Genomic DNA, 114,737 nt, shown 5'->3' with positions numbered 1-114,737 from the left:
GCCAGATCGCCGAGTTGAAGCGGATGGAGTCCGGGTTCAATGTGCTGCTCGCGCACATGGACGCGCGGCTGATCTGCCTGTACGACACCAGGGTCGTGCCTGGCCATGTGGTGGACGCGGCCTGGGCCACGCATCCGAGGCATGTGGTGGGTGACCTGGTGCTGCCGTGCGGCACGTACACGGACCCGGAGTCCTATGCGGCGGCCGGCGAGTCCCCGCTGCCACCCCCGCCGTCGGGCGCGGTGCTCCTGGAACCCCCGGCGTCGCCGGCGGCGGTACGGCGCTTCGCGCGGCTGCGGGCCGAGGCGGCGGGCCTGGCGGACGAGCGGGTCGCACAGGCCGAGACGCTGACCAACGAGGCGCTGACCTGGCTGCTGGCGCAGGGAGCGGCGGATGTGGAGGTGCGGAGCTGGGAGGAGCCGGGGGCTCTTGTGTGGGACGTGCTGGGCCGGGGGCTCCAGACGGTCCTGCCGGGACGCTTCGCGGGCTTCGCACCGCCGGGGCGGCTGGCGGACCCGCATGACGGGCTGTGGCTGCTGCGGAGCCTGTGCGAATCGGTGGAGATCCGTGCGGAGGGCGAGGGCGAGGGCGGTTTGCGGTTACGGCTTCGGTGCCCGGGGGCGCGGGTGCGCGACTTGCCCTGAGCACGGTGGGACGCCTGCGGCGGGCATGCTCCCCACCCCGCCCTCCCCCCAGACTCTGTCCGGGGGGACCCCCGGACGGGCTGAAATTCAGCCCCTCCGGCGATTGAGGAGCGGGGGGTCTGGGGGCGGAGCCCCCGGTTCGGTCAGCCGGAGCGGCGCAGCGCCTCGCTCAGGCGGGCCGCCGCGTCGATGACCGCCTGGGCGTGCATACGCCCCGGGTGGCGGGTCAGGCGCTCGATCGGGCCGGAGACCGAGACCGCCGCCACCACGCGGTTGGACGGGCCCCGCACCGGCGCGGAGACGGACGCGACGCCCGGCTCGCGCTCGCCGATCGACTGGGCCCAGCCCCGGCGCCGTACGCCGGACAGGGCCGTCGCCGTGAAGCGCGCCCCCTGCAGGCCGCGGTGCAGCCGCTCCGGCTCCTCCCAGGCCATCAGGATCTGGGCCGATGAACCCGCCTTCATGGTGAGCGTGGAGCCGACCGGCACGGTGTCCCGCAGTCCGGACAGCCGTTCCGCCGCGGCCACGCAGATGCGCATGTCTCCCTGGCGGCGGTAGAGCTGCGCGCTCTCGCCCGTCACGTCGCGCAGGTGGGTGAGCACCGGCCCCGCCGTGGCCAGGAGCCGGTCCTCGCCCGCCGCCGCGGCGAGCTCGGACAGCCGCGGGCCCAGGATGAACCGGCCCTGCATGTCCCTCGCCACCATCCGGTGGTGTTCCAGTGCCACGGCAAGGCGATGTGCCGTGGGTCGTGCAAGCCCTGTCGCCGCGACCAGCCCGGCGAGGGTGGCCGGACCGGACTCCAGAGCGCTCAGTACCAGAGCTGCCTTGTCGAGAACGCCGACGCCGCTAGAGTTGTCCATGCAACGATATTCACGTCTCACACTGTGAAACGCAAGTTCAAATTTCCCGGGAACTTGCGACGCTGTAGTGGCGGCCCGCGGACCAACGGGTTCCGCACAAGATCTCTAGTTGCGTCGGCAGGACAGCCGGCCGGAGGGAAAGCGATGGGTAGGACACTCGCGGAGAAGGTCTGGGACGACCATGTCGTCCGGCGCGCAGAGGGCGAGCCCGACCTCCTCTTCATCGATCTGCACCTGCTGCACGAGGTGACCAGCCCCCAGGCCTTCGACGGGCTCCGTCAGAACGGCCGCCAGGTGCGCAGGCTCGACCTCACCATCGCGACCGAGGATCACAACACCCCGACCGTCGACATCGACAAGCCGATTGCGGACCCGGTTTCCCGTGCCCAGTTGGAGACGCTGCGCAAGAACTGTGCCGACTTCGGCGTACGGCTGCACCCGCTGGGCGATGTCGAGCAGGGCGTCGTCCATGTCGTGGGCCCCCAGCTGGGTCTGACCCAGCCCGGCACCACGGTGGTCTGCGGCGACTCGCACACCTCCACCCACGGCGCTTTCGGCGCGCTGGCGTTCGGCATCGGCACCTCCCAGGTGGAGCATGTGCTGGCGACCCAGACGCTGCCGCTGGCCCGGCCCAAGACCATGGCCATCACGGTCGAGGGCGAACTGCCCGACGGCGTCACCGCCAAGGACCTGATCCTGGCCATCATTGCCCGGATCGGCACCGGCGGCGGCCAGGGCTACATCCTGGAGTACCGCGGCTCGGCCATCGAGAAGCTCTCGATGGAGGCCCGGATGACCATCTGCAACATGTCGATCGAGGCCGGCGCCCGGGCGGGCATGATCGCCCCCGACCAGACCACCTTCGAGTATCTGCGGGGCCGCGACCACGCCCCCGAGGGCGCGGACTGGGACGCCGCCGTCGAGTACTGGCAGACGCTGCGTACCGACGACGACGCGGTCTTCGACGCCGAGGTGTTCATCGACGCCTCCGAACTGTCGCCGTTCGTCACCTGGGGCACCAACCCCGGCCAGGGTGCGCCCCTGTCGGCCGACGTCCCCGACCCGGCTTCGTACGAGGACGCTTCGGAGCGTCACGCCGCCGAAAAGGCCCTGGAATACATGGGGTTGAGCGCCGGACAGCGGCTGCGCGACATCAAGGTCGACACCGTCTTCGTAGGCTCCTGCACCAACGGTCGTATCGAGGACCTGCGCTCGGCCGCGGCCATCCTGGAGGGCCGCAAAGTCGCCGACGGCGTACGGATGCTGGTGGTCCCCGGCTCCGTACGGGTCGCGCTGCAGGCCGTCGAGGAGGGCCTGAACACGGTCTTCACCGACGCCGGCGCCGAATGGCGGCACGCGGGCTGCTCGATGTGCCTGGGTATGAACCCCGACCAACTGGCGCCCGGCGAGCGCTCCGCGTCCACCTCCAACCGCAACTTCGAGGGCAGGCAGGGCAAGGGCGGCCGCACCCATCTGGTCTCGCCGCAGGTTGCCGCCGCGACCGCGGTGCTGGGCCATCTGGCCTCGCCCGCCGACCTGTCCGACGCCCGCACCCCCGTGGAGGCCTGAGAACCATGGAAGCTTTCACCACGCACACCGGCCGGGCCGTCCCGCTGCGCCGCAGCAACGTCGACACCGACCAGATCATCCCGGCCCACTGGCTGAAGAAGGTCACCCGCGACGGCTTCGAGGACGGGCTCTTCGAGGCCTGGCGCAAGGACGCCTCCTTCGTTCTCAACCAGCCGGAGCGCCACGGCGCCACCGTGCTGGTCGCGGGCCCCGACTTCGGCACCGGCTCCTCCCGCGAGCACGCGGTGTGGGCCCTGCAGAACTACGGATTCAAGGCCGTCGTCTCGTCCCGGTTCGCGGACATCTTCCGGGGCAACTCGCTCAAGAACGGCCTGCTGACAGTGGTTCTGGAGCAGAAGGTCGTCGACGCGCTCTGGGAGCTGACCGAGGCCGACCCGAGCGCCGAAATCACCGTGGACTTGGAGAAGCGTCAAGTTCTGGCCGAAGGAATCACGGCCGACTTCGAGCTTGACGAGAACGCCCGCTGGCGGCTGCTGAACGGTCTGGACGACATCAGCCTCACCCTTCAGAACGAAGCGGACATCGCGGCTTACGAGGCCACTCGTCCGAGCTTCAAGCCCCGCACAATTGAGGCCTGAGCAGCACTTTTCCCGTACTGCGCCCCCCACCCTGCGGTGGGGGGCGCAGTCGCTTGTTGAGACCCTGTCGGGCGACAACTCGCCCCAGATGGCACAATCGGTGCATGGAACGCGACAGCCAACTCGAGCTCTACGAGGCAGTCGCGGCCCGATTGAAGGAAGCGCACGCAAGGGTGCGCGCACTGCAAGTCCCGGAGGGCGTAAGGATGGCGCTGTCCCGGAAGCTGCTGGTCGTCACGGCAGCGGCGAAGCACGATCTCCCGGATGCGGCAAGGCGTCTGGACCGCTTGATGAAGGACCTCGACGAGGGCCGATTCCCTGAAGGCGACTGACCACCCGGACTTCCGCGAACGCCGACTTTGGTCGACTTCGTTGCGGCACTAGGGTGATTAGCCCGTTTCGTGTTTGATTTGCGGTATATATCTGCCTAACGTGCGAAAAAGCCTGGACGCATTCGTTCCGGCAATGTCTCCGAAGGGGAAGACGTGAACAAGGCGCAGCTCGTAGAAGCGATTGCCGACAAGGTCGGCGGCCGTCAGCAGGCCGCGGACGCTGTCGACGCGGTACTTGACGCGATCGTCCGCGCAGTTGTCGGCGGAGACCGGGTTTCGGTCACCGGCTTCGGCTCGTTCGAGAAGGTAGACCGTCCTGCTCGTTACGCACGCAACCCGCAGACGGGTGAGCGCGTGCGGGTCAAGAAGACCTCGGTTCCGCGGTTCCGTGCGGGTCAGGGCTTCAAGGACCTGGTGAGCGGCTCGAAGAAGCTCCCCCGCGGTGGTGAGGTCGCCGTCAAGAAGGCTCCGAAGGGCAGCCTCTCCGGCGGCGTTTCCCGCACCACCGTCAAGAAGGCCGCGGCGAAGAAGACCACCGCCAAGAGGGCGGTGGCCAAGAAGACCGTGGCGAAGAAGACGGTGGCGAAGAAGGCCGCTGCCAAGAAGACGGTGGCCAAGAAGACCGCCGCCAAGAAGGCGACTGCGAAGAAGGCCACTCCGGCCAAGAAGGCCACCGCCAAGAAGGCGGCGGCCAAGAAGACCGCGCCGGCCAAGAAGGCCACCGCCAAGAAGGCGCCGGCCAAGAAGGCCACGGCGCGCAAGACCGCCGCGAAGAAGGCCGCCGCCAGGAGGAAGTAAGCGGCACAAGGCACACAGCCACTCACGCGCCGGGCCGGGCTCCCCCTGGGGAGCCCGGCCCGCGGCGCGTTTCAGAGGGTCTGCAGCGTCACCAGGGTGATACGGCGGGCGTCGCCCTCGCCCTCGGTCTCGATACGGACCCGCTGGCCCGGCCTGAGCAGCCGCAGGCCGCCGGCGTCGAAGGCCGCGGCGTCGAACGCCACCGGGGTGCCGTCGTCGAGCAGCACGCTCCCGCTGCGGGTCTCGGAGTCGTAGGTGTACGAGGTCGCCTGCATGCCTGCCACCTTAAGGCGTCTCCAGAGTGCGGGCGCCGGCCTGGCCGTCCGGCGCTTGGGCGCCGGCCGCCCAGCGCTCCGCGGTCCGCGGGCCCACGCCCAGGGCGAGCGCGGCCGCCAGATCGTCCCCGGTGTCCACGTCCTGGCGTACCGAATCCACTCCGCCGAGCAGGATTTCCGCGGCCCCCGACGCCAAATGCCGGCGCCGGGAGCGGCCGCCGAAAGCGGGGCGCAATTCCACCCCGGGTGCCGCCGAGAGCAATGTGGTACCGATTCCTGCCGCATCCGTCAGAAATGCCCGGGGAAATACCGAAGCCCGCGCAAGCACCCGCGCCAATTCCGCGGGACGCAATGCGGGCAGATCGGCGTTGAGCGCCGCGACCGCCGCGTCGGGCCGCCGCTCCCGCACCGCCTCAGCCCCGTGTGACAGCGCCGCGTTGAGTCCCGCGGCCGGGGAGTCCGGCACGATCCGCGCCCCCAGCGCCGCGAGCTCGGCCGCGGCCGCCGGGTCGTCCGTGACGACTGCCACATCCCGTACGGCCGGGCAGGCCAGCGCCGCGACCACCGTGTCCTGCGCGAAAGCGAGCGCGAGATGCGGCCGCAGAGTGTCGTCCGCGGCCCTGGCGAGCCTGCTCTTCGCCAGTACGAGGGGCTTCAGCGGCACGACCAGGGACCAGTGGTCCATCGCGTCGGTGTTCGTGGCGAGCTCTCCGTCCATGCACATCGGGCCCCATTGTGTCCCGGGCCCGCGAAGATCCGGCGGTCTTGGCCGGGAGCCGGGGCGTACGGTGTTCTCGACAGACCAGGGGCCTGGGGCGACACTTGACCCCCAGCAGCCGGGCGGCAGCCCGGCAATAGAGGAAGGTGTCCGAGTGTCCCGCCGTAGAATCGGCTTCTGGTACCGCTTGGCAGCGGTCATCGCCAAACCGCCGTTGTTGGTTCTGTTCAAGCGGGACTGGCGGGGAATGGAACACATTCCGGCGGACGGCGGATTCATCACCGCTATCAACCACAACTCGTATCTCGACATGTTCTCCTACGGCCACTTCCAGTACAACACCGGACGTGTGCCCCGATTCCTCGCCAAGGCCGCGCTCTTCAAGGCGCCCGTCGTGGGGGTCCTGCTGCGAGGTACGCGCCAGATTCCCGTCTACCGCGAGTCCTCCAACGCCGTCGGCGCCTTCCGTGCCGCTGTCGACGCCGTCAACCGCGGCGAATGCGTCGCCTTCTACCCCGAGGGCACGCTCACCCGCGATCCGGGCATGTGGCCGATGACCGCGAAGACCGGAGTCGCGCGTGCGGCCCTGCTGACCAAGGCGCCGGTCATTCCGGTCGCCCAGTGGGGCGCCAACTTGGCGATGCCGCCGTATGCCAAGGAGAAGAAGGTCCGCCTCTTCCCGCGCAAGACGCTCAAGGTGCAGGCGGGTCCGCCGGTCGACCTCGACCGCTTCTACGGCAAGGACCCCACGCCCGAGGTGCTGAAGGAGGCGACCGAGGCGATCATGGCCGCGATCACCGGCCAGCTGGAGGAGCTGCGCGGCGAGAAGGCGCCCGAGAAGCCGTTCGATCTGCGCGAAGTTCTCGCGCACCAGCGCCGCAAGGCCGCCGAGGAGGGCACCAAGTGACCCGCGCCGCCACCAAGGCAGCAGTTTTCGGAACCGGCTCCTGGGGCACGGCGTTCGCCATGGTCCTCGCCGACGCGGGCTGCGAGGTGACCCTCTGGGGCCGTCGCGCCGAACCTGTCGACGCCATCAACACCACCCGCACCAATCCCGACTATCTGCCGGGAATTGAGCTTCCCGAGGCGGTACGGGCCACCACCGACCCCGCCGAGGCCGCGGCCGGCGCCGACTTCACCGTCCTCGCCATCCCCTCCCAGACCCTGCGCGGCAACCTCGCCTCCTGGGCGCCGGTGCTGGCGCCCGACACCGTCCTCGTCTCCCTGATGAAGGGAATCGAACTCGGCACCGCCAAGCGGATGAGCGAGGTCATCGAAGAGGTCGCCAAGGTCCCCGCCGAGCGCGTCGCCGTGGTCACGGGCCCCAACCTCGCCAAGGAGATCGCCCAGCGCCGGCCGGCCGCCGCCGTGGTCGCGTGCCGTGACGAAACGGTCGCCCAGCGGCTCCAGTCCGCCTGCCACACCCCGTACTTCCGCCCGTACACCAACACCGACGTGGTCGGCTGCGAACTCGGCGGCGCCGTCAAGAACGTCATCGGCCTCGCCGTCGGCATCGCCGACGGGATGGGTCTCGGCGACAACGCCAAGGGCTCGCTGATCACCCGGGGCCTGGCCGAGACCACCCGGCTCGGCCTCGCGATGGGCGCGGACCCGCTCACCTTCTCCGGGCTCGCCGGTCTCGGCGATCTGGTGGCCACCTGCTCGTCGCCGCTCTCCCGCAACCACACCTTCGGCACCAACCTCGGCAAGGGCATGACCCTGCAGGAGACGATCGCGGTCACCAAGCAGACCGCCGAGGGCGTCAAGTCCTGTGAATCGGTGCTCGATCTGGCGCGCAGGCACGGTGTCGACATGCCGATCACTGAAACGGTCGTCGGCATCGTCCACGAGGGCAAGCCGCCGGTGGTCGCCCTCAAGGAACTGATGAGCCGCAGCGCCAAGGCCGAGCGCCGCTGACGTGATTCCGGCCAGCGGGTAGTCTCATCGCGATATGAGCACCGAGAACCTGCCCCAGAGCCCTGAGCAGCCGCTCCGCAAACCACGCGTAGCCGTCGTCTTCGGGGGCCGCAGCTCCGAACACGGGATCTCCGTGGTCACCGCCGGCGCCGTGCTGCGTGCCATCGACCGTACGAAGTACGACGTACTGCCGATCGGCATCACTCAGGACGGCCGCTGGGCGCTCACGGCCGACGAGCCCGACCGGATGGCCATCGCCGACCGCAAGACGCCCAATGTCGAGCAGCTCGCCGAGTCGAGCGAGGGCGGCGTGATCCTCCCCGTCGACCCGGCCAACCGCGAAGTCGTCTACAGCGAACCCGGCGCCGTGCCCAAGGCGCTCGGCGAGGTCGACGTCGTCTTCCCCATGCTGCACGGCCCGTACGGCGAGGACGGCACCCTCCAGGGGCTCCTGGAGCTTTCCGGGGTGCCCTACGTCGGCTCCGGCGTACTGGCCTCGGCCGTCGGCCAGGACAAGGAGTACATGAAGCGCGTCTTCATCTCCTTCGGCCTGCCCGTCGGCCCGTACGAGGTGATCCGCCCCCGCGAGTGGCAGCTCGACCCGGCCGCCGCCCGTAAGAAGATCGTCGACTTCGCGGGCGAGCACGGCTGGCCGCTCTTCATCAAGCCCGCCCGGGCGGGCTCCTCGATCGGTATCACCAAGGTCGACGATCTCTCCGGCCTCGACGAGGCGATCGAGGAGGCACAGCGCCACGACCCCAAGATCCTCGTCGAGGCGCTGCTGCGCGGCCGCGAGATCGAGTGCGGGGTTCTGGAGTTCGAGGACGGCCCGCGGGCCAGCGTCCCGGCCGAGATCCCGCCGGTCTCGGCCCATGAGTTCTACGACTTCGAGGCCAAGTACATCGACTCGGCCGCCGGTCTGGTGCCCGCGCCGCTGACCGAGGAGCAGACCGCCGAGGTGCGCCGGCTCGCGGTCGCCGCCTTCGACGCCGCGTCCTGCGAGGGCCTGGTCCGGGCGGACTTCTTCCTCACCGAGGACGGCGAGTTCGTCATCAACGAGATCAACACGATGCCCGGCTTCACGCCGATCTCGATGTACCCGCGGATGTGGCAGGAGACCGGCGTCGGCTACTCCGAGCTGGTCGACCGGCTGATCCAGGCGGCGCTGCGCCGCCCGACCGGCCTTCGTTAAGGAACCTCGAGCCTGGCCGGCACCGTCTTCTTGACGGCGTCGGCCAGCTCGGCGAGCGGCGTGACGTCGTGTGCGTACCGTTTCTCCAACGTGACCTCGACATACGTCCTGCGGTACGTGGTAGTGAAGCGGGGCCCTTCGGCGTCCTGCTCCAGCATCCAGTTCACGCCGTCCGCCTCCACGGCCTTGGCCTGTGGATCGCTCATCCGCTCCGGCCGGGGGACGCCACAGCGCAGTACGATCGCGGCGTCGCCCCAGCCGGCGGTCAGTTCGGAAGCCGGTTCAGGGTCGTTGCGGTCCTGTCCGGCAACGGATTCCGGGAGCTCCTTGTGCAGCGCCCGGCACAGCGGGGCCTGATCCGGCGGCGGACTGGGAACCGTGATCGACGCCGCTGCGTCCGTGGAGGAGCAGCCTGCGACGGTCAGCAGCACCAGGGCGGCGACGGACAGACAGAAGGGCCGGCGACGGGAAGATGTCACCGGCCAAGCGTAGACGGGGGCTAGAGGTGCACGACCGGGCAGGTCAGGGTGCGGGTGATGCCGTCCACTTGCTGGACCTTGGCGACCACCATGCGACCGAGATCGTCGACTGTCTCGGCCTGGGCGCGCACAATCACGTCATAGGGACCTGTCACGTCCTCGGCTTGGATCACCCCAGGAATCTTTCCGATGGTCTCGGCGACGGTCGACGCCTTGCCCACCTCGGTCTGAATGAGGATGTACGCCTGTACCACGGAACCTCCAGGGCGGCCACGAGGATCATGTGGGGGGAAGGGACGCCACGGTATCGCGTCGCCGCGGGCCGAGGGGAGACCCGCGCGCCGGGTGACGCCCGCAGCGTGGCGTACGGACAGCAGAAGTTGACGTGTCTCTTGACGGTACCCACGGCGCAGACGGCTCGCGACCGGGGGCAAGCAGCACTGCCGGGCCATCCGGCAGGACGACGGAGAGGTGGGACTCGGTGAAGGGCACTGTGGGCGAGTTGGGGGAGTTCGGGCTCATCAGGGAGCTCACCTCCCGGCTCACCTCCACCCCCGCGGTCCGGCTGGGGCCCGGCGACGACGCCGCGGTCGTGGCCGCACCCGACCGCAGGGTCGTGGCGAGCACGGACGTCCTGCTCGAGGGACGCCACTTCCGCCGCGACTGGTCGACCGCCTACGACGTCGGCCGCAAGGCCGCCGCACAGAACTTGGCCGACATCGCCGCGATGGGCGCGGTGCCGACCGCGCTGCTGCTCGGCCTGGTCGTACCGGCCGAACTCCCGGTCACCTGGGCCACCGAGCTGATGGACGGAATCCGCGACGAGTGCCAGGTCGCCGGCGCAGCGGTGGTCGGTGGCGATGTCGTACGCGGAGACCTCATCACCCTTGCGATCACCGCGCTCGGCGATCTGCGCAACCACGAACCGGTCACCCGGGCCGGCGCCCAGCCCGGCGATGTCGTCGCGTACACCGGCTGGTTGGGCTGGTCGGCCGCCGGGCACGCGGTGCTCTCACGCGGCTTCCGCTCGCCACGCGCCTTCGTCGAGGCACACCGGCGGCCCGAGCCGCCCTACCACGCGGGCCCCGCGGCGGCCGGACTCGGCGCCACCGCCATGACCGACGTCAGCGACGGACTCGTCGCCGACCTCGGGCACATCGCGGAGGCCAGCAAGGTCCGTATCGATCTGCGTTCGGGCTCCATCGACATCCCCTCGCAGATGAACGACATCGGCCAGGCCGTCGGCGTCGACCCGCTGCAATGGGTGCTGACCGGGGGAGAGGACCACGCGATCGTCGCGACCTTCCCGCCGGACGCGAAGCTTCCGGCCCGCTGGAAGGTGATCGGCGAGGTGCTCAACCCCTCGGCGCTGCCGCAGGTGACCGTCGACGGCGCGCCCTGGCACAGCAAGGGCGGCTGGGACCACTTCGGGGAGGACGCGTGACCGCGCCGCCCCGCGCGTTGACCGTCGCCGGGTCCGACTCGGGCGGCGGGGCCGGAATCCAGGCCGACTTGAAGACGATGCTGGCGCTCGGGGTGCACGGCATGAGCGTGCTCACCGCCGTCACCGCGCAGAACTCACTGGGCGTGCAGGGCGCGTGGGAACTGCCGGTCGACGCGGTACGGGCCCAGTACCGCAGCGTCGTCGACGACATCGGCGTACAGGCCGTGAAGACCGGCATGCTGGCGTCCGCGCCGCTTCTCGAGACGGTCGCCGAGCTGCTGGCCGGGACAGCGGCTCCGGTGGTCGTGGACCCGGTGGGGGTCTCCAAGCACGGGGACCCGCTGCTGGCTCAGTCCGCGCTGGATTCGATGCGTACGAAGCTGCTCCCGCTGGCGACCGTGGCGACGCCCAACCTGGACGAGGTGGCGCAGCTGACGGGCGTACGGGTGGCGGCCGAGGCGGATCTGCGGCGGGCGGCGGACGCGCTGCTGGAGTACGGGCCGCGCTGGGCGCTGATCAAGGGCGGGCATCTCTCGGGCGCCGCCGTGGACCTGCTGACGGACGGCGCCGAGGAGCACTGGCTGCGTGCTCCCCGGCACGACAACCGGCACACGCACGGGACGGGCTGCACACTCGCCTCGGCGGTCGCGGCGGGTCTTGCGAAGGGTCTTGAGGTCCCCGTGGCCGTACGGGCGGCGAAGGAGTACGTCACGGGCGCGATCGCGGCGGGGTTCGCGCTGGGCGCGGGGATCGGCCCGGTGGATCACGGCTGGCGCTTTCGCTGAGCCCTGTGCGGGTACGGCACACGGGCCGGCTGCGGCCCCCAGCACAGCGAAAAGCCGGTCCACCGAGGTGGACCGGCTTTCAAGGCAACCGCAGGGGCTGCGCTACGACGAACCGTCGCGGTTAGCGCGAGACCTTGCCGGCCTTGATGCACGAGGTGCAGACGTTGAGCCGCTTCGGCGTCCGACCGACCACTGCACGCACACGCTGGATGTTCGGGTTCCAGCGACGGGACGTACGGCGGTGCGAGTGCGAAATGTTGTTGCCGAAGCCCGGCCCCTTGCCGCAGACGTCGCAGTTGGCAGCCACGGGTCACTCCAAAGACTTCAGATGCACTTACAGTGAAATCCGGCGTGCCGGAAATCAGTTGTCTGATCAGTGGCTTTGCCGGGGGAATGGCCCGACTTTCATCGGGCAACCGGAGCAGCATACAACGACTGCGTCCGAGATACGAAACTACCACGGCTTGCCCCGCCCCCGACCGGGCCAGTGCCCCCGGCAGGGGTCTACCCTGCGGTGCAACCCGCTGCCCACGGCCCGTGCCGGCCGACCGAGGAGGATCACCAGGTGCCAGAGAAGGAGGGGCGGCCCGCAGGGCCTCCCTTGACGGCGGCAGTGGGAGACGGGCGGGCCCTGGACGCCGCAGAGGTTCGCGCCTGGTGCTCACTGGCGCTGGAGGCACTGGGACGGGAGCGCGAGGAGATCGACGCGATCAACGTCTATCCGGTCGCGGACGGTGACACCGGCACGAATCTGTATCTGACCGTCGAATCCGCGGCCCAGGCCGTCGAGGCGGTCTTCGCCGCGCACGAGACCGGGTCGTCCGTGCCCGCGGCGGCCGATGTGGTGCGGGCGATGGCCCACGGGGCGCTGCTCGGCGCACGCGGGAACTCCGGGACGATCCTGGCGCAGCTGCTGCGGGGCATGGCGGAGCGGAGCGGTGAAGACGATCATCTGGCCGGTGCGCTGCGCCGGGCCTCGGCGCTGGCGCGCGAGGCGGTCGCCCATCCCGTCGAGGGCACGATCCTGAGCGTGGCGAGGGCGGCTGCGGAGGCGGCTGCGGAGGCCGCTCCGGGCTCGCTGGGCGATACGGCCCGTGCGGCGTACGAAGGGGCACGTGCCGCGCTGGACGCGACTCCCGGGCAGCTGGCTGTGCTCGGCCGGGCCGGGGTGGTCGACGCGGGCGGTCGCGGGCTGCTCGCGGTGCTGGGGGCGCTGGTCGAGGCGCTTTCGGGGGAGGCCCCGACGGCTCCGGCGCTCGCCCATGTGCGCCCTGCGGCTGCGGCGGCACTCGCGCAGCCATGTGCGGACGGAGGCCCGGCCTTCGAGGTGATCTACCTCCTGGAGGCGGACGACGCGGCGGTGGCCCGGCTGCGGACCCGGCTCGACGGGCTCGGCGACTCGCTCGTCGTCGTGGGCGGCGACGGCCTGTGGAACGTCCATGTGCACGTCGACGACGCGGGCGCGGCCGTGGAGGCGGGCGTCGAGGCGGGGCGGCCGTACCGGATCCGTATCACGCACTTCGAGACCGCCGCGGCTGAATCGCGGGAACAGGTGCAGCGGGCGGTCGTCGTGGTCGTCCCCGGGGACGGTGTGGCGGGCCTGTGCGCGGAGGCGGGCGCGACCACGGTGCTCGCGCGGCCGGGGGAGCCGCCGGCCAGCGGTGAGCTGATCGACGCGATCCGGCGCGCGCACGCCCGGGAGGTCGTCCTGCTGCCGAACTCGGCCGAGCTGCGGCACACCGCCGCGGCGGCCGCGGAACAGGCTCGCACGGAGGGGGTACGGGTCGCCCTCATCCCCACCCGCGCGGCGGTCCAGGGCATCGCGGCGCTCGCCGTCCACGAGCCTGACCGCCGCTTCGACGAGGACGTGGTCGCGATGACGGCGGCGGCGGGGGCGACCCGTTATGCGGAACTGGCCGTCGCGGAACGGCAGTCGTGGACGTCGGCGGGCGTGTGCCAGGCCGGTGACGTCCTCGGCCTGATCGACGGCGACGTGGCGGTGATCGGCGCGGACCTGCCGGGCACGGCGGAGGCGGTGCTGTCCAGGATGCTGTCGGCGGGCGGCGAGTTGGTGACCCTGATCCTGGGGGATGACGTCCCGGACGGCGACGCGGTGACGGCGCGGCTGGAGAGGTATGTGCGGGAGGGCTACCTGGCGGTGGACACGGTGGTGTACCGGGGCGGTCGGGGGGCGTCGCCGCTGCTGATCGGGGTGGAGTAGGGGGAGCGGCCGGCTGCGGTGCGGGGGCGTCCGGGGGCCTTCCCTCACCCCGAATTCGGGGCTTCGCCCCGCCCCCCGGGGGTGTGCGGGGCGCGAGCCCCGCACCTGCAAGCGCCTGCTTCGCGGCGCCACGCCTGCTTCGCGCGGCGGGAGGCTGCTACTGCCGGAGTGCGGGATGTCTCAGCGCCTATGTACGCCTGCTCCCGCCGGGTCGCGTGGCGTAGCACCGCGTCCCGAAGCCGGAGCTTCGGGGGTGTGGGGGCGTCAGCCCCCACAGAGCCTTTCCCCCGAGGCCCGGGGCGGAGCCCCGGTTTCGGGGACTGGCGGGGCAGGGCAACAAACCCCCTACGCGCGGCCCAGATACTCCAGCACCGCCTCCGCCTCCTTCCTGCGGTCCGGCGCCGCACCCTCCTCCACCGACTCGTAGCGCGCCAGCACTCCCCGCGCCCGGCCCTCCGCCGTGGCCGTGCGGCCCAGGTCCGCCTCCAGCCAGGCCGCCATCAGTTCCGACTTCGTGCGCAGGTCTGTGTAGTCCTCTCCCGCCTCCGCGAAGGCCGAGACGGCCTTGTCGGCGTACGACACCGCCTCCTCGTACGCCGCACGGGCCGTGCCGTCCGGGTCCTCGTCGCCCGGTTCGCCCTCGCAGGAGTCCGCGATCAGCTCTGCCGTCTGCCGGTACGTGTCGGCCAGCTCCGCGCGCAGGCGGTCGCGACCCTGAGGGTCCGACGGGATGGCCTGCTCGCACTCGTGCGCCGCCGCTGCCATCAGTTCGCGCGCAACCTCCGGCCCCGCCTGCCCCTCACGCACCGCGATCCACGCCCGCACCCGCAAGGTGCGCACCAGCGCGTGGACGTCGCCGAGCCCGCGCCAGAGCTCGCCGGCGCGCTGATAGGCGAGCTCCGCCTCGGAGTTGAGCTCGGCCCGGTACAGCGCCTGGCCCGCCAGATTCGCGAGCATCGCGTGGTCGCGCTGCTCCGGCCATCCTTGCGCGATGTCCGCGGCCTTCAGCCAGTGCCCGGCCGCCTCCCGCGGCTCGCCCAGCGAGGTCAGGCAGTCGCCCAGCCACCACAGGGTCTGCACGATCATGCCGTCGCCGTGGTCGTCCGCGGTCAGGTCGGGCAGTACGGCCTCCAGCACCGCCGCGCTCTCGTCCACCCGTTGGAGCTCCAGCAGGAACCCGCCGAGCTTGTGCCGTGCGTACGCCCCGATGCCGGTGCCCTCGCCCGCCTCGTCGGCCCAGTGCGCCGCCTCCAGGGCGTGCTCCGCAGCCTCCTCGGGCTTGCCCGCGTCGGCGAGGGTTTCGACGAGCTGGAGGTGGAGCCTGGCGCGGCCGCCGGGTTCAGGGAAGTGCGCCGCGTGCTCCAGCGCGGCCCGGGACGCGCGCTCCGCGGTCTCCAGGTCGCCCAGATGGCGGCTCACCCCGGCGAGCTGGGACTCGGGCTCGACCGCGTACCAGGGCCGGCCCGCCGCCACGTACTCCTCGGCGGAGCGGGCGTACAGATCCGCCGCTCCCTCCGCGCTGCCCCGGAACGCCGTGATGTTGCCGAGGAAGGACAGCGCCTCGGCGACGGCCGTCCTGACGCCGGGCTCCGTGCGGTGCGGCTCGGTGAAGGCGAGGAGCTCGCGCACGGCCTCCTCCAGCGCGGTGACCGCGGCTCCGGTGTCCTCGGCGTGCCGGATACTGTCGCTGAGGATGCGGACCCGGCACAGCAGGGCGTGGGCCGCCTGGCGCGCGGTGGCGGAGCCCTCGGCGTGCAGGGCGAGCGCCCGGGCGACCGGTCCGGCCACGGCCGCCGGCGCCTCGTCGAAGCGTTCGTCCAGGCAGATGGCGTACGCGGCCCTCGCCCCGGCGGCCGCGGCCTTCCCGGGTTCGCCCGCCGCCTCGTACCGATCGGCGGCTGAACGGAACAGCTGAGCGGCCTCCGCCGCCGGCACCCGCGGGTCCATCGCCCGGTGCTCGTCGATCTCGGCGCGGTCGCGCTCGCCGAGATCGCTGCTCTCGCGGTCGGCGACCCGCGCGACAGCCGCCCACGCGGGCAGCGCGTCCGGGTGCTGGGCCTCCGAGAGCCGGCGGGCCTCGGCCAGCAGGGAGGCGAGATCGGACGCCGCGGGGGCCTGAGCCACGGCCGCGGGGGGCTTCACCGTCGCAGGCCGGGCGGACCGTACACCCAGGGGCAGCCGGTCGAGCAGCGGTGCGCGGTCGATGCGTTCGCGGACGGTCGCCGTCGTATGCGTGTTGCCGTTGCGCTCGTCGAAGCGCGTGGCGAGCGCGAGAGCCTCCTCGCGCGCGTGCACGGCGAGTTCGCGTGCGCTCCAGGTGCGGCCGCCCGGACCCGGCAGGCTCTGCTCGCCATGGCCGAGCGCGGTCAGCCGGTCCGTGAGCAGCGCCGTGACGGCCAGGAAGTCCAGCAGACTGCTCGGCTCCCCGGTGTCCGTGAAGTACGCGGGACGCTCAGCGAGGATCTCGAGACCACGTGCCTCATTGCCGGTCAGCGCGCAGAACTCGACGTGCTGGGCGACGGCGCTGCGCATGCTCTCCTTGGGCCGTACGAGGCGGTAGCCACGCAGATGGTGCGCGCGGGCCTCCTCGGCGCGGCCCAGCCGCAGCAGCGGCAGCAGCGAGGACGAGAGCACCGCATGCGGCTCGTGGGCGCAGCTGAACTCGCCCTCCAGCACCGGCCGCCAGGTCTCCAGTGCGTCCGCCTCGGCACCACGGTCCGCCTGCCAGGAGCCCTGGTTGCGCAACTCGCAGGCCCGGCAGTCGCTCTTGTCGTCGCGGTCGGCGGCCTGCCAGGCGCCGTAGGCCCGCTCGGCCCGTTCCATGTCGCCGAGGTGGCGGGCGATACGGAGCTCGCCCTGGCGCACGGCACGTTCGGAGTGGCCGGCCACCCGATAACGGTGCTCCATCTCGGCCTGCCACTTCTCGATGGAGGCGAGCGGAATGTGCGGCTGGTCGATCATGCCGCTGGAGACCCACTTGAACTTCCAGAACAGACTGTGGATCTGCTGGCTGTCGAAGTCCTCGGGCTGCTGCTCCCACATGCGCAGCAGCCGCGCGAACGGGACGAACATCTTGTCCGGCTCGGAGCTGTAGTTGTAGACCTGCATCAGATGGTTCAGGCCGTCGATGAGCAGTTGGGTGTCGCCGTGCTGCTCGATCTCGGCGAAGAGACGCTCCGCGCGGGCGTTGCGCGCTGGCCCCTCCGGCTCCTGGTAGTTGTCCCACAGGGCCTGGCGCAGCGTCGTCGCGTCAAGGCTCATCGGCCGTTCTCCTGATCGTGGGTGGCCCATTCGAGCAGGCCGATGAAGGCCCGGTTGAGGAGCGCCGAGTCGGCGGGGCGCAGCGGGCGCTGGGCCATCAGCAGGGCCTGCCCGTAGAGCGCCTCCGTCGCCGTCCCGGCGAGTTCCTTGTCGTCGAGTGAACTGATCCTTCGGATCAGCGGGTTGAGGTGGTTCAGCACGAGGCGGGCTCGCGGCGCGCTGCCCCGCAGCGACCCGAGGATGCCCGCCCACAGGTCGTCCGCCTGTTCCTCGGCCTCCGCACGCGCCTGCTCGTGCCGAGCGGCGCGGTCGTCGAGATGCAGCGCGGGCACCGTCAGCGGGTGGAAGGCGCGCAGCGCCACATCGCAGCCGAGCGAGTCGAGCTTGGCGCGGGCAGCGGCCAGAAAGCCCGCAAGTGCGAGCTCCTCGGCCGGATCGACGGCGTCCAGATGCGCGGTGACGGTGTCGGCGTCGAGCTCGGCGACCACCGTGCCGGGACGGACCGAGGGCAGCAGCTCGACCAGCTCGGTGTCGTACGTGTAGCCGCCGTTGATCACCCCGATGCCCTGGGCCGACGCAATCGGGGCGACCTGCCGGTACTCCTCGACGGTGCGCGTGAAGTGCACGACGGGGTGCCGCAGCGCGAACTCCTCCAGCGAGAGCCGGCCGTCCGTCGTCTCGAACGGCAGCCATGGCAGCATCGTGCGCAGCATGTCGGTGTCGTGCCTGGCCAGCGACTTCACACCCAGGTGATGGACCGACAGGAACTGCGCGAGCCGCTCGGGATCGCCCGCGGCGAGACCCGTCAGCCACTCCCTGATCCGACCGCCGAGCGCCTCCCGGACGGCCGCGAGCGTCTCGTCCGCGTACAGCGACTCGCGCGACGCGGTGGGCCGCAGCGAGTCGGTGTCGATGACGCAGCGGACGAAGAAGGCCCAGTCGGGCAGGAGTTCATCGGCACGGTCGGTGAGCAGCATGCCCTTCAGATGCACGCGATGACCGGAGCGCTGAGCCGGGCTGACGGCGGACGGCAGGACATACGCCACCCCGCGCACCCCGGCGACCGGCAGACTGAGGTCGACCGAGTCGAGCGGGCTGAAGCCGAAGAGGTCGTGGCAGTGGCGCGCGAGCGCCACCCGGCGGGCCGACGGACCGGGATAGGGACGGTCCCAGGGCGCCGGCAGCTCGGTGACGGCCGCCTCGCCGACCCGTACGTCGTAGGGCAGCAGGGAACCGAAATCGCGGGCGAGCGCCAGCACCCGCTCCTCGGTCAGCCAGTCGCCGCTGCCGGGCCGGGCGGTCAGATGCACGGTCGTCCCCGGCTCGGGGCGCGCGCTGTCCGGCAGGGTCCGCACGGTGTACGAACCGTCGTCGCGCGCCGCCCACTCCACGGGTGGTGCGTCCGGCGTCCGGGCCGATCTGCTGACCACGCGGATCTCCGCGGCGACGACGAAACAGGCGAGCAGCCCGATGCCGAACTGCCCGAGGAACTCGGCCCGCGCCGACTCCAGACCGTCGCGCTTGGAGCTGCGGCCGATGGTGGCGAGCAGGCTGTGCACGTCCTTCTCGGTCAGGCCGATGCCGGAGTCCTCGACGCGCAGCCGGCCGTCGTCGGCGTACAGCCGTACCTGCGCGGGCGCGTCCGGCTGTTCGGCGCGCCGGGCCGTGATCGCGTCCACGGCGTTCTGCAGCAGCTCGCGCAGATAGACCTTGGGGCTCGAATAGAGGTGATGGGAGAGCAGATCCACCAGGCCGCGCAGGTCGACCTGGAAGGTGTGCGGTGTCTGATCAGCAGTCATCGTCACAGCGCCGGTGGGGGGACGGACGACGGCGCGGGGTCGGGCGATCCCGTGGGCGGTGATCGCGGGGAGACGTCGGAAGTCGCGTCATCCTAGGGGCCGCGGCACGGTGGTGACCAGCGGTTATCCACAGGTGCGCGACGTCTGTCAGTGGTGTGGTGTGCAATGGATCGCGTGCCCGCGCTCGACGAACCCCTCAAGAAGACGCTCGGCCCCGCCACCGCGAAGGTGATGGCCGAGCATCTCGACCTGCACACCCTCGGCGATCTGCTGCACCACTATCCGCGCAGGTATGCGGAGCGGGGCGAGCTCACGCTCCTGTCCGAGCTGCCGCTGGACGAACACGTCACTGTGGTGGCACAGGTCGCGAGCGCGCGCGTGCTGACCTTCAGCGGAGCCAAGGGCAGGGGCCAGCGTCTTGAGGTCGTCATCACGGACGGCAGCGGTCAGCTCCAACTGGTCTTCTTCGGCAAGGGCGTCCACAAACCGCACAAGGATCTGCTGCCGGGCACCCGCGCGATGTTCGCCGGGAAGGTGTCCGTCTTCAACCGCAAGCTTCAGCTCGCCCACCCTGCGTACGAACTGCTCCACGGAGACAGCGACGAGGCCGTCGACTCCTGGGCCGGAGCCCTCATCCCGATCTACCCGGCCACCACCAAGCTGGAGTCCTGGAAGATCGCCAAGGCGGTCGACGCCGTGCTGCCCAGCGCCCGGGAGGCAGCCGACCCGCTGCCTGCGGCGCTGCGCGCGGGCCGCAGCCTCCTTCCACTCCCCGAGGCCCTGCTGAAGATCCACCGCCCGCACACCAAGGCGGACATCGCCGGCGCGCGCGACCGCCTGAAGTGGGACGAGGCCTTCGTCCTCCAGGTGGCGCTCGCCCGCCGGCGGTACGCCGACACTCAACTGCCCGCCGTGGCGCGCAGGCCCAGGCCGGACGGCCTGCTCGACGCCTTCGACGCCAAGCTGCCCTTCACCCTCACCGAGGGCCAGCAGAAGGTCACCAAGGAGATCTTCGACGACCTGGCGACCGAGCATCCGATGCACCGCCTCCTCCAGGGCGAGGTCGGCTCCGGCAAGACGATGGTGGCGCTGCGCGCGATGCTCACCGTCGTCGACGCCGGCGGTCAGGCGGCCATGCTCGCGCCCACCGAAGTCCTCGCCCAGCAGCACCACCGCTCGATCACCGAGATGATGGGCGAGCTCGCCGAGGGAGGGATGCTCGGCGGGGCCGAGCACGCCACCAAGGTGGTGCTGCTGACCGGCTCGATGGGCGCCGCCGCGCGCCGGCAGGCGCTGCTCGATCTGGTGACCGGTGAGGCCGGGATCGTGATCGGCACGCATGCGCTGATCGAGGACAAGGTGCAGTTCCACGATCTGGGGCTGGTCGTCGTGGACGAGCAGCACCGCTTCGGCGTGGAGCAGCGTGACGCGCTGCGCTCCAAGGGCAAGCAGCCGCCGCATCTGCTGGTCATGACGGCCACCCCCATTCCTCGTACGGTCGCCATGACGGTCTTCGGCGATCTGGAGACCTCGGTGCTGGACCAGTTGCCGGCCGGGCGTTCGCCGATCGCCAGCCATGTGGTCCCGGCGCAGGACAAGCCGCACTTCCTGGCGCGCGCCTGGGAGCGGGTGCGCGAAGAGGTGGAGAACGGCCATCAGGCGTATGTCGTTTGCCCCCGCATCGGCGACGGCGAGGACGAGCCGAAGAAGAAGTCCGCCGAGGACGAGGCCGAGAAGCGCCCGCCGCTGGCCGTGCTGGAGATCGCCGAGCAGCTTGCGGCGGGCCCCCTGAAGGAGCTGCGTGTCGAGGTGCTGCACGGCCGGATGCAGCCCGACGACAAGGACGACGTCATGCGCCGCTTCGCCACGGGCGATGTGGACGTCCTGGTCGCCACCACCGTCATCGAGGTCGGTGTGAACGTCCCCAACGCCACCGCCATGGTGATCATGGACGCGGACCGGTTCGGGGTCTCGCAGCTGCACCAGCTCCGCGGCCGGGTCGGCCGTGGCACCGCCCCCGGGCTCTGTCTGCTCGTCACCGAGATGCCCGAGGCCGCCCCGGCCCGGGCCCGGCTCGGCGCGGTCGCCGCCACGCTGGACGGCTTCGAGCTCTCCCGTATCGACCTGGAACAGCGCCGTGAGGGCGATGTGCTGGGCCAGGCCCAGTCCGGCGTGCGCTCCTCGCTGCGGATGCTCACCGTCATCGACGACGAGGAGGTCATCGCGGCCGCCCGGGAGGAGGCCGTCGCGATCGTCACCGCGGACCCGGATCTTGAGCAGCTGCCCGAGCTGCGTACGGCGCTGGACGCGCTGCTCGACACGGAGCGCGAGCAGTACCTGGACAAGGGCTGAACTGGCGTGAGAGCGATACGAGCGCACTGAACCTGAGCGACGGCCTATCGTTTAAGCACATCCGCTCGTTCAAGCACATCCGCCCTCCGGCTCGAAGGACTCAGACTCAGATGACCCGCGTGATCGCCGGTGCGGCCGGCGGACGCCGTATCGCCGTCCCGCCCGGCACCGGCACCCGCCCCACCTCCGACCGCGCTCGCGAGGGGCTCTTCTCCAGCTGGGAGTCGCTGCTCGGCACCTTCAGCGGCATCCGCATCGCCGATCTGTACGCCGGCTCCGGCGCCGTCGGCCTGGAGGCGCTCTCCCGCGGCGCGTCCCACGCACTCCTCGTCGAGGCCGACAGCCGCGCCGCCCGCATCGTCCGGGAGAACGTCCGTGCGCTCGGACTGCCCGGCGCCGAAGTCCGTGCCGGCAAAGCGGAACAGATCGTGACGGGTCCGGCCCCCGAGGCGCCGTACGACGTGGTCTTCCTGGACCCTCCCTATGCCGTCACCGACGACGATCTTCGCGAGATTCTGCTCACACTCCGCACTCAGGGCTGGCTCGCGGACGATGCACTCGCCACCGTGGAGCGCAGCACCAGAGGCGGCGAGTTCACGTGGCCACAGGGTTTTGAGCCACTGCGGGCCCGCCGTTACGGCGAGGGCACGCTTTGGTACGGTCGCGCCGCCTCTACGTGCGAAGACGCACGATGAACGGACCGGAGAGCGAGGGACTTCAGTTGCGCCGCGCAGTCTGTCCGGGGTCATTCGACCCCATCACCAATGGACACCTCGACATCATTGCCCGAGCCTCCAAGCTGTACGACGTCGTACATGTCGCGGTGATGATCAACCAGTCCAAGCAGGGACTCTTCACGGTGGAAGAGCGGATGGACCTGATCCGCCAGGTCACCGGCGAGTACGGAAACGTCGTGGTGGAGTCCCACCACGGCCTCCTCGTCGACTTCTGCAAGCAGCGCGACATCCCGGCCATCGTCAAGGGTCTGCGGGCCGTCAGCGACTTCGACTACGAGCTGCAGATGGCCCAGATGAACAACGGCCTCTCGGGCGTCGAGACGCTGTTCGTCCCCACCAACCCCACCTACAGCTTCCTCTCCTCCAGCCTGGTGAAGGAGGTCGCCGCCTGGGGCGGTGACGTCTCCCACCTGCTGCCTCCGGTGGTGCACGAGGCCCTGGTCCGGCGCCTCGCCGAGAAGTGATGAGCTGACAGCCCGTCACCCGGTGTCGGACGGGCGCCGACTGCCCGTACAGTCGTCCCGTCCGGCTCACATCAGGCAGAGAGTGGCGAACCACGGTGGACGTCCAGAAGAAGCTCGACGAGATCGTCGAGGCGCTCGGCAGCGCGCGGTCCATGCCGATGTCGGCTTCCTGCGTTGTGAACCGCGCCGAGCTGCTCGCCATGCTCGAAGAGGTCCGGCAGGCCCTCCCGGGCTCGCTGGCCCAGGCCCAGGAGCTGATCGGCGGCCGTGAGCAGCTGGTGGAGCAGGCCCGCCAGGAGGCCGAGCGGATCATCGAGACCGCCCACGCCGAGCGCGGCTCGCTGATCTCGGACACCCAGGTCGCCCGCCAGTCCCAGGAGGAGGCGGACCGTATCCTCGCCGAGGCCCGCCGGGACGCGGAGGAGATCCGCGCCGAGGCCGACGACTACGTCGACTCCAAGCTCGCCAACTTCGAGGTCGTCCTGACCAAGACCATCGGCTCCGTCGACCGCGGCCGCGAGAAGCTGCTCGGCCGCGGCCCCGGGCTGGACGAGCAGGGGTACGCCGACGAGGACGCCCCGGAGTACAGCGCGGACCCGCAGACGCTCATCCAGCGCGCCGACGAGTACGTCGACGCCAAGCTCGGCGCCTTCGAGGCCGTGCTCTCCAAGACCCTCGACGCGGTCGGCCGCGGCCGCCAGAAGCTGCACGGCCGCACGACCAGTGACGCTCTTGGCGAGCACATGGCCGCCCAGGACGCCGCGGGCGCGCAGCACCACGCGAGCGACGCCGACTATCTGGCCGGTCTCGCGGAGCTTGCCGAGCCCCAGGCGCAGGCGCAGGTCCCGGCCCAGCAGCACCAGTACCAGCCTCAGGCCGCCCCGCAGCCCCAGATCCCGGCCCAGCAGGATCCGTACGCTGGGGCCACCTCCCATGCCGGAGGCTATGGGGGACAGCCGCAGGATCCGTACGCCGGCTATCAGCAGGATCCGTACGCCGCGTACCAGCAGCTGGGCTACGACCAGCAGCTGTACGCCCAGCAGGACCCGTACGCCTACCAGCAGCCGGTGCCCGACCAGTCGCAGCAGCAGGTCCAGCAGCAGGGCGCCGCCCTCGACGAGACCAGCCTGTTCGACACCAGCATGATCGACCTGGAACAGCTCCGCCGTTACGAACAGGGGCGCTGAGCCCCGGCACCTCGCAGGCGCCGGGAAACACCGGATTGGGTCTCAGGCGGCCCGTCCAGTATCCTGGCTCTTCGGTCGCGCGTACTCCGGCGATCTTGGCTGCCCGTTTCGACTCCGAACCGGGACGGCCCCTCCCCACGATTCGAAAGCAGGAAGAGCCCTGAACGCCCGCCTCGACCACCGCAACCCCCTCGTGTTCGACACGCACGAGCTGGGCCGGCGTCCCGGCGCGCTCCAGCGGCTGACCCGCTCGGCGGATGCCCCCAAGGACTTCGGTATCGAAGGGGTCATCGGCGTGCCGGAAGGCGCGCCCGTGGAACTCGACCTCCGCCTGGAGTCGGTCATGGAAGGTGTGCTTGTCACAGGCACCGCCCGTGCGACGGCCGAGGGGGAGTGCGTAAGGTGTCTGGAGCCGCTGCGCCAAGAGGTCGCGGCGGACTTCCAGGAGATGTTTTCGTACCCCGACGCCGATGACCGGAGCCGCAGTCGCACTGCGGAGCCGGTCGACGACGCCGAGGACGAAGACAGGCTCTTTCTCGAGGACGGCCTGTTCGACCTCGAACCCGTGCTGCGTGATGCGGTGGTGCTCGCACTGCCGATGCAGCCGGTGTGCCGGGAGACCTGTGCCGGCCTGTGCCCCGACTGCGGGATCAGGCTGGACGAGAACCCCGGCCACCACCACGACGCCGTCGACATCCGTTGGGCGGCACTGCAGGGACTCGCCGAGACCATTCAGGACGGCGAGAAGGACAACATGGGCGGCGCCGAAGCGGGCGTCGACGAGAAGCAGGAGAAGTAGCCGTGGCTGTTCCGAAGCGGAAGATGTCGCGCAGCAACACGCGCCACCGCCGGTCGCAGTGGAAGGCTGCGGTCCCCACCCTGGTTTCGTGTGAGCGTTGCCAGGAGCCGAAGCAGCAGCACATCGCGTGCCCGAGCTGCGGCACCTACAACAAGCGCCAGGTCCTCGAGGTCTGAGCGGCTGGTGAGAGGCACGATGTCTGAGCTGTCCAATGCCAAGAAGCAGGCAGACGCAGTAAACACAGCCAACGCAGCCTCGTCCCACACGCTTCTGGAAGGGCGGCTCGGGTATCACCTCGAGTCCGCCCTTCTGGTGCGTGCGCTGACCCACCGTTCGTACGCGTACGAGAACGGCGGTCTGCCCACCAACGAGCGGCTCGAGTTCCTCGGGGATTCGGTGCTCGGCCTGGTGGTCACCGACACGCTGTACCGAACCCACCCCGACCTGCCCGAGGGCCAGCTGGCCAAGTTGCGGGCCGCGGTGGTCAATTCGCGTGCGCTGGCGGAGGTCGGCCGCGGCCTCGAGCTCGGCCTCTTCATCCGGCTCGGCCGGGGCGAAGAGGGCACGGGCGGCCGGGACAAGGCGTCCATCCTCGCCGACACCCTGGAAGCGGTGATCGGCGCGGTCTATCTCGATCAGGGCCTCGAAGCGGCGTCCGAGCTGGTGCACCGGCTCTTCGACCCGCTGATCGAGAAGTCCTCGAACCTTGGCGCCGGCCTGGACTGGAAGACCAGCCTCCAGGAGCTCACGGCCGCCGAGGGGCTCGGAGTACCGGAGTATCTCGTCACCGAGACCGGCCCGGACCACGAGAAGACCTTCACTGCTGCCGCCCGCGTCGGTGGTGTCTCGTACGGCACCGGCACCGGCCGCAGCAAGAAGGAAGCGGAGCAGCAGGCGGCGGAGTCCGCATGGCGGGAGATCCGTGCCGCCGCGGACGAGCGCGTGGCTGCCGCGAAGGCCGAAGCCGAGGCCTCGGCCAAAGCGGCCGAGGCCGAAGCTGCCGAAGCCGAGGCTGAGGCCCGGGTGGCGGCCGACGCGACCGCAGCTGATGGCGAAGGGGCCGCCGACACCCCTTCGGCCACTGGATCCGCGGACCGGGCCACTGCCTGAGTCCACGTTTCCGCTTTCGCCGGTGAGGCCCCTCGCTCCCCAGGAGCGCAGGGGCCTCACCGGTCTTGAGTGTCAGTGGCGAGAGGTACGCTGCGGGCGTCAAGGCGAGAGTGTGAAGGAGCCCCGTGCCCGAGCTGCCCGAGGTCGAAGTCGTACGTCGCGGACTCCAGCGCTGGGTCAGCGGACGGACGATCGCCGAGGTACAGATCCTGCACCCGCGTGCGGTCCGGCGTCATACGGCCGGCGGCGAGGACTTCGCGGCCCGCCTCAGGGGCCACAGCGTCGGCATCGCCCGCCGCCGCGGCAAATACCTCTGGCTGCCGCTCGCGGACACGGACGCGTCGGTCCTCGGCCACCTCGGCATGAGCGGACAGCTGCTCGTACAGCCCGAGGACGCCGCCGACGAGAAGCATCTGCGCATCCGGATCCGTTTCGACGACGGTCTCGGCACCGAGCTGCGCTTTGTCGACCAGCGCACCTTCGGCGGACTTTCGCTGCACGACAACACCCCCGAAGGGCTGCCCGACGTCATCGCGCACATCGCCCGCGATCCGCTCGACCCGGCCTTCGACGACGCGGCCTTCCACACCGCGCTGCGGCTGCGCCGTACGACGATCAAGCGCGCGCTCCTCGACCAGTCGCTGATCAGTGGCGTGGGGAACATCTACGCGGACGAGGCGCTCTGGCGGGCGAAACTGCACTACGAGCGCCCCACGGCCGCTCTCGCCCGCCCCCGCTCGGTCGAACTGCTCGGTCATGTACGGGACGTGATGAATGCGGCCCTGGCTGTCGGCGGCACCAGCTTCGACAGCCTGTATGTGAACGTGAACGGCGAATCAGGCTATTTCGACCGGTCGTTGGACGCGTACGGCCGCGAGGACGAGCCCTGCCGCCGCTGCGGCACCCCGATGCGCCGGCGCGCCTGGATGAACCGTTCCAGCTACTTCTGCCCGCGCTGTCAGCGGCTGCCGAGGCCCTCGCGCATCTCGTCGTAACGCTCCCGCGCCGCAAGCACCTCGGGCATCCGGCCCTCCACGAAGTGGATGAGACCCAGTAGCCGCTCGGCGACCTCATGCCCCAGTGGCGTGAGCTCATAGTCGACCCGCGGCGGGTTCGTCGGCTGCGCCTCCCGTCGTACGAGACCGTCGCGCTCCAGGGCATGCAGGGTCTGGGACAGCATCTTCTCGCTCACGCCGTCGACCCGGCGGCGCAGCTCGTTGAAGCGGAACGTGCTTTCGTGCAGTGCTCCGATCGTGAGGCTGCCCCAACGGCCGGTGACGTCCTCCAGCGTGCCGCGCGACGGGCAGTTGCGGGAGAACACGTCAAAGGCCAGGTCACCGTCCGGACAGACTCCGCTGCTCGCTTCCTTGGCGCTGGTCTCGCTGGTCTCCATACAGCAACCATACTCGCGTGCAGCGCTAACCGATGGGTTGCGCTTTCTAAAGGTTAGTGCTTCTCTGGGGTCACCAACGACGAGCACATCGCCTTCGAGGAGCCCCTACCGTGACCACGCCTGTTGTCTCGATCGCCTATCACTCCGGCTACGGCCACACCGCCGTCATCGCCGAGGCCGTCCGTGACGGTGCGGCCGCCGCCGGCGCCACCGTCCACCTCATCAAGGTCGACGAGATCGACGAGGCCCAGTGGGAGCTGCTCGACGGCTCCGATGCCATCGTCTTCGGGTCACCCACCTACATGGGGACCGCCTCCGGCGCGTTCCACCAGTTCGCCGAGGACTCCTCCAAGCGCTGGTTCACCGATGCCTGGAAGGACAAGCTGGCGGCCGGCTTCTCCAACTCCGGCTCCAAGAGCGGCGACAAGCTGAACACGCTGCAGTACTTCGCGACGCTCGCCGCCCAGCACGGCATGCACTGGGTGAACCTCGGGCTCAAGCCCGGATGGAACTCCACGGAGGGCTCCGAGCACGACCTCAACCGCCTCGGCTTCTTCTTCGGCGCCGGTGCCCAGACGAACTCCGACGAGGGTCCGGAGGGCGTTCACAAGGCCGACATCGCGACCGCGCAGCACCTCGGCGGCCGGGTGGCCCAGACCGCTCGTACGTTCATCGCAGGCCGGACGGCCGTCGCCGCCTGACCCCGTACGCGGCCGTACACAGCGGAAGGGCCCGGCACCTCGGTGCCGGGCCCTTCCGCTGTGTGCTGCGTTTATGTGCTGCGTTCTACGTGCTCAGAAGCCGAAGAAGTGACGCGGTGTCTCGCTGACCTGGAGCTCTTTCGGTGATCAACTCTGTGACCTGCGGCTTAGCCGTCGTCGGTTGTCAACGTTGGTCGCCCTCGGCTGCCTTCGGACGGCCCGGTGACGGCCCCACGTCCTCCGGTACGGGTGACCCACCCCGAGCCTACGGTCGGGTGCGGAGGCTAGAACCAACGTCCGCTCGCGAGCTTCCTGGTCTTTCGATCATGCAACCACCGGCTTCGCCGACTAGCGGACAAACGGCTCACGGGAGAATGCGGCACGGACACGCGGGACTTGAGCAGTCGCCCCGTACTCAGGTCGCGCATCCAGACAGCACCGGCAGAGTCAGTGAAGCTGACAGCCCAGGGAATGAACGAAACGAGGCAGTCTTCGTCTTGGTACCGGCGAGTCTTGGTGACGGTCTCTTCCCCGGGCCGGACAGTGCCCGCGACTCGGTCGGTGGCGAAGCTCGTCCTCCTTTGCCGGGGGGTAGTTCTGATCCACGCGTGCATACCTACGCCATGGATGGTGCGATCTGACACATTGAGCACATGGGTGACGAAGTGATCGTCCTCTAACTCCACCCAACAAATGAGCTTGAGGGCGTCTTCTTGCTCAGCCTTCTTACGGTCACGCAACAGGATGTGAAAACCAAGGAGGAGAGATCCGCCAGTCAGTAGGGCGCTGATCCAGTGGGGCACTGACCCCAAGTCGAGTGACGGCACGGACCGTAGTATGCCCCGTCTGCGTGAGGCTCGATTGCGGAAGTCGGCGGAACGGCTTTGGGCGGGAGCTGCCATGGGGCGAGAGATCATGGCCCCTTACGCTGGCCGCGAATCGGGCTGGCTCCTCGCCTGCCCGCAATTGCCCGATCGGGGCCATGATCTTGGAGGCTCGCCCCATGGTGGCTGCCTAAAGCCGTGGAGCCGACCGGCCCAGCCACCGCGGGCTACCGTCTCGCATTTGGTGCTCGCTCTAGCCGCGCGGCCGGCGGAGCCGGGGGCCGAGCGGGGCGAAGACAGGAGCGCAGCCCCCGGCGGTGAGCCGGGGCCGCGCGCGGCGAGCGGAGCGAGCCGCCTTTAATGAGGTAGAGAAACCTGTAACAGGCCCCGCGGGCATCAGGTCAGGTCGTACTCGGCCGTAAGCTGTCGGCCCGCCCCCATGAAGTCGGTGGCGTACTCCGTCACAGAACCATGCTGGTCCCAGTAGTAGTTGCTCATGGTTAGGGCGAGTGTGCCCGCCTCGACATCGAGCAGGATGGCCGCGTCATCGGGGACAGGTTGCAAGCACACAACGTCCCGCCGCCGCACGGCGCGTCGCCCGGTGCGATCTTCGATCAGGCCGAACGTCATCTTCGGCAGCTTCTCGGGAACGATCAGCTCGGGTGCGCTCTCGGCCAGTTCCCCTGGCAGCCATGATGTGGACAGAGTGATCACGCCCTCGTCGTCGAGATAACGGCGCTGGCGGCGGACTACTGCCTCTCCCTCCTCCACCCCAAGAGCCTCGGCGACTTCGAGGGGTGCAGACACGAGTCCGGCACTCACGATCTCCACGCGCTCGCCGGGGCGAAAGCCGCTACCGGTGGCCCGTTGAAGTTGCAGGCGGTCGGAACCGCTCGTCAGCTTGCGTCCGAGATCAACGAACGTGCCCTGCGTCGAGGAGCGTACGTACCCCTCCGCCTGAAGCTGCTTGATCCCCTTCGCGGCCGTGGCAGTAGCGACGCCCCACTCTTCGGCAACCTCGGCGATGGACGGCAGCTTGGTGTCCTGGGTGAGGACGCCGTCGACGATCTGCTGACGGAAGTGGTCCGCGATCTGCATGAACGGCGGCGCGGCCCGCTGGACTCGCGGTGTCATTTCTCCTCCTTCGAGCTCGCCTACTAGCTCGCAGAGAAGCCTACCCCTGAATGGGCATTGCCATCGCGTACTAGCACGCGTATACATGAACGTGAGCTAGTGCACGTTCGCCGGGGGCGGCGGCCTACCGCCAAGCAGAATCGCCGTCCCCGGCTCCCTCGAAGGGAGCTTCCATCATGCCCGCCACGCTCACTGCTTCACACACTGCTCTGACCCCGGCCACGGTGGCTGAACTGCCGCAGGTCTCGTTGATCCTCGCGCTGTACGCCTCGGACTACGACCGGGACCGTCACGCAGCCCCCGACAAGATCGCCGCGTTCATCATCGAGGGCGCGAACCGTTGGGGCCTGGAAGAGCTGATCGTTCGGACGTGCCGCCTGGTGACCTTCTGGCAGTACTGCGCCGACCGGGCAGCCACACCCGAAACGTGGTCCGCTCACCGGTCCTTGTTCGACGGCGACCGGATCATTCGTTGCTCCGGCGTCCTGGAGACTCGTCCCCGAGCTATCCGGCGGGCCCTGGTCGCCATGGCTGCTGAGGCGGTGTCCGCATGACTGCCTCGGTGATCGTCCCCCTCTCCGCTGCCGGGCAGGCTCCGGTGCAGCCTCCTGCGTTGCGGGCTCCGGATACGCCGCTGGGTCGGGCCCGGCTGGCGCGAGGCTGGTCGCAGATCAAGGTCGTGCGGGCGCTGATCCTCCTGGCCGATCACTGGGGCTGGGACATCGCGGCGGAGAAGTCGCTCAAGGTCTTCATGTCCCGCTGGGAGAACGACACCCACCGTCCCGGGCCGACGTATCAGGTCCTGCTCTGCACGATCTTCCGCGCGACCCCGGCTGAACTGGGCTTCACCCGTCCTGCGGCTGCGACCACGCTCACCGAGCGTGTGATGGCTCTGGAATCGGTGATTGACGATCTCACCGTGCGACTCGGGGCGGTGGCTGCGTGACCATGCCTGCTCTGTCTTCGGCGGCCGTGGCTGACACTGCGGCCGCCGTCGGCATTGATCCCATGACCCTCATCGACATGCTGCGGGTGGCCAACTCGCCTGGTTTCGAGCGCTGGCAGGAACAGGTGAGGCGGACCGGCGGCTGTGCCAACCCCATCCACTTGAGCGGTCACTCGCGGACTGTAGACACGCGGACGGGGGAGTTCTTCGAGTACTCCACCAGCAGTGAGCCGGGCGGAAGGCTGCGCATCGCGTGCGGCAACCGGCGTGCCTCGCGCTGCCCGTCGTGCGCCTGGACCTACGCGGGGGATACCTATCACCTGATCATGGCTGGCCTGGTCGGTGGCAAGGGCGTGCCCGCCACGGTGGCCGAGCGTCCCCGCGTCTTCGCCACCCTGACGGCTCCCTCGTTCGGCCCGGTCCACAACCGGCCCGACTCCGGCCGCTGCCACTGCGGCACCGCCCACCAGGAGGACGATCCCGCGCTGGGCACGGCCCTCGATCCGGCGACCTATGACTACACGGGTGCGGTGCTGTGGAACAACCACGCGGGAGCTCTGTGGCAGCGCTTCACCATCTACCTGCGCCGTGAGGTCGCCGCTCGTGCGGGTCTGACTCAGGCCGCGTTCAAGGAAGAGGCCCGGGTCTCGTTCGGGAAGGTCGCCGAGTTCCAAAAGCGCGGCGCGATCCACTTCCACGCCATCATCCGTATCGACGGACCGGACGGGCCCGAAACCCCGGCCCCGGCCTGGGCGACGATCGCGCTCCTGGATGATGCGATCCGGGCTGCCGCATTACGCGCTACGGTTCCGGTGGCGGCCGCCGGCCACTTCCCCGCCCAGACGCTGCGCTGGGGAACACAGCTCGATGTGCAGCCCATCGGCGCACTCGACGACAAGGCCGACGTGACCGAACAGGCCGTGGGCGCCTACGTCGCCAAGTACGCCACCAAGGCAGCCGAGACGACCGGCACCTTGGACCGCCGCATCGGAGAACTGCGGGAGCTGGATGGTCAACCCGAGCTGCCCGACCACACCCGGCGCTTGATCGAGGCCTGCTGGGACCTGGACGCGGACTATCCGGAACGGCTGCTCGCCCACTGGTCTCACATGCTCGGCTTCCGGGGCCACTTCTCGACCAAGACGCCCCGCTACTCGACCACCCTCGGAGCTCTGCGCGGCGCACGGGCCGACTGGCGCGCCCAGCAAGAACGCCGCGAACGGGGCCTGCCCGACCTCGACCAGGACGACGACACCGCCGAGGACACAACCCTGGTGCTCGCGCACTGGGAGTACGCAGGGCAGGGCCATACACCTGGCGAATCCTGGCTCGCAGCCTCCATCGCCCATGATCTCAAGCTCAACCGAGACACCGCCCGCGAAGCACTCGCAGAACTCCAAGACGACGTCGGGGAGTGGTGAACATGGCGCGCCAACTCCCTGACCGCTACCTGACCCCGATCGATCTCGCGGACCTCCTCGGCGTCCCGATCGAGACGGTCTATCAATGGCGGCGCAAGCGCACCGGGCCCCGCGGTTTCCGCGTCGGCCGACACCTCCGCTTCGACCCTGAGGACGTACGCCGCTGGGTCGAATCCCTGATGGAAGAGGCTGCCTGATGGCCGGACATGTGCAAGACCGCTGGTACAAGACCACCGCGGGCCCGGACGGGAAGGCGGTCAAGGTCAAGACCGACCGCTTCGGCGTGGGCCTCCGCTATCGAGCGCGATACGTCAGTCCGGACGGCTCGGAGAAGAGTCAGTCCTTCCCCGACAAGCAGAAGCGCAAGGCCGAGACATGGCTGGCGAACATCGAGGCGGACATGTCGCGGGGCGACTACATCGATCCCGACTCAGGCAGAGTGACGTTCGAGCAGTACGCCACGAGGTGGATGACCACTCAAGTGACGGACCCTGCGACTCGAGAGTCAGTGGAGATGCGGCTCCGCCTCCACGCGATACCGCACCTGGGTACTCGCCCTTTGGGCTCGTTCAACCCGACTCACCTGCGGCTGTGGATGAGAACCCTTGAAGACGCTGGGCTGTCGCCTGCCTACCGGCGAGGGATCTTCGCCCATGTCTCGACCGTATTCACCGCAGCCGTGGAAGACCGGATCATCCGTAGCAACCCCTGTAGCGCCCGCTCGGTGAAGGCTCCTCGCCTCGATCCTCGGAAGGTTAAGCCGTGGTCAGCAGGTCGCGTGATGGCAGTCCGGTCGGCTCTTCACGATCGCTACCAAGCCCTGGTTGAGCCTGCTGCCGGATGCGGCATGCGACAGGGAGAGATCTTCGGCTTAGCAGTGGAAGACGTCGATTTCCTCGGCGGTCTCGTCCACGTGGTGCGGCAAGTGAAGCTGTTGCGCAACCGCCCGGTGTTCGCTCCGCCCAAGGGCGGCAAAGAGCGTCAGGTACCGCTGCCTGAGACGGTCGGCTTCGCGCTCGCTGGTCACCTCACGCGGTACCCGGCGAAGGAGATCACTTTGCCGTGGAAGTCGCTGGACGGTCCGCCCGTGACTGCGAGTCTGATCTTCTACAGTCCTGAGGGGCAGTCGCTGAATCGCAACCGCTTCAATCACAGGGAGTGGAGGCCAGCGCTTCGAGCTGCTGGCGTGCCCGCTGGTCGCGAAAACGGAATGCATGCGCTGCGGCACTTCTATGCGTCCGTGCTCCTGGACGCGGGGGAGAGCATCAAGGCTCTGAGCGAGTACCTCGGTCACCATGACCCTGGCTTCACGCTGCGTACGTACACGCACCTGATGCCCGCGAGCGAGACCCGGACCCGGGCCGCCGTAGATCAGGTCTTCAGGAACCAAGACCTTGCGGAAGACGGCCCGGAGACGGCCCAGAAGAGCTCTTAGGCCTCTGACCTGCGGCTATCTCAAAAGCCGAAGTCCTGGGTCCACCAGGGGCCGCCGTCGCCCATGACCACACCGACGCCCATCGTCTTGTAGTCGCAGTTGAGGATGTTCGCGCGGTGACCGTCGCTGTTCATCCAGGAGTTCATCACCGCGGCCGCATCGGCCTGACCACGGGCGATGTTCTCGCCTCCGAGACCCTGGATGCCCACCTGCGCGGCGCGGTCCCAGGGCGAGTCCCCGTCGGGGTCGGTGTGGTCGAAGAAGGCCCGCGTGGCCATGTCCGCGCTGAAGTTCCCGGCGAGATCGGCCAGTGAGTCATCGGGGCGCACCGGGCTGCAGCCCACCTTCGCGCGCTCCTTGTTCACCAGGGTCAGGACCTCGGCCTCGGCGGCCGTCGCGGTGGAGGTGGCGGGCTTCCGCGCGGCGGCGCGGTCGGGGGCGCGCGTCTCGGTGCGCGTCGGGCTCGCGCTCTTCGTCTTCTGCTCCGCTACCGGTGCCTTCGTCTGCTTCGACGGCGTGGCCGACGGCTTGGTCTGCGGCTTGGTCGGCGTGGGGGAAGGGGTCTTCGACGGTGCCTGCGGGCGCGGCGCGGTCCGGCTCGGGGATGCCGAGACGCTGTTCGTCGGCTCGGCGCTGGCGTCGCCCTGGGTCTGCAGCTTCGCGGAGCCCTCGGTGCGTATCTGCCCGCTCGGCTCGCTGTCGCCGCTGACATTGAATGTGTCGCCACCCGGCAGCAGGCCGGACGCGACGGCGACAGCGCCTACCGCCATGGCCGCAGACGCACCGAGCAGCCCGGTGCGTACGGGTATGCCCGCCCGCTTCTTGCGGCGTGCACCACCCCGGTGACTGCGTTCCGTACCGTCCGCGTAATCGTGCGCGGCGGGTGCAGCGGTGGAGCGACGATGGCGTCCCATCTGCTGTGCCTTCCTCATGCTCGACGAAGCTCGACGGTCAGACGTCAAACTCACTCACCCATTCGAGTGAGGCTCATTCCGACGGGACTGTACGCCATGACGCGTGGGGGTGAAGTGCTTCGAGAGCATTTGGGCCGTTACCTTGCAGCCATGAATGATGTTGCACGGCTCACCGCCTGGGTACGCGGCCGCGTACAGGGAGTGGGCTTCCGCTGGTTCACCAGGGCGAATGCACTCGAGATCGGAGGTCTTACGGGATTTGCCGTCAATCTGGACGACGGCCGAGTGCAGGTTGTTGCCGAAGGGCCACGTGAGAATTGCCACCGTCTGCTGGAGTGGTTGCGTTCCGACGACACACCCGGGCGGGTAGACGGTGTCACGGAGATCTGGGACACCCCGCGCGGCGGCTACGACGGCTTCGCGATCCGCTGAGGTAACCACGCAATTTCACGCCGTGAGCGGGGCTGCTCAGATGCCGTCGGCACCTGCCGGCGGCGGAAATTGCCTGGTGGTTGCCAAGAAGGGGTTGTCGTGCCAGGCTGCGGCATTAAGAATGATCTCTACGCCCCCAGGGCCCCGCAGATGAGGCTGTGCCGCATGTTCAGCGGCCATATGCCCCCGGGTTTGCCCGTTGATGTCGGGCGTGATCGTGTTGACCGTCAAACTTTTTGGTGAGACTCTGGAAGCCCCGCGCACCTTAGCTGTTTGGCAGTAAGAACCGCAGTGATATCAGCAGTAACAAGCACTGCCGAGCACCGCGGGTGCGAATCCCTCACGACCCACACCGCATTCGGTCGGTCACTCAGTGTGGAGGACCATCCATCATGGCAAAGGCGCTTCTCGGTTACGTCGGCGGTTCCGACCCGCGACTCCTCGCCGAGATGCGACGGCTTCAGCAGCGCGTCCAGGACCTTGAATCCGAGCTTGTACGGATCCAGTCCGAGAACGACGCGCTCAACGCTGCCGTCGCCAAGCACCCTGGAGAGTCGTTGCTCGACGGCATCGACATCGACGTACCTCAGGCTGAGCCTGCGCTCACCTGAGCCGGCGATAGCTGGAGAATCATCGCTCAAGATGTGCAAGGGACGCTTCGGCGTCCCTTCTTTCTTTGCCGCCCCACCCCGACGGCTCTTTCTTAACGTCTGATGTGCCCTGCACGTTCATGGGTGAAACCGCGAGGGAAAGGTAGAGTCCGGCTGCGTGCACCTCAAGGCCATGACCCTGCGCGGGTTCAAATCCTTCGCCTCCGCGACGACGCTGCGGTTCGAGCCGGGCATCACCTGTGTCGTGGGCCCCAACGGCTCCGGCAAGTCGAACGTGGTGGACGCCCTCTCCTGGGTCATGGGCGAGCAGGGGGCCAAGTCACTGCGCGGCGGCAAGATGGAGGACGTCATCTTCGCCGGGACGACCGGTCGGCCCCCGCTCGGGCGCGCCGAGGTCTCCCTCACCATCGACAACTCCGACGGCGCGCTGCCCATCGAATACGCCGAGGTCACCATCACGCGGATCATGTTCCGCAACGGCGGCAGCGAGTACCAGATCAACGGCGACACCTGCCGGCTGCTCGACATCCAGGAACTGCTGTCGGACTCCGGTATCGGCCGCGAGATGCACGTCATCGTCGGGCAGGGCCAGCTCGACTCCGTACTGCACGCCGATCCGATGGGGCGCAGGGCCTTCATCGAGGAGGCCGCGGGCGTCCTCAAGCACCGCAAGCGCAAGGAGAAGGCGCTGCGGAAGCTGGATGCGATGCAGGCCAACCTCGCCCGCGTACAGGATCTGACCGACGAACTGCGGCGTCAGCTCAAGCCGCTGGGGCGGCAGGCCGCGGTCGCCCGGCGGGCCGCCGTCATCCAGGCCGATCTGCGCGATGCCCGGCTGCGGCTGCTGGCCGACGATCTCGTACGGCTGCGCGAGGCGCTGCGCAGCGAGATCGCCGACGAGGCGGCGCTCAAGGAGCGCAAGGACGCGGCCGAGGCGGAGCTCAAGGCCGCGCTGAGCCGCGAGGCGGAGCTGGAGGACGAGGTACGTCGCCTCGCGCCGCGGCTGCAGCGGGCACAGCAGAGCTGGTACGAGCTCTCGCAGCTGGCCGAGCGGGTGCGCGGCACGATCTCGCTCGCCGACGCGCGGGTCAAGAGCGCCACCGCGGCACCCTCCGACGAGCGGCGCGGCCGCGACCCCGAGGACATGGAGCGCGAGGCCGCCAGGATCCGTGAGCAGGAGGCGGAGCTGGAGGCCGCGCTGGAGGCGGCCGAGCGTGCGCTGGAGGACACCGTCGCGCACCGCGCCGAGCTGGAGCGCGATCTGCTGGTCGAGGAACGGCGGCTCAAGGATGTGGCGCGGGCGATCGCGGATCGGCGCGAGGGCCTCGCCCGGCTCGGCGGCCAGGTCAATGCCGCCCGTTCGCGGGCCGGTTCCGCGCAGGCCGAGATCGACCGGCTGGCCGCCGCCCGCGACGAGGCACAGGAGCGGGCGGTCGCCGCTCAGGAGGAGTACGAGCAGCTCAAGGCCGAGGTCGACGGCCTTGACGCCGACGACTCCGCGCTCGGCGAGCAGCACGACGCGGCCAAGCGCGAACTGGCCGAGGCCGAAGCCGCCCTGAGTGCGGCCCGTGAGGCGCTCACCGCTGCCGAACGGGGGCGTGCCGCCATGGCCGCCCGCCGCGAGGCGCTTGCCCTGGGGCTGCGCCGCAAGGACGGCACCGGCGCGCTGCTCGCCGCGAAGGACCGGCTGCACGGGCTGCTGGGCCCGGCCTCCGAACTCCTCACGGTGGCCCCCGGTCATGAGGTGCCGGTCGCGGCGGCACTGGGCGCGGCCGCCGACGCCGTGGCCGTGTCGAACCCGGCCACTGCGGCCGAGGCGCTGCGGCTGCTGCGCAAGACCGACTCGGGGCGCGCCGCGATACTGCTGGGCGGTGCCCCCGAATCCGTACCGCCGACGGCACATGCGGACGGTGCTGTGTACGCCGCCGATCTGGTGCGCGGGCCCGATGAGCTGATGCCCGCCGTACGCAGGCTGCTGCAGGACATGGTGGTCGTCGGGACGCTGGAGGACGCCGAGGATCTGGTCTACGCACGGCCGGAGCTCACCGCGGTGACCGCCGAGGGCGATGTCCTCGGCGCGCACTTCGCACAGGGCGGCTCCGCCGGGGCGCCGAGCCTGCTCGAGGTGCAGGCATCCGTCGACGAGGCCGCCGCCGAGCTGGAGGAGCTGGCCCTGCGGTGCGAGCAACTGGCCGCCGCGCAGCAGCAGGCCGCCGCCCGGCGCACTGAATGTGCCGCGCTCGTGGAGGAGTTGGGCGAGCGCCGGCGGGCTGCAGACCGCGAGAAGTCCGCGGTGTCCGGGCAGCTGGGGCGGCTCGCCGGGCAGGCGCGCGGCGCCGCGGGGGAGGCCGAGCGGACGACCGCAGCGGTCGCCAGGGCCCAGGAGGCTCTGGAACGGGCGCGGGAGGAGGCCGAGGAGCTGGCCGAGCGGCTGCTCGTCGCCGAGGAGACCCCGGTGGAGGAGGAGCCCGACACGCACGTACGGGACCGGCTCGCCGCCGACGGCGCCAACGCACGCCAGACCGAGATGGAGGCCCGCCTCCAGGTCCGTACGCACGAAGAGCGCGTCAAGGGGCTCGCGGGGCGTGCCGACGCGCTCGACCGGGGAGCGCGCGCCGAGCGCGAGGCACGGGCACGAGCCGAACAGCGGCGTGCGCGACTGCGCCACGAGGCCGAGGTCGCGTCCGCGGTGGCGAGCGGCGCCCGCCAGCTGCTGGCCCATGTCGAGGTCTCGCTGGTGCGCGCCGAGGCGGAGCGGGCCGCGGCCGAAGCGGCCAAGGCCGAGCGCGAACAGGAGCTGAGCGCCGCCCGCAGCCGGGGCCGCGACCTCAAGGGCGAGCTCGACAAACTCACGGATTCAGTTCACCGCGGCGAGGTACTCGGGGCGGAGAAGAGGCTGCGGATCGAGCAGATGGAGACGAAGGCCCTGGAGGAGCTCGGCGTGGAACCGGCCGGGCTGATCGCGGAGTACGGGCCCGACCAGCTGGTGCCGCCGTCACCGCCCGCCGAGGGAGAGGAACTGCCCGATGACCCGGACCATCCGCGCAACCAGCCGAAACCTTTCGCACGCGGCGAGCAGGAGAAGCGGCTCAAGTCCGCCGAACGGGCATATCAGCAGCTCGGGAAGGTGAATCCGCTCGCCCTGGAGGAGTTCTCCGCGTTGGAGGAGCGCCACAAGTTCCTCTCCGAGCAGCTTGAAGACCTCAAAAAGACGCGAGCCGACCTTCTCCAGGTGATCAAGGAGGTCGACGAGCGCGTCGAGCAGGTCTTCACCGATGCGTACCGGGATACGGCGCGCGAGTTCGAGGGCGTTTTCTCGCGGCTCTTCCCCGGCGGCGAGGGGCGGCTGATTCTGACCGATCCCGACAACATGCTCACCACGGGCGTGGACGTCGAGGCCCGGCCGCCGGGCAAGAAGGTCAAGCGTCTTTCGCTGCTGTCGGGTGGCGAGCGGTCGCTGACCGCCGTCGCGATGCTGGTGTCGATCTTCAAGGCCCGGCCGAGCCCGTTCTATGTGATGGACGAGGTCGAGGCGGCGCTCGACGACACCAACCTCCAGCGGCTGATCCGGATCATGCAGGAGCTCCAGGAGTCCTCGCAGCTGATCGTGATCACGCACCAGAAGCGGACGATGGAGGTCGCGGACGCGCTGTACGGCGTCTCGATGCAGGGTGACGGCGTCTCCAAGGTCATCAGCCAGCGCCTGCGCTGACACAACCTTCACAAACTCTTCAACACTTGAACCTGGAGCGGTACATCTGCGCGAAAAAACGATTCAGGATCCGGGGTTGACTTCGAAACTTGAACGAATAGTCTCTGCAGCATCGCTTTTACCTTCAAGTGGTGGCTGACGGGTAGTTATGTGCCACGTGAAGGGCTTGCCCTGCCCCCCACGCCCGGCAACGCAGCCGGACGGCCCCAGGAGTAGTTGTGACCAGCATTGAGAAGCCCCCGGCATCGGGAGCCCGAGAGGCTCATCCCGAGCATCTCGGCCATGTCGTCTTCATTACGGCCGCCGCCGCGATGGGCGGCTTCCTCTTCGGTTACGACAGCTCAGTCATCAACGGCGCCGTCGAGGCCGTCCGGGACCGCTACGACATCGGCTCCGGAACGCTCGCCCAGGTGATCGCCATCGCCCTGATCGGCTGCGCCATCGGCGCCGCCACCGCCGGCCGGATCGCCGACCGCATCGGCCGCATCCGTTGTATGCAGATCGCCGCCGCGCTCTTCACCATCAGCGCGGTCGGCTCCGCCCTCCCCTTCGCCCTCTGGGACCTCGCCTTCTGGCGCATCATCGGCGGCTTCGCGATCGGCATGGCCTCGGTCATCGGCCCGGCCTATATCGCCGAGGTCTCTCCCGCCGCCTACCGCGGCCGGCTCGCCTCCTTCCAGCAGGCCGCCATCGTCATCGGCATCGCCATCTCCCAGCTGGTGAACTACGCCATCCTGCAGCTCGCCGACGGCGAGCAGCGCGGCGTCATCGGCGGGCTCGAGGCATGGCAGTGGATGCTCGGCGTCATGGTCGTACCGGCGGTGCTCTACGGGCTGCTGTCCTTCGTGATCCCCGAGTCCCCCCGCTTCCTGATCTCCGTCGGCAGGGTCGAGAAGGCCAAAGAGGTGCTGAACGAAGTCGAGGGCAAGAACCTCGACCTGGACGCCCGGGTCGCCGAGATCGACCTCGCGATGCGCCGCGAGCACAAGTCGACCTTCAAGGACCTGCTGGGCGGCTTCGGCTTCCTGCCCATCGTCTGGGTCGGCATCGGACTCTCCGTCTTCCAGCAGCTCGTCGGCATCAACGTTGCGTTCTACTACTCGTCGACGCTGTGGCAGTCCGTCGGCATCGACCCGACCGACTCGTTCCTCTACTCGTTCACCACGTCGATCATCAACATCATCGGCACCGTGATCGCGATGGTTCTCGTCGACCGGGTGGGCCGCCGTCCGCTCGCGCTCGTCGGCTCGGCCGGAATGGCGATCGCTCTCGCCTTCGAGGCCTGGGCCTTCTCCGCCGACCTCGTCGACGGCAAGCTGCCGACCACCCAAGGCGTCGTCGCCCTGGTCGCCGCGCATGTCTTCGTGCTCTTCTTCGCCCTGTCGTGGGGCGTGGTGGTCTGGGTCTTCCTGGGCGAGATGTTCCCCAACCGCATCCGCGCCGCGGCGCTCGGCGTCGCCGCGTCCGCGCAGTGGATCGCCAACTGGGCCATCACCGCGAGCTTCCCGAGCCTGGCGGACTGGAACCTCTCGGGCACGTACATCATCTACACGGTCTTCGCCGTGCTCTCGATCCCCTTCGTGCTCAGGTACGTCAAGGAGACGAAGGGCAAGGCGTTGGAGGAGATGGGCTAATCCCCGCTGCCCCTCTCCTCACCACGGAACTGCCCCGGCTCAGCCCTTGAGCCGGGGCAGTACCGATGTGCCTGCACCGGGCCGGCGCGAGGTCGCGGCTCCCGAGCGGTGACTGCCGACGGCTCAGCCGCCCAGCCGGGGGAGCACGCTCTCCGCGAAGAGCTGGATGCTGCGCCAGCCCTCGTCCACCGGCATGCCGCCGCACAGCGGATGCAGCACCAGACTCTCCGCGCCGAGCGCCACGCACTCGTCCGGCGTCACGATCCGGTACACACCCTCCGTGCGCAGCTCCTCGACCGTCGTCGCCTTGGAGCGCACGGCGGAGCGGATGTCCTTCGACTGCCAGGAGGCGTACGTGCGCGCCTCGTGCAGGAAGTGCTTCCCGTACTCGGCCCAGGTGCGGTCCGGGTCATCGCTGACATGCAGGAGGGGCGTCTTCTCGGCGGGCATCATGGTCCAGCCCTCGGTGCCGTATTCGGCGAGCTTGTCCTGGTAGTACGTCTGCAGTTCCGGCAGATGCGCGCTGGGGAAGAAGGGCAGCCCGAGCCGGGCGGCGCGGCGGGCGGCGGCCTGCGAGGAGCCGCCGACGAGCAGCGGCGGATGCGGCTGGGTGTAGGGGCGCGGAGTCACCCGGACCGTGCGACCCCGATAGCTGAAGGGCTCACCGGTCCAGGCCTTGAGCAGCGTCTCCAGCAGCCGGTCCTGGAGCTTGCCGCGGCTGCCCCAGTCGACGCCGTGGGCCTCGTACTCCTCGGGCCGGTAGCCGATGCCCGCGACCGTGACGAGCCGTCCCTTGCCGATCAGATCGAGTACGGCGATGTCCTCGGCGAGCCGCAGCGGATCGTAGAGCGGACCGATGATCGCGGAGACCGTCACCGCGATACGGCGCGTGGAGCCGAGGACGGAGCCCGCGAAGACGAAGGGGGAGGGCAGCCAGTTGTTGTCGGCGCCGTGGTGTTCCTCGGTCTGGATCGTGTCGATGCCGCGGTCGTCGGCGTACGCGGCCATCTCCAGGGCGGCGCGGTAGCGGGCCGCAAGGGTCTCGGGCGCCGCGTCGGGATCGACGAGATTGAAGCGGGCCACTGTGAATGCCATGGGAACGTCCCCCTCCGCCGGGTGGCTGTGTCGTCTCGGGGTCAACCCCCGGCCCCCCGGCCGAAGGCAGGCCGGCGGGGCTGAACGGGCAGCGGAGGCGAACGGTAGCTGACGTAGCGTCAGATGGAAATGGACGCGGGCTCGCCTTCTGCGGTGACGGGCTCGGTGGACTGAGCGGGCCGGGTGCGCGGCAGCGCCGCATACAGCAGAGCCGCGACCGCGGCAGTGACCGCCCAGCCCAGGCCGTTGTGCCCGATCCAGGACGCGCCCAGCGGACCGGCGAACCAGTCGACCTCGGTGAAGAGCAGACCGACCAGCAGCGCGACACCCCACGAGACCGTCGCCTGCCAGGCGAAGCCGCCCCGGTACCAGTAGGCGCTGGTGCGCGTGGTGTCCATCAGCGCCTCGCCGTCGTAGGTGCGCCGGCGCAGCAGGTCCACGCCGAAGACGCCGATCCACGCCGAGAACGCCACCGCGAGCAGCGTCAGGAAGGAGATGAACGAGCCGATGAAGCTGGTCGCCACCATCATCAGCAGGAAGCCGAGGACCAGGCTGATCACGGCGTTCACACTGACCGCCCAGGCGCGCGGGACCCTGATCCCCAGCGTCTGCGCGGTGAAGCCGGCCGAATACATCGACATCGAGTTGATGAGCACCATGCCGACCAGCGCAATGAGCAGATACGGAACGGAGATCCAGGCCGGCAGCAGCTCGCCGATGAAGGAGACCGGGTCACCGGCGCTCGCCAGGTCCGGGCTCGAGACCGCCATCACCGCGCCCATCAGCACCATCGGCAGCACGACGATCATTGCGCCGCCGACCGTCCAGCCGACCATGGCCCTCGAGGAGGCGGTGCGTGGCAGATAACGGGTGAAGTCCGGGCCCGAGGGCACCCAGCTGATGCCGCCCGCCGCGAGGGTGCCGATGCCCGCGACCATCACGGCTGTCGATCCGGCCGGCCTGTCGAAGACCGCGGACCAGTCGGTGTTCGCAACGAGATGGATCAGCACCAGGACGCTGAACGCGCCGAAGAGATAGGTCGACCATCTGCTGCACACACGCAGGGCGTTGATGCCGAGCCCGGAGACCAGGAAAGTGCAGGCGACGAAGAACACCAGGGTGAGGACGATCAGTGCGGTACCGGGCTTGATGCCGAGGAGCAGGTTCAGGACGGTCAGCAGGGCGTACGAGCCGGTGACCGCGTTGATGGTCTCCCAGCCCCAGCGCGCGACCCAGATCAGCGTGCCGGGGAAGAGGTTGCCTCGCTGGCCGAAGACCGCGCGGGACAGCGCCATGCCGGGGGAGCCGCCGCGCTTGCCGGCAACGGAGATCAGGCCCACGATGCCGTACGAGACGACGGGCGCCGTGATCCCGACGATCAGCACCTGCCAGAAGTTCAGACCGTTGAAGACGCTCAGTCCCGCACCGACGGTGAGCAACAGCACACTGATGTTGGCGGCGACCCAGGTGGGGAAGAGTTCGCGGACGTGGCCGGTGCGCTCACCGTCGGGGACGGGTTCGAGGCCACGGGTTTCCATCGCACCTTCGGGCTCGGAGGCGTGTGGCATGGAAGGGGCTCCGTACGAGGTGGGGGGCTCCCGGAGAGGACCGGTCGGCAGCAGGCCAGAACCATCAGCATCGTATGGATCCCCCAAAAGGTGCAAATGGTGCCGAAGGCCCTTGTGGGATCCTCCGAGGCCGCTGCGGCCGAGCGGGCGTGGCCGATACTGGGTGGGTTATGGACATCGTCATCCTTGCTGTAGTCATCGCCCTGGTCGCGGTCGGCGCGATCAGCGGGCTCGTGGTCAGCAGCCGCAAGAAGAAGCAGCTGCCGCCCTCGGCGCCGTCGAGCACGCCGACCATCACTGCCCCGCCCGCCGAACCTCAGGTCGGTGAGGACGCTGCGCCGACGGTCGAGGAGCCGCGCCGCACGATCGAGGAGGTCGACCTTCCGTCGGCCGGAGAGGCCGTCGAGACCCCGCCCGCCGTCGAGGATCCGGTCGTCGCGGCACCGCCGGTCCCCGCGATCGAGATTCCCGAGCCGACCGCCGGCCGTCTGGTCCGGCTGCGCGCCCGCCTCGCCCGCTCCCAGAACTCCCTCGGCAAGGGGCTGCTCACGCTCCTGTCGCGCGACAACCTCGACGAGGAGACCTGGGAGGAGATCGAGGACACCCTGCTCACCGCCGACGTCGGCGTCGCACCGACCCAGGAGCTGGTCGAGCGGCTGCGCGAGCGGGTGCGGGTCCTCGGCACGCGTACGCCCGACGAGCTGCGCGGTCTGCTGCGCGAAGAGCTGCTTCAGCTGCTCGGTACGGACTTCGACCGCGCTGTGAACACCGAGAGCGGTCTGGACACCCCGGGCGTCGTGATGGTCGTCGGTGTCAACGGCACCGGCAAGACCACGACGACGGGCAAGCTGGCGCGGGTGCTCGTCGCGGACGGTCGCTCGGTGGTGCTCGGCGCGGCGGACACGTTCCGCGCGGCCGCCGCGGACCAGCTCCAGACCTGGGGCGAACGGGTCGGCGCACGCACGGTGCGCGGTCCCGAGGGCGGCGACCCGGCGTCGATCGCGTTCGACGCGGTCAAGGAGGGCATCGCCGAGGGAGCGGATGTCGTACTCATCGACACGGCGGGCCGGCTGCACACCAAGACGGGCCTGATGGACGAGCTCGGCAAGGTCAAGCGAGTCGTCGAGAAGCACGGTCCGCTGGACGAGATCCTGCTGGTCCTGGACGCGACGACCGGCCAGAACGGTCTGGTGCAGGCGCGGGTGTTCGCGGAGGTCGTGGACATCACCGGCATCGTGCTGACCAAGCTGGACGGTACGGCGAAGGGCGGCATCGTGATCGCGGTCCAGCGCGAACTGGGCGTACCGGTGAAGCTGGTGGGCCTGGGGGAGGGACCGGACGACCTGGCGCCGTTCGAGCCGGAGGCGTTCGTCGACGCACTGATCGGCGACTAGCCGCTCTGTAACCGGGGCTCCGCCCCGGCCCCGAGTCTCAATCTCCGGCGGAAATCAAGCCCGTCCGGGGGTCCCCCCGGACGAAGTCTGGGGGAGATTGAGGACAACGCCCGAAGGGCGTCCGGGTCCGGGGCGGAGCCCCGGTTGATGGGGGCTCTGGGGGAGGGCGGGTGGGGGGCAAAGCCCGGCGCGGGCGAGACTCGCGCTCAGGGAAACGTGCGGTGGCAGACGTACGCCAGCGTCCCCAACAGCAATCGCGCCTGGGGCGGCGCCGCCGCCCTGTCCAGAGACGGCGGCCGCACCCAGTCCACCGGCCCCAGGCCCGCATGGTCCGACGGCGGGGCCGTGATGTGGCTGCCCGGGCCCAGGCACTGCAGATCCAGGTCGGCGTCGTCCCAGCCCATCCGGTAGAGCAGCTGCGGGAGTTCGTCCGCGGCGCCGGGAGCCACGAAGAACTGGCACCGGCCGTCCGGCGTGGCCGTCACCGGGCCCAGCGGCAGGCCCATCCGCTCCAGCCGCACCAGCGCCCGGCGGCCCGCCGGGGCCGCGACGTCGAGGATGTCGAAGGTGCGGCCGACCGGCAGCAGAACCGCCGCACCCGGCAACTGGGCCCACGCCTTGGTGACCTCGTCCAGCGTCGCGCCCGCGGGGACCTCGGGGGCGAAGCCGAGCGGATGGGCCCCGGGGGATGCGCAGTCCGCCGCGCCGCAGGAGCACTCCCCGGATGCCGCCCGCGCCCCCGGCACCACGTCCCAGCCCCACAGCCCTGTGTACTCGGCCACCACGGTGCACTCCGCGGTGCGGCCGCGGCGCCGTGAGCCGGGCCTGATCTCCCTGATCCCCCGGCTGCCGCCGATCGTGAAGCCCATGCCCCCTCCAACGGGTCGAAATCGCCGGTGGTTACGACCTGAAGTCTTCTCGTTACACAGCGTCGCAATCAGTAAGTACTGGCGGCGCTCAGTGGCGAGAGGGGTGGTGCGGACCGAAGCGCGCGCCTCCGTGTGCACCGCTCCGCTGCCTCCTGATCGTCGTGTGTCAAGTGAATCGCGCCCAGCGGCAAGGGAGTTCATTCGAAGGGGTGGCGAATGGTGGCGTTTCTTGAATCGCCCTCGCTAGAGGGGTGATCGTGGGATTACGTTGAGTACACGAGCCCTTGAGTTCTGCGCACCCGCGGGTATGCCGGAGGCAACTCGGTTTCCCGTTCGAGGGGTGCAACCGCCATACGGACAGCCGTAATTCGCGGCATTCTGGTAGGGATTTCGTGCGACAAGGCCTCAGCGGATGGGAGCGTTCCAGTGGGCGGCAACGGCGCAGGCGGTACGCAGGCCGGCAAGCGCCCGAACGAGCAGTTGAGCTCGTGGTTCGTGCGCAGTGGTTGGTCGAAGGGCGAACTGGCACGTCAAGTGAACCGCCGGGCGCGCCAGATGGGCGCACACCACATCAGCACCGACACCTCACGCGTACGCCGCTGGCTCGACGGCGAGCAGCCGCGCGAGCCCATTCCGCGCATCCTCTCCGAGCTGTTCTCCGAGCGTTTCGGCAGCGTCGTCGCCATCGAGGACCTCGGTCTGCGCTCGGCGCACCAGTCACCCTCGGTGTCCGGGGTCGATCTCCCCTGGGCGGGTCCGCAGACCGTCGCCCTGCTCGGCGAGTTCTCGCGCAGCGACCTGATGCTGGCCCGGCGCGGCTTCCTCGGGACCTCGCTCGCCCTCGCCGCGGGGCCCGCCCTCGTCGAGCCCATGCAGCGCTGGCTGGTGCCGTCCCCGGGCCCGGAGCCGGGAGCGAAGGCACCGGCCGTCCTGCGCAGGTCGGCCCGGCTCTCCAAGCCCGAGCTCGATCTGCTGGAGTCCACCACCGCGATGTTCCGCCAGTGGGACGCGCAGTGCGGCGGCGGACTGCGGCGCAAGGCCGTCGTGGGCCAACTCCACGAGGTCACCGACCTGTTACAGGAGGCGCAGCCCGAGGCCACGTCCCAGCGGCTGTTCAAGTGCGCGGCCGAGCTCGCCGAGCTGGCCGGCTGGATGAGCTACGACGTCGGACTGCAGCCCACCGCGCAGAAGTACTTCGTGCTCGCACTGCACGCCGCCAAGGAGGCGGGCGACAAGCCCCTCGGCTCGTACATCCTGTCCTCCATGAGCCGCCAGATGATCCACCTCGGGCGGCCGGACGACGCCCTGGAACTCGTCCATCTCGCCCAGTACGGCAGCCGCGACTGCGCGACTCCGCGCACCCAGGCGATGCTGTATGCGATGGAGGCCCGCGCGTACGCCAACATGGGCCAGCCGAGCAAGTGCAAACGAGCCGTCCGGATGGCCGAGGACACCTTCGCCGACGCCGTTCTCGACGGCGAGCCCGAGCCCGACTGGATCCGCTTCTTCTCCGAGGCCGAGCTCAACGGCGAGAACGCCCACTCGTACCGAGACCTGGCCTATGTGGCGGGCCGCAGCCCCACCTACGCCTCGCTCGCCGAGCCCGTCATGCAGCGCGCGGTCGAGCTCTTCGGCAAGGACGACGAGCACCAGCGGTCGTACGCACTCAATCTGGTCGGCATGGCCACCGTCCATCTGCTCAAGAAGGAGCCCGAGCAGTCGACGGTCCTGGCCGGACAGGCTCTCAAGGTCGCCAAGCGGGTCCGCTCCGAGCGGGTCAACACCCGGCTGCGCAAGACCGTCGACACGGCGGCCCGGGACTTCGGTGACGTCGCCGAGGTCGCCCACCTCACCGACCTGCTCACATCCCAGCTGCCCGAGACCGCCGAAGCGGTCTGAGGCGGCGCCCACCAGGCCCCGGCCGCGACGCTCACCCCGAACAGCCCGACTCGGCTCCCCTTACGCCAGGTCAGCGGGTGGCGTCGCGGTCGGTTCGTGATGGCGGTCGGCGATGTCGGATTGTGATGTCGGCAGAGGATACTCTCGGCGCCGATCATGAGCGGGCAGTTCATCGCGGCGTAACACGCGCGACCTCTTCGTCACTGGCCAGAAACATCGTGCGGCATCGACCGAAACCGCGCTGCGCCAATCTCAGGGCCCATAACCGGCCCGCCCGAACCGCTCCAGGCTCCGCCCGCACGCGGCCGCACCGACGACGAGGAGACGCCGATGCCTCAAGGCATCTCGACGCTTGCCGCAGACACACCCACGCTGTCTGCAGCCAACACCGGCTTCATGCTCATCTGCTCCGCCCTGGTGATGCTGATGACGCCCGCCCTGGCCTTCTTCTACGGAGGCATGGTCCGCGTCAAGTCCACCCTGAACATGCTCATGATGAGTTTCATCAGCCTCGGGATCGTCACCATCCTGTGGGTGCTGTACGGATTCAGCCTCGCGTTCGGCACCGACTCGGGCTCCATCATCGGCTGGAGCTCCGACTACGTGGGCCTGAGCGGCATCGGCCTCACCGAGCTGTGGGACGGCTACACCATCCCGGTGTACGTCTTCGCCGTCTTCCAGCTGATGTTCGCGATCATCACGCCCGCGCTGATAAGTGGTGCACTCGCGGACCGCGTGAAGTTCACCGCCTGGGCGCTGTTCATCGCCCTCTGGGTCACCGTTGTCTACTTCCCGGTCGCCCACTGGGTCTGGGGCACCGGCGGCTGGGCCTTCGAACTCGGCGTGATCGACTTCGCCGGTGGTACCGCGGTGCACATCAACGCCGGTGCGGCCGCGCTCGGCGTGATCCTGGTGATCGGCAAGCGCGTCGGGTTCAAGAAGGACCCGATGCGGCCGCACAGCCTGCCGCTGGTGATGCTCGGCGCCGGTCTGCTGTGGTTCGGCTGGTTCGGCTTCAACGCCGGCTCGTGGCTCGGCAACGACGACGGCGTGGGCGCGCTGATGTTCATCAACACGCAGATCGCCACCGCCGCGGCCATGCTCGCCTGGCTGGTGTACGAGAAGATCCGCCACGGCGCGTTCACCACGCTTGGCGCCGCCTCCGGTGCCGTCGCCGGTCTCGTCGCGATCACCCCGTCCGGTGGCTCCTGCTCCCCGCTCGGCGCGATCGCCATCGGCGCCATCGCAGGTCTGCTGTGCGCCATGGCCGTGGGCCTGAAGTACAAGTTCGGCTACGACGACTCGCTCGACGTCGTCGGAGTCCACCTCGTCGGCGGTGTCGTCGGCTCGATCCTCATCGGCTTCTTCGCCACCGGCGGCGGCCAGTCCACGGCGGCCGGCCTCTTCTACGGTGACCACAAGCTGGACCAGCTGTGGAAGCAGCTCGCCGGTGTCGGCGCGGTCCTCGCCTACTCTCTGGTTGCCTCTGCGATCCTCGCCTTCCTCATCGACAAGACGATCGGGATGCGTGTCAGCGAGGACGTCGAGGTCTCCGGCATCGACCAGGACGAGCACGCCGAGACGGCGTACGACTTCAGCGGTGCGGGCGGCGGTGCAGGCTCCCGCAAGGAAGTGCCCGCGCCGGGCGAGACCGTGGCAGCCGCAGCTCAGAACAAGAAGGTGGACGCATGAAGCTCATCACCGCAGTCGTGAAGCCACACCGGCTGGACGAGATCAAGGAGGCCCTGCAGGCCTTCGGAGTCCAGGGGCTCACGGTCACGGAGGCCAGCGGATACGGCCGGCAGCGCGGTCACACCGAGGTCTACCGGGGTGCCGAGTACACCGTCGACCTGGTGCCGAAGATCCGTATCGAGGTGCTGGTCGAGGACGACGACGCCGAGCAGCTGATCGACGTGGTCGTCAAGGCGGCCCGCACCGGCAAGATCGGCGACGGCAAGGTGTGGAGCGTCCCGGTCGACACGGCAGTACGGGTGCGGACGGGCGAACGCGGCCCGGACGCGCTGTAACTCAGAAAGGGAGCTGCTGAGGTGACGAGCCTCGAAGAGACGACCGAAGCGGAAGACTCGCGACCCAGCGGCTATGCGGCGGCCCGGCTGCGCCTTCTCAACGAGAAGGCGCAGTCCGGGCCGCCGCGCCGTGCGGCCCTGGCCAGACTGACCGACGACTGGCTCGCCGCGCTGTTCAGCACCGCATGCCTGGAGGCCGGGGTCCGCGGCGCGGCGCTCGTCGCCGTCGGCGGCTACGGACGCGGGGAGCTCTCCCCGCGCAGCGACCTCGATCTGCTCCTGCTGCACGACGGGTCCGCGGACTCGGCCACGCTCGCCGGCCTCGCCGACCGGATCTGGTACCCGGTCTGGGACCTGGGACTCGCCCTCGACCACTCCGTACGCACCCCGGGCGAGGCCCGCAAGACCGCGGGCGAGGACCTCAAGGTCCAGCTCGGGCTGCTTGACGCCCGCCATGTCGCGGGCGACCTGGGCCTTGTCGCCGGGCTGCGCACCGCCGTACTGGCCGACTGGCGCAATCAGGCCCCCAAGCGGCTGCCCGAGCTGGACGAGCTCTGCCGGGAACGGGCCGAGCGCCAGGGCGAGTTGCAGTTCCTGCTCGAACCGGACCTGAAGGAGGCGCGTGGCGGGCTGCGGGACGCCACCGCACTGCGCGCCGTCGCCGCCTCCTGGCTCGCCGACGCGCCGCGCGAAGGGCTCGCCGAGGCACGCCGGGCGCTGCTGGACGCCCGCGACGCGCTGCATCTGACGACCGGCCGGGCCACCGACCGGCTCGCCCTGCAGGAACAGGACCAGGTTGCCGCCGAACTAGGCCTGTTGGACGCCGACGCACTGCTGCGGCAGGTCTACGAGGCCGCGCGCACCGTCTCCTACGCCACCGACGTCACCTGGCGCGAGGTGAACCGGGTGCTCAAGGCGCGCTCCGTACGGCCCAGGCTGCGCGCCATGCTGTCCGGAGGCCGCCGCCCCGAGCCCGAGCGCAGCCCGCTCGCCGAAGGCGTCGTCGAACAGGACGGCGAGGTGGTGCTCGCCCGCGCGGCCAAACCCGAGCGCGATCCCGTACTTCCGCTGCGGGCAGCTGCTGCCGCCGCCCAGTCCGGGCTGCCGCTCTCGCTGCACACTGCACGGCGGCTCGCGGCCACCAGCCGCCCGCTGCCCGTGCCTTGGCCCGCCGACGCCCGCGAGGAGCTCGTCACGCTGCTCGGCGCGGGGGAGTCGACGGTCGGGGTGTGGGAGGCGCTGGAGGCCGAGGGCCTGATCACCCGGCTGCTCCCGGACTGGGAGCGTGTCCGCTGCCGGCCGCAGCGCAACGCCGTGCACACCTGGACCGTCGACCGGCATCTCGTCGAGGCGGCGGTCAAGGCCTCCTCGCTGACCCGTCGCGTCGGCCGCCCCGATCTGCTGCTGGTCGCCGCCCTGCTGCACGACATCGGCAAAGGCTGGCCCGGCGACCACTCGGTCGCCGGCGAGACCATCGCGCGCGATGTCGCCACCAGGATCGGATTCGACCGCGCCGACGTGGCCGTCATCGCCACACTCGTACGCCACCATCTGCTGCTCGTGGAGACGGCCACCCGGCGCGATCTGGACGACCCGGCGACGGTCGCGTCCGTCGCGGAGGTCGTCGGCTCGGTCGGCACCCTGGAGCTGCTGCACGCCCTCACCGAGGCCGACGCGCTCGCCACCGGGCCCGCGGCCTGGTCGTCCTGGCGCGGCTCGCTGGTCGCCGACCTGGTGAAACGGGTCGCAGCCGTCCTCGCCGGCGACGCCGTGGCGGAACCGGAGCCCGCGGCCCCCAGCGCCGAGCAGGAGCGGCTCGCCGTCGAGGCGCTGCGCACCGGCGAACCGGTGCTCTCGCTGCACGCCCAGACCGAACCGGCCGCGGGCGAGGAACCCGAACCCGTCGGCGTCGAGCTGCTGATCGCACTGCCCGACCAGCCGGGAGTACTGCCCGCCGCGGCCGGTGTGCTCGCCCTGCACCGGCTCACCGTCCGCGCCGCCGACCTGCGCTCCATCGAGCTGCCCGGCGAACTGGGCGGGCCGACCGGCGTACTGCTGCTGAGCTGGCGCGTTGCGGCGGAGTACGGCTCACTGCCGCAGGCAGCCCGGCTCCGCTCCGATCTCGTACGGGCCCTGGACGGCTCGCTCGACATCCCCTCCAGGCTCGCCGAGCGCGAGGCCGCCTATCCGCGCCGCCGCGGGGTCAAGGCCCCGCCGCCGCAGGTGACGGTGGCCGCCGCGGGTTCGAATCTGGCCACCGTCATCGAGGTGCGTGCCCAGGACGCCCCGGGCCTGCTGCACCGGATCGGCCGGGCGCTGGAGGGCGCGGCGCTGCGGGTGCGCAGCGCCCATGTCTCCACACTGGGTGCGAACGCCGTGGACGCCTTCTATGTGACGGGCCCCGAAGGGACACCGCTGCCCGCCGAGGAGGCCGTCGAGACGGCCCGTGCGCTGGAGGCGGTACTGCGCGCCTGACGTGAGCCCCCCCCACGGTGCAGACCCCACGGCGTGCGTCCGGATACCCTGGGGGGCACTGTCCGCCTGCCCGCCTAGCCCGAGGATCCGCGACCACCGTGTTCGACACCCTCTCCGACCGCCTTGCCGCGACATTCAAGAACCTCCGGGGCAAGGGCCGCCTGTCCGAGGCGGACATCGACGCCACGGCGCGCGAGATCCGTATCGCGCTGCTCGAAGCGGACGTGGCGCTGCCCGTCGTCCGCGCCTTCATCAAGCAGGTCAAGGAGCGAGCGGCCGGTGCCGAGGTCTCCCAGGCGCTGAACCCGGCCCAGCAGGTCATCAAGATCGTCAACGAGGAGCTCATCGGCATCCTCGGCGGCGAGACCCGTCGGCTCCGCTTCGCCAAGCAGCCGCCGACCGTGATCATGCTCGCGGGTCTGCAGGGTGCCGGTAAGACGACGCTGGCCGGAAAGCTCGGTCTCTGGCTCAAGGGCCAGGGCCACTCGCCGCTGCTCGTCGCCTGTGACCTGCAGCGTCCGAACGCCGTGAACCAGCTGAGCGTCGTCGCCGAGCGCGCGGGCGTCGCGGTCTACGCGCCGGAGCCCGGCAACGGCGTCGGGGACCCGGTCAAGGTCGCCAAGGACTCCATCGAGCACGCCAGGGCGAAGCAGTACGACGTCGTCATCGTCGACACCGCGGGCCGCCTCGGCATCGACACCGAGATGATGCAGCAGGCCGCGGACATCCGGGACGTGATCAGCCCGGACGAGGTCCTGTTCGTCGTCGACGCGATGATCGGTCAGGACGCGGTCAACACCGCGGAGGCCTTCCGCGACGGCGTCGGCTTCGACGGCGTGGTGCTCTCCAAGCTCGACGGTGACGCCCGCGGTGGTGCGGCGCTCTCCATCGCGCATGTCACCGGCCGCCAGATCATGTTCGCCTCCAACGGCGAGAAGCTGGACGACTTCGACGCGTTCCACCCGGACCGTATGGCGTCGCGCATCCTCGGCATGGGCGACATGCTCAGCCTGATCGAGAAGGCCGAGCAGACCTTCAGCCAGGAAGAGGCCGCCAAGATGGCCTCCAAGCTGGCGAGCAGTAAGGGCAAGGACTTCACGCTCGACGACTTCCTGGCCCAGATGGAGCAGGTCAGGAAGATGGGCTCCATCTCCAAGCTGCTCGGGATGCTGCCCGGCATGGGGCAGATCAAGGACCAGATCAACAACATCGATGAGCGCGACGTGGACCGCACCGCCGCGATCATCAAGTCGATGACTCCCGGCGAGCGTGCGGATGCGACGATCATCAACGGCTCGCGCCGGGCCCGTATCGCCAAGGGCTCCGGTGTCGAGGTCAGCGCGGTGAAGGGCCTGGTGGAGCGGTTCTTCGAGGCCCGCAAGATGATGTCGAGGATGGCGCAGGGCGGCGGGATGCCGGGAATGCCCGGGATGCCGGGGATGGGTGGCGGTCCCGGCCGGCAGAAGAAGCAGATCAAGCAGGCCAAGGGCAAGCGCAAGAGCGGCAACCCGATGAAGCGGAAGGCCGAGGAGCAGGCGGCCGCGGCGCGCCGTGAGCAGGCGGCGCAGGGCGGAGCCTTCGGTGTGCCGGCCGGTGAGCCGGGCAAGGACTTCGAGCTGCCGGACGAGTTCAAGAAGTTCATGGGCTGACACTTCGTACGACTCGTACTGCTTTCGTCCGGCTCGTACTGGTCTCGTACTTCGACGTGGGCACCTGCCGAGCGGGTGCCCACGTTGCTTTTCTGGCTTAACGTCCGGATATGAGCAACCCCGTGCCGCCGCGTGAGACCCCGGACAAGCCGTGGCGCTCCGAGGGTGCGCCACCGTCCCCTCCGCCCTTGAAGAAGATGCCCGGCGGCTGGGTCGGACTGGCACTTGCCGTGCTCGTCGTCTATCTGATCGCCAATCTGCTGCTGTCCGCCTTCAACGGCGGTGGTCAGCCGACCGTCCCGTACACGGAGTTCAGCAAGCAGGTCACGGCCGGGAACGTCTCGAAGATCTACGCCAAGGGCGACACGATCCAGGGCCGGCTCAAAAAGGAAGCACCGCTCCCCGGCGGCAAGGGCGACTACATCACGTTCACGACCCAGCGGCCGGCCTTCGCCGACGACAAGCTCTGGGCCGAGCTGAGCAAGCACAACGTCACCGTGACGGCCGAGCCGGTCGTCGTACAGCGCAGCTTCCTGTCCAATCTCCTGCTCTCGCTCGCGCCGACGGCGCTGCTGATCGTGCTGTGGGTGTACATCGCCCGGCGGATGGGCGCGTTGGCGGGCCCCGGCGCGTTCGGGCGCAGGGGTCCGCCGAAGCCGGTCGAGGTCGAGCCGGGCAAGCGCACCACCTTCGACGACGTCGCCGGGATCGACGAGGTCAAGGGCGAGCTCAATGATGTCGTCGACTTCCTCAAGAACCCGCAGGCGTACCGGAGGATGGGCGCGAGGATGCCGGGCGGGGTACTGCTGGCAGGGCCGCCCGGGACCGGGAAGACGCTGCTGGCGCGGGCGGTGGCGGGTGAGGCCGGGGTGCCGTTCTTCTCGGCGTCGGCCTCCGAGTTCATCGAGATGATCGTCGGCGTCGGGGCGAGCCGGGTGCGCGAACTCTTCGCCGAGGCGCGCAAGGTGGCCCCCGCGATCATCTTCATCGACGAGATCGACACGATCGGGCGCGCACGCGGCGCAGGTCTGGGCGGGCACGACGAGCGCGAGCAGACGCTCAACCAGATCCTCACCGAGATGGACGGCTTCAACGGCTCCGAGGGCGTGGTCGTGCTGGCCGCGACCAACCGGGCCGACATCCTCGACCCCGCCCTGACCCGGCCCGGCCGCTTCGACCGCGTCGTCCAGGTCTCGCCGCCGGACAGGGACGGCCGGGAGGCCATCCTCAAGATCCACACCCGGGCCATGCCGCTCGCCGAGGACGTCGACCTGGGCGAGATCGCGGGTGCCACACCGGGGATGACGGGCGCGGATCTGGCCAACCTGGCGAACGAGGCGGCACTGCGCGCGGTCAGGCGCAAGCAGCCGGAGGTCACCCAATCCGACTTCTGGGCCGCCCTGGAGAAGGTCCAGCTCGGTGCGGAGCGCCCGCTGGTCATGCCGGAGGAGGACCGTCGGCGCACCGCCTACCACGAGAGCGGCCATGCGCTCCTCGGCATGCTCCAGCCGGGGGCGGACCCGGTACGCAAGGTCACGATCGTGCCGCGCGGCCGGGCACTGGGCGTCACGCTCTCCACTCCGGACGCCGACAGGTACGCGTACACCGAGGAGTATCTGCGCGGCCGTATCACCGGCGCGCTCGGTGGCATGGCGGCCGAACACGTCGTCTTCAACGTCGTCACGACGGGCTCGGAGAGCGACCTGGAGCAGGTCACCCACCTGGCCCGCGGCATGGTCGCCCGCTGGGGCATGAGCCAACGGGTCGGCCGCCTGACGGCGATCCCGAACGAGGCCCAGCAGCCCTACGGTCTCTCGGCCGCGCCCGCGACGCTGGACGCCGTGGAGCACGAGATGCGGCGCATCGTCGACGAGTGCTACGAGAGCGCCTGCCGTCAACTCCGCGACAACCGCGACCGCCTGGACGCGCTGGCGAGGGCACTGCTCGCCAACGAGACCCTGGACGAGCAGGCGGCGTACACCGCGGCGGGTATCCCCCGTCCGGAGTAGGACGCACGGCTAAGGCCTGCGGCGGGGGGGGAGCGGGCTCAGCGTGTCCGGGCGATCAGATAGCGGAACACGTTCGGCATCCACACCGTCCCGTCCCGCCGCACATACGCCTGCAGCGCCTCGGTGATCTCCTTCTCCACCTGCCCCTGATCCGTCGCCCGTACCGCCGCCGCGTACAGCCCCGTCGACAGCAGTCCGCGCACCGCGCTCTCCAGGTCCGCGTAGCCGAAGGGGCACGCCACCCGGCCCGAGCCGTCGGGCTTCAGGTCCGCCTTGGCCGCGACGTCCTCCAGGTCGTCGCGCAGTGCCGCGCGCCAGCCGCCGCTCGTGCGCAGGCGGTCCGTCAGGCGGCTCGCCACCCGCAGCGCCCCGGACGTGGCACACCGTTCCGGCGGGCCCCAGCCCGTCAGGACCACCGCGCTGCCGTGCTCCGCCAGCTCGACGGCCGCCGACAGTGCCGGTCCGAGCCCCTCGGAGTCGCCGGCCGCGCAGCCGATCGGCTGGAAGGCCGTGATCAGGTTGTACGGCGGCCGCGCCGGATCCGCCGCCCTGGCATCCCCTTCCAGCAGCTCGACATCACTCCCGCCGCTCTCCTGCGGAGCCATCCGTTCCCGAGCCAGCGCCAGCCGCTCGCGGTCCGTGTCGCAGCCGGTCACGCGCGCACCGCGCGCCGCCGCGATCAGCAGCGCGAGACCGGACCCGCAGCCAAGTCCCATCAGCCGCGTCCCCGCGCCGACCTCCAGGCGCTCGTAGACCGCCTCGTAGAGCGGTACCAGCATCCGCTCCTGGATCTCGGCCCAGTCACGAGCGCGTGCACCCGCCTGAGCCGGTGACGCAGTCGCTGCGTGGGGTCGGTGCTGGACGAGCGTTGGTGTCATCGAAAGCGCCCCAATCCGCCAAGAGGTCAGCCGAGCTCTGAAGGACAGCCCCCCCGTGTGCGTACGCCTGCGCGCTCCCCCGTATGCCAGAGAACTGCGCATGCGCCCCCGCGTCCAGGGGTTGAATGGCAATGCTTGCGTGCCTCTGGTGTACGCCCTCGAGACGCAGAGCGATTCACGTTCCGTACCGGTGTCGCCGTACGATGCGCGCCATGGCTAAGGCACCCGTTCTCACGCCCCAGGCGGAAGACTTCCCGCGCTGGTACCAGGACCTGATCAACAAGGCCGAGCTGGCGGACAACGGCCCGGTGCGCGGCACCATGGTCATCCGACCGTACGGATACGGCCTGTGGGAGCGGATGCAGCAGGAGATGGACGCCCGAATCAAGGACGCGGGTGCCCAGAACGCCTACTTCCCGCTCTTCATCCCACAGTCTTACCTGACACGGGAAGCTGAGCACGTCGAGGGCTTCGCACCCGAGCTCGCGGTCGTCACACACGGTGGCGGCAAGGAGCTCGAGGAGCCCGTCGTCGTACGCCCCACCTCCGAGACGATCATCAACGAGTACTTCTCCAAGTGGGTGCAGAGCTACCGGGATCTGCCCCTGCTGATCAACCAGTGGGCCAACGTGGTCCGTTGGGAGATGCGCCCCCGCGTCTTCCTCCGTACGACGGAATTTCTCTGGCAGGAGGGCCACACCGCCCACGCCACCTATGAGGACGCCCGCGACTACGCCGCCCACATCCACAAGGACGTCTACGCGGACTTCATGACCAATGTCCTCGGCATCGACGTGGTGCTCGGCCGCAAGACCCCCAGGGAGCGCTTCGCCGGTGCCATCAACACCCTCACGCTCGAAGGCATGATGGGCGACGGCAAGGCCCTGCAGATGGGCACGAGCCATGAGCTCGGCACCAACTTCTCCAAGGCCTTCAACACCACGTACCTGTCCAAGGACGGCAAGCAGGAGCTGGCCTGGCAGACCTCCTGGGGCACCTCCACCCGGATGGTCGGCGGCCTGATCATGTCGCACGGCGACGACAACGGACTGCGTGTCCCGCCGCGTCTCGCGGCCGTCCAGGTGGTCGTCATGGCCATCAAGGGCGACGAGGCCGTCGCCAAGGTCCGCGAGATCGGCGACCGGCTGAAGGCCGCGGGACTGCGCGTGCAGATCGACGACCGCATCGACACCCCCTTCGGCCGCCGCGCGGTCGACTGGGAGCTCAAGGGCGTACCGGTACGCATCGAGGTCGGCCCGCGCGACCTGGAGGCGGGCACCGCGATGCTGGCCCGCCGCATCCCGGGCGGCAAGGAGTCGGTGCGGATCGACTCGCTGGCGGAGCTGCTGCCCACCGTCCTCGAAGAGGACCAGGCGCAACTGCTCAAGGAGTCCCGCGAACGCCGTGAGTCGCGTACCAGCGATGTGACGACGATCGAGGACGCCGCCGAGGCCGCTGTCGCCGGCGGCTGGGCGCGTATCTCCTGGTCGACGCTGGGCCAGGAGGGTGAGGCCAAGCTCGCCGAGCAGGCCGTGTCCGTACGGTGCCTGGTCGCCGAGGACGAGTCGGTTCCCGACGCCGACGACGCCCCCGGTACTGTCGCGATCGTGGCCCGCGCCTACTGACGCCTCGCCCGCGCCGACCAAGGCGTGGCCGCCCCGGATTCGGGTAGCCGCCCCGGCGTGCGGACCTTGTCTACGCGCTGGGGCGTACGCGCCACTACGTACCACCTTGGTGTGAGCTGTGAAGCTTCTCCACAGATCAGCGCACCCGCCCTCGTCAGGACGCATCAATGGCAACTGACTGGTACGTGCAAATTATTTGGGATGCCCCGGAATGGAACCCGCGAGCGCTTCGGCTCGTTATCACGACGTGAGCACGACACCACCTGTTCTCGCCGCAGAGCTGGCACAGGCGTGGGCCGATATTCAGCGGCACCACCCCGAGCTGCCGGATCTTGCCGCGCCCGAGTCCCTGATCGGAGAGTCCTCGTCCGCCTGCGGCGCCGAGCTCTCCTTCGAGCGACTGCTCCACGAGGCAGTCCACGGCATCGCCGCCGCCCGAGGTGTCCGCGACACCTCCCGCGCCGGCCGCTATCACAACCGCCGATTCCTGGCGATCGCCGAGGAGATGGGCCTGGACCATTCCGACGAGCCGCACCCCAGCAGCGGCTTCTCGCTGGTCACGCTCAATCCCGAGGCCAAGAGGCGGTACCGACCCACCATCGAGAGACTCCAGCGCGCCCTCAAGGCGCACACGGCGGCGACGGCCTCCGACACCAAGCGCAGCTTCCGCGGCCCGGCCGCCCGGCACGGCTCGTCCGGCGGCGGAGTGCGGGTCAAGGCCGTGTGCGACTGCGGGCGCAATGTCCGGGTCGTACCGTCCGTCCTCGCGCAGGCCCCCATCGTCTGCGGCGGCTGCGGCAAGCCCTTCCGTATCCCGGAAGCGGTCGCCGCGGCGAGCTGATGGCTCCCGCCCACGGGGTGGGGCCGCCGGCGGGGCGAAAGCAGGTCAGGGCCGACCCGGCCGCGTTCGCGAGGTGTTTCTCGGTGAACCGGTCGGGTGCGAGCCCGCTGCCACCGTGTGGCACAATGGCTAGCTGTACTCGACAGCCGCACAGGAACCCTCTCGCCTCCGGCTGACGCGTCCATCGGGCACCCGAGTACCGCAACCCCACGTGGCATCTCGTTGTGCCCAACCACGTCAAGACCAGGAGACACCACTTCCGTGGCAGTCAAGATCAAGCTGAAGCGTCTGGGCAAGATCCGTTCGCCTCACTACCGCATCGTCGTCGCCGACTCCCGTACCCGCCGTGACGGCCGGGCCATCGAGGAGATCGGCCTGTACCACCCGGTGCAGAACCCCTCGCGCATCGAGGTCAACTCCGAGCGTGCGCAGTACTGGCTGTCCGTCGGCGCCCAGCCGACCGAGCCCGTCCTCGCGATCCTGAAGCTCACCGGTGACTGGCAGAAGCACAAGGGCCTGCCGGCCCCGGCGCCGCTGCTCGTTGCGGAGCCGAAGGACAAGCGCGCCGCCTTCGAGGCCTTCACCAAGGCCATCGAGGGTGACGAGCCGAAGGGTGAGGCGATCACCCCGAAGGCGAAGAAGTCCGACAAGAAGGCGGACGAGGCTGCTGAGACTGAGCCCTCGGCGTCCGCCGCTGAGTCGACCGAGGCCTGAGCATGCTCGAGGAGGCTCTCGAGCACCTCGTGAAGGGCATCGTCGACAACCCGGACGATGTGCAGGTCGCCTCGCGCAACCTGCGCCGCGGGCGTGTGCTCGAGGTCCGGGTCCATCCCGATGACCTCGGTAAGGTGATCGGCCGCAACGGCCGCACCGCGCGCGCCCTGCGCACCGTCGTGGGCGCTATCGGCGGCCGTGGCATCCGCGTCGACCTCGTCGATGTGGACCAGGTTCGCTGACACGTTGTTGAACACCGGCTCGGGCCGGGGGGCCTACGGGCTCCCCGGCCCGAGCTGTTTCAAGCCACCGCAACAGCAACCATCAATTGAGCAATCGCGACGGCGATGTGCCACATCCGCGAGAGCGGCGGCAGTTCAGCCGGAAAGAGCGGCAGTTCAGCCGGTAAGAGGGGAGAAGCAAGCGTGCAGCTGGTAGTCGCGCGGATCGGCCGCGCCCACGGGATCAAGGGCGAGGTCACCGTCGAGGTGCGTACGGACGAGCCGGAGCTGCGGCTCGGGCCCGGCGCCGTACTCGCCACCGAGCCGGCGTCGGCGGGACCGCTGACGATCGAGACCGGCCGGGTGCACAGCGGCCGGCTGCTGCTGCGCTTCGAGGGCGTACGGGACCGGAACGCCGCCGAGGCCCTGCGCAACACCCTCCTCATCGCCGAGGTCGACCCGCAGGCGCTGCCGGAGGAGCCCGACGAGTACTACGACCACCAGCTGATGGACCTCGATGTCGTCCTCGCCGACGGCACCGAGATCGGCCGGATCACCGAGATCTCGCATCTGCCGTCGCAGGACCTCTTCATCGTCGAGCGGCCCGACGGCAGCGAGGTGATGATCCCCTTCGTCGAGAAGATCGTGACCGAGATCGACCTTGAGCAGCAGCGTGCGGTCATCGACCCGCCGCCCGGTCTGATCGACGACAGTGAGGCGGAGATCGCTTCGCCGAGGGACGAGAACTGATGCGGCTCGACGTCGTCACGATCTTCCCCGAGTACCTCGAACCGCTGAATGTCTCGCTCGTCGGCAAGGCACGCGCGCGTGGGCAGCTGGATGTCCATGTGCACGACCTGCGCCGTTGGACCTACGACCGGCACAACACCGTCGACGACACTCCCTACGGCGGCGGCCCCGGCATGGTCATGAAGACCGAGCCCTGGGGCGACGCGCTCGACGACGTGCTGGCGAGTGGTTACGAGGCGGGAGCGCACGGACCTGTCCTGGTCGTCCCCACCCCCAGCGGGCGCCCCTTCACCCAGGAGCTCGCCGTGGAACTCTCCGAGCGGCCCTGGCTGATCTTCACGCCCGCCCGCTACGAGGGCATCGATCGCCGGGTCATGGACGAGTACGCGAGCCGGATGCCGGTCCACGAGGTGTCCATCGGCGACTACGTCCTGGCCGGCGGCGAGGCTGCCGTACTGGTGATCACGGAGGCCGTGGCCCGGCTGCTGCCCGGCGTCCTCGGCAATGCCGAATCCCACCGGGACGACTCCTTCGCGCCCGGCGCGATGGCCAATCTGCTCGAGGGCCCCGTCTACACCAAGCCGCCCGAGTGGCGTGGGCGCGCCATTCCGGAGGTGCTGATCAGCGGGCACCACGGGAAGATCGCGCGCTGGCGGCGGGACGAGGCACTGCGCCGGACCGCCCTCAACCGGCCGGACCTGATTGAGCGTTGTGACCCCGGCACCTTCGACAAGAAGGACCGGGAGATGCTCTCCATCCTGGGCTGGGCGCCGGAGCCGGGCGGCCGATTTTGGCGCAGGCCCCAGCCCGTGGAAGAATAGGCCGCTGCTGTGCGTCCGGCCGGCGCCCCTGCCACAGGGGGAACGACGCCCGCTCGACGCGGACAGCACCCCGAACCTCATCTCGATCATTCCGCTGATGACCTGTGGCATCGGCGAGGAAGCAGACCACCATGTCTCACCTGCTCGACAACGTCAACGCGGCTTCGCTGCGCGGCGACCTCCCCGCGTTCCGTCCCGGCGACACCGTGAACGTCCACGTGCGCGTCATCGAGGGCAACCGCTCGCGTATCCAGCAGTTCAAGGGCGTTGTCATCCGCCGCCAGGGCTCGGGCATCAGCGAGACCTTCACGGTCCGCAAGGTCTCCTTCTCCGTCGGCGTCGAGCGCACCTTCCCGGTGCACAGCCCGATCTTCGAGAAGATCGAGCTCGTCACCCGCGGTGACGTCCGTCGCGCGAAGCTGTACTACCTGCGTGACCTGCGCGGCAAGGCTGCCAAGATCAAGGAGAAGCGCGACAACTGAGCTCCGGCTCACACTCGCGCACAGCTTCGTCTTAACCGCAGTCATAGGGCGGCCGGATAGGCTCTGCCCTCGATGGACACCGAAGCGAAGCACACCGAGCGCGACCGCTCTTCCGCCCCTGAAGCCGGGGTTCAGGGAGAGGGGTCGCGCTCTGTGCGTTCTTCGCGCCGCTCAGGGCGCCTCGGTCGAATGGGTACGCGTCTGTCCGGGATGTCGCTGCGCAGGGCCGGGCTGCTCGGCGTGGCCTGCACCCTGCTCGTGCTGCTCTTCAGCCACTTCGTGATACAGCCCTTCCAGATCCCCAGCAGTTCCATGGAGCCCACCCTTGAGGTCGGGGACCGAGTGCTGGTGAACAAGCTGGCGTACCGTTTCGGTTCGGAGCCCGAGCGCGGGGACGTCGTCGTGTTCGACGGCACGGGATCCTTCGTACAAGAGGGACTTGAGGAGAATCCGGTCAGCTCCCTGACGCGCGGTGTGTTCGCGACGCTGGGGCTGGCCGAGCCCGCCGAGACCGACTTCGTCAAGCGCGTGGTCGGCGTCGGCGGTGACCGCGTGGTCTGCTGCGACAAAGGGGGCAGGGTCGAGGTGAACGGCGTGCCCGTCGACGAGAGATATCTCCATCCCGCCGACGTCCCTTCAGAGGTCCCCTTCGACATCGTCGTCCCTCAGGGCACCTTGTGGGTCATGGGAGACCACCGGAGCAACTCCCGTGACTCCCGTGACCATCTCGGCGAGCCCGGCGGCGGCATGGTGCCCGTGGAGAAGGTGATCGGCCGCGCGGACTGGATCGGCTGGCCGATCGGCCGCTGGACCTCCCTGGAGCGCACGGACGCCTTCTCCCGCGTACCGGAGGCGGAACGAATGCCGGGCGGCGCCCATGGGTAACCGAGGGCGTCGTGCGAGCCACCGGGCGGACACCCGGCTGCCGACCGGGACCCGGCCGACGGACGGCGGCCGGACGCTGCCCGGACGCGCCGAGCGGCGCAGACTCGCACAGAAGGTCAAGCGCAAGCGCCGCCGGTCGGCCGTGAAGGAGATACCTCTCCTGATCACCGTGGCGCTGATGATCGCGCTGGTTCTGAAGACCTTCCTGGTGCAGGCCTTTGTGATCCCGTCCGGCTCGATGGAGCAGACGATACGAATCCAGGACCGCGTTCTGGTGGACAAGCTCACCCCGTGGTTCGGCTCGAAGCCGCAGCGCGGGGACGTCGTCGTGTTCAGCGACCCCGGCGGCTGGCTGCCGCCGAGTGAGCAGCAGAAGGAAGACCCGGTCGGCGTCAAGCAGGTCAAACAGGGTCTGACCTTCATCGGGCTGCTGCCCTCGGACGATGAGCAGGACCTGATCAAGCGCGTGGTCGCGGTCGGCGGGGACACCGTGAAGTGCTGCGACAAGGACGGCCGGGTCACCGTCAACGGCGTACCTCTCATCGAGCCGTATCTGAACCCGGGAAACGTTCCTTCGACGCTGAAGTTCGAGGTCAAGGTGCCCGCCGGGCGGATCTTCGTGATGGGGGACCACCGGGCCAACTCCGCGGACTCGCGTTTCCATCTCGATGAGAAGGACCGCGGCACCGTCTCGGAGGAGCAGGTCGTCGGGCGCGCGGTCGTCATCGCCTGGCCGATCGGCCACTGGCGCAAATTGGAAGAGCCGGAGACATACGCCTCCGTCCCCAACGCGCGTGCCGGGTCGACCGCAGCACTCTCCGTGTCGAATAGGGTGTCCCTTCAGGATCTGAACGGAATGGTCCTGCTCCCGAGCCCTGCGGAACTCCCGCTCGTTATGGGAGTGGTGGGCCTGCGCCGTCTTCGGGGCAGGCGGTTCGCACGGAGTGAGGAGTGGATGTGGGGGATGTGGCCGTCGGCGCACGATCCGGACACGACGATCCGGAGGAAAGGCCGGGGAAGCTCGCCGAGTCACCCGCAGCCGTGACGGACGATTCGGCGACGCGGACGCCGGGGACGGCGGGAACCATGGACGCCGAGCACACTCAGGACGATTCTTCCGAGGGTGGTTCGTCCGAGAGCAGTGGTACGGGACAGAAGAAGCAGCGATCCTTCTGGAAGGAACTGCCGCTCCTGATCGGTATCGCGCTGCTTCTCGCGCTCCTCATCAAGACCTTCCTGGTGCAGGCGTTCTCGATCCCCTCGGACTCGATGCAGAACACTCTGCAGCGGGGTGACCGGGTGCTGGTCGACAAGCTCACCCCATGGTTCGGCTCGGAGCCAGAGCGCGGCGAGGTCGTCGTCTTCCACGACCCGGGCGGCTGGCTGGAGGGCGAGCCCACCCCGAACACGAACGCCGTGCAGGACTTCCTCAGCTTCATCGGCCTGATGCCCTCGGCCGAGGAGAAGGACCTGATCAAGCGGACGATCGCGGTCGCCGGCGACACGGTGGAGTGCAAGAAGGGCGGTCCGGTCAAGGTCAACGGCAAGGCGCTCGACGAGCCGTACATCTTCCCCGGCAGCACCCCCTGTGACGACCAGCCCTTCGGACCCTTCAAGGTGCCGAAGGACCGGATCTGGGTGATGGGCGACAACCGTCAGAACTCCCGCGACTCCCGCTACCACATGGAGGACGTGAACGGCGGATTCGTACCGGTCGACAAGGTCGTCGGACGCGCTTTCGTGGTGGCCTGGCCGCTCAACCGCTGGGCAACGCTGCCGATTCCCGACACCTTCGACCAGCCCGGCATCAATGCCGCTGCTGCCGCCGCCTCGGCCGCTCCGATGGCGATGGGCGTCGCGGGCGCGCTGCCGATCGTGCTCTGGCGCAGGAGGAGGCTGACCTCCGGGCGTACCGCCGGGTAGGGTGCCGTCCCAGATCGCCGATCCGCGGGGCTGGATTCCCGGGGACCGAATCTCCGAAGTGGGGAGCGCTGGGATGAGCGGAAATGGACGTACGGAAGACGGCCGCGGCCGGCTCGGCAATGCATTGTCGGGTCTGGCCGTGGCCGTCGGCTGTGTGCTCTTCCTCGGCGGGTTCATCTGGGGAGCCGTCGTCTACCAGCCGTACACCGTGCCGACCGACTCGATGACCCCGACCGTGATGGCGGGGGACCGGGTGCTGGCGGAGCGGATCGACGGCGACCAGGTGCGGCGCGGGGACATCGTGGTCTTCCGCGACAAGCAGTGGGGCGACATGCCGATGGTGAAGCGTGTGGTCGGCGTGGGCGGCGACAGGATCGCCTGCTGCGGCGACGGCGGCAGGCTCACCATCAACGACAAGGCGATCGAGGAACCGTATCTGCTCAACAAGGGGCCCGCCTCGAACAGCTTCACGGCGACGGTGCCCGAGGGCCAGCTGTTCCTGCTCGGTGACGAGCGCATGGGCTCGATGGACTCCCGCGTACACCTTCAGGACCCCGGGCACGGGTCGGTGCCGCGCTCGGCCGTGGAGGCGCGGCTGGACGCCGTGGCATGGCCCCTGAACGGCGGCCTGGTGGAGCGGCCCGAGGGATTCGCGGCGCTGCCGGGCGGGGTGTCACAGCCGGGTCCGGTGAAGCTGATGGTCGGGTCGGTGGTGGTCGGGGCCGTACTGATCGTCGGGGGAGCGGCGTACGGGCCGCTCGCGCGGCGGCTGTCACGGAAGGCGCGCAGAGCGTCGGACGGCGGTGGACGCGGGAGCGCCGGGCGCGGGACGGCGGCAGCCGGTGTCGGCTGAGGACCGTGAGCGTGAGGCCGGCGAGGCTGCGGGCCGCGACCTTGGGGACGGCGAGGCCGCGGGACGTGAAAGCGTGCTGCGGAGGGTCGCCCGGGTCGTACTGCTCGATCCGCAGGACCGCATTTTGCTGATGCACGGGTACGAGCCCGAGGACCCGGCCGACCGCTGGTGGTTCACGCCGGGCGGGGGCCTGGAGGGCGACGAGACCCGGGAGGAGGCCGCGCTGCGCGAGCTGGCCGAGGAGACCGGGATCACCGAGGTGGAACTGGGCCCGGTGCTGTGGCGGCGGATCTGCTCGTTTCCGTTCGACGGACGGCGCTGGGACCAGGACGAGTGGTACTTCCTGGCACGTACCGCGCAGACGGCAACCGCCCCGAACGGGCTGACTGAGCTGGAGCAGCGCAGTGTCTCGGGGCTGAGGTGGTGGACCTCCGCCGAACTGTCGGCGGCCCGTGAGACGGTGTATCCGACCAGGCTCGCCGAGCTGCTGCGCACGCTGCTCGACGAGGGTCCTCCGCGTACGCCGGTGGTCCTGGCCCCAGAAGTCGTCTAGGGGACATGAGGCTGGCGCACAATAGGGGGACGCACGGCTGAAGGGGAACATGCCATGAGCGCCGAGGACCTCGAGAAGTACGAGACCGAGATGGAGCTGAAGCTCTACCGGGAGTACCGAGATGTCGTCGGGCTGTTCAAATATGTGATTGAGACCGAGCGTCGCTTCTACCTCACCAATGACTACGAGATGCAGGTGCACTCGGTGCAGGGCGAGGTCTTTTTCGAGGTCTCGATGGCGGACGCATGGGTCTGGGACATGTATCGACCGGCCAGGTTCGTCAAGCAGGTGCGGGTGCTGACATTCAAGGACGTAAACATCGAGGAGCTCAACAAGAGCGACCTCGAACTTCCGAGCAGCTGAGCCTCGGGTGACTGAGTTATCCACAATGCATGGGTTGTCCACCAAGATCCACTAGCGGAGAGCTGAAGCGTCACAGTCGGTGCCGGAGGTGGTGCCGATATGAACGCGACGGGGGCACTGGGGCGGTACGGCGAGGATCTGGCGGTGCGGCTGCTGACCGAGGCAGGCATGACGGTGCTGGCGCGGAACTGGCGCTGCGGGCGGGCCGGTGAGATCGACATCGTCGCCCGGGACGGCGACATGGTGGTCGTCTGCGAGGTCAAGACCCGAAGGGCGGGTCCCTTCGAGCATCCGATGGCCGCGGTCACGCCGACGAAGGCGGAGCGGCTGAGACGGCTCGCCGAGTGCTGGCTGGAGAAGTCCGGGGGACCGCCGCCGGGCGGGGTGCGCATTGATCTGGTGGGGATTGTGCTGCCGAGACGTGGCGCGCCGCGGCTCGAGCATGCGCGGGGGGTGGCCTGATGGGGTTCGCGCGTACGTGCTCTGTGGCGCTGGTGGGCGTCGAGGGCGTGGTGGTCGAGGTCCAGGCAGACCTGGAGCCGGGCATTGCCGCGTTCACTCTGGTGGGGCTGCCGGACAAGAGCCTGGTGGAGAGCCGGGACCGGGTCAGGGCGGCGGTCGTCAATTCCGGCGGCGAGTGGCCGCAGAAGAAGCTGACCGTGGGGCTCAGCCCGGCGTCCGTGCCCAAAGGGGGAAGTGGATTCGATCTCGCCGTGGCCACGGCGGTGCTCGGCGCGGCGGAGCGCATCGACCCGAAGGACATCGCCGATCTGGTGCTCATCGGGGAGCTCGGGCTCGACGGCCGGGTGCGGCCGGTGCGCGGGGTGCTGCCGGCCGTTCTCGCGGCGGCCGAGGCGGGGTACCGGCAGGTGGTCGTCCCCGAGCAGACCGCGGGGGAGGCCGCGCTGGTCCCGGGGATCTCGGTCCTTGGCGTACGGAGCCTGCGGCAGCTCATCGCCGTGCTGACCAACGAACCCGTGCCGACGGAGGCACCGGTCCCCGAGGGCAGCCCGGACCCCATGCTGGCCGGGCTGCTGGTGCCCGGTGCCGGGGTGGGCACGGGGTTGGCGGGGGAGAGTGCGGACGGACCCGACCTGGCCGATGTCGCCGGACAGGCCGCGGCACGCACGGCGCTGGAGGTCTCCGCGGCGGGCGGCCACCACCTTCTTCTGCACGGGCCGCCGGGCGCGGGCAAGACGATGCTGGCGGAGCGGCTGCCCGGGGTGCTGCCACCGCTGACCAGACGGGAGTCCCTGGAGGTCACCGCCGTGCACTCGGTGGCGGGGATCCTGCCCCCGGGCCAGCCGCTGGTGCGCACGCCGCCGTACTGCGCCCCGCACCACTCCGCGACGATGCAGTCGCTCGTCGGCGGAGGGAACGGGCTGCCCAGGCCGGGAGCCGTGTCCCTGGCCCACCGGGGTGTGCTCTTTCTCGATGAGACTCCCGAGTTCTCGGGCAAGGCACTGGACGCCTTGCGGCAGCCGCTGGAGTCGGGGCATGTGGTGGTGGCGCGGAGCGCGGGAGTGGTGCGGCTGCCCGCCCGCTTTCTCATGGTCCTGGCGGCCAACCCCTGCCCCTGCGGGCGGCACACCCTGCACGGGGCCGGGTGCGAGTGCCCGCCGTCGCTGATCCGGCGCTATCAGGCCCGGCTGTCCGGGCCACTGCTGGACCGGGTCGATCTGCGGGTCGAGGTCGAGCCCGTCACCCGCAGCGACCTGCTGGGCCAGGGCGGCCGGGGCGAGCCGACAGCGGTCGTCGCGGCGCGGGTGCGGGAGGCCAGAGAGCGTGCCGCGGCACGGCTGCAGGACACCCCATGGACCGTCAACAGTGAGGTGCCGGGTCATGAGCTGCGTACCCGCTGGCTGGTCGCCCCAGGGGCGCTGGCCGCGGCCGAACGGGACATGGAGCGCGGACTGCTCACGGCCCGTGGCATCGACCGGGTGCTGCGGGTGGCGTGGACGATCGCGGACCTCGCCGGGCGGGACCGGCCGCAGGCGCACGACGTCGACCTGGCCCTTGAGCTGCGTACCGGCATCTCGCGCGGCGCGCCCATGCCGGTCGGCGCGGGAGGGCCCTGATGGAGGGGGAGCGGGCGGGCGCGGGGGAGCCGGAGCGTATCGCGCGGGCCGCGCTGACGAGGGTGATCGAGCCGGGTGACGAGCGCGGCGGGCGGTGGCTGAGCCAGTTCGGGGCGAGGGAGCTGATGGCCCGATTCACCTTGCCGGAGTACTCGAACCACGAGAACGCGGGGCTCGCGGGGATCACCCCGCGGCGGCTCGCGGGCTACCGGATACGGGCGGCGGCGGTCGAACCGCACCGAGACCTGGCCGCGGTCGCAGCCGTCGGCGGCCGCTTCATCTGCCCCGGCGACCAGGAGTGGCCCACCCAGCTCGACGACCTGGGTGACGCCAGACCCATCGGGCTGTGGTTGCGGGGACGGGCCGACCTGCGCAAATGGGCGCTGCGCTCGGTCGCCGTCGTCGGGGCCAGAGCCTGCACCCCGTACGGGGCACATATGGCGGCCGGCCTCGCTTCCGGGCTCGCGGAACGCGGCTGGGTGGTGGTGTCCGGGGCGGCGTTCGGAGTCGACGGCTCGGCGCACCGCGGCGCGCTGGCCGCCGGCGGGGCCACAGTCGCCGTGCTCGCCTGCGGGGTCGACGTCGTCTATCCGCGCGGCCATGCCGAGTTGATCGGGCGCATCGCGGAACAGGGTCTGGTCATCGGGGAGTTGGCGCCGGGCGACCACCCCACGCCGAGCAGATTCATCCTGCGGAACCGGGTGATCGCCGCGCTGACCAGGGGCACCGTCGTCGTCGAGGCCGAGTACCGCAGCGGTTCGCTGGTCACGGCGCGCAGCGCACAGCAGCTGGGACGCTTCACGATGGGCGTCCCGGGGCCGGTTACCAGCGGGCTCTCGGCCGGGGTGCACGAACTCCTGCGCGGGGAGGGTGTGCTGGTCACCGACGCCGCCGAAGTGGCCGAACTGGTCGGCAACATCGGCGACCTCGCGCCGGACCGGCGGGGCCCGGTGCTCCCCAGGGATCTGCTGGATCCCGTCAGCGCACGGGTTCTTGAGGCGCTCCCGGCCCGTGGCGCCGCCGGCGGCGACCAGGTCGCCCGCGGCGCGGGGACGACGACCGACGAGGCGCTCGGCAGGCTGTACGAACTGCACTCGCTGGGGTTCGTCGAACGGCGCGGGGACGGCTGGCAGTTGACGCACAGCCCGAGCCGCGGTTCGAACGCGCGGCGAGGCGGTCCTTGACCTGGAGCATTCGGGTGAAAAGGTGATGCCGATGACCTTTGCAGGCCTCTCGGCGACGCCTCGGGGGCCGGCGCGCGCGGCGCCGGCCCCGGTTCGAAGGTGTGGGCGAGGGCGGATACCCGCAGAGGTGCGTTCCCTCGTCCTTCGCCCACCGCAACACCACAGTCACGCTACGCTCACCAGGTTCCCGGCCCAGACGCTCGTCCCTCTCCCCCCTCACAGCAGAACGGCTCAAGGCAACGCATGCCCCAGCACACCTCCGGGTCTGACCGCGCGGCAGTGCCCCCCGCTGCCCGTGGCACCGTGCGGCCCCCCGCTCCCTCGTCGCTGGACGAGTTGTGGCGGTCGTACAAGGCCACGGGTGACGAGCGGCTGCGAGAGCAGTTGATCCTTCACTATTCGCCGCTGGTGAAGTACGTCGCGGGCCGGGTGAGCGTGGGTCTTCCGTCCAATGTTGAACAAGCGGACTTCGTCTCCTCCGGGGTCTTCGGACTCATTGACGCCATCGAGAAGTTCGACATCGACCGGTCGATCAAGTTCGAGACGTACGCGATCACCCGGATCCGCGGCGCGATGATCGACGAACTCCGTGCGCTGGACTGGATCCCACGCTCCGTGCGGCAGAAGGCCAGGGCCGTGGAGCGGGCCTATGCCACGCTGGAGGCGCAGTTGCGGCGTACGCCCTCGGAGTGCGAGGTCGCCCAGGAGATGGGGATCGCGGTCGACGAACTGCACGCGGTTTTCAGCCAGTTGTCGCTGGCGAACGTTGTGGCCCTGGAAGAGCTGCTGCATGTCGGCGGCGAGGGCGGCGACCGGCTCAGCCTGATGGACACGCTCGAGGACACCGCCGCCGACAACCCCGTCGAGGTGGCCGAGGACCGGGAGCTGCGCCGGCTGCTCGCCCGCGCCATCAACACCCTGCCGGAGCGCGAGAAGACCGTCGTCACCCTCTACTACTACGAGGGCCTGACCCTCGCCGAGATCGGCAACGTCCTCGGCGTCACGGAGAGCAGGGTCAGCCAGATCCACACAAAGTCGGTGCTCCAGTTGCGGGCGAAGCTGGCAGACGTCGGGCGCTGACGCCGAATCGTGCCTGCCTCAACCACGTCATCCGTACAGTGGAGGCGTGCCAAGGATTCGAGCGGCCTCCGTGGCCGAGCACCGGACGATGCAGCGCGGCGCCCTGCTGGACGCCGCGCGCTCCCTGCTGTCCGAGGGCGGCACGGAGGCGCTGACCTTCCCCGCCCTCGCCGAGCGTACGGGCCTGGCCAGGTCCTCCGTCTACGAGTACTTCCGCTCGCGCGCCGCGGTCGTCGAAGAGCTCTGCGCGGTCGACTTCCCCGTCTGGGCGGCGGAGGTCGAGGTGGCGATGCAGATGGCGGACACGGCCGAGGGCAAGGTCGAGGCGTACGTACGCAAGCAGCTGGAGCTCGTCCGGGACCGGCGCCACCGGGCTGTCGTCGCGATCTCCGCCAGTGAGCTGGACGCCGGGGCACGGGAGAAGATCCGTGCCGCGCACGGCGGGCTGATCGCGATGATCGTGGAGGCGCTGGGCGAGCTGGGCCAGGACCAGCCCCGGCTGGCGGCGATGCTGCTCCAGGGCGTGGTGGACGCGGCGGTGCGACGCATCGAACTCGGCGCGGCCGAGGACCCGTCGGCGATCGCGGACACGGCCGTGGCCATGGCGCTCCGAGGCGTCCGCGCCTGACCCCGCGGCCCGCCGCGCCCCGTCGGTGCCGCGCACCGCACCCCTGCCGTTCCCCTCGATCCGGCGTACGCCGGGGCGGATGCGTGCCTTGCGGCGCCGGGGCCGCCGCGTCCCGTGCGCGGCGGAGTCCACGGTGAGCCACAGCGGTCGGGAGCAGGAGCAGTGCCGCGAACAGCACTCCTCCCGCGCTCGCGAGTGCCGGAGCGCGGGCCGGGGCGAGTACCGGAGCGCGGGCCGGCTCCAGCGGCGGGACGCCGAAGACCGGCAGCAGACGGGACGGCGCGCGGTGCAGCAGCCAGGGCGGTAGCAAGGAGAGCGGGTCCAGATAATCCGCCCCGCGCAGCAGACCCCAGTGCAGGCACCCCGAGGCACAGTGCGAAGGACCGGGCTCGACGGTTGCCACCACCTGGCCCGCGCTCACATCCGCGCCCACGGGGAGCAGCGGGCGGACGGGTTCGTACGTCGTGCGCAGCGGTGGGTCACCCGTACCGGTGAGGGTCAGCGTGAGCACCCCGCGGCCGGCGACCGGGCCCGCGAAGGAGACCCGGCCCGGCGCGGGCGCCCGCACCGCCGTGCCTGGCGGTGCGGCAAGATCCACTCCGCGGTGGCCGGGACCGTACGCCGAATCGGGCGGCTCCCAGCCTCGTACGACGACCGGGCGGGGCGGCCCCACGGGCCAGCTGCGGTCGGCTGAGTCGTCGGCCCGGGCGGGGGCCGTACTCGCCCAGAGCAGGGACAGCAGCAGAGCCGGCAGCAGGGACAGGAGCAGCGGCAGATTCAGGGACAGAACCAGGGACAGCGACAGAGAGCGAAGTCGGCGGTACATGCACAGACCGTCCCGCACGACCCCGCACCCGAGTGGATCATGGTCCCGATCTGTGGAGTACCGACCAGTTGTGGACAGCGCCGTCACCCGACACCGCGCCGGTCCCGTACACTTCTTCTGGCGATCCGGGTCACCGGGTCGACTTCGCACGCCCCGCCACCACATCCTCTTCAGGTCGGTGGCCGCGCTCCTCGGTCCCTTGTGGCACGGCGCGTCGGGGCGTCAGGACATAACCGAGAATCCAAGGAGATACGGCCATGGCCGTCGTCACGATGCGGGAGCTGCTGGAAAGCGGCGTCCACTTCGGTCACCAGACCCGTCGTTGGAACCCGAAGATGAAGCGCTTCATCTTCACGGAGCGCAACGGCATCTACATCATCGACCTGCTCCAGTCGCTGTCGTACATCGACCGCGCCTACGAGTTCGTCAAGGAGACCGTCGCCCACGGCGGCTCCATCATGTTCGTCGGCACCAAGAAGCAGGCCCAGGAGGCCATCGCCGAGCAGGCGACGCGCGTTGGTATGCCGTACGTCAACCAGCGTTGGCTGGGCGGCATGCTCACCAACTTCTCCACCGTCTACAAGCGCCTTCAGCGTCTGAAGGAGCTCGAGCAGATCGACTTCGAGGATGTGGCCGCGTCCGGCCTCACCAAGAAGGAGCTCCTGGTCCTCTCCCGCGAGAAGGCCAAGCTGGAGAAGACCCTCGGTGGTATCCGCGAGATGCAGAAGGTGCCGAGCGCCGTCTGGATCGTCGACACCAAGAAGGAGCACATCGCCGTCGGTGAGGCGCGCAAGCTCCACATCCCGGTCGTCGCGATCCTGGACACCAACTGCGACCCCGACGAGGTCGACTACAAGATCCCGGGCAACGACGACGCGATCCGCTCCGTCACCCTGCTCACCCGCGTGATCGCCGACGCCGTCGCCGAGGGCCTCATCGCCCGTTCCGGCGTCGCCACCGGTGACTCCAAGCCGGGCGAGAAGGCCGCCGGCGAGCCGCTCGCCGAGTGGGAGCGCGACCTCCTCGAGGGCGAGAAGAAGGCCGACGACGCCGAGGCTCCGGCCGCCGCCGAGGCCGAGAAGCCGGCCGAAGCCGCTGCTGAGGCTCCGGCTGCTGAGGCTCCGGCCGCTGAGGCCCCGGCTGCCGAGGCGCCGGCCGCGGACGCCGAGCAGGCCTGACCTCACAGGTTCGGTAGTTGACGGCGGGGGACGGTGCCACAAGCACCGGCCCCCGTCGCTCACCCGTAGATCTTCGACTTTCGACTTTCGAGAGAGATTCAAAGGACATGGCGAACTACACCGCCGCTGACGTCAAGAAGCTCCGCGAGCTCACCGGCGCCGGCATGATGGACTGCAAGAAGGCGCTCGACGAGGCCGAGGGCAACGTCGACAAGGCCGTCGAGGCTCTGCGCATCAAGGGCCAGAAGGGCGTCGCCAAGCGCGAGGGCCGCTCCGCCGAGAACGGCGCCGTCGTCTCCCTGATCGCCGACGACAACACCTCCGGTGTCATCCTCGAGCTGAAGTGCGAGACGGACTTCGTCGCCAAGGGTGAGAAGTTCCAGGCCGTCGCCGGTGCGCTCGCCGCGCACGTCGCCGCGACCTCTCCGGCCGACCTCGACGCGCTGCTCGCCTCCGAGATCGAGGCCGGCAAGACCGTCCAGGCTTACGTCGACGAGGCCAACGCCAACCTCGGCGAGAAGATCGTCCTGGACCGCTTCGCGCAGTTCTCCGGTGCCTATGTCACGGCGTACATGCACCGCACCATGCCTGACCTCCCGCCGCAGATCGGTGTCCTTGTCGAGCTCGACAAGGAGAACGCCGAGGTCGCCAAGGGTGTCGCGCAGCACATCGCCGCCTTCGCGCCGAAGTACCTCTCCCGCGAGGACGTCCCGGCCGAGGTCGTCGAGACCGAGCGCCGCGTCGCCGAGGAGACCACGCGCGCCGAGGGCAAGCCCGAGGCCGCCCTCCCGAAGATCGTCGAGGGGCGTGTCAACGGCTTCTTCAAGGAGGCCACGCTCCTTGGCCAGCCGTACGCGCTCGACAACAAGAAGTCCGTCCAGCAGATCCTGGACGAGGCCGGTGTCAGCCTGAAGCGCTTCGCGCGCATCAAGGTCGGCATCTGAGCCGGTACGCGATCGACGCCGGAGCCCGCTAGGGTTCCTTACGCAGTCGCCGGTCGCGCTCGCACCGGACGACCGCAGATCTGACGAGGAGGCCATTGCCGACAGGGACAACAAACACCCCACGGCAATGGCCTTCTTCGTATGTGCACGAGGAGATCCCCATGAACAAGGGCGCGGACGCCAATCAGGCTGCCGACGACAAGAGCGACCACGACGCCAAGAACGCCGGGCGCTTCATGCTGAAGCTGTCCGGTGAGGCCTTCGCCGGCGGCGGCGGCCTCGGCGTCGACCCCGACGTCGTACACGCCATCGCGCGCGAGATCGCCGCGGTGGTCCGCGACGGCGCTCAGATCGCGGTCGTCATCGGCGGCGGCAACTTCTTCCGCGGGGCCGAGCTCCAGCAGCGCGGGATGGACCGGGCCCGCTCGGACTACATGGGCATGCTCGGTACGGTGATGAACTGCCTCGCCCTCCAGGACTTCCTGGAGAAGGAAGGCATCGACTCCCGCGTCCAGACCGCCATCACGATGGGGCAGGTCGCGGAGCCGTACATCCCGCTGCGTGCGGTACGGCACCTGGAGAAGGGCCGGGTCGTCATCTTCGGCGCCGGTATGGGGATGCCGTACTTCTCCACCGACACCACCGCGGCGCAGCGCGCCCTGGAGATCGACGCCGAGGCCCTGCTGATGGGCAAGAACGGCGTCGACGGGGTCTACGACTCCGACCCCAAGACCAACCCGGACGCGGTGAAGTTCGACGCGCTGGAGTACGGCGAGGTGCTCTCCCGCAACCTCAAGGTCGCCGACGCCACCGCCATCACGCTCTGCCGCGACAACGCTCTTCCGATCCTCGTCTTCGAACTGCTCACCGAGGGCAATATCGCTCGGGCCGTCAAGGGTGAGAAGATCGGCACGCTCGTGAGCGACCAGGGCACCAGGGCCTGACCCGGGGGTCGTCCCTCGAGGGATGGACAAAGTCCTGCCGGTCGGACACCGTGCAGGGAAGACGCGACGCAGGTTCCGCCGGCCCAGTCGAACGCCGGGCCTACTCAAGACACGCAGGAGCAAGTGGTGATCGAAGAGACCCTCCTCGAGGCCGAGGAGAAGATGGAGAAGGCCGTCCTGGTCGCCAAGGATGACTTCGCCGCGATCCGCACCGGACGTGCGCACCCGGCGATGTTCAACAAGATCGTGGCGGACTACTACGGTGCGCTGACCCCGATCAACCAGCTGGCCTCGTTCTCGGTACCCGAGGCGCGGATGGCCGTGGTGACACCGTTCGACAAGAGCGCGCTGCGCAATATCGAGCAGGCGATCCGTGACTCCGACCTCGGCGTCAACCCGAGCAACGACGGCAATATCATCCGGGTGGTCTTCCCGGAGCTGACGCAGGACCGCCGCAAGGAGTTCATCAAGGTCGCCAAGACCAAGGCCGAGGACTCCAAGATCTCGATCCGCTCCGTGCGCCGCAAGGCCAAGGAGACGATCGACAAGTTCATCAAGGACGGCGAGGTCGGCGAGGACGAGGGCCGCCGCGCCGAGAAGGAGCTCGACGACACCACCGCGAAGTACGTCTCGCAGGTGGACGAGCTGCTCAAGCACAAGGAAGCCGAGCTGCTCGAGGTCTGATGAACGACTCTTCCTGGGGGGCCCCGCCGAGAGCCGGTTACTGGGGGCCGCCCGACCAGGGGCCTGCCCCGGCGGGTCCCGCATACGATGAGCATGACGCACAGCAGACTCGGCCCATGCCCATCGTGCCGGACTTTCCCGACGCAGGTAGAGACGCCGAAGACCGTAACGACCGCGACCAGAGCAGCGATCGCGACCGGGGGGCCGCTCGGCTGAGTGGCCCCCTGTTCCGCGACGAGATTCCGCAGGAGCCCATGCCCACCCCGCCGCCGGCGTCCGAGCCGCCGCAGAAGAAGCGGGCGGGCCGTGATCTGCGCGCGGCCATAGGGGTCGGCGTCGGGCTCGGCGTGGTGATCGTGGCGTCCCTCTTCGTCGTCAAGGCCGTGTTCGTCGGCGTGATAGCGGTCGCCGTCGTGGTCGGCCTGTGGGAACTCACCTCGCGGCTCGAGGAGCGCAAACAGATCAAGGCCCCGCTGGTGCCGCTCGCGGTCGGCGGCGCGGCGATGGTGGTGGCCGGGTATGTGCGCGGTGCGGACGGCGCCTGGGTCGCAATGGCGCTCACGGCGCTCGCGGTGCTGGTCTGGCGGATGACGGAGCCCCCCGAGGGCTATCTCAAGGACGTCACGGCGGGCGTCTTCGCCGCGTTCTACGTTCCCTTCCTGGCGACGTTCGTCGCGATGATGCTCACCGCGGACGACGGGCCGCAGCGGGTGCTCACCTTCCTGGTGCTGACGGTGGTCAGTGACACGGGTGCGTACGCCGTCGGCTGGCGCTTCGGGAAGCACAAGCTGGCTCCGCGCATCAGTCCGGGGAAGACCAGGGAGGGTCTGCTCGGCGCCGTGGCGTTCGCGATGGTGGCGGGCGCGCTGTGCATGCAGTTCGTCATCGACGACGGCACCTGGTGGCAGGGCCTGCTGCTCGGCCTCGCGGTCGCGGTCAGCGCCACACTGGGCGACTTGGGCGAGTCGATGATCAAGCGGGACCTGGGCATCAAGGACATGGGCACGCTGCTGCCGGGGCATGGCGGCATCATGGACCGGCTGGACTCGCTGCTGCCCACGGCTCCGGTCGTATGGCTGCTGATGGTGATCTTCGTAGGCGGCGGCTGACCTGCGCGTTTATGCGTCAGGGGCTGGTTGTCCACAGGGCGGCCGGCCCCTCTTCGTATCTCTGCGACACTGGTAGGACCATGCCCAAGCCCGGAGAACTCACTTTCGTCGCGCCCCGCGGAGCCAAAAAGCCGCCGCGGCACCTCGCCGACCTCACACCCGCCGAGCGCAAGGACGCCGTCGCCGCGATCGGCGAGAAGCCGTTCCGCGCCAAGCAGCTCTCGCAGCACTACTTCGCGCGGTACGCCCACGACCCCGCCCAGTGGACCGACATCCCCGCCACCGCGCGCGAGAAGCTCGCCACTGAGCTGCTGCCCGATCTGATGTCCGTCGTACGGCACATCTCGTGCGACGACGACACCACCCGCAAGACCCTGTGGCGCCTGCACGACGGCACCCTCGTCGAGTCCGTGCTGATGCGTTACCCGGACCGGGTGACCATGTGCATCTCGTCGCAGGCCGGCTGCGGGATGAACTGTCCCTTCTGTGCCACCGGGCAGGCCGGGCTCGACCGCAATCTTTCGACCGCCGAGATTGTGCACCAGATCGTCGACGGCATGCGCGCCCTGCGCGACGGCGAGGTTCCGGGAGGCCCCGCGCGGCTGTCCAACATCGTCTTCATGGGCATGGGCGAGCCGCTCGCCAACTACAAGCGGGTCGTCGGCGCGGTCCGCCGGCTCACCGACCCCGAGCCCGACGGCCTCGGGCTCTCGCAGCGCGGGATCACCGTCTCCACCGTCGGCCTCGTGCCCGCGATGCTGCGCTTCGCCGACGAGGGCTTCAAATGCCGTCTCGCCGTCTCGCTGCACGCGCCGGACGACGAGCTGCGCGACACCCTGGTCCCGGTCAACACGCGCTGGAAGGTGCGGGAGGTGCTGGACGCCGCCTGGGAGTACGCGGAGAAGTCGGGCCGCCGTGTCTCCATCGAGTACGCGCTGATCAGGGATATCAACGATCAGGCATGGCGGGGCGATCTGCTGGGACGCATGCTCAAGGGCAGGCGGGTCCATGTGAACCTGATCCCGCTCAACCCGACGCCCGGTTCGAAGTGGACGGCATCCCGTCCCGAGGACGAGAAGGCGTTCGTGGAGGCCATCGCGGCCCACGGTGTGCCCGTGACCGTACGGGACACCCGTGGCCAGGAGATCGACGGAGCGTGCGGACAGCTGGCCGCCTCCGAGCGCTGACCTTGTAACCTGGCCTCGAAACATCTGCATATTCCGACAGGGGAGCGCCACAGCGCTGAGAGTGCGGTGCCAGTCACACCGCAGACCCTCTGAACCTTGCCCAGGTCATTCTGGGTAGGAAGTTCGGTCGTTACTCAAGCTGTTGCGCCCTGCCCGGATCCTGCCTCAGGACCGGGCAGGGCCGCGTCTCTTCCTGGTCATCTCCAGGAGGAATCTCAGTGAGCACCACCAAGAAGATCACGGTCACGGCGCTCGCCGCGGCCCTGGGCGTCAGTACGCTCGCGGCCTGCGGCAGCGAGCAGCCCAAGGGCTCCGCGTCCGACCGCCCGAAGCAGAAGACCGTGACGCTGGTCAGTCATGACTCGTTCGTCGCCTCCGCGTCCGTGCTGAAGCAGTTCACCAAGGAGACCGGCTACACGGTCAAGGTCCTCAAGAGCGGTGACGCGGGCGCCGCCCTGAACAAGGAGATCCTCACCAAGGGCTCTCCGCAGGGCGATGTCTTCTTCGGCGTCGACAACACCCTGCTCTCGCGCGCCCTCGACAACGGCTTGTTCACGCCCTACGAGGCCAAGGGCCTGGCCCAGGTGCCCGACGAGGTGCAGCTCGACAAGGACAAGCACCGCGTTACGCCTGTCGACACCGGCGACATCTGCGTCAACTACGACAAGAAGTACTTCGCGGACAAGAAGCTGGCCCCGCCGCAGTCCTTCGACGACCTGATCAAGCCCGAGTACAAGAACCTGCTGGTCACGGAGAATGTCGCGACCTCCTCGCCCGGTCTCGGCTTCCTGCTCGGCTCGGTCGGCAAGTACGGCGAGGACGGCTGGCAGGACTACTGGAAGAAGCTGAAGGCCAACGGCGTCAAGGTCGTCGACGGCTGGGAGCAGGCGTACAACGAGGAGTTCTCCGGCTCGGCGGGCGGCAAGAAGGCCAAGGCGGACCGGCCGCTGGTCGTCTCGTACGCATCCAGCCCGCCCGCCGAGGTGCTCTTCGCCAAGCCGCAGCCGGCCCAGGCGCCCACCGGCGTCTCGACCGGAACCTGCTTCCGCCAGACAGAGTTCGCCGGTCTCCTCAAGGGCGCCAAGAACGAGGAGGGCGGCAAGGCACTCCTGGACTTCCTGATCTCCAAGCAGTTCCAGGAGGACATGCCGCTCAACATGTTCGTCAACCCGGTGGTGAAGGGGGCGAAGGTGCCCGAGCTGTTCACCAAGTTCGGCGCGGTCGTCGACAAGCCGGAGACCGTCGCTCCCGACAAGATCGCCAAGAACCGTGAGCAGTGGGTCCAGTCATGGTCCTCGCTCGTAGTGAAGTAACGAAGTCCGTCCGCGGGAGCGCGCCGGGCGCGCTCCGCGGGAACGCGGCGCGGCTCGGGCTGATGGTCGTGCCCGTCGCGTTCTTCGCGGTCTTCTTCGCCTATCCCGTCAGCGCGATCGTCGGCCGCGGCCTCCAGATCGACGGAGTGTGGCAGTTCGGGCGGATCGGCGAGGTGATAGGCCGCGCCGACATCCAGCACGTGCTGTGGTTCACCACCTGGCAGGCGCTCGCCTCGACGGCGATCACCATGGTGATCGCGCTGCCCGGCGCGTATGTCTTCGCCCGCCTCGACTTTCCCTTCAAGCGGCTGCTGCGCGCGGTGGTCACCGTTCCGTTCGTGCTGCCGACCGTCGTCGTCGGCACGGCGTTCCTGGCGCTCCTCGGACGCGGCGGGCTGCTCGACGAGCTGTGGGGCATCAGGCTCGACACCACGGTGTGGGCGATTCTGCTCGCGCACGTCTTCTTCAACTACGCAGTGGTCGTACGGACCGTGGGCGGTCTGTGGTCGCAGCTCGACCCGCGGCAGGAGGAGGCCGCCCGGGTGCTCGGAGCCGGGCGCTTCGCCGCCTGGCGAAGGGTGACGCTGCCGGCGCTCGGGCCCGCCGTCGCCGCTGCCGCGCTGATGGTCTTCCTCTTCACCTTCACCTCCTTCGGCGTCGTACAGATCCTCGGCGGGCCGACCTTCGCCACGCTCGAGGTGGAGATCTACCGTCAGACCGCCCAACTGCTGGATCTGTCCACGGCGGCCGTGCTCTCCCTGCTGCAGTTCGCCGCGGTCGGAGCCATCCTCGCCGTGCACGCGTGGACGGTGCGGCGGCGGGAGAGCGCGCTGAAGCTGGTGGACCCGGCGGGGACCGCGCGGCGGCCGCGGGGCGCGGGCCAGTGGGCGCTGCTCGGCGGGGTACTCGCCACGATCCTGCTGCTGGTGCTCGTACCGCTCGGCGTCCTGGTCGAGCGCTCGCTCGACGGGCCCGGCGGCTACGGCTTCGGCTACTTCCGGGCGCTCACTTCCAGTGATGCGAGCGGCGGCACGTTCCTCGTACCGCCCATCGAGGCCGTGGCGAACTCGCTGGAGTACGCACTGGTCGCGACCGGCATCGCGCTGGCCGTCGGCGGACTCGCCGCGGCCGCGCTCACGCGGAAGGCCGGGCGGCTGGTGCGCGGCTTCGACGCACTGCTGATGCTGCCGCTCGGGGTGTCCGCCGTGACCGTCGGCTTCGGCTTTCTGATCACTCTCGACAAGCCGCCGCTCGATCTGCGGGCCTCGTGGATCCTGGTGCCGCTCGCCCAGGCGCTGGTCGGCGTCCCCTTCGTCGTACGCACGATGCTGCCCGTCCTGCGGGCGGTCGACGAACGGCTGCGCGAGGCCGCGGCGGTCCTCGGCGCGTCTCCGCTACGGGTGTGGCGGGAGGTCGACCTGCCGATGGTGCGACGGGCGCTGCTGGTCGCAGCGGGCTTCGCCTTCGCCGTGTCGCTGGGCGAGTTCGGCGCGACCGTCTTCATCGCCAGGCCCGACAATCCGACGCTGCCGGTCGCCGTGGCCCGTCTGCTCGGCCGTCCCGGTGAGCTCAACTACGGTCAGGCGATGGCCCTTTCGACCATCCTGATGGTCGTCTGCGCGGCCGCGCTGCTGCTGCTCGAACGTATCCGGCCCGACCGTTCAGGGGAGTTCTAAATGCTGATGCTGCAGGACGCGACCGTACGGTTCGGGGCAAGGGCGGCGCTCGACGCGGTGGATCTGGAGGTCGCCGACCACGAGATCGTGTGCGTGCTGGGACCCAGCGGCAGCGGCAAGTCCACGCTGCTGCGCGCCGTCGCCGGACTGCAGCGCCTGGACGGCGGCCGGGTGCTGCTCGGCGGCGCCGACCAGGCGGGAGTGAGCGTGCACCGGCGCGGAGTGGGCCTGATGTTCCAGGACCACCAGCTCTTCCCGCAGCGCGACGTGGGCGGAAATGTGGCCTTCGGACTCCGTATGCGCGGCATGGGCCGACGCGAACAGGCCGACCGCGTGGCCGAGTTGCTGGAGCTCGTCGGGCTGCCCGGCGCGCAGCGCCGGGCCGTGGCCTCGCTCTCCGGCGGCGAGCAGCAGCGGGTTGCGCTGGCCAGGGCGCTGGCGCCCGAGCCCCGGCTGCTGATGCTGGACGAGCCGCTCGGCCAGCTGGACCGAGGGCTGCGCGAACGCCTCGTCGTCGAACTGCGCGAGCTCTTCGGACGGTTGGGCACCACCGTCCTCGCCGTCACCCACGACCAGGGCGAGGCCTTCGCGCTCGCCGACCGGGTGGTCGTCATGCGCGACGGCCGGATCGCCCAGGCGGGCACACCGCTCGATGTCTGGCAACGGCCCGCCTCGGCATTCGTGGCGCGCTTCCTCGGCTTCGACAATGTGGTGGCGGCGACGGTGAGCGGCGCCGCGGCGGACACGGTGTGGGGCAAGATCCCGGTGCCGGACGATGCGCGGCAGGGCGAGTGCAAGGTGCTGGTCAGGCCCGCGGGCGTACGGGTCGGCGACGCCGCGGAGGGGCTGCCCTGCACGGTCGAAGGGCTTACGTTCCGGGGCAACCACGTCGCCGTACGGCTGCGGCCTGCCGACGGACCGCCGCTGGAGGCGGAGTGCTCCCTGCGTGACGCGCCGCTGGAAGGTGCGCTGGTCGGGGTGACCTTCGCCGCCGACGACGTGGTGGTGCTCGACTGACCCGCTTCAGGCAAGAGTCGGGGAGCAGTCAACAGTAAAGGGAACAGTCAACAGTCAGGGAACAGTGACGATGAGCAGCTGGCCGTGCGCGGTCAGGGGCTGGGCGTCGACCAGACTGCGCACCCAGCTGACGACGGCGTACCGCCCCGAGCGCATCGGCATCCGCAACGTCACCTCCCGTCCCGGCGAGAGCGGCGGAGTGCCGAGCGCACCCGCGAAGTCGAACGGCGGGATGCTCGTCCCACCCCTGAAGAACGCCACGATGTCCGCCTCGGTGACCGAGTCGTCGACGATGGGATAGAAGCGAGCCTCGTCGACGTGCTCGCGCATGGCATTCACATAGCGGAGGGGCTGCTCGGAAAGGACCCGGCCGCGCAGCGCGAAGCGCGGGGCACCGCCGTCGGATTCGAGGGCCGTCAGAGTGCCGCAGGGGCGCGGCGGCCCGCTGTCGGACTCGGGCGCCCGGACCGTGAGAAGACGTACGTACTCCGCTCCCGGCTCGGGGTTTCGGCCGAGCGCACCCGCGAAGTCCAGATACTCGAGTACGAGATAGCTTCCCGGCCTCAGTCGCAGCGTGAAGTCGGAGTCCGCGCCGGGGTGGGGAGCCGCCCCGCCCAACTGGTCGACGGTGGCCATCAGTTCCCGGGACGCCTGGATGACGGCCGCCGGTTCCTCGGCGGCGAACACCTGCCGCATCCGGGCACGGAACTCGGCCTCGGTCGCCCCGTCGCGCAGCTTGGCGACGCCGACGGTGCCGGTGCGGGGGCTGGTGGTCCGCACGCGGAAGGTCACGGCTCCCGCCCGGGCGGTCGCCGGGGACACGAACCCGTCCTCGCCGGTGATGATCTGCAGCGGACCGCGGTGCCGTTCGGGTTCGGATCCCTCCGGCAGCGTGGCCCCGGTGAGCGCCGCCACGCTCGCTGCCGCCCCGGCGGCTAATACTCCCCGTCTGTTCCACATCTGGATCCCCACCCCTTGGTTGGCGTACACACGCCGGTGTACACAGGCATCCAGTGAAGCCCCCTTCGGCCGGGGAAGGAAGGCCGCCACGGGGCGGGTCGGCGGGCCGGCTAGCGCGCGGTGGTGAGCTCCGGCTCGGCCTCCGGCTGAACCTCATCGCCGTGCGCCTCCGGCGCGCCGAACCAGGCCACCGCGACCGCGCCCGCCACCGCAAGTACGAAGCCGAGGATCGCGGCCCAGGCGAATCCGGGGCGCGAGGAGTCGCCCAGCCAGAGCACGCCGATCATGCCCGGCAGCACGGTCTCGCCGACCACGAGCGCGGCCGTCGCGCCGTTGACCGAGCCGATCTGCAGAGCGACCGTGTGCAGATACATGCCGCCGATACCGGCCACCAGGATCGCGTACAGCGCCGGGTCGCTCAGCAGAGCGCCCAGGTCGAAGGGGTCGATGCCGTTCAGCACGCGCACGCCGACCCCCAGCGCGCCGAAGCCGAGCCCCGACAGCAGACCGGCCAGAATCGCGGCCCTCGAACCCATGAGGCGTACGACGACGGTGCCGCCGGCCATCAGCAGCACGGCGATCGCGAGCAGCCACCAGTGCGTCGAGATCGGGGTGTCGCCGCTGCCCTCCGGGCCCGCCGCCGTGGCCAGCAGCACGAGCGAGGAGCAGACGACGGCGATGGACGCCCATTCGGGGCGGGTGAGGCGGATGCCGAGCATCCTGACGCTCAGTACGGCGGTGATCACCAGGTTGGCGCTGATGACGGTCTGGGACAGGAAGAGGGGGAGCAGCCGCGCGGCCAGCGCGCCCAGGCCGAAGCCGACGAAGTCCAAGATGGTGCCGACGATGAACTCCCAGGTCATCGCGGCCTTCGCGGTGGACGACAGGCTTGGGCCGCCGTGCTGGGTGACACCGGCGGCGGCTGCCTGCTGCCGGGCGGACCGGCGGGATCCGACGGCTTGCAGCACCGATCCTGTGCCGTAACAGATCGAGGCCGCGACAGCGGTCAGTAGGCCGATCAGCACCAAGGGCTCCGTTCACGTGGGGGCAGTGACTCTGCCGAACTGCCAGACGTGTGTGGAGGGCCGGAAGTTGCTTCAGCCGGCCGGTCAGTCGAGGCCCGCGAGGCGGCGCAGTGCGGCGGGGGCCTCGTCGACCGACTCGACGAGCGCGATACGGGACTCCATCGGGCGGCCGGCCGCGAGGGACTGCAGCAGCGGCCAGGTGGGGAGCGAGTCCGTCCAGTGGGCGCGGTTGACGAGGACCATGGGGGTCGGTTCGCCGCGGGACTCGTAGTAGTTCGGGGTCGCGTTGTCGAAGATCTCCTGGACCGTGCCGGCGGCGCCGGGCAGGAAAATCACGCCCGCATTGGAGCGGGCGAGGAGGCCGTCCTCGCGGGTGGCGTTCGCGAAGTACTTGGCTATGTGGCCGGCGAAGGCGTTCGGCGGCTCGTGCCCGTAGAACCAGGTGGGGATGCCGACGGAGTCGCCGCCGCCGGGCCAGCGGCCTCGTATCTCGAAGGCGGCATTGGCCCAGTCGGAGATGGAGGGGGCGAACGAGGGGGCCTTGGCGAGGAGTTCGAGCGCCTCGTCCAGCATCTCGTCGGGGTGCGGGGCGGCGTAGGCGCCGAGGTTGGCGGCCTCCATGGCGCCGGGGCCGCCGCCGGTCGCGACGGTGAACCCGTCCCGGGCGAGCACCCGGCCGAGGCGGGCGGCACCGGCGTAGGCGTCCGTGCCGCGGGCCATGGCGTGCCCGCCCATCACGCCCACGACGCGGGCGCCGACGAGGAGTTCGTCGAGGGCGTCGGACACGGCGTCGTCGTGGATCGAGCGCAGCATCGAGGCGAAGATGTCGCCGTCGGCCTTGGTCTGCTGGAACCAGTCGTAGGCGAGGGCGTCGGGGGTGGCGTCGTAGCCGCCGGTGGAGAGGCCTTCGAAGAGCTCGTCGGGCGAGTAGAGGAGCCCGCGGTACGGGTCGAAGGGCAGATCGGGGATGGGCGGAAAGACGAGCGCACCGTCGGCCCTGACCTTGGCGGCGGCGTCGGGCTGCATACGGCAGCCGAGGAAGACGGCTCCGGTGGTGTCGGTGGCGAGGAGCGCGAAGGTGCGCTCGGTGAGGTCGACGGACTGGACGCGGTGTCCGGCGAGGGATTGGGTGGAGACGACGTGATCGAACTCGTCGAGGGTTTCGATCTCGCGGTCGGGGGTGGGGTGCGGCATGCGGTCACGATAGGGGGTGCGGGTGGTGCAGATGGTGCGGGGGGTGCGGGGACCGTTCCGCCCCCGCCCGTCCCCGAAACCGGGGCAGGGCCCGGCGTATCGCTAACGGGAGAGCGGGATCGCGGCCACCGCGGCCACCGCCCATGTCAGGGGGGCGAACGCCGCCAGCAAGGTGGCCGCTCGCAGGGCCGCCGCGCTGCGGAGGGTGACTGCGGGGGTGCCAAGGTGGCGGAGGGCGGCCGTCGTTGGGGCGCGGGACTGTCGCGATTCGAGGGCCGAGACCAGCAGCGTCGCCGTTGTGCAGGCCATGACCAGTGCCGCGCCGAGCGTCGTCAGGGGGCCCAGGGGGTCGGGGGGCGTCCCGTCGTACACGGAGGTTGCCGCGATCGCGCCCGAGGCCACCGCGCACACCACGCCCAGCGGACGGCCGATGCGGGTGGATTCCTCCATCAGGATCCGGCCCGCCAGAAGTCGGGTCGGGCCCGGCCGGAGGGACTGGAGGAGGCGGCCGCAGAGGCGGGTGATGCCCGGGCCTGCCAGGGCCAGGCCCAGGGCGGTCAGGGTCCAGCCCGTCAGCACGCCCGCCGGGTTGCCGTCGAACTCGCCGGGAAGAGGGAGCGGCGAGCCCGGGCCACCGCGGCTCGCGTACGTCTCGGCCGCCAGGCCCGCGGCCATCAGGGCGACCCCCCACGGCAGCCCGGTCGGCGCAGGTGCCGGCGCGTCCGGGGGCGCAGTGGTGCGGCGCGGGCGCAGGGCCAGCGCCGCGGCCACCGAGGCCAGCAGCGGCACCGGAGTGAGCAGGGTCAGCGCGGCCGCCAGCGGCAGCGGCTCGCCCGCGGCCAGCAGTTCGGCCGCTCCGTCGAACGGCAGCCCCGTCAGATCACCCCGCAGATACAGGAAGACCAGCAGCGCGACCATGCTGCCGAGCGTGCCGGAGACGGCCGTCGAGACGGCGGACAGCGCGGCGAGCCGGGCCGGCCCCAGGCCGACCGCCGAGAGCCCGGACCGTGGCCGGGTGCTCGGATCCGAACGCGCCACCGCCACCGCGAACTGCACCGTCGCGGCGAGCGGGATCAGACACCAGAGCAGCCGGAGTCCGGACGTGCCGGACTCGTCGGGATGGGACAGCGCGTACGTCAGCGTGCACAGCAGCAGGAAGCCGACACCCGCCGACGCCGCCGCCACCATCAGCCGGCGCAGCAGAACCAGCGGGTGTGAGCCCAGGGCTAGACGGAGAGCGAGCACTCGGCCCGCCCTTCCGTGCCCGCGTTCGCGAGCGAGTTGACGCGCCTGCCGTCCACGAGCGTGATCGAACGGTCCGCCAGCGCCGCCACCTCCCGGTCGTACGTGGCGAGCACAACGGTGATCCGGTGGGATCGGGCCGCGGCCGTCAGCGTGCGCAGCACCTGCACCCGGTCCGCGCGGTGCAGGGTCGCCGTCGGCTCGTCGGCGAACAGCACCGACGGCGTGGCGACGAGCGCCCGCGCCGTGGCGACCCGCTGCCGCTGCGCCTGGAGCAGCGCATGGGGCCGCATACGGGCGCACGCGCCGATGTCGAGCCGCTCCAGCCACTCCATCGCCGCGCTCTTCGCCGTGCGGCGCGAGGTCCCGCCCAGCAGCAGCGGCAGGGCCGCGTTCTCCCATGCCGTCAGCTCGGGTACCAGCGTCGGCTCGGGGTCGATCCAGCCGAAGCGGTCCCGTCGCAGCCGCTCGCGCGCGAGCGGCTTGAGCGTGTGCACGGGGGAGCTGTTGAACCAGACCTCGCCCTGCTGCGCGACGAGTTGACCGGAAAGGCACCGCAGCAGCGTGGTCTTGCCGCTGCCGCGTGCGCCTTGCACGGCAAGGATCTCGCCCTCCCGCACACCGAGCGACACACCGACGAGCGCGGGCGAGCCGCTGTAGGAGTGATGCAGGGAACGTGCCCAGAGCACATCGTTGTCCGGCGGGGCCACCATGGCGTACACCTCGGTTCTGATCAGATTTCCACTCCCCCCTTCGGGGGAACGAAGTCAGTGCCGATCGGTCACTCGGCACGCTAGGTATTCAGAACCGGGGTCGGAGGAAGCACACGGCCCGGGTCCGTCCCATCTCACTCGAATGGGCGTACCCGGGCCGTTAACGGCTGCAGGGACTGGGGGCTCTGCCGGCCTAGAGCTTTGTCCAGGCCTCCGTCAGCACTGTCCGCAGGATGTGCTCGATCTCGTCGAACGTCGACTGGTCGGCGATCAACGGCGGCGCCAGCTGCACGACCGGGTCACCGCGGTCGTCAGCCCGGCAGTACAGGCCGTTCTCGTACAGCGCCTTGGAGAGGAAGCCGTAGAGCACGCGCTCGGTCTCCTCGTCCGTGAAGGACTCCTTGGTGGCCTTGTCCTTGACCAGCTCGATGCCGTAGAAGAAGCCGTTTCCGCGGACGTCGCCGACGATCGGCAGGTCGTGCAGCTTCTGCAGCGTGGAGAGGAAGTTGCCCTCGTTGTCCAGGACGTGCTGGTTGAGGCCCTCCTTCTCGAAGATGTCGAGGTTGGCCAGGCCGACCGCCGCGGAGACCGGGTGGCCGCCGAAGGTGTAGCCGTGCAGGAAGGTGTTGTCGCCCTTGTAGAACGGCTCGGCGAGGCGGTCGGAGACGATGCACGCGCCGATCGGGGAGTAGCCCGAAGTCATGCCCTTGGCGCAGGTGATCATGTCAGGTACGTAGCCGAACTTGTCGCAGGCGAACGTCGTGCCGAGCCGGCCGAAGGCGCAGATGACCTCGTCCGAGACGAGCAGCACGTCGTACTGGTCGCAGATCTCCCGGACCCGCTGGAAGTACCCGGGCGGCGGCGGGAAGCAGCCGCCGGCGTTCTGCACCGGCTCGAGGAAGACCGCGGCGACGGTCTCGGGGCCCTCGAAGAGGATCTGCTGCTCGATCTGGTCGGCGGCCCAGCGGCCGAAGGCCTCCGGGTCGTCGCCGTGGATCGGCGCACGGTAGATGTTGGTGTTCGGCACCTTGTGCGCGCCGGGGACCAGCGGCTCGAACGGCGCCTTGAGGGCGGGCAGACCGGTGATCGACAGGGCGCCCTGCGGGGTGCCGTGGTAGGCGACCGCGCGGGAGATCACCTTGTACTTGGTGTGCTTGCCCTGCAGCTTGAAGTACTGCTTCGCCAGCTTCCAGGCGGTCTCGACCGCCTCGCCGCCGCCGGTGGTGAAGAAGACCTTGTTGAGGTCGCCCGGGGCGAGGTGGGCGAGCCGCTCGGCAAGCTCCACGGCCTTCGGGTGCGCGTAGGACCACACGGGGAAGAAGGCGAGCTCCTGCGCCTGCTTGAACGCGGCCTCGGCGAGCTCGACGCGGCCGTGGCCGGCGTTGACCACGAAGAGGCCGGCGAGACCGTCGAGGTACCGCTTGCCCTTGTCGTCGTAGATGTAGGTGCCCTCACCGCGGACGATGGTGGGGACGGGGGCGTTCTCGTACGACGACATGCGGGTGAAGTGCATCCACAGGTGGTCGTAGGCGGTCTGGGAGAGGTCCTTGCTCACGGCTATCGGGTTCCCCACATATAGGTCTGCTTCTTGAGCTTGAGGTAGACGAAGCTCTCGGTGGACCGGACGCCGGGGAGCGCACGGATCCGCTTGTTGATCACTTCGAGAAGGTGGTCGTCGTCCTCGCAGACGATCTCCACCATCAGGTCGAAGGAGCCCGCGGTCATCACCACGTACTCGCACTCGGCCATGGCGGTGAGCGCATCGGCGACCGGGTCGACGTCACCCTCGACCCTGATGCCGACCATTGCCTGGCGCCTGAGACCCACGGTGAGCGGGTCCGTGACGGCGACGATCTGCATCACGCCCTGATCCAGCAGCTTCTGGACGCGCTGTCGTACGGCTGCCTCGGAAAGGCCGACGGCCTTTCCTATGGCGGCGTACGGACGGCGCCCGTCCTCCTGGAGCTGTTCGATGATCGCTAGGGAGACGGCGTCGATCGTCGGGGACGATCCGTTCGCGTTCCTGGAGTCTGCGCTACGACTGGCCACGTGCTCACTTTGCACGGGACTCCTCTGTCTGGCAACCCCTGATCAATGAAATTCGTTGTTCTGAGCTGCGAATCTCACTGAATCCGAAGTTGGCGAGGGTCGGGGCTGTCGAAAGCGTCACCATAGAGATTAGGCTGGTATCTCACCCATCGGACATCTGACAGGAGGGGTGGCAACAGTGACCACCGAGCTGCGTCGTCTGCGCAACTACATCAACGGGGAGTTCCGAGACGCCGCCGACGGCCAGACCCTCGACGTCGTCAACCCGGCCACGGGTGACGTCTACGCCACATCGCCGCTCTCCGGCCAGGCCGACGTCGACGCCGCCATGGACGCTGCCGCGGCCGCCTTCCCCGGCTGGCGCGACACCACCCCGGCCGAGCGCCAGAAGGTGCTGCTGAAGATCGCGGACGCCCTGGAGGAGCGGGCCGAGGACCTGATCGCGGCCGAGTCGGAGAACACCGGCAAGCCGCTGGAGCTGACCCGCACCGAAGAGATCCCGCCGATGGTGGACCAGATCCGCTTCTTCGCCGGTGCGGCGCGGATGCTCGAGGGCCGTTCGGCCGGCGAGTACATGGAGGGCATGACGTCGATCGTCCGTCGCGAGCCGGTCGGCGTCTGTGCGCAGGTCGCGCCGTGGAACTACCCGATGATGATGGCGGTGTGGAAGTTCGCGCCTGCGCTGGCGGCGGGCAACACCGTTGTACTGAAGCCGTCCGACACGACCCCCGCGTCGACCGTCCTGATGGCCGAGATCATCGGCGCGATCGTGCCCAAGGGCGTATTCAACGTCATCTGCGGCGACCGTGAGACCGGCCGCGCGATGGTCGAGCACCCGACGCCGGCGATGGCGTCCATCACCGGTTCCGTACGGGCGGGCATCCAGGTCGCCGCGTCCGCGGCCAAGGACGTCAAGCGCGTCCACCTGGAGCTGGGCGGCAAGGCCCCGGTCGTCGTCTTCGAGGACACGGACATCGAGAAGGCCGTCGAAGACATCGCGGTCGCGGGCTACTTCAACGCCGGCCAGGACTGTACGGCCGCGACCCGCGTCCTTGTCCACGAGTCGATCCACGACGAGTTCGTGGCGGCGCTGGCGAAGGCCGCCACGGACACCAAGACGGGTGCGCCGGACGACGCCGATGTGCTGTACGGCCCGCTGAACAACGCCAATCAGCTGGCGCAGGTGACCGGGTTCATCGAGCGGCTCCCGGCGCACGCCAAGGTCGAGGCGGGCGGCCACCGGGTCGGCGCGAAGGGGTACTTCTACGCTCCGACCGTCGTCTCCGGCCTCAAGCAGGACGACGAGATCATCCAGAACGAGGTCTTCGGCCCGGTCATCACGGTCCAGTCGTTCACGAACGAGGCGCAGGCGCTCGAGTGGGCGAACGGAGTGGAGTACGCGCTGGCGTCGTCGGTGTGGACCAAGGACCACGGGCGTGCGATGCGGATGTCCAAGTCGCTGGACTTCGGCTGTGTGTGGATCAACACGCACATCCCGCTGGTGGCCGAGATGCCGCACGGCGGGTTCAAGAAGTCGGGTTACGGGAAGGACCTGTCGGCGTACGGGTTCGACGACTACACGCGGATCAAGCACGTGATGACGTCGCTGGACGCGTAATCCTTTGCGGGGTGGGGGAGTTTCCCCCACCCCGCCCCTTCCCGAAACCGGGGCTGCGCCCGCGGACCCCCGGGGCGCAGAAACTGGGGGCGTACGCCCCCGCGGCCCGGGGGGCGCCAGCTTCGCGGCACTTGCGCACGCCTGGTGTTGGTTCGCGTGCTCCCGCGCCTGGGGTTGTCGGTTTCGCCGCCGCAAGGCGCGCCTTGCGGCGCCCGCTTCGCGCGCGCTTCTCCACCCCGCGCGCTGGCGCGCGGGGTGGGTGTTGGTTACGCGCTCCCGCGCCTGGGGCTGTCGCTTCGCGGCCCGCGCTCGCCCATTGGGTGACGGCTCCGAGGCGCCCCTGGCAGCGCTTGCGCAGGCCCGCGCCGGGCTCATCGCAGTGGTGTCCGGTGCAACGCCAGCAGCAGGCGCCAGATCTGGGACGCCATCAGTTCCGCAGGCGCGTCGATCTTTCCGTGCAGCCAGTCCGCCAGGACGCCCGCGAAGGTCGCTGCCACCGCCGAGGCGATCAGAGGCGCGGCGGGCGCACCCGCCAACTCGCGTTCCTTGCGGCTGCGGTCACGCAGTTCGCGGTGGAGCAGTTCGCCCAGCGGGCCGCTGCCGCCCTCGCGCAGCAGGGTCCGGTAGAGCGCGGCATGCGGGGCGAGTTCGGTGAAGAAGGCCGTCAGAGCGGGCGGCGGAGCGGCCGGGTCCGGGGTGCCGCGCCAGGCGTGCAGGGCGTCCACCGCGTTCCGTACGACCTCCGCGCAGGCGTCGACCGCCAGTGCCCCGAGGTCCGGGTAGTGCAGATAGAACGTGGCCCGGCCGAGCCCCGCCCTGCGTACGAGCGCTGCGACGCTCACCTCTTCGAGGGGGCGCTCCGCGCACTCGGCGAGCAGAGCCTCGCGCAGCCGCGCCCGGGTGCGTTCCGTGCGGGGGTCGCTCATCCCGCCACCAGCACGGCCGCCAGCGCGAGCGCCCCCGGCAGCGCCTGCGCCACCAGGATGCGCCGGTTCGCGGTGAAGCCGCCGTAGAGGCCCGCGATGACCACGCAGCTGGTGAAGAAGACCTGCACCCGGTACCCCGTCGGGTCCGCGGCGATCAGGCCCCAGACCAGGCCGGCCGCGAGAAAGCCGTTGTACAGCCCCTGGTTGGCGGCGAGCGGGGCGGTCGCGCGGGCCATCTCGGCGTCGAAGCCGGAGAGGCCGCGGCCCGGCTTGCGCTCCCACAGGAACATCTCCAGAACCAGGATGTAGGCGTGCAGCGCGGCCACCACGCCGACCAGGACATTCGCCGTTGTGTTCATCGTCAATCCCCAAGTTTATAGACAGCTGTCCAGTAAGTATAGACATATGTCCATGATCGACAGTGTGTCGCCCGCGGTGCGCAGCGGTCGACGCAGCGTCCATTGCCGCCCGCGTACGCCGCCCGGCATCCTTCGGACGTGCCAGCGATACGGATGAACCCCATGTCACGGCGGTCCCTGCTGCTCGGCCTCGCCGTCGGCGCCGCGCTCACCGGATGCGGGGTGCCCGCGGCGTACGTACAGCCCGAGGACCGCGCCCGGCACGACGACTCCGAGCGCGACAGAAGCCTCGACTTCGCCAACTGGCCGCTCTACATCGACACCGACGACGACAACGCCGCCGAGCGGCCCACCCTCAACGCCTTCACCGAGCGCACCGGGATCTCCGTCCGCTACACCGAGGAGATCAACGACAACGACGAGTTCTTCGGGAAGATCAGCCCCGCCCTGATGAACCATCAGGAGACCGGCCGCGATCTGGTCGTCGTCAGCGACTGGATGGCGGCCCGTTTCGTACGACTGGGCTGGGTGCAGGAGATGGACCGGGCCAAGCAGCCCAATGTCGCCAAGTACCTCGACCCGCAGCTGCGCACCCCCGCCTTCGACAACGGGCGGCTGCACAGCGTCCCCTGGCAGTCGGGGATCACCGGCATCGCGTACAACCGAAAGGAACTCGGCCGCGAGATCAGGCACACCCGCGAGCTGTGGGCGGACGATCTGCGCGGCCGGGTCACGCTGCTGTCCGGGCTCGACGAGTCCTTTGCGCTGCTGATGCAGGGCAATGGCGTCGACGTCACCCGCTGGACCGCCGACGACTTCCACACCATGTGCGACCAGGTCGAGCGGCTGGTGAAGGCCAAGCACATCAGACGCTTCACCGGCAACGACTACATCAAGGACCTCTCCACCGGCGATGTGCTTGCCTGTCAGGCGTACTCCGGCGATGTCATCCAGCTCCAGGCCGACAACCCGGACATCGAGTTCGTCGTGCCCGAGGAGGGCGGGGAGCTGTGGGCGGAGAGCCTGATGATCCCCAACCTCGCCCGCCACAAGCACAACGCCGAGGCGCTCGTCGACCACTACTACCAGCCGGAGGTCGCGGCCGAGCTGGCGAGCTGGGTCAACTACGTCTGCCCGGTGCCGGCCGCCCGTGACGTCCTGGCCTCGTCGAAGGACGAGGAGACGGCCGCGCTCGCCGAGGACCCGCTGATCTTCCCCGACGACGAGATGCGGGGGCGCCTCGCGATCGCGCGCGACATCACCTCGAAGGAGCGCACGCCCTTCGCAAAGCGGTGGAACGCGATCGTCGGGCTGTAGCAGACTCGTGATCATGAGCGATGATCACGTGAACTCCGCGGTGACGTACGGTCTGTTCGCCGCCTGGCTGCTGCACGACGCCGAAGAGCCGGCGGCCGGTCCGCGCTGGATACGGGAGACGTACGGGGCCGTGGAGTTGTCAGGGTGATCCCTGGGGGTCAGGGCTTGCGGCCCACCGCGCCGAACTGCGCCACCTGGGGGAACTCGCCCTCGGTCGCCGGATCGTGACGCCAGCGGGCGCATGACACGATTCCCGGCTCCAGGACCTGAAGACCGTCCAGGAACGAGGCGAACTCCGCGCGGCTGCGGGCCGTGATCGGCGGCGTGGCGTTCTCGTTCCAGAACCGCATCGCCGCGGCATTGCCCTCGCCGCCCAGCTCCAGCGTCGGATGGGTGAGCACCAGATAGCTGCCGGAGGGTACGGCGTCCAGCAGCTGCCGCACGATCGACCGGGCCTCGTCGGTGTCCAGTACGAAGTTCAGGATGCCCAGCATCATCACTGCCACCGGCTGCTTCAGATCCAGCAGCGGCTCGGCGGCGGCAAGGATCCGGTCCGGGTAGTGGGCGTCCGCGTCGATGTACTCGGTCGCGCCCTCCGGGGAACCGGTGAGCAGGGCGCGCGCGTGCGCCAGCACGATCGGGTCGTTGTCGACATAGGCGATCCGCGCGTCGGGGGCTATCTGCTGAGCCACGTCGTGGGTGTTCTCGACCGTGGGCAGGCCGGTGCCGATGTCCAGGTACTGCCGTACACCGGCCTCGGCGGTCAGATGGCGCACGGCGCGGCCCAGGAACGCCCGGTCCGCGCGTGCCACCTCGCCGATGCTCGGGTAGAGGCTGGTGACGTGGTCGCCCACCGCGCGGTCGACCGCGTAGTTGTCCTTGCCGCCCAGCCAGTGGTTCCAGACTCTGGCGTTGTGGGCTACGTCGGTGCGGATCCTGTCGGTCACTTCTGCTCCTCGGCCGGTGGCATGCGGCCCATCATGCCGGACCGATCAAGAGCCTCTGCCGCGAGGGGAATTCAGACAGGAGCGGAGCGCAGAACGGCGGCGTGCAGCACGTCGACGCGGTTGGTGGTGATCGCGTCCACGCCGTACCCGATCAGTCGGCGCATGGAGCGCCGGGTGTCCACCGTCCAGGCCGAGACGAGCATCCCGTCCTTGTGGACACGGTCCGTCAGGTCCGCGCCGAGCAGCCCGAACCGGTAGTTGAGCCAGCGCGGCCGCACCGCTTCGAGCAGCGCGGGGCGCGGCGGGGCCGACGTCGTCCAGGTCATCGCGATCTCGGCCGAGGGATCGGCGGCGCGCACCGCGAGCATGGTGGTCGCGCCCGCGCAGTAGTACACGCGCTCGCCCGCGCCGTGCTCGCGGACGGTGCCGACGACCGTCCGTACCGATTCCTCCGTGGCACCCGGCAGATCGATCATCAGTCGGTGCGCCCCGACCGCGAGCAGCGCATCGCGCAGTGTCGGCACCCCGCCGCCGGTCAGCTCCGCCACCTCGGCGTGAGTGAGCCGGGCGAGCGGCCGGTCGTGGCCCCACAGCCGTTTCAGCGAGTCGTCGTGCAGCAGCACGGGCACGCCGTCACGGGTGAGGCGTACATCGATCTCCACCGCGTCCGCGCCCCGCTCGATCGCCGAGCGGAGCGAGGGAAGGGTGTTCTCGCGGACGCGGTACGGATCGCCGCGATGGGCCACGACACTGACGGTGCGCATGTGACTCATTGTCGGTGCCAGGTCAGCGCGCGAGCCACGCCGTGGTGTACGTGTCGATCTCGGCCGCGATCCGCGCCTTGCCCGCCGGGTCCAGGAAGGACGCCTCCACCGCGTTCTTGGCGAGATCGGCGAGACCGCGCTCGTCCAGCTGAAGCAGCCGGGCGGCGACCGCGTACTCGTTGTTCAGGTCGCTGCCGAACATCGGCGGGTCGTCGCTGTTGATCGTCACCAGCACACCGGCCGCGACCATTTCCTTGATCGGGTGCTCGTCGAGGTCGGTGACCGCGCGGGTGGCGATGTTCGAGGTCGGGCAGACCTCCAGCGGGATCCGGTGCTCCGCGAGATGGGCGAGCAGCTTCGGGTCCTCGGTCGCGCTGGTGCCGTGGCCGATGCGCTCGGCGCGCAGCTCGTTCAGCGCGTCCCAGATCGTCTGCGGTCCGGTCGTCTCACCGGCGTGCGGCACGGAGTGCAGGCCGGCCGCGATCGCGCGGTCGAAGTACGGCTTGAACTGCGGCCGCGGCACACCGATCTCGGGGCCGCCCAGACCGAAGGACACCAGGCCCTCGGGGTGCAGATCCACCGCCAGCCGCGCGGTCTCCTCGGCGGCCTCGAGACCGGCCTCGCCGGGGATGTCGAAGCACCAGCGCAGTACGACGCCGAGCTCGGCCTCGGCCGCCTTGCGGGCGTCCTCGATCGCCGCCATGAAGGCCTTCTCCTCGATGCCGCGGCGGGTGGAGGAGAAGGGCGTGATGGTCAGCTCGGCGTAGCGGATGTTCTGCCGGGCCATGTCCCGCGCCACCTCGAAGGTGAGCAGCCGTACGTCCTCAGGAGTGCGGATCAGATCCACGACCGAGAGGTAGACCTCGATGAAGTGCGCGAAGTCGGTGAAGGTGAAGTAGTCGGCGAGGGCCTCGGGGTCGGTGGGGACCTTGGAGTCGGGGTGGCGGGCGGCCAGTTCGGCGACGATGCGCGGGGACGCCGAGCCGACGTGGTGCACATGCAGCTCGGCCTTGGGAAGCCCCGCGATGAAGGGGTGCAGATCGGTCATCGGGGTCCTCCGTGTGGGACGGCCGGGTGAGGGCGTGTACGAGGGTTGTTCGGGTCAAGGATCATCGTAGGGGGGCCCGGTCGAGGACCGGACGCAGGCCGTAGCATGGCCGCGGACCTCAATGGGGGAGAACGTATGTCAGACAACCAGGCCTGGTCGGCGGGCGGGCCCGAGCCCCGCGACCGCGATCCGTGGGCTCCGCCGGAGAGCAGCGCGGCGCAGCCCAAGGTGCCGTTGGAGAAGCCCGGCGCCGCAGCGGGGCCGACGGCCTCGCCGGTGCACAACCAGCCGACGGTCACCTCGATGCCCAGCGTGGAACCCGTGGTCGGCATGGGTGCGGTGCCGCCGCCCCCGGTAGCCCCGGGCGGACCGGCCCAGGCCACCCCCGGCCCGTACGGCTACCCCGCCCCGAGCACCCCGCAGCCCGGCGTCGGCGATCCCTACGGCGGCTACCCCGGATACCCGGGCTACCAGAACTACGGCCAGACCGGCTGGCAGGCCGCCCCCGCCAATGGCATGGGCATCACCGCGATGGTGCTCGGCATCCTCTCCGTCTGTCTCTTCTGCCTGTACGGAATCGTTGCGGTCGTCCTGGGCGTGCTCGCCCTGATCTTCGGCATCCTCGGCAGGAAGCGTGCCCAGCGGGGCGAAGCGACCAACGGCGGTATGGCGCTGGCCGGGATCATCCTCGGCTCCGTCGGCATCGCGATCGGCGCGATCGTCATCGGGCTGCTGGCCTGGGGCATCACCACGGCGATCAACGAGGACAGGAAGCACGACGGCGTCAACGACGACTACTCGAACTCCCTGGTGCTGGGCGACGCCCTTCCGGCCCCCGCCGCCACCCGCTGACAGCGGCCGCCCCGCCCGGCCGGTGCCGCCCCGCCCGGCCGGGGTCGCCCCACTGGGCGGGGTCAGCCCGCCCGCCGTGTCAGCCTGCCGGCCGGGGTCAGCCCCGCTGGGCCCCGGCCGTGCGCAGTTCCTCCCGCGCCTCCATCAGCGCGAAGCCCAGCAGATTGAGCCCGCGCCAGCGCGACGGGTCCTGTGCCCGCTCGTCGTCCGCGGCCAGCCCGATGCCCCAGACCCGGTCCACCGGGCTGGCCTCGACGAGCACCCGGTCCCCGGTGGCCAGCAGAAAGTCGCGCAGCTCGACATGTTGTCCGAACTTGTGCACGCTGCCCGAGCGCACGATGGCGAACCGCTCGCGCTCCCATATCGCGTCGTCGAAGCCGCGCACCAGCCGCCCCGCCCGCTTCGCCACCGCCGGGCTCTTCGCCTCGAGCGCCTGCCGCTCGGCGTCCGCGTCGCCGAAGAGCCGCGCCTTGTGCGCCATCATCCAGTGCTCGGCCGTTGCGTACCGGACGCCGTCGACCACGAAGGGTGACGGCCACCACTGGCTGAGGCAGCTTGCGCCGACGGATCCGTCCCGGCGCGGCGCGTGGCCCCAGAAGTGCAGATACTTGATTCGCCTGTTACTGCTGACCTGCTCGATCAGCTCTTCCATCCCCATGCACGCGAGTCTGGCATCCACCACTGACACTCCGTACGCCTAAGAGCTACCTGACCCGACACATGGTCGACCGATTCCGTCGCGTAACCAAAAGGCAACAACGGAATCACTTGTTGGACGGGTATTGCTCTGTCAGGATCGGCACTCAACCCGAGCCGGAGCAACGGAGAGCGTGATGGGCAACCGCTTCCAGGCACAGGACCGCTTCGCGGACGGCGCGCAGTACATCGGCGGCCGGTTGCGGTCCGGCACCTCAGGACGCACGCAGGACATCGTGAACCCCGCCAACGGCGAGCCGGTCCACACCTATGAACTGGCCTCGGCCGCGGACGTCGACGACGCCGTGGCCGCCGCCCGCGAGGCCTTCCCCGGCTGGGCGGGCGCCACCCCGGGTGAGCGCTCCGACGCCCTGCACCGCTTTGCGTCCGTCCTCGCCGAGCAGGCCGAGGACCTCGCGTACGCCGAATCCCTGCAGTGCGGCAAGCCGATCAAGCTCAGCACCGAGTTCGACGTGCCGGGCACGGTCGACAACACCGCCTTCTTCGCCGGCGCCGCCCGCCATCTCCAGGGGCAGTCGGCCGGTGAGTACAGCGGCGACCACACCTCGTACGTACGCAGGGAGCCGATCGGCGTCGTCGGCTCCATCGCCCCCTGGAACTACCCGCTCCAGATGGCGGCCTGGAAGGTCCTTCCGGCCATCGCCGCAGGCAACACCATCGTGCTGAAGCCCGCCGAGGTCACCCCGCTCACCTCGCTGATGTTCGCCGCGGCGGCGACGGAGGCCGGGATTCCGGACGGCGTCGTCAATGTCGTCAACGGCGCGGGCAGGGACGCGGGCGAGCACCTGGTCGGCCACCCCGACGTGGCCATGACCTCCTTCACCGGTTCCACCCCGGTCGGCAAGCGTGTCGCCGAGATCGCCACCGCCACCGTCAAGCGTCTCCACCTCGAACTCGGGGGCAAGGCCCCGTTCGTGGTCTTCGACGACGCCGACCTGGAGGCCGCCGTCCACGGCGCTGTCGCGGGCTCGCTCATCAACTCCGGCCAGGACTGCACGGCCGCCACCCGCGCCTATGTCCAGCGGCCGCTGTACGACGCCTTCGTCAGCGGTGTCGCCGATCTCATGGCGACCGTCCGCCTCGGCGACCCGCTCGACCCGGCCACCGACCTCGGCCCGCTGGTCTCGCACCTCCAGCGCGACCGCGTCGCGGGCTTCGTCGACCGGGCACGCGCCTATGCCACCGTCGTCACCGGCGGCGAAGCACCCCAGGGAGAGCTGAAGAGCGGCGCCTACTACCGGCCCACCCTCGTCGCCGGCGCCGCGCAGGACAGCGAGATCGTCCAGTCCGAGATCTTCGGCCCGGTCCTCGTGGTCCTCCCCTTCGACTCCGACGACGAAGGCATCGCACTCGCCAACGACACCCCTTACGGTCTCGCCGCCTCCGCCTGGAGCCGTGACGTGTTCCGCGCGAACCGCGCCACCCGAGAGATCAAGGCCGGCTGTGTCTGGGTCAACGACCACATTCCGATCATCAGTGAGATGCCCCATGGCGGATACAAGGCCTCAGGCTTCGGAAAGGACATGTCGGTGTACTCCTTCGAGGAGTACACGCAGGTCAAGCACGTGATGTACGACAACACCGCGGTAGCCCGGAAGGACTGGCACCGCACCATCTTCGGGGACCGATAGCCAGCCCAGCCCAGCGCCGCTCGACCGGCGGCACCATCCCGAAAGGGCACAGCGCATGGATCAGCACGAGCCGGACGTCCTGTCCGCAGCCCAACTGGCGGCGATGCGACGCAGCATCACCAGCGGCCGGGGCGCCCTCACCCGCCGTTCGATGCTGCGCGCCGGCGGTATAGGCGCGCTCACCGTCGGCGGCCTCGCCTCCCTGAGCGCCTGCGGCATCCCGCCCGCGAAGCGCGAGGGAGAAGGAGCGGTCTCGGACGACCACTCCGAGGCGGAGAAGCGGATCAGCTTCTCCAACTGGACCGAGTACATGGACGTCAGCGAGGACGAGAAGCACCGTCCCACGCTGGAGCAGTTCACCAAGCGGACCGGGATCAAGGTCAAGTACACCGAGGACATCAACGACAACGTCGAGTTCTTCGGAAAGATCCAGCCGCAGCTCGCCGCCGGCCAGGACACCGGCCGTGACCTGATATGCGTCACCGACTGGCTGGCCGCGCGGATGATCCGGCTCGGCTGGGTGCAGAAGCTCGACGCCTCGCTGCTGCCGCACGCGTACGCCAATCTCTCCGCGCAGTTCCGCAGCCCCGACTGGGATCCGGGTCGCGCCTACTCCTACCCGTGGACGGGCATTTCGACCGTCATCGCCTACAACGTCAAGGCGACCGGCGGCAAGAAGGTCGACTCCGTCACGCAGCTCCTCGACGACCCCACGCTCAAGGGCCGGGTCGGCTTCCTCACCGAGATGCGTGACTCGGTCGGCATGACGCTGCTCGACATGGGCAAAGACCCGGCCAAGGTCAACGACGCCGACTACGACGCGGCGATCGGGCGGCTCCAGAAGGGCGTCGACAAGAAGCAGATCCGGCGCTTCACGGGCAACGACTACACCTCGGACCTGGACAAGGGCGATATCGCTGCCTGTCTCGCCTGGGCCGGTGACCTCATTCAGCTTCAGGTCGACAACCCCGACATCAAGTTCTCGATCCCGGCCGCCGGTTACATGACCTCCTCCGACAATCTGCTGGTCCCGGCCAACGCCAGGCACCAGAAGAACGCCACCCGGCTGATCGACTACTACTACGAGCTCCCCGTCGCCGCCCAGCTCGCCGCGTACATCAACTATGTGTGCCCGGTCGAGGGCGTCGCCGCCGAACTCACCAAGATCGACAAGTCGCTTGCCGAGAACACGCTGATCCTCCCGGACAAGGCCATGGCCGCCAAGTCCCACGCCTTCCGCTCGCTCAGCAGCGCGGAGGAGAAGGCGTACGAAGAGAAGTTCGCCAAGCTCATCGGCGCCTGACCTGCCCCCTGCTCCCCTCGACACCACTGGGACCGCGACCCATGACTGAAAAGACAGAGGGCGGCGACGTCCGCCTCTCCGGGATCAGCAAGACCTTCGGCAGCTTCACGGCCGTCCATCCGCTCGATCTGACCATCCCGCAGGGCTCGTTCTTCGCCCTGCTCGGCGCTTCCGGCTGCGGAAAGACCACCACCCTGCGGATGATCGCCGGTCTTGAGGACCCGAGCACCGGAACGGTGTTCCTCGGCGACAAGGACGTGACCGGCCTGCCGTCGTACAAACGCCCCGTCAACACTGTCTTCCAGAGCTATGCGCTCTTCCCGCACCTCGACATCTACGAGAACGTCGCCTTCGGACTGCGCAGGCGCGGCATCAAGTCGGTGAAGAAGCAGGTCGGCGACATGCTCGACCTCGTCGAGCTCGGCGACTTCGCCAAGCGCAAGCCGCACCAGCTCTCCGGCGGCCAGCAGCAGCGCGTAGCCGTGGCACGCGCGCTCATCAACCACCCCCAGGTGCTGCTCCTCGACGAGCCCCTCGGCGCCCTCGACCTCAAGCTGCGCCGCCAGATGCAGTTGGAGCTCAAGCGCATCCAGACCGAGGTCGGCATCACCTTCGTGCATGTCACCCACGACCAGGAGGAGGCCATGACCATGGCCGACACGGTCGCGGTCATGAACGGCGGAAGGGTCGAGCAGCTCGGCGCGCCCGCCGAGCTCTACGAAAACCCGCAGACCACCTTTGTCGCCAACTTCCTGGGCACCTCCAACCTCATCGAGGCCGAGGTCGCGTCCAACAGCGGCGGCGAGGTCATCGTCACGGCCGCCGACGCCAAGCTGCGGCTGCCCGCCGAGCGCTGCGCCACCCAGCCGCGCACCGGCGGGAAGCTGCTGGTCGGCGTGCGCCCGGAGAAGATATCGCTGTCGCACGCGGACGACGCGGGCACGATCAACGACGGCCGCAACCGGTTCACCGGCAAGATCGCCGACTCCAGCTTCATCGGCGTCTCCACGCAGTTCGTCATCGACAGCCCGGTCTGTCCGGAGCTGGAGGTGTACGTACAGAACATCGAGCGGGACCCGCGTCTGGTGCCCGGCGCCGAGGTCGTCCTGCACTGGAACCCGGAGCACACCTTCGGTCTCGACGCCGCCCAGGACATCGACGCCGGTGTGGAGACGGTGGAGGAGACGCCATGACCGTCACCGAGGCACCGCCCGCCTCGCCCGTCGCCGAGCCGGTCGTCCACAAACAGTCCGTACGCCGCAAGCTCGTCCCGTACTGGCTGCTGCTGCCCGGCATACTCTGGCTGGTCGTCTTCTTCGCGCTGCCGCTGGTCTACCAGGCCTCGACATCCGTGCAGACGGGCTCCCTCGAAGGGGGCTTCAAGGTCACCTGGCACTTCCAGACCTACTGGGACGCGCTGACCGAGTACTACCCGCAGTTCCTGCGCTCGGTCCTCTACGCCGGCACGGCCACGATCCTCTGCCTGCTGCTCGGCTACCCGCTCGCGTATCTGATCGCGTTCAAGGCGGGCCGCTGGCGCAACCTGCTGCTGGTCCTGGTCATCGCGCCGTTCTTCACCAGCTTCCTGATCCGCACGCTCGCCTGGAAGACGATCCTCGCGGACGGCGGCCCGGTGGTGAACGTGCTGGACAGCGTCGGCTTCCTGGACGTCACCGGCTGGCTCGGCATGACCGAGGGCAACCGGCTGCTCGCCACCCCGCTCGCGGTCGTCTGCGGTCTGACCTACAACTTCCTGCCGTTCATGATCCTTCCGCTGTACACGTCGCTGGAGCGGATCGACCCGCGGCTCCACGAGGCGGCCGGGGACCTCTACGCGAAGGGGTCCACCACCTTCCGCAAGGTGACCTTCCCGCTGTCCATGCCCGGCGTCGTCTCCGGCACCCTGCTGACCTTCATCCCGGCCAGCGGTGACTACGTGAATGCCGAACTGCTCGGCTCCACCGACACCAAGATGGTCGGCAACGTCATCCAGTCGCAGTTCCTGAGGGTGCTCGACTACCCGACCGCGGCCGCGCTGTCGTTCATTCTCATGGCGGTCGTGCTGATCATGGTCACCGTCTACATCCGCCGGGCCGGAACGGAGGACCTGGTCTGATGCGCTGGATACGGAACAACCTTGTGGTCATCGCCGGGCTGATCACGCTCGCGTACTTGATCCTGCCGAACATCGTCGTGATGGTGTTCTCGTTCAACAAGCCTGCCGGGCGGTTCAACTACTCCTGGCAGGAGTTCTCCACCGACGCCTGGAAGGACCCGTGCGGGGTCGCCGACATGTGCGGCTCGCTCTCCCTCTCCCTCCAGATCGCGCTGTGGGCCACCATCGGCGCGACCGTCCTCGGCTCGATGATCGCCTTCGCGCTGGTCCGCTACCGCTTCCGGGCGCGTGGCGCGGTCAACTCGCTGATCTTCCTGCCGATGGCGATGCCCGAGGTCGTCATGGCCGCATCCCTGCTCACGCTCTTCCTCAACCTGGGCGCGGAGCTGGGCTTCTGGACCATCCTCATCGCGCACACCATGTTCTGCCTCAGCTTCGTGGTGGTCGCGGTCAAGGCGCGTGTGCTGTCGATGGACCCCCGGCTCGAGGAGGCCGCGCGCGACCTGTACGCGGGACCTGTGCAGACCTTCGTACGGGTCACGCTGCCGATCGCCGCTCCCGGCATCGCGGCCGGCGCGATGCTCGCGTTCGCGCTCTCGTTCGACGACTTCATCATCACCAACTTCAACTCGGGCAACACGGTCACCTTCCCCATGTTCGTGTGGGGCTCGGCGCAGCGCGGCACGCCCGTCCAGATCAATGTCATCGGCACAGCGATGTTCGCCATCGCCGTGCTGATCGTGGCCGGTGGCCAGATCATCAGCGGCCGGCGGAAGAACAGCGCCTTGTCCAAGTAGCTCCGAAGGAGTGGAAACCATGGCCCCAGCTGCCATGACCTTTGCCTCATCACTCTCCGACGCCCAGCCCGTCTCCTATTGGCTGGACGACCCCGGCAAGCCCGGCGCGCTGCCCGCGCTGACCGGGGACGAACACTGCGACCTCCTCGTCGTCGGCGGCGGCTACAGCGGACTGTGGACCGCGCTGCTGGCCAAGGAGCGCGACCCCGGCCGGGACGTCGTACTGATCGAAGGGCGCGAGGTGGGCTGGGCCGCCTCGGGCCGCAACGGCGGCTTCTGCGCCGCCTCCCTCACCCACGGCCTGGGCAATGGCCTCGCCCGCTGGCCCGACGAGCTGGCCACGCTGGAGGAGCTCGGCAACCGCAATCTCGACGCGATCGAGGAGACGGTCGACAAGTACTCCATCGACTGCGACTTCGAGCGCACCGGTGAGATCGACGTCGCCACCGAGCCCCACCAGCTCGAGGAGCTCCACCAGATGTACGAGGAGGTGCGCGGGCTCGGCTTCACCGGCTTCGAACTCCTCGACCAGGACGCGGTACGCGCCGAGGTGAACTCCCCGACCTTCCTCGGCGGGCTGTGGGACCGGCGCGGCGTAGCCATGCTGCACCCCGCCAAGCTCGCCTGGGGTCTCAAGCAGGCCTGCTCGGACCTCGGCGTACGCATCTACGAGAACACCAGCGGCCTGGAACTGGCCTCGTCCGGCGACAGGACCGTGGTCCGCACCCCGTACGGCCGTGTCTACGCCGACCGCGTCGCGCTCGGCACGAATGTCTTCCCGTCCCTGGTCAAGCGGGTGCGCGCGTACACCGTCCCGGTCTACGACTATGCGCTGATGACCGAACCGCTCAGCACCGGGCAGCTGGCCGCGATCGGCTGGAAGCGACGGCAGGGGCTCGGCGACAGCGCCAACCAGTTCCACTACTTCCGGATCACCGCCGACCACCGGATTCTCTGGGGCGGCTACGACGCGATCTATCCGTACGGCGGCAAGGTCACCGCCGAGATGGACCACCGGCCCGAGACCTATCTCAAGCTCGCCGGCCACTTCTTCCAGTGCTTCCCGCAGCTGGAGGGGCTGCGCTTCAGCCACGCCTGGGGCGGCGCCATCGACACCTGCTCGCGCTTCTCCGCCTTCTTCGGTACGGCGCACGGCGGCAAGGTCGCCTATGCCGCCGGGTACACGGGTCTGGGCGTGGGAGCGACCCGCTTCGGAGCGGACGTCATGCTCGACCTCCTCTCCGGCGCGCAGACCGAGCGCACCCAGCTGCAGATGGTGCGCAGCAAGCCGCTGCCCTTCCCGCCCGAGCCGGTGGCCTGGGCCGGTATCGGCCTCACCAAGTGGGCGCTGGCCAGGGCGGATGCCAATGGCGGCAGGCGTAATGCCTGGCTGCGGACGATGGACAAGCTCGGCCTCGGCTTCGACAGCTAGGGCCTGCCCGAGGCCGCAGCAAGACCGCGTCGAATTCGTCGAATTGGTGGTCAGAACCCGCGTAATCCTCCGCGCCGAGCCCGCTCTCCCCGTGTGAACGCAACTTTCGTGCACACGGAACGGGGGCCGGAACAATGGCTGGCTCGGGGGTCAGGACTGCGGTGGAGTGGCTTGCGTCGGTGGCGCCGGACCCGGATGCCTGCCGGTGGGAGTGGGAGCGCAACCCCCTCGGGGTCGCCCTGCTGCCCGCCGGCCGGCGCTGGGACGTGCTGATCCTGCCCGGCGAACTGGGCTGCCCGACGCTCGGCGTGCTGACGCGGCTGGTCGACCGGCCGGGACCGGTGCTCGTCGCCGACCTGGGCGATGTACGTATGGGTTTCTTCGTGCCGCGGGGCACGGCAGAACGCTGGGTCGGCACGGGCGTACGCAATGCCGGCACCGGCTCCTGGATCGTCGTCCCGTACCCGGGGTGGCCCACCCGAGGCGTGCGCTGGCTGATAGCTCCCGACGGCTCCGGCACGCTCACCGATCCGGCGCTCCTTGAGCTGGCGATGCACGAGGCTGCCGCCGAAATCGCCTGCGCCGACCGGCACTGACAGCCCCTCGCGCTGCCGGAGGGCTTGACAACGGCATTGGTCTGGACCAAATTGTGCGCGCCCCCACTCAATCCCCCCATGCCCGGAGGCAGTTGTGGACCGCACCAGACTCTTGGCCGCCCTTTCGGCGGCCGCCCTCGCCATCAGCGGACTCGTGGCCTCGGCCAACGCCGCCACAGCCGCCGACACCGAACTCGCCCGCAACGGCGGCTTCGAGGCGGGCCTCGACGGCTGGAGCTGTACGGCGGGCAGCGGCGCCGTCGTCAACTCGCCTGTCCACGGTGGCAGTTCCGCGCTGAAGGCCACTCCCGCGGGCAGCGACAACGCCAAGTGCAGCCAGACGGTCACGGTCAAGCCCAACTCCGACTACACACTCAGCGGCTGGGTCCAGGGCAGCTATGTCTACCTCGGCGCATCCGGTACCGGCACCACCGACGTCTCCACCTGGACGGCGTCGGCGCCGAGCTGGCAGAAGCTCGCCACGACCTTCCGCACGGGCGCGTCGACCACCTCAGTGACGATCTACATACACGGCTGGTACGGCACCCCCGCCTACGCCGCCGACGACCTCTCGCTGCTCGGCCCCGGCGGCGACCCGGTCCAGATCCCGGCCGCGCCCACCGGGCTCACCGCCCAAAACCCCGGCTCCACATCCATCCCGCTGAGCTGGTCGCCCGTCTCCGGCGCCGCCGGCTACAACGTCTACCGGGCCGGCACCAAGGTCCTCTCCGTGACCGGGACTTCGGCCACCGTGACGGGGCTCGCGCCCTCGACGTCGTACAGCTTCCAGGTCACCGCGACGAACAGCGCCGGCGAGTCCCCGAAGTCCGCCGCCGTCACCGCGACCACCACCAGCGGTGGCAACCCGGGCACGGGCCTGCCCGCCCACGCCCTCGTCGGCTATCTGCACGCCAGCTTCGCCAACGGCTCCGGCTATACGCGCATGGCGGACGTGCCCGACTCCTGGGACGTCATCAACCTCGCCTTCGGCGAACCGACCTCGGTCACCTCGGGCGACATCCGCTTCAGCCTCTGCCCGGCGAGCGAGTGCCCGAACGTCGAGTCGGCCGCCGACTTCAAGGCCGCCATCAAGGCCAAGCAGGCGGCGGGCAAGAAGGTCCTGATCTCCATCGGCGGTGCCAACGGCCAGGTGCAGCTCTCCACCACGGCCGCCCGTGACACCTTCGTCTCCTCGGTCTCGAAGATCATCGACGAGTACGGACTCGACGGCCTGGACATCGACTTCGAGGGTCACTCCCTGTCCCTGAACACCGGCGACACGGACTTCCGCTCCCCGACCTCACCGGTCATCGTCAACCTGATCTCGGCGATCAAGACCCTCAAGGCGAAGTACGGCTCCGGCTTTGTGCTGACCATGGCTCCGGAGACGTTCTTCGTGCAGCTCGGCTACCAGTACTACGGCTCGGGCCCCTGGGGTGGCCAGGACCCGCGCGCCGGGGCCTACCTCCCGGTCATCCACGCCCTGCGCGACGACCTCACCCTGCTGCACGTCCAGGACTACAACTCCGGCTCGATCATGGGCCTGGACAACCAGTACCACTCCATGGGCGGCGCGGACTTCCACATCGCCATGACCGACATGCTGCTGACCGGCTTCCCGGTCGCGGGCGATCAGTCGAAGTTCTTCCCTGCGCTGCGGCCCGAGCAGGTGGCCATCGGCCTGCCGGCATCGACCCAGGCGGGCAACGGCCACACCACGCCCGCCGAGGTGAACAAGGCGCTGGACTGTCTGACGAAGAAGGCCGGCTGCGGCTCGTACCAGACCCATGGCAGCTGGCCCGCGCTGCGCGGACTGATGACCTGGTCGATCAACTGGGACCGCTTCAATCAGTGGGAGTTCTCGAAGAACTTCGACGCGTACACATGGAGTTGACCAGGAGCAGCAACCCGCCCAGGCACCAGCTGCCGATGACGTCCAGCGGCCAGTGATAGCCGCGCAGGACCAGTCCGATGCCCGTCGCCACACTGAGCACCATGGCGACGGGCATCGCCCATCGGCGCCCGACATACGGGGCCAGGAGCAGCGCGGCGCCGCAGTAGGCCACCATCGCGGTCGCGGTATGGCCGGAGGGGTAGAAGCCGCCCGCCTCGGTGAGCGGTCCCTGACGGTCGATCAAGGACTTCAGGGGCGTGACGAGCACAGGGACCGCGGCCATCGTGAGGACGGCACCGAGTACTTCGAGACGCCGGGTGCGAGCGTCGCGCCGGAGGGTGTACCAGACCGCCGCGGCCAGCACCGGCAGCGCGAACTCCTTGCTGCCGAGGTCCGCCAGCAGATCGGTCAGCGAGCTGGGCCCATGCCCGACGATCCTGAGCTCGATGCGTTCGTCCAGGGACCGCAGCGGCCCGTCGGTGGCCACCTGCCAGGTGACCAGCGAGAAGACGAGGGCGTACAGCGCGCCGAGCGCCGTACGAGGAAAAGCCGGCCTCCTCGGAACAGGGGGGGTGGTTCCGAGAGGGCCGGCCGGACCGGTTTGCCGCGCGCCCCGGGGGGTTTGGGGCGGGCGGCCATCCGATCGGTGAGGAGTTCCGGAGCCAGAAGCTCCAGTGGTGTGCGCGAGGGCACGACCAGGACGGGGCTGGGGATGCTCCGGCCTGGGGTCGCTCGCAGTCCCCTGCGAGCGGGGTGTTTCTCTCATCTGCAGAAACCGTACGGCAGCGAGCGGGGGGACCGACAGCCGGATCTCCATCCCGCCATCGGCCCCCCACAGAGTCTTCACAGGCCCTGACCGTTCGCCCCGGTCAGACGCCTGCGAACGCCTGCTCGATGATGTCCAGACCCTCGTTGAGCAGGTCCTCTCCGATCACCAGCGGGGGCAGGAAGCGCAGCACATTGCCGTACGTGCCACAGGTCAGAACCAGCAGACCCTCGGCGTGGCAGGCCTTGGCGAGCGCGGCGGTGGCGGCCGGGTTCGGCTCCTTGGTGTCCCGGTCCTTGACCAGCTCGATGGCGATCATCGCGCCGCGGCCGCGGACGTCGCCGATGATGTCGAACTTCTCGGCCATCGCGGTGAGGCGGCCCTTCATGACCTCCTCGATGCGCTTGGCCTTGCCGTTGAGGTCGAGCTCCTTCATGGTCTCGATGGCACCGAGCGCACCGGCGCAGGCGACCGGGTTGCCGCCGTACGTACCGCCGAGGCCGCCCGCGTGCGGGGCGTCCATGATCTCGGCGCGGCCGGTCACGGCGGCGAGCGGCAGGCCGCCCGCGATGCCCTTGGCGGTGGTGATCAGGTCGGGGACGATGCCCTCGTCCTCACAGGCGAACCACTGGCCGGTGCGGCAGAAGCCGGACTGGATCTCGTCCGCGACGAACACGATGCCGTTGTCCTTGGCGAACTGCGCGATGGCCGGCAGGAAGCCCTTGGCGGGCTCGATGAAGCCGCCCTCGCCGAGGACCGGCTCGATGATGATCGCGGCGACGTTGTCGGCGCCGACCTGCTTGGAGATCTGGTCGATGGCCTGGGCGGCGGCCTCGGGACCGCAGTTCTCCGGGCCGGTCGGCCAGCGGTAGCCGTAGGCGACCGGGACGCGGTAGACCTCGGGGGCGAACGGGCCGAAGCCGTTCTTGTACGGCATGTTCTTGGCGGTCAGCGCCATCGTGAGGTTGGTGCGGCCGTGGTAGCCGTGGTCGAAGACGACGACAGCCTGGCGCTTGGTGTAGGCGCGGGCGATCTTGACGGCGTTCTCGACGGCCTCGGCGCCGGAGTTGAACAGCGCGGACTTCTTCTCGTGGTCACCCGGGGTGAGCTCGGCGAGGGCCTCGGCGACCTCCACGTACCCCTCGTACGGCGTGACCATGAAACAGGTGTGGGTGAAGTCGGCGAGCTGCGCGGCGGCACGGCGTACGACGGCCTCGGCGGAGGCGCCGACGGAGGTCACGGCGATGCCGGAGCCGAAGTCGATGAGGCGGTTGCCGTCCACGTCCTCGATCACACCGCCGCCGGCGCGGGCGGTGAAGACGGGCAGCACGGACCCCACACCGCCGGCGACCGCGGCGGTACGGCGGGCCTGCAGCTCGATCGACTTAGGACCGGGGATGGCGGTGACGACGCGGCGCTCCTGCGGGATTGCGGTCATGAGGGGCTCCTGTGGGTGTTCCGGACGCTTTTCTTCGCAGGCTAGGCCGGGGAGAGGGGGACAGGCATGCGCCTTTCGGGAGTGTTGGGGGGTGTGTCGTTGTCCGCGCCGGACATAGTCGGGCCGGGGCGGAGGGTCCTCGCGCTGCCTGCCGGTCCACGACCGCGAGGTGCTGTGTCTGCCCGGGGGAAGGCGCCCCCGGACGCCCACCATGACGTGAATCAGTGAACTACCCCGGCCAGGGCACTAGATTGACGGGTGCACAGAGCGGGCCTGGCTGGTCAGGGGGCAGCGGTTTCATGGATTCCGAAGGCACATTCGACGCACGCGGCACACGGTCCAACCCGGTGCCACGGCCCGCGAGGCCGCCCGTCGTGCCCGGGATCCCGGCCATCCCCGGCCACGCACCCACCACCCGCCCCGCCGTCGTCGACTGGCTGCGCACCCCGCGCCCGGCCGCCGAGCCCGGCATCTGGCGCCTCGGCCACCGCTCCCGGCCCGACGAGGAGCCCGAGCTCGTCCCCGCCCGCCGGCTCTTCACCGGCGCCCTCATCGCGCTGCTCAGCGGCTGGCTGCTGTGGTCGCTGCTGTGGAACGGCTACCTGGGCCGCTATTGGCTGTGGCCCTTCCTCGTCCTCACCCCGGACTCCTGGAACGGCACCATGGCCCAGGTAGTCGCCTCGTACGCCTACTACGCGATCGTCGGCGGCGGCCTGCTCGTGTTCTTCGCCCGGATTGGCCATGTGCCGGAGATCTGGCAGCGCTATGTGCGCCGCGCCGACAAGCACGTCCGCATCCCGACGCCGCCCCCCGAGACCGATCCCGCCGACTGGCCCGAGCTGCGCTCCGCCGGCCTGGTGGACGCCGCGCAGGCTTTGTCCGAAGCCACCCGTTCCGGCGCGCTCGGCGATGTCGACTACGCAAGGATCCGGCGCGCCTGGCAGGGCGTCCACGCCCGGCCGGAGCGGCTCGCCGCGTTCACCGACACCGTGCGCAAGCACGGCGCGGCCGCCTGCGCCCATCCCTCCGGCGTACGCGACCTGCCGGTCCGCAGCGCCACCCACGATCTCGCCACCGCCCAGGTCAAGATCGGCACCGCCGTCGACGACCGGCGCAACCCTTACGCCCGCCGCACCACCGGCGTCGCCCTCGAGCCCGCTCTCCTCGGCACCTCGCTGCTCGCAGTAGGGCCCTCCGGGTCCGGCAAGAGCGTGCGCCTGGTGCGGCCCGTCGTCGAGTCGATGTGTCTGCTCGCGCTCGCCAACCGCGCGGCCGTCGTCGCCGTCACGGCGTACGGCACCGGGCTCGCCCCCGACGACGCCTTCGACCTCGTCATCGCCGTCGGCCGCCCCGAGTCCACCCATGACCTCGACCTCTACGGCGGCGCCGACGACCCCGACGAGGCCGCCCGGGTGCTCGCCGAGGCGCTCGTCGGGGATCTCGCCGCCACCCTGCCCGGCGGCGACAGCAGGCGCGCCGCCACCGCGCTGGCCCAGCTGATCGGGCCGTACCAGAGCGTCCACGGGCACTTTCCGGCCGTACCGGAGCTGCGTGAACTGCTCGGCGGCGCACCCGGCGCGATCGGCGTGCTGCGCACCGCCCTCGAGACCGGGACCGACCCCGGTGCCGCCGCCCAGCTGCGTGAACTGGACGCCCGCGAGCGGCAGTCGGCCCGCGCCGACGACATCGGCGTCCTGCTCGCCGAGCGGATCGCCTTCCTGGACCGGCCCGCGTTCGCGGACTTCTTCCGTACGGACGGCACCGGCCGGCAGTTCTCGCTGCGCGCCATCGAGCACCCGCTCCGCGTCCGCATCGACCTGCCCGAGCGCGGCCACGCCGAAGCCTCACGGATCATCGCGCGCCTGGTGCTCGCCCAGTTCACCGAGGCCGCGCTGAACCGCTCGGACCGCTCGCTGTTCGGCGCTCTCGTCCTCGACGACGCGACGTACACCGTGACCGCCGACTCGGTGCGCGCCGTGCAGCGGCTGCGCTCCGCCAACGCCGGGGTGGTGTTCGCGCTGCGCACCCTGGAGGACGTGCCGGAGCCGCTGCGCGGCCCGCTGCTGGGCGCGGTCGGCTGCCGGATGGCGTTTGCCGGGCTCGCCCCCTGGGACGGCGGCCGGTTCGCCGAGACCTGGGGCACCGAGTGGGTGCAGACCCGGGACGTCACCAACCGGCAGATCATCTCCGACGAGCCCCTCACCAAGGCGCTGCACATGATGCGCCGCCTGGTGACCGGCAAGGCGGCCACCGCCGAGGCGATCACGGTGCGTGAGGTCGAGCGGGCCCGCTGGTCGGCCTCCGACCTGGCGCACGCCGTGCCCGCCGGACACGCGGTGCTCTCCCTGACGACCGTACGGGGCGAGCACACGCCGCCCCTTCTGGTGGATCTCAGAACCTGAGCAGAGCCCCCGTACTGCTACGCCCTGGCAGAATCGACGTACGCCGTTCATACGGGACGGCAAAATCACTTTCACCTCTGCTCGAAGGGCCCACGGTCCCCATGCCGCCCACGCTCGCCTCGCTCGTCCAGCACTCGGCGCTCAAACTCAGCGTGCGCGCCGGGGAGGACCGGCTGGAGACGCCGGTGCGCTGGGCGCATGTCAGCGAGCTCGCCGACCCCGTGCCGTACATGGAGGGCGGCGAGCTGCTCCTTGTCACGGCGATGACCCTGGACGCCGAGGACCGCGAGGCGATGCGCCGCTATGTGCGCAGGCTGGTGGCCGCGGGCGTCGTCGGGCTCGGCTTCGCGGTCGGCGTCTACTACGACGACATCCCCGACGCGCTCGTCGAGGCGGCCAAGGAGGAGGACCTGCCGCTGCTCGCCGTGCCGCGACGTACCCCTTTCCTCGCCATCAGCAAGGCCGTCTCGGCGGCGAACGCGGCCGACCAGTACCGCGCGGTGACCGCCGGCTTCGAGGCACAGCGGGAGCTGACGCGGGCCGCACTCGCCGAGGGGCCCGCCGCGGTAGTCACCAGGCTCGCCGCGCATATCGACGGCTGGGCCGCGCTGTACGACGCGTCCGGCGCCGTCGTTGCCGCAGCACCCGAATGGGCCGCGCGCCGGGCGGCCCGGCTCACCGCCGACGTGGAGCGGCTGCGGGAGCGGTCCGCGCCCGCGAGCGCGGTGGTCGGCGACACGGACGACGACCGGGTCGAACTGCAGTCGCTGGGCACCGGCCGCCGGGTGCGCGGGGCGCTGGCCGTGGGCACCGGAGCGCCGCTGGGCACTGCCGAGCGGTATGCCGTGCACTCCGCCGTTGCCCTGCTCACCCTCTCCACGGAGCGTTCACGCTCACTTCAGGAGGCCGAGCAGCGCCTCGGCGCCGCGGTGCTGCGGATGCTGCTGTCCGGCCAGCCCGACCATGCGCGTGCGGTCGCCGGAGATCTGTACGGCGGGCTGCTCGACGCCCCCTTCCGGCTGCTGATCGCCGAGCCGACGGTGGAGCCGGACCCCGCAGCGGAGCACCCGCTGCAGGCTTTCGCCGAATGGCTGGAGTCGGCCGCGGCCCGGGCCGGGGAGCCGATGATCGCCGTGCCGGACATCGACGACCGCCTTGTGGTGCTGGCCGCGGACGGCGGTGCGGTCGTCGCGGCCTGCACGGCGGAGTACGCGGACAAGGGGGCCGACGACGCCGAAGCGGTCGTGGGGCTCTCCGCGCCCACCGGACCGATTGCCGCAGCGGGCGCGTACAAACAGGCCGAACAGGCCCTCTCGGTCGCCCGGCGGCGCGGCCGCGCACTCGTCGAGCATGAGGAACTCGCCGCGGGATCGGTCCTCCCGCTGCTCGCGGACGACGCGGTGCGCGCCTTCGCGGACGGCATGCTGCGGGCGCTGTACGAACACGACGCGACCGGCCGCGGCGATCTGGTCGCCTCGCTGCGCGCCTGGCTCTCGCGCCACGGTCAGTGGGACGCGGCGGCCGCCGATCTGGGCGTGCACCGCCATACGCTGCGCTACCGGATGCGCCGGGTCGAGGAGATCCTGGGCCGCTCGCTCGACGACCCGGATGTGCGGATGGAGCTGTGGCTGGCGCTGAAGGCGACGGCAGGCGGCACGGCAGAATGAGACACCCGCGGAAGAATTTTCCTTTCCTGTGCCCGAAGTCGGGCAAAATCGTTGGAGTTTGAGGGCTCGAATACCTAGGGTCCTGCCTCGTGGTCACCAACTCCGGCACTCCTGAGGCCGGCCCCCCCGAGGCAGGCACCCCGGCAAGCGGCAGCGCCGCGGCCGATTCCCCGCCAACCGACACCCCGCCGACCGACACTGCCGGACCGGCCGCGCCCGGCCCCCGGATATCCGGCGCGGTCTGGGGCGCGCTCGCCATCGTCTACGTCGTCTGGGGCTCCACCTACCTCGGCATCCGCATCGTCGTCGAGACCATGCCGCCGTTCCTCTCCGCAGGGGCCCGCTTCATCGTCGCGGGCCTGCTCCTCGCCGGGCTCGTGGCCTGGCGGCAGGGACCGTCGGCGCTCAAGGTCACCCGCTCCCAGCTCGCCTCGGTCGCCCTGGTCGGCCTGCTCCTCCTCCTCGGCGGCAACGGCCTGGTCGTCCTCGCCGAGACCTCGGTACCCTCCGGGCTCGCCGCCCT

General features: G+C 69.9%; 108 protein-coding genes, 2 pseudogenes and 1 riboswitch (2 of these 111 only partly in view). Of the genes and pseudogenes, 79 read left to right on the top strand and 31 right to left on the bottom strand.

Going from position 1 to position 114,737, the window contains the following annotated elements:
- Window positions 1-644, top strand: partial view of an anti-sigma factor RsbA family regulatory protein gene (locus tag OG729_RS11360; protein ID WP_405805828.1) — the 3' portion only. 331 nt of this gene lie to the left of the window's left edge; 644 of the gene's 975 nt are visible here — the last part of the coding sequence; its start codon lies beyond the left edge, outside the window; its stop codon occupies window positions 642-644.
- A 143-nt stretch (window positions 645-787) separates the two neighbouring features.
- On the opposite strand, the gene ndgR is transcribed toward OG729_RS11360, so the two are convergent.
- Complete coding sequence (gene ndgR / locus OG729_RS11355; RefSeq protein ID WP_147988306.1) at window positions 788-1,504, bottom strand: IclR family transcriptional regulator NdgR; 717 nt, start codon at window positions 1,502-1,504, stop codon at window positions 788-790.
- Window positions 1,505-1,648: 144 nt separating this feature from the next.
- Here ndgR and leuC point away from each other — a divergent pair, with 144 nt between their 5' ends.
- The 4 genes from leuC (at window position 1,649) to OG729_RS11335 (ending at window position 4,802) form a co-directional block, all read left to right on the top strand.
- The gene (gene leuC, locus OG729_RS11350; protein ID WP_360877560.1) at window positions 1,649-3,073 is read left to right on the top strand and encodes a 3-isopropylmalate dehydratase large subunit; all 1,425 of its coding nucleotides are present in this window, start codon (window positions 1,649-1,651) and stop codon (window positions 3,071-3,073) included.
- A 5-nt stretch (window positions 3,074-3,078) separates the two neighbouring features.
- Window positions 3,079-3,672: a 3-isopropylmalate dehydratase small subunit gene (gene leuD / locus OG729_RS11345; RefSeq protein ID WP_405805826.1), complete on the top strand. Its 594-nt coding sequence runs from the start codon at window positions 3,079-3,081 to the stop codon at window positions 3,670-3,672.
- A gap of 104 nt (window positions 3,673-3,776) precedes the next feature.
- On the top strand, window positions 3,777-4,004 hold the full coding sequence (locus OG729_RS11340; protein ID WP_360877554.1) for a hypothetical protein: 228 nt from the start codon (window positions 3,777-3,779) through the stop codon (window positions 4,002-4,004).
- A gap of 153 nt (window positions 4,005-4,157) precedes the next feature.
- Window positions 4,158-4,802 (top strand): HU family DNA-binding protein, encoded by a 645-nt coding sequence (locus OG729_RS11335; RefSeq protein ID WP_360877551.1) that lies wholly within the window; start codon window positions 4,158-4,160, stop codon window positions 4,800-4,802.
- A 71-nt stretch (window positions 4,803-4,873) separates the two neighbouring features.
- Here OG729_RS11335 and OG729_RS11330 read toward each other — a convergent pair whose 3' ends face one another.
- Entirely contained in the window at window positions 4,874-5,077 is a 204-nt protein-coding gene (locus tag OG729_RS11330; protein ID WP_360877548.1) for a hypothetical protein, read from the bottom strand.
- 10 nt (window positions 5,078-5,087) lie between these two features.
- Window positions 5,088-5,801: a 2-phospho-L-lactate guanylyltransferase gene (gene cofC / locus OG729_RS11325; protein ID WP_360877545.1), complete on the bottom strand. Its 714-nt coding sequence runs from the start codon at window positions 5,799-5,801 to the stop codon at window positions 5,088-5,090.
- A gap of 148 nt (window positions 5,802-5,949) precedes the next feature.
- Between cofC and OG729_RS11320 the strand changes: the two genes are divergently transcribed.
- The 3 genes from OG729_RS11320 to OG729_RS11310 are packed head-to-tail and all read left to right on the top strand — an operon-like array spanning window position 5,950 to window position 8,904.
- A complete protein-coding gene (locus OG729_RS11320; protein ID WP_360877542.1) occupies window positions 5,950-6,702 on the top strand; it encodes a lysophospholipid acyltransferase family protein in 753 nt (250 codons plus the stop codon).
- Window positions 6,699-7,712, top strand: a complete 1,014-nt coding sequence (locus OG729_RS11315) for an NAD(P)H-dependent glycerol-3-phosphate dehydrogenase (protein ID WP_360877539.1) — start codon at window positions 6,699-6,701, stop codon at window positions 7,710-7,712. Before OG729_RS11320 ends, OG729_RS11315 begins: the two co-directional genes overlap by 4 nt.
- Before the next feature lie 34 nt (window positions 7,713-7,746).
- On the top strand, window positions 7,747-8,904 hold the full coding sequence (locus OG729_RS11310; protein ID WP_360877536.1) for a D-alanine--D-alanine ligase family protein: 1,158 nt from the start codon (window positions 7,747-7,749) through the stop codon (window positions 8,902-8,904).
- Here OG729_RS11310 and OG729_RS11305 read toward each other — a convergent pair.
- Window positions 8,901-9,383: a DUF3515 domain-containing protein gene (locus OG729_RS11305; protein ID WP_405805824.1), complete on the bottom strand. Its 483-nt coding sequence runs from the start codon at window positions 9,381-9,383 to the stop codon at window positions 8,901-8,903. The two genes, OG729_RS11310 and OG729_RS11305, sit on opposite strands and share 4 nt — an antisense overlap.
- A gap of 20 nt (window positions 9,384-9,403) precedes the next feature.
- Entirely contained in the window at window positions 9,404-9,637 is a 234-nt protein-coding gene (locus tag OG729_RS11300; protein ID WP_108152814.1) for an Lrp/AsnC family transcriptional regulator, read from the bottom strand.
- A 227-nt stretch (window positions 9,638-9,864) separates the two neighbouring features.
- On the opposite strand from OG729_RS11300, the gene OG729_RS11295 reads away from it, so the two are divergent.
- Together OG729_RS11295 and thiD are read left to right on the top strand one after the other, a co-directional pair.
- Window positions 9,865-10,827 carry a thiamine-phosphate kinase gene (locus tag OG729_RS11295; protein WP_405805822.1) on the top strand — a complete coding sequence of 321 codons (963 nt, stop codon included), beginning with the start codon at window positions 9,865-9,867 and terminating at the stop codon, window positions 10,825-10,827.
- A complete protein-coding gene (thiD, locus tag OG729_RS11290; RefSeq protein WP_360877525.1) occupies window positions 10,824-11,612 on the top strand; it encodes a bifunctional hydroxymethylpyrimidine kinase/phosphomethylpyrimidine kinase in 789 nt (262 codons plus the stop codon). The genes OG729_RS11295 and thiD overlap by 4 nt, the downstream gene beginning before the upstream one ends.
- A gap of 121 nt (window positions 11,613-11,733) precedes the next feature.
- Here thiD and rpmB read toward each other — a convergent pair whose 3' ends face one another.
- On the bottom strand, window positions 11,734-11,919 hold the full coding sequence (gene rpmB, locus OG729_RS11285; protein WP_003957616.1) for a 50S ribosomal protein L28: 186 nt from the start codon (window positions 11,917-11,919) through the stop codon (window positions 11,734-11,736).
- A gap of 306 nt (window positions 11,920-12,225) precedes the next feature.
- On the opposite strand from rpmB, the gene OG729_RS11280 reads away from it, so the two are divergent.
- Entirely contained in the window at window positions 12,226-13,833 is a 1,608-nt protein-coding gene (locus OG729_RS11280; protein WP_405811106.1) for a DAK2 domain-containing protein, read from the top strand.
- 345 nt (window positions 13,834-14,178) lie between these two features.
- On the opposite strand, the gene OG729_RS11275 is transcribed toward OG729_RS11280, so the two are convergent.
- Both OG729_RS11275 and OG729_RS11270 read right to left on the bottom strand, forming a co-directional pair.
- The gene (locus tag OG729_RS11275) at window positions 14,179-17,094 is read right to left on the bottom strand and encodes a tetratricopeptide repeat protein (RefSeq protein WP_405805820.1); all 2,916 of its coding nucleotides are present in this window, start codon (window positions 17,092-17,094) and stop codon (window positions 14,179-14,181) included.
- Complete coding sequence (locus OG729_RS11270; protein WP_405805819.1) at window positions 17,091-18,893, bottom strand: HSP90 family protein; 1,803 nt, start codon at window positions 18,891-18,893, stop codon at window positions 17,091-17,093. The genes OG729_RS11275 and OG729_RS11270 overlap by 4 nt, the downstream gene beginning before the upstream one ends.
- 165 nt (window positions 18,894-19,058) lie before the next feature.
- Between OG729_RS11270 and recG the strand changes: the two genes are divergently transcribed.
- The 8 genes from recG (at window position 19,059) to mutM (ending at window position 26,537) form a co-directional block, all read left to right on the top strand.
- Window positions 19,059-21,245 (top strand): ATP-dependent DNA helicase RecG, encoded by a 2,187-nt coding sequence (gene recG / locus OG729_RS11265; RefSeq protein WP_405805818.1) that lies wholly within the window; start codon window positions 19,059-19,061, stop codon window positions 21,243-21,245.
- A 110-nt stretch (window positions 21,246-21,355) separates the two neighbouring features.
- A complete protein-coding gene (gene rsmD, locus OG729_RS11260) occupies window positions 21,356-21,940 on the top strand; it encodes a 16S rRNA (guanine(966)-N(2))-methyltransferase RsmD (protein WP_360877513.1) in 585 nt (194 codons plus the stop codon).
- A gap of 26 nt (window positions 21,941-21,966) precedes the next feature.
- Window positions 21,967-22,446, top strand: coding sequence for a pantetheine-phosphate adenylyltransferase (coaD, locus tag OG729_RS11255; protein WP_360877510.1), 480 nt, complete (start codon window positions 21,967-21,969; stop codon window positions 22,444-22,446).
- A 95-nt stretch (window positions 22,447-22,541) separates the two neighbouring features.
- Entirely contained in the window at window positions 22,542-23,633 is a 1,092-nt protein-coding gene (locus tag OG729_RS11250; RefSeq protein ID WP_405805817.1) for an ATP synthase F0 subunit B, read from the top strand.
- Window positions 23,634-23,826: 193 nt separating this feature from the next.
- A complete protein-coding gene (locus OG729_RS11245) occupies window positions 23,827-24,432 on the top strand; it encodes a DUF177 domain-containing protein (RefSeq protein WP_360877503.1) in 606 nt (201 codons plus the stop codon).
- Window positions 24,433-24,434: 2 nt separating this feature from the next.
- The gene (gene rpmF, locus OG729_RS11240; RefSeq protein ID WP_026165248.1) at window positions 24,435-24,608 is read left to right on the top strand and encodes a 50S ribosomal protein L32; all 174 of its coding nucleotides are present in this window, start codon (window positions 24,435-24,437) and stop codon (window positions 24,606-24,608) included.
- A 19-nt stretch (window positions 24,609-24,627) separates the two neighbouring features.
- The gene (gene rnc / locus OG729_RS11235; RefSeq protein ID WP_360877499.1) at window positions 24,628-25,542 is read left to right on the top strand and encodes a ribonuclease III; all 915 of its coding nucleotides are present in this window, start codon (window positions 24,628-24,630) and stop codon (window positions 25,540-25,542) included.
- Window positions 25,543-25,667: 125 nt separating this feature from the next.
- Complete coding sequence (gene mutM / locus OG729_RS11230; protein WP_405805815.1) at window positions 25,668-26,537, top strand: bifunctional DNA-formamidopyrimidine glycosylase/DNA-(apurinic or apyrimidinic site) lyase; 870 nt, start codon at window positions 25,668-25,670, stop codon at window positions 26,535-26,537.
- On the opposite strand, the gene OG729_RS11225 is transcribed toward mutM, so the two are convergent.
- Complete coding sequence (locus tag OG729_RS11225) at window positions 26,501-26,935, bottom strand: winged helix-turn-helix transcriptional regulator (RefSeq protein WP_405805814.1); 435 nt, start codon at window positions 26,933-26,935, stop codon at window positions 26,501-26,503. The genes mutM and OG729_RS11225 overlap by 37 nt on opposite strands.
- A 110-nt stretch (window positions 26,936-27,045) precedes the next feature.
- On the opposite strand from OG729_RS11225, the gene OG729_RS11220 reads away from it, so the two are divergent.
- Window positions 27,046-27,636, top strand: coding sequence for a flavodoxin family protein (locus OG729_RS11220; protein ID WP_405805813.1), 591 nt, complete (start codon window positions 27,046-27,048; stop codon window positions 27,634-27,636).
- Window positions 27,637-28,856: 1,220 nt separating this feature from the next.
- Here the strand turns inward: OG729_RS11220 and OG729_RS11215 are convergent.
- Window positions 28,857-29,594 carry a GntR family transcriptional regulator gene (locus OG729_RS11215; protein WP_405805812.1) on the bottom strand — a complete coding sequence of 246 codons (738 nt, stop codon included), beginning with the start codon at window positions 29,592-29,594 and terminating at the stop codon, window positions 28,857-28,859.
- A gap of 176 nt (window positions 29,595-29,770) precedes the next feature.
- Between OG729_RS11215 and OG729_RS11210 the strand changes: the two genes are divergently transcribed.
- From OG729_RS11210 to OG729_RS11190, 5 genes are read left to right on the top strand one after another with little or no spacing between them, the layout of a single operon-like run.
- On the top strand, window positions 29,771-30,148 hold the full coding sequence (locus OG729_RS11210; protein WP_405805811.1) for a hypothetical protein: 378 nt from the start codon (window positions 29,771-29,773) through the stop codon (window positions 30,146-30,148).
- Window positions 30,145-30,540, top strand: a complete 396-nt coding sequence (locus OG729_RS11205; protein ID WP_405805809.1) for an XRE family transcriptional regulator — start codon at window positions 30,145-30,147, stop codon at window positions 30,538-30,540. The genes OG729_RS11210 and OG729_RS11205 overlap by 4 nt, the downstream gene beginning before the upstream one ends.
- Window positions 30,541-30,566: 26 nt before the next feature.
- The gene (gene repSA / locus OG729_RS11200; protein ID WP_405805807.1) at window positions 30,567-31,961 is read left to right on the top strand and encodes a replication initiator protein RepSA; all 1,395 of its coding nucleotides are present in this window, start codon (window positions 30,567-30,569) and stop codon (window positions 31,959-31,961) included.
- 2 nt (window positions 31,962-31,963) lie between these two features.
- Window positions 31,964-32,158 carry a helix-turn-helix transcriptional regulator gene (locus OG729_RS11195; protein WP_405805806.1) on the top strand — a complete coding sequence of 65 codons (195 nt, stop codon included), beginning with the start codon at window positions 31,964-31,966 and terminating at the stop codon, window positions 32,156-32,158.
- Window positions 32,158-33,396, top strand: coding sequence for a tyrosine-type recombinase/integrase (locus tag OG729_RS11190; protein ID WP_405805805.1), 1,239 nt, complete (start codon window positions 32,158-32,160; stop codon window positions 33,394-33,396). The genes OG729_RS11195 and OG729_RS11190 overlap by 1 nt, the downstream gene beginning before the upstream one ends.
- A 20-nt stretch (window positions 33,397-33,416) precedes the next feature.
- Here OG729_RS11190 and OG729_RS11185 read toward each other — a convergent pair whose 3' ends face one another.
- Window positions 33,417-34,310, bottom strand: a complete 894-nt coding sequence (locus OG729_RS11185; protein ID WP_405805804.1) for a CAP domain-containing protein — start codon at window positions 34,308-34,310, stop codon at window positions 33,417-33,419.
- 150 nt (window positions 34,311-34,460) lie between these two features.
- On the opposite strand from OG729_RS11185, the gene OG729_RS11180 reads away from it, so the two are divergent.
- From OG729_RS11180 to OG729_RS11165, 4 genes are all read left to right on the top strand, one after another.
- On the top strand, window positions 34,461-34,742 hold the full coding sequence (locus OG729_RS11180; protein WP_360875229.1) for an acylphosphatase: 282 nt from the start codon (window positions 34,461-34,463) through the stop codon (window positions 34,740-34,742).
- Window positions 34,743-35,134: 392 nt separating this feature from the next.
- Entirely contained in the window at window positions 35,135-35,353 is a 219-nt protein-coding gene (locus OG729_RS11175) for a hypothetical protein (protein ID WP_313943858.1), read from the top strand.
- A 157-nt stretch (window positions 35,354-35,510) separates the two neighbouring features.
- Complete coding sequence (smc, locus tag OG729_RS11170) at window positions 35,511-39,065, top strand: chromosome segregation protein SMC (protein WP_405805803.1); 3,555 nt, start codon at window positions 35,511-35,513, stop codon at window positions 39,063-39,065.
- A gap of 218 nt (window positions 39,066-39,283) precedes the next feature.
- A complete protein-coding gene (locus OG729_RS11165) occupies window positions 39,284-40,699 on the top strand; it encodes a sugar porter family MFS transporter (protein ID WP_405805802.1) in 1,416 nt (471 codons plus the stop codon).
- 123 nt (window positions 40,700-40,822) lie between these two features.
- Here the strand turns inward: OG729_RS11165 and OG729_RS11160 are convergent, their stop codons facing one another.
- On the bottom strand, window positions 40,823-41,794 hold the full coding sequence (locus tag OG729_RS11160; protein WP_405805801.1) for an LLM class flavin-dependent oxidoreductase: 972 nt from the start codon (window positions 41,792-41,794) through the stop codon (window positions 40,823-40,825).
- 119 nt (window positions 41,795-41,913) lie between these two features.
- The gene (locus tag OG729_RS11155; protein ID WP_405805799.1) at window positions 41,914-43,362 is read right to left on the bottom strand and encodes a cytosine permease; all 1,449 of its coding nucleotides are present in this window, start codon (window positions 43,360-43,362) and stop codon (window positions 41,914-41,916) included.
- Between the two features lie 170 nt (window positions 43,363-43,532).
- Here OG729_RS11155 and ftsY point away from each other — a divergent pair, with 170 nt between their 5' ends.
- Window positions 43,533-44,756 (top strand): signal recognition particle-docking protein FtsY, encoded by a 1,224-nt coding sequence (gene ftsY / locus OG729_RS11150; RefSeq protein WP_360875245.1) that lies wholly within the window; start codon window positions 43,533-43,535, stop codon window positions 44,754-44,756.
- Between the two features lie 206 nt (window positions 44,757-44,962).
- On the opposite strand, the gene OG729_RS11145 is transcribed toward ftsY, so the two are convergent.
- Window positions 44,963-45,625, bottom strand: a complete 663-nt coding sequence (locus tag OG729_RS11145) for a bifunctional DNA primase/polymerase (protein WP_405805797.1) — start codon at window positions 45,623-45,625, stop codon at window positions 44,963-44,965.
- 426 nt (window positions 45,626-46,051) lie between these two features.
- On the opposite strand from OG729_RS11145, the gene OG729_RS11140 reads away from it, so the two are divergent.
- From OG729_RS11140 to ftsH, 6 genes are all read left to right on the top strand, one after another.
- Window positions 46,052-47,524: a hypothetical protein gene (locus tag OG729_RS11140; protein WP_405805796.1), complete on the top strand. Its 1,473-nt coding sequence runs from the start codon at window positions 46,052-46,054 to the stop codon at window positions 47,522-47,524.
- A gap of 330 nt (window positions 47,525-47,854) precedes the next feature.
- Window positions 47,855-49,216: an ammonium transporter gene (locus OG729_RS11135; protein ID WP_360875253.1), complete on the top strand. Its 1,362-nt coding sequence runs from the start codon at window positions 47,855-47,857 to the stop codon at window positions 49,214-49,216.
- Window positions 49,213-49,551 carry a P-II family nitrogen regulator gene (locus OG729_RS11130; RefSeq protein ID WP_084904268.1) on the top strand — a complete coding sequence of 113 codons (339 nt, stop codon included), beginning with the start codon at window positions 49,213-49,215 and terminating at the stop codon, window positions 49,549-49,551. Before OG729_RS11135 ends, OG729_RS11130 begins: the two co-directional genes overlap by 4 nt.
- Window positions 49,552-49,572: 21 nt before the next feature.
- Window positions 49,573-52,026, top strand: a complete 2,454-nt coding sequence (locus OG729_RS11125) for a [protein-PII] uridylyltransferase (protein ID WP_360875257.1) — start codon at window positions 49,573-49,575, stop codon at window positions 52,024-52,026.
- 98 nt (window positions 52,027-52,124) lie between these two features.
- On the top strand, window positions 52,125-53,675 hold the full coding sequence (ffh, locus tag OG729_RS11120) for a signal recognition particle protein (RefSeq protein ID WP_405805794.1): 1,551 nt from the start codon (window positions 52,125-52,127) through the stop codon (window positions 53,673-53,675).
- A 110-nt stretch (window positions 53,676-53,785) separates the two neighbouring features.
- A complete protein-coding gene (ftsH, locus tag OG729_RS11115) occupies window positions 53,786-55,684 on the top strand; it encodes an ATP-dependent zinc metalloprotease FtsH (protein WP_405805792.1) in 1,899 nt (632 codons plus the stop codon).
- Window positions 55,685-55,722: 38 nt separating this feature from the next.
- Here the strand turns inward: ftsH and OG729_RS11110 are convergent, their stop codons facing one another.
- Window positions 55,723-56,562: a class I SAM-dependent methyltransferase gene (locus OG729_RS11110; RefSeq protein ID WP_405805790.1), complete on the bottom strand. Its 840-nt coding sequence runs from the start codon at window positions 56,560-56,562 to the stop codon at window positions 55,723-55,725.
- Window positions 56,563-56,774: 212 nt separating this feature from the next.
- Here OG729_RS11110 and proS point away from each other — a divergent pair, with 212 nt between their 5' ends.
- From proS to OG729_RS11015, 19 genes and pseudogenes are all read left to right on the top strand, one after another.
- Window positions 56,775-58,187 (top strand): proline--tRNA ligase, encoded by a 1,413-nt coding sequence (proS, locus tag OG729_RS11105; RefSeq protein ID WP_405805789.1) that lies wholly within the window; start codon window positions 56,775-56,777, stop codon window positions 58,185-58,187.
- 247 nt (window positions 58,188-58,434) lie between these two features.
- Window positions 58,435-59,028, top strand: coding sequence for a hypothetical protein (locus tag OG729_RS11100; protein ID WP_360875272.1), 594 nt, complete (start codon window positions 58,435-58,437; stop codon window positions 59,026-59,028).
- A gap of 261 nt (window positions 59,029-59,289) precedes the next feature.
- Window positions 59,290-59,742 (top strand): 30S ribosomal protein S16, encoded by a 453-nt coding sequence (rpsP, locus tag OG729_RS11095; RefSeq protein WP_360875274.1) that lies wholly within the window; start codon window positions 59,290-59,292, stop codon window positions 59,740-59,742.
- A gap of 2 nt (window positions 59,743-59,744) precedes the next feature.
- Window positions 59,745-59,984 (top strand): RNA-binding protein, encoded by a 240-nt coding sequence (locus tag OG729_RS11090; protein ID WP_005311361.1) that lies wholly within the window; start codon window positions 59,745-59,747, stop codon window positions 59,982-59,984.
- Window positions 59,985-60,167: 183 nt separating this feature from the next.
- Window positions 60,168-60,713, top strand: coding sequence for a ribosome maturation factor RimM (rimM, locus tag OG729_RS11085; RefSeq protein WP_360875276.1), 546 nt, complete (start codon window positions 60,168-60,170; stop codon window positions 60,711-60,713).
- The gene (gene trmD / locus OG729_RS11080) at window positions 60,713-61,534 is read left to right on the top strand and encodes a tRNA (guanosine(37)-N1)-methyltransferase TrmD (RefSeq protein WP_360875278.1); all 822 of its coding nucleotides are present in this window, start codon (window positions 60,713-60,715) and stop codon (window positions 61,532-61,534) included. The genes rimM and trmD overlap by 1 nt, the downstream gene beginning before the upstream one ends.
- Before the next feature lie 131 nt (window positions 61,535-61,665).
- Window positions 61,666-62,016, top strand: a complete 351-nt coding sequence (gene rplS, locus OG729_RS11075) for a 50S ribosomal protein L19 (protein ID WP_360875280.1) — start codon at window positions 61,666-61,668, stop codon at window positions 62,014-62,016.
- Between the two features lie 72 nt (window positions 62,017-62,088).
- Window positions 62,089-62,901 (top strand): signal peptidase I, encoded by an 813-nt coding sequence (gene lepB, locus OG729_RS11070; RefSeq protein WP_360875282.1) that lies wholly within the window; start codon window positions 62,089-62,091, stop codon window positions 62,899-62,901.
- A pseudogene (gene lepB, locus OG729_RS11065) lies at window positions 62,894-63,950 on the top strand (signal peptidase I); the annotation flags it as partial. The gene lepB (OG729_RS11070) and the pseudogene lepB (OG729_RS11065), both read left to right, overlap by 8 nt.
- On the top strand, window positions 63,868-64,824 hold the full coding sequence (gene lepB, locus OG729_RS11060) for a signal peptidase I (protein WP_360875284.1): 957 nt from the start codon (window positions 63,868-63,870) through the stop codon (window positions 64,822-64,824). The pseudogene lepB (OG729_RS11065) and the gene lepB (OG729_RS11060), both read left to right, overlap by 83 nt.
- A 73-nt stretch (window positions 64,825-64,897) precedes the next feature.
- A complete protein-coding gene (lepB, locus tag OG729_RS11055) occupies window positions 64,898-65,677 on the top strand; it encodes a signal peptidase I (RefSeq protein ID WP_360875286.1) in 780 nt (259 codons plus the stop codon).
- Between the two features lie 73 nt (window positions 65,678-65,750).
- Entirely contained in the window at window positions 65,751-66,230 is a 480-nt protein-coding gene (locus OG729_RS11050) for an NUDIX hydrolase (protein ID WP_360875442.1), read from the top strand.
- Between the two features lie 54 nt (window positions 66,231-66,284).
- Window positions 66,285-66,593, top strand: a complete 309-nt coding sequence (locus tag OG729_RS11045) for a DUF2469 domain-containing protein (RefSeq protein ID WP_055510545.1) — start codon at window positions 66,285-66,287, stop codon at window positions 66,591-66,593.
- Between the two features lie 99 nt (window positions 66,594-66,692).
- Window positions 66,693-67,055, top strand: coding sequence for a YraN family protein (locus OG729_RS11040; protein WP_405805785.1), 363 nt, complete (start codon window positions 66,693-66,695; stop codon window positions 67,053-67,055).
- Window positions 67,055-68,671, top strand: coding sequence for a YifB family Mg chelatase-like AAA ATPase (locus OG729_RS11035; protein ID WP_405805783.1), 1,617 nt, complete (start codon window positions 67,055-67,057; stop codon window positions 68,669-68,671). Before OG729_RS11040 ends, OG729_RS11035 begins: the two co-directional genes overlap by 1 nt.
- On the top strand, window positions 68,671-69,855 hold the full coding sequence (gene dprA / locus OG729_RS11030) for a DNA-processing protein DprA (protein ID WP_405805781.1): 1,185 nt from the start codon (window positions 68,671-68,673) through the stop codon (window positions 69,853-69,855). Before OG729_RS11035 ends, dprA begins: the two co-directional genes overlap by 1 nt.
- A gap of 243 nt (window positions 69,856-70,098) precedes the next feature.
- The gene (gene whiG / locus OG729_RS11025; protein ID WP_360875295.1) at window positions 70,099-70,935 is read left to right on the top strand and encodes an RNA polymerase sigma factor WhiG; all 837 of its coding nucleotides are present in this window, start codon (window positions 70,099-70,101) and stop codon (window positions 70,933-70,935) included.
- A 70-nt stretch (window positions 70,936-71,005) separates the two neighbouring features.
- Window positions 71,006-71,563: a helix-turn-helix domain-containing protein gene (locus OG729_RS11020; protein WP_360875444.1), complete on the top strand. Its 558-nt coding sequence runs from the start codon at window positions 71,006-71,008 to the stop codon at window positions 71,561-71,563.
- Between the two features lie 133 nt (window positions 71,564-71,696).
- Entirely contained in the window at window positions 71,697-71,870 is a 174-nt protein-coding gene (locus OG729_RS11015; RefSeq protein WP_405805780.1) for a hypothetical protein, read from the top strand.
- Here the strand turns inward: OG729_RS11015 and OG729_RS11010 are convergent.
- Window positions 71,811-72,389, bottom strand: a pseudogene (locus tag OG729_RS11010) (M23 family metallopeptidase); the annotation flags it as partial. The gene OG729_RS11015 and the pseudogene OG729_RS11010 sit on opposite strands and share 60 nt — an antisense overlap.
- A 257-nt stretch (window positions 72,390-72,646) precedes the next feature.
- Here OG729_RS11010 and rpsB point away from each other — a divergent pair.
- From rpsB to OG729_RS10965, 9 genes are all read left to right on the top strand, one after another.
- Complete coding sequence (gene rpsB / locus OG729_RS11005; RefSeq protein WP_404723805.1) at window positions 72,647-73,567, top strand: 30S ribosomal protein S2; 921 nt, start codon at window positions 72,647-72,649, stop codon at window positions 73,565-73,567.
- Between the two features lie 107 nt (window positions 73,568-73,674).
- Window positions 73,675-74,511: a translation elongation factor Ts gene (gene tsf, locus OG729_RS11000; protein WP_360875299.1), complete on the top strand. Its 837-nt coding sequence runs from the start codon at window positions 73,675-73,677 to the stop codon at window positions 74,509-74,511.
- 161 nt (window positions 74,512-74,672) lie between these two features.
- Window positions 74,673-75,455 (top strand): UMP kinase, encoded by a 783-nt coding sequence (gene pyrH / locus OG729_RS10995; protein ID WP_360875301.1) that lies wholly within the window; start codon window positions 74,673-74,675, stop codon window positions 75,453-75,455.
- Window positions 75,456-75,581: 126 nt separating this feature from the next.
- Window positions 75,582-76,139 (top strand): ribosome recycling factor, encoded by a 558-nt coding sequence (frr, locus tag OG729_RS10990; RefSeq protein WP_360875303.1) that lies wholly within the window; start codon window positions 75,582-75,584, stop codon window positions 76,137-76,139.
- Window positions 76,139-77,248 (top strand): phosphatidate cytidylyltransferase, encoded by a 1,110-nt coding sequence (locus OG729_RS10985; protein WP_405805779.1) that lies wholly within the window; start codon window positions 76,139-76,141, stop codon window positions 77,246-77,248. Before frr ends, OG729_RS10985 begins: the two co-directional genes overlap by 1 nt.
- 80 nt (window positions 77,249-77,328) lie before the next feature.
- Window positions 77,329-78,435, top strand: a complete 1,107-nt coding sequence (gene rlmN / locus OG729_RS10980) for a 23S rRNA (adenine(2503)-C(2))-methyltransferase RlmN (RefSeq protein ID WP_360875313.1) — start codon at window positions 77,329-77,331, stop codon at window positions 78,433-78,435.
- A gap of 28 nt (window positions 78,436-78,463) precedes the next feature.
- A riboswitch (TPP riboswitch) is annotated at window positions 78,464-78,574 on the top strand.
- 79 nt (window positions 78,575-78,653) lie between these two features.
- Window positions 78,654-79,748, top strand: a complete 1,095-nt coding sequence (locus OG729_RS10975) for a thiamine ABC transporter substrate binding subunit (RefSeq protein ID WP_405805778.1) — start codon at window positions 78,654-78,656, stop codon at window positions 79,746-79,748.
- A 62-nt stretch (window positions 79,749-79,810) separates the two neighbouring features.
- Entirely contained in the window at window positions 79,811-81,424 is a 1,614-nt protein-coding gene (locus OG729_RS10970; protein WP_405811105.1) for an ABC transporter permease, read from the top strand.
- Window positions 81,425-82,441 carry an ABC transporter ATP-binding protein gene (locus OG729_RS10965; RefSeq protein ID WP_405805777.1) on the top strand — a complete coding sequence of 339 codons (1,017 nt, stop codon included), beginning with the start codon at window positions 81,425-81,427 and terminating at the stop codon, window positions 82,439-82,441.
- A gap of 54 nt (window positions 82,442-82,495) precedes the next feature.
- Here OG729_RS10965 and OG729_RS10960 read toward each other — a convergent pair whose 3' ends face one another.
- From OG729_RS10960 to OG729_RS10930, 7 genes are all read right to left on the bottom strand, one after another.
- Complete coding sequence (locus OG729_RS10960) at window positions 82,496-83,401, bottom strand: hypothetical protein (RefSeq protein ID WP_405805775.1); 906 nt, start codon at window positions 83,399-83,401, stop codon at window positions 82,496-82,498.
- Window positions 83,402-83,511: 110 nt separating this feature from the next.
- Window positions 83,512-84,426 (bottom strand): hypothetical protein, encoded by a 915-nt coding sequence (locus OG729_RS10955; RefSeq protein WP_405805774.1) that lies wholly within the window; start codon window positions 84,424-84,426, stop codon window positions 83,512-83,514.
- A gap of 84 nt (window positions 84,427-84,510) precedes the next feature.
- Window positions 84,511-85,620, bottom strand: coding sequence for an LOG family protein (locus OG729_RS10950; protein WP_360875323.1), 1,110 nt, complete (start codon window positions 85,618-85,620; stop codon window positions 84,511-84,513).
- Between the two features lie 102 nt (window positions 85,621-85,722).
- A complete protein-coding gene (locus OG729_RS10945) occupies window positions 85,723-86,865 on the bottom strand; it encodes a hypothetical protein (protein ID WP_405805772.1) in 1,143 nt (380 codons plus the stop codon).
- A complete protein-coding gene (locus OG729_RS10940) occupies window positions 86,847-87,575 on the bottom strand; it encodes an ATP-binding cassette domain-containing protein (RefSeq protein ID WP_360875327.1) in 729 nt (242 codons plus the stop codon). Before OG729_RS10940 ends, OG729_RS10945 begins: the two co-directional genes overlap by 19 nt.
- Window positions 87,576-87,768: 193 nt before the next feature.
- On the bottom strand, window positions 87,769-89,148 hold the full coding sequence (locus tag OG729_RS10935; protein ID WP_360875329.1) for an aspartate aminotransferase family protein: 1,380 nt from the start codon (window positions 89,146-89,148) through the stop codon (window positions 87,769-87,771).
- Window positions 89,133-89,639, bottom strand: coding sequence for an Lrp/AsnC family transcriptional regulator (locus tag OG729_RS10930; RefSeq protein WP_360875331.1), 507 nt, complete (start codon window positions 89,637-89,639; stop codon window positions 89,133-89,135). The genes OG729_RS10935 and OG729_RS10930 overlap by 16 nt, the downstream gene beginning before the upstream one ends.
- Before the next feature lie 163 nt (window positions 89,640-89,802).
- Between OG729_RS10930 and OG729_RS10925 the strand changes: the two genes are divergently transcribed.
- Complete coding sequence (locus OG729_RS10925) at window positions 89,803-91,242, top strand: gamma-aminobutyraldehyde dehydrogenase (RefSeq protein WP_360875448.1); 1,440 nt, start codon at window positions 89,803-89,805, stop codon at window positions 91,240-91,242.
- Between the two features lie 371 nt (window positions 91,243-91,613).
- Here the strand turns inward: OG729_RS10925 and OG729_RS10920 are convergent, their stop codons facing one another.
- Both OG729_RS10920 and OG729_RS10915 read right to left on the bottom strand, forming a co-directional pair.
- Window positions 91,614-92,168: a TetR/AcrR family transcriptional regulator gene (locus OG729_RS10920; RefSeq protein ID WP_360875333.1), complete on the bottom strand. Its 555-nt coding sequence runs from the start codon at window positions 92,166-92,168 to the stop codon at window positions 91,614-91,616.
- Window positions 92,165-92,527 carry a DUF1304 domain-containing protein gene (locus OG729_RS10915; RefSeq protein ID WP_405811104.1) on the bottom strand — a complete coding sequence of 121 codons (363 nt, stop codon included), beginning with the start codon at window positions 92,525-92,527 and terminating at the stop codon, window positions 92,165-92,167. Before OG729_RS10915 ends, OG729_RS10920 begins: the two co-directional genes overlap by 4 nt.
- A gap of 162 nt (window positions 92,528-92,689) precedes the next feature.
- Here OG729_RS10915 and OG729_RS10910 point away from each other — a divergent pair, with 162 nt between their 5' ends.
- Together OG729_RS10910 and OG729_RS10905 are read left to right on the top strand one after the other, a co-directional pair.
- Window positions 92,690-93,844, top strand: coding sequence for a spermidine/putrescine ABC transporter substrate-binding protein (locus OG729_RS10910; RefSeq protein ID WP_360875336.1), 1,155 nt, complete (start codon window positions 92,690-92,692; stop codon window positions 93,842-93,844).
- 13 nt (window positions 93,845-93,857) lie between these two features.
- Window positions 93,858-93,992, top strand: coding sequence for a hypothetical protein (locus OG729_RS10905; protein ID WP_405805769.1), 135 nt, complete (start codon window positions 93,858-93,860; stop codon window positions 93,990-93,992).
- 10 nt (window positions 93,993-94,002) lie between these two features.
- Here the strand turns inward: OG729_RS10905 and OG729_RS10900 are convergent, their stop codons facing one another.
- From OG729_RS10900 to OG729_RS10890, 3 genes are all read right to left on the bottom strand, one after another.
- Window positions 94,003-94,791, bottom strand: coding sequence for an SAM-dependent methyltransferase (locus tag OG729_RS10900; RefSeq protein ID WP_405805768.1), 789 nt, complete (start codon window positions 94,789-94,791; stop codon window positions 94,003-94,005).
- Between the two features lie 71 nt (window positions 94,792-94,862).
- On the bottom strand, window positions 94,863-95,555 hold the full coding sequence (locus OG729_RS10895; RefSeq protein ID WP_360875341.1) for a glycerophosphodiester phosphodiesterase: 693 nt from the start codon (window positions 95,553-95,555) through the stop codon (window positions 94,863-94,865).
- Window positions 95,556-95,577: 22 nt separating this feature from the next.
- Entirely contained in the window at window positions 95,578-96,603 is a 1,026-nt protein-coding gene (locus OG729_RS10890; RefSeq protein WP_405805767.1) for an adenosine deaminase, read from the bottom strand.
- A 135-nt stretch (window positions 96,604-96,738) separates the two neighbouring features.
- On the opposite strand from OG729_RS10890, the gene OG729_RS10885 reads away from it, so the two are divergent.
- Window positions 96,739-97,455, top strand: coding sequence for a DUF4190 domain-containing protein (locus OG729_RS10885; RefSeq protein WP_405805765.1), 717 nt, complete (start codon window positions 96,739-96,741; stop codon window positions 97,453-97,455).
- Window positions 97,456-97,552: 97 nt separating this feature from the next.
- Here the strand turns inward: OG729_RS10885 and OG729_RS10880 are convergent, their stop codons facing one another.
- The gene (locus OG729_RS10880; protein ID WP_405805764.1) at window positions 97,553-98,113 is read right to left on the bottom strand and encodes an NADAR family protein; all 561 of its coding nucleotides are present in this window, start codon (window positions 98,111-98,113) and stop codon (window positions 97,553-97,555) included.
- Window positions 98,114-98,288: 175 nt separating this feature from the next.
- Between OG729_RS10880 and OG729_RS10875 the strand changes: the two genes are divergently transcribed.
- The 8 genes from OG729_RS10875 (at window position 98,289) to OG729_RS10840 (ending at window position 107,941) form a co-directional block, all read left to right on the top strand.
- Window positions 98,289-99,803, top strand: coding sequence for a gamma-aminobutyraldehyde dehydrogenase (locus tag OG729_RS10875; RefSeq protein ID WP_405805763.1), 1,515 nt, complete (start codon window positions 98,289-98,291; stop codon window positions 99,801-99,803).
- Window positions 99,804-99,858: 55 nt separating this feature from the next.
- Window positions 99,859-101,106 (top strand): PotD/PotF family extracellular solute-binding protein, encoded by a 1,248-nt coding sequence (locus OG729_RS10870; RefSeq protein WP_405805762.1) that lies wholly within the window; start codon window positions 99,859-99,861, stop codon window positions 101,104-101,106.
- 41 nt (window positions 101,107-101,147) lie between these two features.
- Window positions 101,148-102,299 carry an ABC transporter ATP-binding protein gene (locus OG729_RS10865; RefSeq protein ID WP_360875353.1) on the top strand — a complete coding sequence of 384 codons (1,152 nt, stop codon included), beginning with the start codon at window positions 101,148-101,150 and terminating at the stop codon, window positions 102,297-102,299.
- Entirely contained in the window at window positions 102,296-103,222 is a 927-nt protein-coding gene (locus OG729_RS10860; protein ID WP_360875356.1) for an ABC transporter permease, read from the top strand. Before OG729_RS10865 ends, OG729_RS10860 begins: the two co-directional genes overlap by 4 nt.
- Window positions 103,222-104,019 (top strand): ABC transporter permease, encoded by a 798-nt coding sequence (locus OG729_RS10855; protein WP_328667729.1) that lies wholly within the window; start codon window positions 103,222-103,224, stop codon window positions 104,017-104,019. Before OG729_RS10860 ends, OG729_RS10855 begins: the two co-directional genes overlap by 1 nt.
- A gap of 19 nt (window positions 104,020-104,038) precedes the next feature.
- Window positions 104,039-105,451: an FAD-binding oxidoreductase gene (locus tag OG729_RS10850; RefSeq protein ID WP_360875360.1), complete on the top strand. Its 1,413-nt coding sequence runs from the start codon at window positions 104,039-104,041 to the stop codon at window positions 105,449-105,451.
- Window positions 105,452-105,585: 134 nt separating this feature from the next.
- The gene (locus OG729_RS10845; RefSeq protein ID WP_405805760.1) at window positions 105,586-106,047 is read left to right on the top strand and encodes a hypothetical protein; all 462 of its coding nucleotides are present in this window, start codon (window positions 105,586-105,588) and stop codon (window positions 106,045-106,047) included.
- A 94-nt stretch (window positions 106,048-106,141) separates the two neighbouring features.
- A complete protein-coding gene (locus OG729_RS10840; RefSeq protein ID WP_405805759.1) occupies window positions 106,142-107,941 on the top strand; it encodes a chitinase in 1,800 nt (599 codons plus the stop codon).
- Here the strand turns inward: OG729_RS10840 and OG729_RS10835 are convergent.
- A complete protein-coding gene (locus OG729_RS10835) occupies window positions 107,892-108,707 on the bottom strand; it encodes a phosphatase PAP2 family protein (protein ID WP_360875366.1) in 816 nt (271 codons plus the stop codon). The genes OG729_RS10840 and OG729_RS10835 overlap by 50 nt on opposite strands.
- A 103-nt stretch (window positions 108,708-108,810) precedes the next feature.
- Window positions 108,811-110,145, bottom strand: coding sequence for a 4-aminobutyrate--2-oxoglutarate transaminase (gene gabT, locus OG729_RS10830; protein WP_360875368.1), 1,335 nt, complete (start codon window positions 110,143-110,145; stop codon window positions 108,811-108,813).
- Between the two features lie 299 nt (window positions 110,146-110,444).
- Between gabT and OG729_RS10825 the strand changes: the two genes are divergently transcribed.
- The 3 genes from OG729_RS10825 to OG729_RS10815 all read left to right on the top strand — a co-directional run.
- Window positions 110,445-112,547: an ATP-binding protein gene (locus OG729_RS10825; RefSeq protein ID WP_405805758.1), complete on the top strand. Its 2,103-nt coding sequence runs from the start codon at window positions 110,445-110,447 to the stop codon at window positions 112,545-112,547.
- A gap of 101 nt (window positions 112,548-112,648) precedes the next feature.
- Window positions 112,649-114,214 (top strand): PucR family transcriptional regulator, encoded by a 1,566-nt coding sequence (locus OG729_RS10820; protein WP_360875372.1) that lies wholly within the window; start codon window positions 112,649-112,651, stop codon window positions 114,212-114,214.
- 227 nt (window positions 114,215-114,441) lie between these two features.
- On the top strand, window positions 114,442-114,737 hold the 5' portion of the coding sequence (locus OG729_RS10815) for an EamA family transporter (RefSeq protein WP_405811102.1). It continues 586 nt past the right edge of the window; only the first 296 of its 882 coding nucleotides appear in the window; its start codon is at window positions 114,442-114,444; its stop codon lies off the right edge, out of view.

It is taken from the genome of Streptomyces sp. NBC_00210, assembly GCF_045160975.1.
Taxonomy (GTDB): domain Bacteria; phylum Actinomycetota; class Actinomycetes; order Streptomycetales; family Streptomycetaceae; genus Streptomyces.
This window is presented reverse-complemented; position numbering and strand designations above follow the sequence as displayed.

Coding starts and splice junctions, on each gene's coding strand:
- OG729_RS11045 (WP_055510545.1), top strand. CDS start 66,285: ATGAGCGCCGAGGACCTCGAGAAGTACGAGACCGAGATGGAGCTGAAG.
- OG729_RS11175 (WP_313943858.1), top strand. CDS start 35,135: ATGGCAAAGGCGCTTCTCGGTTACGTCGGCGGTTCCGACCCGCGACTC.
- OG729_RS10855 (WP_328667729.1), top strand. CDS start 103,222: ATGCGCTGGATACGGAACAACCTTGTGGTCATCGCCGGGCTGATCACG.
- proS (WP_405805789.1), top strand. CDS start 56,775: ATGGCTAAGGCACCCGTTCTCACGCCCCAGGCGGAAGACTTCCCGCGC.
- dprA (WP_405805781.1), top strand. CDS start 68,671: ATGGAGGGGGAGCGGGCGGGCGCGGGGGAGCCGGAGCGTATCGCGCGG.
- OG729_RS10880 (WP_405805764.1), bottom strand. CDS start 98,113: ATGGGGATGGAAGAGCTGATCGAGCAGGTCAGCAGTAACAGGCGAATC.
- gabT (WP_360875368.1), bottom strand. CDS start 110,145: ATGACCGCAATCCCGCAGGAGCGCCGCGTCGTCACCGCCATCCCCGGT.
- OG729_RS11040 (WP_405805785.1), top strand. CDS start 66,693: ATGAACGCGACGGGGGCACTGGGGCGGTACGGCGAGGATCTGGCGGTG.
- OG729_RS10985 (WP_405805779.1), top strand. CDS start 76,139: ATGAACGACTCTTCCTGGGGGGCCCCGCCGAGAGCCGGTTACTGGGGG.
- OG729_RS10875 (WP_405805763.1), top strand. CDS start 98,289: ATGGGCAACCGCTTCCAGGCACAGGACCGCTTCGCGGACGGCGCGCAG.
- whiG (WP_360875295.1), top strand. CDS start 70,099: ATGCCCCAGCACACCTCCGGGTCTGACCGCGCGGCAGTGCCCCCCGCT.
- OG729_RS10870 (WP_405805762.1), top strand. CDS start 99,859: ATGGATCAGCACGAGCCGGACGTCCTGTCCGCAGCCCAACTGGCGGCG.
- OG729_RS10960 (WP_405805775.1), bottom strand. CDS start 83,401: ATGTGGAACAGACGGGGAGTATTAGCCGCCGGGGCGGCAGCGAGCGTG.
- rplS (WP_360875280.1), top strand. CDS start 61,666: ATGTCTCACCTGCTCGACAACGTCAACGCGGCTTCGCTGCGCGGCGAC.
- OG729_RS10850 (WP_360875360.1), top strand. CDS start 104,039: ATGGCCCCAGCTGCCATGACCTTTGCCTCATCACTCTCCGACGCCCAG.
- OG729_RS11205 (WP_405805809.1), top strand. CDS start 30,145: ATGACTGCCTCGGTGATCGTCCCCCTCTCCGCTGCCGGGCAGGCTCCG.
- OG729_RS11195 (WP_405805806.1), top strand. CDS start 31,964: ATGGCGCGCCAACTCCCTGACCGCTACCTGACCCCGATCGATCTCGCG.
- OG729_RS10950 (WP_360875323.1), bottom strand. CDS start 85,620: ATGCCGCACCCCACCCCCGACCGCGAGATCGAAACCCTCGACGAGTTC.
- OG729_RS10820 (WP_360875372.1), top strand. CDS start 112,649: ATGCCGCCCACGCTCGCCTCGCTCGTCCAGCACTCGGCGCTCAAACTC.
- OG729_RS11310 (WP_360877536.1), top strand. CDS start 7,747: ATGAGCACCGAGAACCTGCCCCAGAGCCCTGAGCAGCCGCTCCGCAAA.
- OG729_RS10860 (WP_360875356.1), top strand. CDS start 102,296: ATGACCGTCACCGAGGCACCGCCCGCCTCGCCCGTCGCCGAGCCGGTC.
- cofC (WP_360877545.1), bottom strand. CDS start 5,801: ATGTGCATGGACGGAGAGCTCGCCACGAACACCGACGCGATGGACCAC.
- OG729_RS10905 (WP_405805769.1), top strand. CDS start 93,858: ATGAGCGATGATCACGTGAACTCCGCGGTGACGTACGGTCTGTTCGCC.
- leuD (WP_405805826.1), top strand. CDS start 3,079: ATGGAAGCTTTCACCACGCACACCGGCCGGGCCGTCCCGCTGCGCCGC.
- OG729_RS10825 (WP_405805758.1), top strand. CDS start 110,445: ATGGATTCCGAAGGCACATTCGACGCACGCGGCACACGGTCCAACCCG.
- OG729_RS11035 (WP_405805783.1), top strand. CDS start 67,055: ATGGGGTTCGCGCGTACGTGCTCTGTGGCGCTGGTGGGCGTCGAGGGC.
- rlmN (WP_360875313.1), top strand. CDS start 77,329: ATGCCCAAGCCCGGAGAACTCACTTTCGTCGCGCCCCGCGGAGCCAAA.
- OG729_RS10965 (WP_405805777.1), top strand. CDS start 81,425: ATGCTGATGCTGCAGGACGCGACCGTACGGTTCGGGGCAAGGGCGGCG.
- OG729_RS11155 (WP_405805799.1), bottom strand. CDS start 43,362: ATGCCACACGCCTCCGAGCCCGAAGGTGCGATGGAAACCCGTGGCCTC.
- OG729_RS10845 (WP_405805760.1), top strand. CDS start 105,586: ATGGCTGGCTCGGGGGTCAGGACTGCGGTGGAGTGGCTTGCGTCGGTG.
- OG729_RS11210 (WP_405805811.1), top strand. CDS start 29,771: ATGCCCGCCACGCTCACTGCTTCACACACTGCTCTGACCCCGGCCACG.
- OG729_RS10865 (WP_360875353.1), top strand. CDS start 101,148: ATGACTGAAAAGACAGAGGGCGGCGACGTCCGCCTCTCCGGGATCAGC.
- OG729_RS10835 (WP_360875366.1), bottom strand. CDS start 108,707: ATGAGAGAAACACCCCGCTCGCAGGGGACTGCGAGCGACCCCAGGCCG.
- OG729_RS11185 (WP_405805804.1), bottom strand. CDS start 34,310: ATGGGACGCCATCGTCGCTCCACCGCTGCACCCGCCGCGCACGATTAC.
- OG729_RS10920 (WP_360875333.1), bottom strand. CDS start 92,168: ATGAGCGACCCCCGCACGGAACGCACCCGGGCGCGGCTGCGCGAGGCT.
- OG729_RS10970 (WP_405811105.1), top strand. CDS start 79,811: ATGGTCGTGCCCGTCGCGTTCTTCGCGGTCTTCTTCGCCTATCCCGTC.
- ftsH (WP_405805792.1), top strand. CDS start 53,786: ATGAGCAACCCCGTGCCGCCGCGTGAGACCCCGGACAAGCCGTGGCGC.
- ftsY (WP_360875245.1), top strand. CDS start 43,533: ATGGACATCGTCATCCTTGCTGTAGTCATCGCCCTGGTCGCGGTCGGC.
- OG729_RS10915 (WP_405811104.1), bottom strand. CDS start 92,527: ATGAACACAACGGCGAATGTCCTGGTCGGCGTGGTGGCCGCGCTGCAC.
- OG729_RS10910 (WP_360875336.1), top strand. CDS start 92,690: ATGTCACGGCGGTCCCTGCTGCTCGGCCTCGCCGTCGGCGCCGCGCTC.
- OG729_RS11135 (WP_360875253.1), top strand. CDS start 47,855: ATGCCTCAAGGCATCTCGACGCTTGCCGCAGACACACCCACGCTGTCT.
- OG729_RS10890 (WP_405805767.1), bottom strand. CDS start 96,603: ATGACCGATCTGCACCCCTTCATCGCGGGGCTTCCCAAGGCCGAGCTG.
- OG729_RS11145 (WP_405805797.1), bottom strand. CDS start 45,625: ATGGGCTTCACGATCGGCGGCAGCCGGGGGATCAGGGAGATCAGGCCC.
- OG729_RS10885 (WP_405805765.1), top strand. CDS start 96,739: ATGTCAGACAACCAGGCCTGGTCGGCGGGCGGGCCCGAGCCCCGCGAC.
- OG729_RS11090 (WP_005311361.1), top strand. CDS start 59,745: ATGCTCGAGGAGGCTCTCGAGCACCTCGTGAAGGGCATCGTCGACAAC.
- OG729_RS11190 (WP_405805805.1), top strand. CDS start 32,158: ATGGCCGGACATGTGCAAGACCGCTGGTACAAGACCACCGCGGGCCCG.
- rpsB (WP_404723805.1), top strand. CDS start 72,647: ATGGCCGTCGTCACGATGCGGGAGCTGCTGGAAAGCGGCGTCCACTTC.
- lepB (WP_360875286.1), top strand. CDS start 64,898: ATGAGCGGAAATGGACGTACGGAAGACGGCCGCGGCCGGCTCGGCAAT.
- OG729_RS11160 (WP_405805801.1), bottom strand. CDS start 41,794: ATGGCATTCACAGTGGCCCGCTTCAATCTCGTCGATCCCGACGCGGCG.
- ndgR (WP_147988306.1), bottom strand. CDS start 1,504: ATGGACAACTCTAGCGGCGTCGGCGTTCTCGACAAGGCAGCTCTGGTA.
- OG729_RS11270 (WP_405805819.1), bottom strand. CDS start 18,893: ATGACTGCTGATCAGACACCGCACACCTTCCAGGTCGACCTGCGCGGC.
- OG729_RS11275 (WP_405805820.1), bottom strand. CDS start 17,094: ATGAGCCTTGACGCGACGACGCTGCGCCAGGCCCTGTGGGACAACTAC.
- trmD (WP_360875278.1), top strand. CDS start 60,713: ATGCGGCTCGACGTCGTCACGATCTTCCCCGAGTACCTCGAACCGCTG.
- tsf (WP_360875299.1), top strand. CDS start 73,675: ATGGCGAACTACACCGCCGCTGACGTCAAGAAGCTCCGCGAGCTCACC.
- pyrH (WP_360875301.1), top strand. CDS start 74,673: ATGAACAAGGGCGCGGACGCCAATCAGGCTGCCGACGACAAGAGCGAC.
- OG729_RS10940 (WP_360875327.1), bottom strand. CDS start 87,575: ATGGTGGCCCCGCCGGACAACGATGTGCTCTGGGCACGTTCCCTGCAT.
- leuC (WP_360877560.1), top strand. CDS start 1,649: ATGGGTAGGACACTCGCGGAGAAGGTCTGGGACGACCATGTCGTCCGG.
- OG729_RS11130 (WP_084904268.1), top strand. CDS start 49,213: ATGAAGCTCATCACCGCAGTCGTGAAGCCACACCGGCTGGACGAGATC.
- OG729_RS11110 (WP_405805790.1), bottom strand. CDS start 56,562: ATGACACCAACGCTCGTCCAGCACCGACCCCACGCAGCGACTGCGTCA.
- recG (WP_405805818.1), top strand. CDS start 19,059: ATGGATCGCGTGCCCGCGCTCGACGAACCCCTCAAGAAGACGCTCGGC.
- rnc (WP_360877499.1), top strand. CDS start 24,628: ATGTCTGAGCTGTCCAATGCCAAGAAGCAGGCAGACGCAGTAAACACA.
- OG729_RS11225 (WP_405805814.1), bottom strand. CDS start 26,935: ATGGAGACCAGCGAGACCAGCGCCAAGGAAGCGAGCAGCGGAGTCTGT.
- OG729_RS11330 (WP_360877548.1), bottom strand. CDS start 5,077: ATGCAGGCGACCTCGTACACCTACGACTCCGAGACCCGCAGCGGGAGC.
- OG729_RS11215 (WP_405805812.1), bottom strand. CDS start 29,594: ATGACACCGCGAGTCCAGCGGGCCGCGCCGCCGTTCATGCAGATCGCG.
- rsmD (WP_360877513.1), top strand. CDS start 21,356: ATGACCCGCGTGATCGCCGGTGCGGCCGGCGGACGCCGTATCGCCGTC.
- OG729_RS11340 (WP_360877554.1), top strand. CDS start 3,777: ATGGAACGCGACAGCCAACTCGAGCTCTACGAGGCAGTCGCGGCCCGA.
- OG729_RS10895 (WP_360875341.1), bottom strand. CDS start 95,555: ATGCGCACCGTCAGTGTCGTGGCCCATCGCGGCGATCCGTACCGCGTC.
- lepB (WP_360875282.1), top strand. CDS start 62,089: ATGGACACCGAAGCGAAGCACACCGAGCGCGACCGCTCTTCCGCCCCT.
- OG729_RS11180 (WP_360875229.1), top strand. CDS start 34,461: ATGAATGATGTTGCACGGCTCACCGCCTGGGTACGCGGCCGCGTACAG.